A 115343-nucleotide genomic window follows, 5' to 3' on the forward strand; every position below is an offset into this window, starting at 1 on the left:
CTGCTCAATCCGCTGCGCAGCCTGTGGCACTACGAGCGGGAGGTCTACGACTTCCACGTCGGCCTGGACGACCCGCACATCTACGAGTCCAACCCGTGGAGCTGGCTGGTGCAGTCCCGGCCGGTCTCCTACTTCTACGAGTCGCCGGCGGCCGGCGTCGACGGCTGCCCGGACGGGGCGAAGGGCAAGTGCGCGCGGGAGGTGCTGGCGCTCGGCACCCCGCTGCTGTGGTGGGCGGCCTGCTTCGCGGTGCTGTATCTGCTCTACCGCTGGGCGCTGCGCCGCGACTGGCGGGCGGGGGCGATCCTGGCCGGGATCGTCGGCGGCTATCTGCCGTGGTTCCTGTACCAGGACCGGACCATCTTCTCCTTCTACGCCGTCGCGTTCGTGCCGTTCCTGTGCCTGGCGGTGGCCATGATGGTGGGCGCGCTGCTGGGGCCGCCCCGGGCGACCGAGACGCGGCGGGTGCTGGGGGCGATCGGCGCGGGCTCCCTGGTCCTGCTCATCTTCTGGAACTTCGTCTACTTCTTCCCGATCTACACCGGCCAGGCGATCCCCATGGACGAGTGGCAGGCCCGGATGTGGCTGGACACATGGGTGTGACGGGAGGGGCGATCTGACCCCTGCCGGGATTCTCGGTAAGGTGCCCCGCACCGCGCCGCTTCATCAGGTGATGAAGGGCTTTTGAAGGACTGTGGGGGTTCTCGCATGCGGAGTGGTGCCAGAGCCGCGATCATCGTGGGCGCAGTCAGCGCCATGCTGGTCGGGGTCACCGGCTGCGGAGGCGGCGAGGACTCGTCGACGTCCGGGGCGCGGAACACACGGGACGGCGGCGCGGACGAGGCTCCCGCCGCCAAGCAGGTGAAGACCGGTCCGCTCAGCGCGGACGAGGTGAGGACCGCCTCCGGTGACTTCCTCGCCGCCTGGGCCGCGGGCGACACCGCCAAGGCCGCCGGGCTGACGGACGACAAGAAGGCGGCGGCCGCGGCGCTGGCCGCGTACCGCAAGGACGCCCACATCGCGAAGGTCGCGCTGAAGCCGGTGCCGGGCGGCGGCTCCGGCGCCTCGGTGCCCTTCTCCGTGGCCGCGGAGATCGGCTACGGGAAGCTGCGCGCCCCGCTGGCGTACCGGTCCGCCCTCACCGTGGTGCGGGACAAGACCACCGGCGAGGCGGTCGTCGACTGGAAGCCCTCGGTGCTCCACCCCAGGCTCGGTGCCGGGGACCGGCTGAGGACGGGCCCGGCGGACGCCCCGCCCATCAAGGCGGTCGACCGCGACGGCAAGGAGCTGCGCGCCGCCGAACACCCGGCGCTCAAGGGTGTGCTGGCGGGGCTGCGCGAGCGGTACGGCAAGAAGGCGGGCGGCACGGCGGGCATCGAGACCTGGATCGCCCGCGGCAAGGGCGCCAAGGGCGCCAACGGCAAGGCGCTGCCGGACGAGACGCTGAAGGTCCTCTCCAAGGGCACCCCCGGCACCCTGAAGACCACCATCGACGCCGGCCTCCAGAAGGCCGCCGAGCGGGCGGTGAACCGGCGGTCCAAGGCCGCGGTGGTGGCGATCAAGCCCAGCACCGGCGAGATCCTGGCGGTCGCCAACTCCCCCGCCGAGGGCTTCAACCTGGCCCTCCAGGGCTCCCTGGCCCCGGGTTCCACGATGAAGGTCATCTCCTCGGCGCTCCTCATCGACAAGGGCCTGGCCTCCTACGGCAAGGCCCACCCGTGCCCCAAGTACTCCTCGTACGGCGGCTGGAAGTTCCAGAACGACAAGAAGTTCGAGATCCGCGGCGGGACCTTCACGCAGTCCTTCGCCCGCTCCTGCAACACGGCCTTCATCAGCCAGGCGGCCGAGCTCGCCGACGACGACCTGACGAAGGAGGCCCGTGACGTCTTCGGCATCGGCCTCAACTGGCAGACCGGCGTGGCCACCTTCGACGGCGCGGTCCCGGTCCAGAAGGACGCTCCCAAGGCGGCCTCGCTGATCGGCCAGGGCGGTGTGCGGATGAACCCGCTCAACATGGCGTCGGTGGCCGCCACCGTGCGCAGCGGCACCTTCCGGCAGCCGTACTTCGTCTCCCCGAAGCTGGACGGCCGCCCGATCGCCAAGGCCGCCCGCTCCCTGAAGCCGGCCACCGCCAAGCAGCTGCGCGACCTGATGAAGGTCACCGCCACCTCCGGCACCGCCGCGCAGGCGATGGCCGGCATCGGCGGTGACGCCGGCGCCAAGACCGGCTCGGCCGAGGTGGACGGCCAGGAGAAGCCCAACGGCTGGTTCACCGCCTACCGCGGGGATCTCGCCGCGGCCGCCGTCGTCCCGGCCAGCGGCCACGGCGGCGACACCGCCGGCCCGATCGTGGCCGCGGTGCTGCGGGCGGGCTGACGAGGCGTGACGCGACGGTGCCCCGGGCGGGATCTCCCGCCCGGGGCACCGTCGCGTCAGGGGCCCGTGGCGTGTGTCGGGGTCCGCATGCCGGAGTCCGCGTGCCCGGCTCCGCATGGCTCTCCCGCGGCGCTCACGCCGCCTTCAGGGCGGTGATCGCCCGGCCGCGCAGCGCCGTCCGCACCGGCAGCCCCGTCGCCAGCAGCGTCAGCAGCAGGGTCGCCCCGGCGACGGCCGATGTGAACGGCAGCGGCAGATACGGCCAGGGGGAGCCGAAGGCGGTGTGCAGCATGGGAGCCAGGGTGGCCAGGGCGACGGCGGCGCCGAGCACGAGCGCCGTGAGGGAGACCACGCACGCCTCCCAGGCGGCCATCGTCAGGGCCTGCCGGCGCAGGGTGCCCACCACCCGCAGCAGGGCGATCTCGCGGCGGCGGTCGAAGGAGATCATGGCCAGGGTGTTGGCGGCGGCGATGGCGGCGAAGCCCGCGTACAGCCCCGTGCCCGCGTAGTCGAGCCAGACCTCGCCGGGGGCGCCCGCGGAGCCGGTGTGGTGGGCGGCCGTGGTCCGCATGGCGATCTTGGTGAGGCCGAAGGCGACGACCAGGGTGAGCGGGGTGAGCGCGGCGGCGAAGCGGCGGGGCTGGGAGCGCACGTTGAGGGCCGCGAGACGGGCGCTGCCGCCGAGCCGGCGGGCGGGAGCCGAGACCAGCCGGGCCGCGGGCGCCACCAGGCGCGGGCCCAGCAGCCCGACCCCGGCGCAGAACAGGAGCAGCACCAGGAACGCGCCCTGGCTCGCCTTGTCCGCCGGTTGGCGCGCCAGCAGCACCGAGACCGCCACGCCGCCCAGGACCGTCAGCAGGCCCAGCGCGGACCGGAACCAGCCGAGCCCGGGGCGTCCGGCCGCCGCCTCGGCCGCGGCCCTGGCCGGGCGGAGCAGGGAGAAGCGCAGGGAGCCGAGCGCGGCGGCGAGGGTCGAGGTGACCACGGCGACGGCCAGGCACACCGGCAGGGCCGCCCAGTGGTACCGGAACGCCATCTCGGCCGGGATCAGGCCGTGGTCGCGCATCCCCTGGAACCAGAGCCGCCCCAGTACCGCCCCGAGGCCACAGCCCGCGAGCGCCGCCGGCAGCGTGACCGCGAGCGCCTGGAGCACCACCGCGCGGCGGATCTGCCGGGGGCGGGCGCCGATCGCGCGGACGAGGGCGAACTCCCGGTGCTGCTGCGCCACGGCCGTGCCCATCGTCGACGCGAGCACGAATATCGACATATAGACAGAACCCACCAGGAGGACGGCCGCCATGTCCCGCACGCCGCTCTCCGTCACCTCCGCGCGGACGCCGGCCGGCAGCCCGTCCCCACTCGTCGCCGTGAGCACCGTGGTGGAGGCGCCCACCACGGTCGCGGCGAACAGCGCCGCGACGGCGGTCCCGGCCAGCGCCGGTCGATGGCCGCGCAGGGCGGAGACGGTCAGTCCTGTGATCATTACTCAAGCCTGGTCGGGCGGCCGGGGGTTGGCCATGGAGCGAGCCCGTGCCTTCGAGGTGGGGTTGTCCCCACCCCGAGGGCCGGACGGGCAGCCCGGAGGCGAAGCGGGGACCCCGCTCCGGGGCGGCCCGCGCCACCGCCGTGGCGACGCGAGCGGCTGACCGGCCGTCAGGCGCACGCCGTCGGCGTGACGAAGATCGCGTCGCGGGGCGGCTCCGGCCGGCGCTAGCGTCGCCCCATGCCCACACCCGACACCGCCCCCCGCCTGCTCGTCCCGGTCGCCCTCCGTCGCATATCCCGGCGGTGACCCCGCTCGTCGCGGCGGTGGTCCTGGTCGCCGCCGTCACCCACGCCTCGTGGAACGCCATCGCCCACGGCATCAAGGACCAGTTGCTCGCCTTCACCCTGGTGAGCGGCGGCGGTGCGCTGTGCGGGCTGGCCCTGATCCCCTTCGTGCCGGTGCCGGACGGCGGCGCCTGGCCGTATCTGATCGCCTCCGCGGTGCTGCACGTCGTCTACTACGTGCTGTTGATGCGCTCCTTCCGACTGGGCGACTTCGGCCAGATGTATCCGATCGCGCGCGGCACCGCGCCGCTGGTCGTCACCGTCCTCGCCGCCGTCTTCGCGGGCGAGCGGCCCGACGGCTGGCAGACGGCCGGGGTCGCCGTCGCCTCCGCGGGGCTGGTGGGCGTCGCCCTGTGGGGCATCCGCGGCTCGGGTGCGCGCCCGCACTGGCCCGCGCTGACCGCCGCCGTCGCCACGGGGCTGTCGATCGCCGGCTACACCGTCGTCGACGGGCTCGGCGTCCGCGCCTCCGGCAGCTCGATCGGCTACATCGCCTGGCTGATGGCCCTGGAGGGCCTCGCGGTGCCCGCCTACGCCCTGGCCGTACGGCGCGGGGCGCTGCCGCGCCAACTGCGCCCGTTCGCCCGGCGCGGGCTGCTGGGCGGTGCGCTCTCGGTCTTCGCGTACTCCCTGGTGCTGTGGGCTCAGACGCGCGCCCCGCTCGCCCCGATCGCCGCGCTGCGCGAGTCCTCGATCATCGTGGGGGCGGCGATCGGCACGGTCCTCTTCAAGGAGCGCTTCGGCGGACCGAGGATGGTCGCCGCCGGCCTGCTGGTGGTCGGCATCGGCCTCATGCTGCACGCCGGCTGACGCGGGTCGGCCGGCGTGCGGTGGTGGGGGATGAAGGTGGCGTGGACAGGGGAGCCCGGGCGGCTCAGACCTTCAGCCGCTGCACGTGCTCGTGCGTGTGCTCCTCGATGTCCTTGACCGCCGCGTGGAGCAGTTGGTGCGACAGGTCCGAGAGCGCCCGCGCGGCCGCGAGCTCGTCCCCGATCGCGGGCACGTTCTCGTCGGCCGGGTTGGTGCGCGCCTGTCCCTCGCCGACCAGCGCCCCGGCGCCTTCCTTCCCGGTCAGCCGAGCCTCGCACATGGTCACACGGTCCATGGAGGTGATGCTCAGCTGCACATTCCAGTTCTTGCCCATCATGGTCCGCCTCCTCTCGCCTCCTTTCATGGTCGCGCCGCCGGCCCCGGGCGGCGACTCGTGCCGGGGCGGGACACGGGCCGCGGGCGCCGCCCCGGGCGGGCGCGCGGCGGGCGCGGATCTCAGACCGCCATCCGCTCCTGCCGGGACTCGCTCTCCTCCAGCAGCCGGGCGGCGATGTGGTCCAGCGCGCGGTCCAGGAGGACACGATCGGCGGGATCGCCGGCGTCCCAGTCCTCCAGGTGCTCGTCGAGCCAGCCGCGCCAGGAGGCGCTGAGCCGCCGGATCTCGGCACGGCCGGCGAGGGTGAGGGCGAGCCGGCCGTCTCCGGAGAGCCGCGCGTAGCGGCCGGCGACGAGCCGGTCGAAGGCGGGCCGCAGCACCTCCGGCGGCATCCGGTGCGCGGCGGCCACCTCGCCGAGCCGGGCCTCCCCGCGCAGATGCTCCCGCCAGTGGATCTGGCCCAACGCCCATGCCTCGGCCGGGCCCAGCGGGGAGCCGGAGCGGGCCAGCAGCTGACGGCTGACGGGCTCCTCGGCGTGGCGCAGCACGTTGGCCACCGCGCGCTCCAGCTGCCGTTCGGCGTCGGATGTGTCCGGGGCGGAGAAGCCCTCGCCCAGGTCGACGGCGCCCGCGCGGGCGCTGTCGCGCAGCGGGACCTCCTTGAGGAACCAGGCGATGACGAAGCCGGCGGCCGCGACGGGCACCACCCACTGGAAGACGTAGCCGATGGTTTCCGCGTACGCCTCCACGACGGGTCGCCCCTGGTCCGGCGGCAGGGCGGTGAGCGCCTGCGGGTCCCGGACCGCGGCCGGCGGCACGTCGGGGGACTCGGCGAGCGCCGCGCGGAGCTCGGGTTCGAGCCGACCGCTGTAGAGGGTGCCGAAGACCGCGGTGCCGAAGGAGCTGCCGAGGGTGCGGAAGAAGGTCACGCCGGAGGTGGCGGTGCCCAGCTCGTGGTACGGGACGGTGTTCTGCACCGCGATCGTGAGCACCTGCATGGCCAGCCCGATGCCGGCACCCAGCACGAACATGTACAGCGACTCCAGCCGGACCCCGGTGTCCGGGCCCATGGTCGCCATGAGGTACAGCCCCAGCGCCATCACGGCGGTGCCCGAGATCGGGAACAGCCGGTAGCGGCCGGTGCGGCTGATGACGACGCCGGAGAGCACGGAGGTGCCCAGCAGGCCGACGATCAGCGGCAGGGTGCGGACGCCCGACTCGGTGGCGGAGACCCCGTCGACGAACTGGAGGTACGTCGGCAGGTAGGTGAGCGCGCCCAGCAACGAGAAGCCGACGATGAAGCTGAGCAGCGAGCAGACCGTGAAGACGGGGTTGCGGAACAGGCGCATCGGCAGCATCGGCTCCCGCGCCCGCAGCTCGACCAGGACGAAGGCGGTCAGCAGCACCGCGGAGCCGGCGAAGAGACCGACGACCTCCGCCGAGCCCCAGGGGTACCGGGTGCCGCCCCATTCCAGCCCGAGCACCAGCCCGGACGAGCCCAGCGCCACCAGCACGATCCCCAGGTAGTCGATGACCGGGCGGACCGCGGCCCGGACGACGGGGATCTGCCGTGCCGCCATGGCGATCATGACGATGGCGACCGGGACGTTGACGTAGAAGCACCACCGCCAGGAGGCGTGGTCGGTGAAGACGCCGCCCAGGGTGGGGCCGACGACGGTGGTCACGCCGAAGACCGCGCCGAGCGCGCCCTGGTACTTGCCGCGCTGCCGCAGCGGGATCACGTCCGCGATCAGCGCCATGGCGGTGACCATCAGCCCGCCGCCGCCGGCGCCCTGTACGGCGCGGGCGACGATCAGCAGCAGCATGCTGTTGGCGGCGCCGGCCAGGATCGAGCCCGCGATGAAGACGACGGCGCTGATCTGGAAGACGACCTTGCGGCCGAAGAGGTCGCCGAACTTCCCCACCAGCACGCTGGAGACGGTCTCGGCGAGCAGATAGGCGGTCACCACCCAGGCCATGTGCCCGCCGCCGCCCAGGTCCGCCACGATCGTCGGCAGCGCCGTGGAGACGATCGTCTGGTCGAGCGCGGCCAGCAGCATGCCGAGCACGACGGTGACGAAGACCAGGTTGGTGTGGCGGCGGTCGAGGGCGGGCGGGGCCGGGGCGGCGGAGGGCTCCTCGGTGGCCGTGGTCATGGAACGTCGCACCTCCCGACGCCCCCGAGGCGGACTGCTCCCCTCAGCATTCGGCGAAATGTCCCCCACTGCCACTTGTGGACCCGCGCGCGGCGAGGTCGGGGTCGCACCGGTGTGCGCCGAGCACCGTTACGCGAGGTGGGCGCTCTTGCAAACGCTTTGCAGCTGAGCCCATTATCGAACGGATTCAGCCAGCCCGGCTGCTTACCGCCCCCTCCACCCCCGAGCGGAGCCCCCATGCACGTCCCCGACGGATTCATCGGCGCCCCGGTGTCGGTGGCGACCGGCGCGGTCGCCACCGCGGCCGTCGCGGTCTGCCTGCGCGGCGCCCGCCGCGAGCTGGACGAGCGCACCGCCCCGCTGGCCGGACTGGTCGCCGCCTTCGTCTTCGCCGTGCAGATGCTGAACTTCCCGGTCGCCGCGGGCACCAGCGGCCATCTGCTGGGCGGGGCCCTCGCCGCGATACTCGTCGGCCCCTACACAGGGGTGCTGTGCCTGTCCATGGTGCTGCTCATGCAGGGCGTGCTGTTCGCAGACGGCGGCCTGACGGCGCTGGGCGTCAACATCACCGACATGGGCGTGGTCACCGTCCTCGTGGCCTTCGCGCTCTTCCACGGTCTGCTGCGGATCCTGCCGCGCACCCGGCGCGGGGTGACCGTCGCGTCGTTCGTCGCCGCCCTGGTCTCCGTCCCGGCCGCCGCCATCGCCTTCACCGGCCTGTACGCCCTCGGCGGCACCACCGACGTCGCCATCGGCAAGGTCTTCACCGCCATGGTCGGCGTCCACCTGCTCATCGGCATCGGCGAGGCCGCCATCACCGCCCTCACGGTGGGCGCCGTCGTCGCCGTCCGCCCCGATCTCGTCCACGGCGCGCGCGGCCTGGAGCGGCGGCTCGAACTGCGGGTCTCGCCCCTGACCCCGGCGACGCCCCGGAGCGCGGAGCCGACCGCGCGGAGCGCCGGGCCGACCGTCCCGACCGCGACCGCGCGCCCGGAGGGTGTCCCCGCCCAGGCGGGCGCCCCCGCCGCGGCGGAGGGCGTCCCGGCCCAGGCCGGGCGTCCGGACGGCGCCTCGGACGGCGCCCACCCCGCCGCGGCGCCCGCCGCGAGCGGGTCCGCGGACGCCTCCCGTACGGATCCGGCGGCGTCGCCCGCGCGAGCCGCGGCGCCTGCCACCGGCGCCGCCCCCGCCCCGCGCGGGACGCGGCGGGTGTGGCTGGCCGGCGTGGCCGCGGCGCTCCTCTGCGCCGGCGTGGTCAGCTTCTACGCGTCCAGCAGCCCGGACGGGCTGGAGAAGGTGGCGCAGGACCACGGCATCGACGCGAAGACCGAGGAGCACGCGGCGAAGGACTCGCCGCTGGCCGACTACGGGGTCGAGGACGTCTCCGACGCCCGGCTCTCCGGCGGTCTGGCCGGGGTGATCGGCGTGGGGACGACGCTCGCCGTGGGCTCGGGGGTCTTCATCGTGGTGCGCCGCCGCAAGGGCGAGGCCGCCGCCCCGCGTCCCGAGCGCGAGACCGAGGCGGTCTGACATGGGTGCGGGCCATGCCCACCGCCTGTACCGGGCGGGTGACTCGCCGGTGCACGCGCTGCCCCCGCAGTGCAAGATCGCGGCGGTCCTCTGCTTCGTCCTCGTCGTGGTCTCCACCCCGCGCACGGCGCTGTGGGCGTTCGCGCTGTACGCGGCCGCGCTGGCCGCCGTCGCCGCCCTGGCCCGGGTCCCGGCGGGGCTGGTGCTGCGCCGGATGCTGATCGAGGTGCCGTTCGTGGCGTTCGCCGTGCTCCTGCCGTTCGTCGCCGAGGGGCCCCGGGTGGAGGTGCTGGGGCTGTCGCTCAGCGAGTCGGGGCTGTGGGGCGCCTGGAACGTCCTGGCCAAGGGCACCCTGGGCGTCGCAGCCTCCGTGCTGCTCGCCGCCACCACCGAACTGCGGGCGCTGCTGCTCGGCCTCCAGCGGCTGCGGATGCCCCCGCTGCTGGTTCAGATCGCGTCGTTCATGATCCGCTACGGGGACGTCGTCACCGACGAGATGCGCCGGATGCGCATCGCGCGGGAGTCGCGTGGCTTCCAGGCATCCGGAGTCCGCCACTGGGGGGTGCTCGCGAAGTCCGCCGGCGCGCTGTTCATCCGCTCCTACGAGCGCGGGGAGCGGGTCCATCTGGCGATGGTCAGCCGGGGCTACACCGGCACCATGCCGGTGATCGACGAGGTGACGGCGACCCGCGCCCAGTGGGTGTGCGCCGCCGCCCTCCCGCTGGCCGCGCTGGCCGTGGGCGTCCCCGCGTGGGCGCTCGAAGGGGGTGGCTGACGATGGGCGAGCACCGCGCCCCCGACCCTGACCCGGCGGCCGACGCCGCGCCCCACGCCGATCGGATGGACCCGTAGATGACCGCCCCGTCCCCCGCCTCCCTCGCCTCTCTCGAGGTGTCCGGCCTCGCCTACGCCTACCCCGACGGCCACCAGGCCCTGTTCGGCGTGGACCTCACCCTCGCGCGCGGAGAGCGCGTCGCCCTGCTCGGCCCCAACGGCGCCGGGAAGACCACCCTCGTCCTGCATCTGAACGGCATCCTGAGCGGCGGCACGGGCACCGTGACGGTGGCCGGGCTCCCGGTCGACAAGCGGCATCTGGCGGAGATCCGGCGCCGGGTCGGCATCGTCTTCCAGGACCCGGACGACCAGCTGTTCATGCCCACGGTGCGCGAGGACGTCGCCTTCGGCCCGGCGGCGGCCGGGATCCGGGGCGCGGAGCTGGCGGATCGGGTCACCGGCGCGCTGGAGCGGGTCGGCATGTCGGAGTTCGCCGACCGACCGCCGCACCACCTCTCCTTCGGCCAGCGGCGCCGGGTGGCGGTGGCCACGGTGCTGGCCATGGAGCCGGAGATCCTGGTCCTGGACGAGCCGTCCTCCAACCTCGACCCGGCCTCACGCCGCGAACTCGCCGATATCCTGCGCTCGCTGGAGGTCACGGTGCTGATGGTCACCCACGACCTGCCGTACGCGCTGGAGCTGTGCCCCCGCTCGGTGGTGCTCAGCGAGGGGGTCATCGTGGCCGACGGCGCCACCCGCGACCTGCTCTGCGACGAGGAGCTGATGCGCCGGCACCGGCTGGAGCTGCCGTTCGGCTTCGATCCGCGCTCGGTACCCGCCCCGGCATAAGCACTCCCGCGCGGGCGTTGCACCATGGCAGCACACACGTCAGGCACAGCAGGTAGGAGTACGCATCAGTGGTGGACGTCCAGGGCACGGTGGCGGACGGCTTCGAACCGGTTCGGGACGCCTTTGCCGAGAACTTCGCGCGGCGAGGTGAGCGGGGCGCGGCCTTCGCGCTCTACGTGGAGGGGCGCAAGGTCGTCGATCTGTGGGGCGGTGTCAGGGACGCGGACTCCGTGGCCCCGAAGCCGGACGGCGGGGTCGACACCGACGGCGGTGACAGCGAGGCCGGGGACGCCGTGGAGCCCGCGCCGTGGACGCGGGAGACCGCGCAGGTGGTCCGTTCCGTCACCAAGGGCGTGGCCGCCGCCGTGCCGCTGCTGCTGCACCAGCGCGGCCAGCTGGACCTGGACGCCCGCGTCGGCTCGTACTGGCCCGAGTTCAAGGCCAACGGCAAGGAGCGGGTGCTGGTCCGGCACCTGCTCTCGCACCGGGCCGGGGTGCCGGCCCTGGACACCCCGCTGACCCCCGACGAGGCCGTCGACGGCGTCTCCGGGCCCCGCGCGGTCGCCGCGCAGGCGCCCGCCTGGGAGCCGGGCACCGACCACGGCTACCACGCCCAGACCTACAGCTGGCTGCTGGGCGAGCTGGTGCGCCGGGTCACCGGGCGCACCCTGGGCCGCTGGGTGGCCGAGGAGATCGCCCGGCCGCTCGGCCTGGGGCTGTGGATAGGGCTGCCGGAGTCCGAGCGCGGGCGGGTGGGCCGGATAGCCGGCGTGGAGCCGCCGGCCGCCCCGGCCACCGCCGGTGCGCCGCGGCTGCGCCCCAAGCGGTCGGTCGCGGAGGCGTACCAGGACCCGGAGTCGCTGACCCGGCGCGCCTTCGGCGCCATCGCCCCGGCCCCCGACGAGAACGACGCCGCCTACCGCGCGGCCGAGCTGGCCGCCTCCGGCGGCGTGGCCACCGCCGACGCGCTGGCCCGTTTCTACGCGGCGCTGATCGGGCCGGTCCCCTTCGGTCGCCGGCTCTTCGCCCCCGCCACCGTCACCCTGGCCCGCACCGAGGAGTCGACCGGCCCCGACCGGGTCCTCGTCGTCGGCACCCGCTTCGGCCTCGGCTACATGCTGCACGGCCCGGCCTCCCCGCTGCTGGGCCCCGGCTCCTTCGGCCACCCCGGGCGCGGCGGCTCCCTCGCCTTCGCCGACCCCGCCACCGGGGTCGGCTTCGGCTATGTCACCAACGGCATGCGGCGCGGTGTCACCGCCGACCCCCGGGCCCAGGCCCTCGTCCGGGCGGTCCGCGCGGTCGTCACCGCGTAGCGCCCGGCCGGCCGGGGCTGTCGTCCCGGCCCGGCGCCGGCCGCGCGGGACGCGCCCCGGCAGCCCGCCGGCTGGGGAGCGCCCCGGTGGCCCACCCCGCGCGGTTCGCGGGGTCCGGGGCGACCTGATCGCGCCGGGCACCGTCCGCGCCCCCGGCGGGCGCCGGGCGGCGACTGAGCGAGACGACCGCGCCGGCCGCCCTCGGTCGCGTCGGCCGCCGTACGGCCCCGGGTTCGGCGTGCGTGCGGTTCCCGGGTCCGTCCGTACGCTCCCCGGGAGCGTCGTGCACCCCGCGCGAAACGGCCGCGGCGGCCCCCGCTCGATGAGCGAGGACCGCCGCGGCGATCTGTCGTGTCGGCCGGTGGCCGAACGGGTTCAGACGCGGGTCAGCTCCGCGTCGTCCGCGTCACCCTGCCGCTGAGCGGCGGCGGAGGACTCGGTGGAGAGCTGCTTCTGGAGCTGCTCACCCTCGACGTCGACGTTGGGCAGGACCTTGTCCAGCCACTTCGGCAGCCACCAGGCGGACTTGCCGAGCAGCGCCATGACGGCCGGGACGATGGTCATACGGACGATGAAGGCGTCGAAGAGGACCGCGATGGCGAGGCCGAAGCCGATCATCTTGACCATCGACTCGGGGGAGCCGATGAAGCCGGCGAAGACGGCGATCATGATGACCGCGGCGGCGGCGACCACGCGGGCGCCGTGCCGGAAGCCGGTGACGATCGCGTCGGACGGGCTCTCGCCGTGGACGAACGCCTCGCGCATCCGGGTGACCAGGAAGACCTCGTAGTCCATCGCCAGACCGAACACCACACCGATCATGAAGATCGGCATCATGCTCATGATCGGGCCGGTCTCCTCGACGGCGAAGAGGCTCGCGCCCCAACCCCACTGGAAGACCGCGACCACCGCGCCGAGCGCCGCGACCACCGAGAGCAGGAAGCCCAGGGCCGCCTTCAGCGGGACCAGCACCGAGCGGAAGACCGCCATCAGCAGCAGGAAGGCCAGGCCGACGACGAGCGCCAGATACGGCAGCAGCGCGTCCTGCAGCTTCTTGGAGATGTCGATGTTCATCGCCGTGGTGCCGGTGACCAGGACCTCGGCGCCGGTGTCGGCCTGGATCTTGTCGGCCTCGTCACGGATGTCCGCGACGAGCTCCTCGGTGTCGTGGCTGCTCGGCTTGTACTTGGAGATGACCGTGAGCATCGCCGCGTCGCCGGCCTTGTTGTACGACTGCGGGGTGACCGGGGAGACCATGGCCGCGCCCTTGAGGCCGGAGATGGCCTTGGCGGCCTTCTCGACCGACCCCTTGCGGTCCTTGGCGTCCTTGACGTCGATGGCGACCATCAGCGGGCCGTTGAGACCGGGGCCGAAGCCCTCGGAGACCAGGTCGTATGCCTTGCGCTTGGTGGAGCTGGTGGGCTGGTAGCCGTCGTCCGGCAGGCCGAGCTCCAGGCTGCCCGCCGGGATGGCGGCGGCACCGAGGCCGATGACGCCCAGCGCCAGGATGGCGATCGGGCGACGCAGGATGAGGCGCGCCCAGCGGGTGCCCGCGTTCGGCTTGTCGGAGCTGGCGTAGGAGCCCGTCTCCTCCTTGCGCCGACGGGCCTTGCGACCCCAGATGCGCTTGCCGGCGAAGCCCAGCAGCGCGGGGATGAGGCTGATGGCGATCAGGACCGCGATGGCGACCGTGCCCGCGGCGGCGAAGCCCATCTTGGACAGCACCGGGATGTTGACCACGGCCAGGCCCGCCAGGGCGATGACGACGGTCAGACCGGCGAAGACCACCGCGGAGCCCGCGGTGCCCACGGCCCGGCCGGCCGCCTCCTCGCCTTCCCGACCCTCGGCCAGCTCGGCGCGGTAGCGGGAGACGATGAACAGGGCGTAGTCGATGCCGACCGCGAGGCCGATCATCATCGCCAGCGTCGAGGTGGTGCTGGACAGCCCCAGCGTCGAGGCCAGCGCGGTGATCGAGGAGATGCCGATACCGACGCCCATGATGGCGGTCAGCAGCGGCATACCGGCCGCGAGCAGCGAGCCGAAGGTGATGGCGAGCACGACCGCGGAGATGGCGATGCCGATGATCTCCGTGGAGCCCTGCTCGGGCATCTCCTCCAGCGCGTCACCGCCGATCTCCACCTGGAGGCCGCCGTCGCGGGCCTTCTTGCCCGCGTCCTTCAGCGCCTCCTTGGAGTCCTTGTCCATCTCCATGGCGTTGACCTTGTAGGTGGTCAGGATGTACGCCGTGGAGCCGTCCTTGCTGACGGCGTTGGACGTGAAGGGGTCGGCGACCGAGGCGATCTCGTCGGAGCCCTTGGTCAGGTCCTTGATGACCTCGTCGACCTTGGCCTTGTTGGCCTTGTCGGTCATCTTCTGACCGTCCGGCGCCCGGAAGACCACGCGCGCGGTGGCGCCCTCGGCGCTGATGTCGGGGAAGCGCTCTTCCAGGAGGTCGAAGGCCTTCTGGGCTTCGGTGCCGGGCACGGAGAAGTCGTCGTTGCCGGGCGGGGTGGCGGTACCGGCGCCGACTCCCGCGACCACCAGGAGTGCCACCCAGATCAAGGCGACGAATCGTCGCCTTCTGAATGCGAAACGGCCGAGTTTATAAAGGAAGGTGGCCACGAGGAGAGACGCTCCCGTCGTATAGACAAATAGCAGGCTGCGGAGAACCAGCCCGGCGACGAGAGCGGCGCGCCAGGTGGCGTGGGTGTGCGGTTGTCGGTGTGCGGTTGTCGGTGTGCCACTGGGGAGAGGCTCAGGCGCCGAGAGCGGGGAGGATCACGGCGTCGATATAGGTGAGCAGATAGTCGGCGTCCGCCGTCCGGTCGTCGATCAAGGGACGTGCGACGAATGCGCCGCACAGCATGTGCGGCACATAACCGAGGGCGGGCGCGTCCGCGGCGATCTCGCCGCGGTCGACGGCGCGCTTCAACAGCGCGTCAAGGGCGGCGACCTCGGGGGCGATCAACAGCTCCCGCAGCGCCTGACTCAGGTCCGGATACTCATGGGTGGCATGGGCGAGACCCCGCATGAGGGCCGCGTCCTGCTCAGTCCTGTCACTCCCACAGATCACCACCTCACGCAGGTCGCCACGGAGCGACCCGGTGTCGATGTTCTCCAGCGGAACCGGCTTGGTGTGCCGCAGTGCGGTGGCCACCAACTGCGGCTTGCTTTCCCACTGTCGATAGAGTGTTGCCTTGCTGGAGCGCGTACGCGCGGCGATGGCATCCATCGTCAAGGCGGCGTAGCCGACCTCCCGGAGGAGCTCGACCACCGCCTCGTACAGCTCGCTCTCCCGCTCAGGGGTGAGCCGGCTGCGGCGTGTACGGGGCTTGACCCCCTGCACGGTCGGCATGGCGCGCACCCCCTGGCTCCAGCCTCGGATCAAGACATCCGAACGAAACGGTTTCGTACGCTTAAAGTGTACGTCATACCGTCTACCGCCGCGCGCGATTATGTGCTCGTACGCCGGTGTCGTCGGTCACAGAACCGAGTTGCCGTCGTTGCCACAGCCCGAAAGCATGGGAGTGTGAGCGACGCACGCGGGGCCTCCGGCCCGCTCGAAGCGACACCGTCCGCATCCGTGCCCGGTGGGCCGGGTGGCGGCGCGCCGAGGGCCCGGGGGACGGACGCGAGCGGCGGGGCGTATCTGCGCTATCCGCACCTCCACGGCGATCTCATGTGCTTCGCGACCGAGGACGACCTGTGGCTGGCGCCGCTGGCGGGCCCCGGAGAGCCGGCCGGCCGGGCCTGGCGGCTGACGGTGGACCGGACCCGGGTCGGCCACCCCCGCTTCTCCCCGGACGGGAGCCGGATCGCCTTCACCACCTGGCGCAGCCTCGACCCGGAGATCCATCTGGTCCCGACGGAGGGCGGATCGGCGCGGCGACTCTCGTACTGGGGCAGCGCCGACACGCGGGTGTGCGGGTGGACGCCGCCGGAGAACGGGGTCGCGCACATCCTCGCCGTCAGCTCGCACGGCCAGCCCTTCCCGTACTTCTCCTGGGCCTACAAGGTGCCCACCGACGGCAGCCCCGGCGGCCGGCTGCCCTGGGGGCCGGTCTCCGACATCGCGGTCGCGGACGTCGCGGGCGAGCACCGGACGCTGCTGCTCACCGGCAAGCCGCCGCACGAGCCGGCCTCCTGGAAGCGCTACCGCGGCGGCGCGATGGGGCGCATGTGGCTGCACGGCGCCCGGCTCCTGCCGGACCTGTACGGACACCTGGACGCGCCGATGTTCGTCGGCGACCGGATCGCCTTCCTCTCCGACCACGAGGGCGTGGGCAACCTCTACTCCTGCCTTCCCGACGGCACCGACCTGCGCCGCCACACCGACCACGAGGACTTCTACGCCCGGCACGCCGCCACCGACGGCTCGCGGGTGATCTACCAGTGCGCCGGCGACCTGTGGCTGGTGGAGGACCTGGCGCCGCGGGCCCGGCCGCGCCGGCTGGAGGTGCGGCTGGGCGGGCCGCGCGCCGGGCGGCGGCGCTATCAGGTGCCGGCCGCCGCGCACGTCGACTCGCTGGCGGTGGACACCACCGGCCGGGCGAGCGCGGTGTGCGTGCGCGGCAGCCTGTACTGGCTGACCCACCGGGACGGGCCCGCGCGGTCGCTGGTGGACACCCCGGGGGTGCGGGTGCGGATGCCGGAGATGCTGGCGGCCAGCGGAGAGGTCGCCTACGTCACCGACGCCGAGGGCGAGGACGCCATCGAGATCGGCCAGCTGCCGCGCGCCGCCGGGCCGGGGCGACCGCGCCGACTGGCCGTGGGGCGGCTTGGCCGGGTGCACGAGCTGGTCGCCTCCCCGGACGGCAGGCGGCTGGCGGTGGCCGCGCACGACGGCCGGCTGCTGCTGATCACCCTGGCCGACGCGGTCGGCGGCGAGGGCGTGACCGCGGGCGTGGCCGCGGAAGGCGACACCGAAGGCGAGACCGAGGCGACAGCGGCGGCGACAGCGGGGGACGAGGTCAGCGAGCTGATCCGCTCCCCCAACGGCCCGGTACGGGACCTGGCCTTCTCTCCCGACTCCGACTGGCTCGCCTGGTCCCACCCCGGCATCGGCCGCACCCTGCGTCAGATCAAGATCGCCAGGCTGCAGGACCGCACCGTCGTGGACGTCACCGACGGGCGCTTCGAGGACGAGAACCCGGTGTTCACCCGCGACGGCCGCTATCTGGCGTTCCTGTCCTGGCGCGGCTTCGACCCCGTCTACGACGTGCACACCGGCGACCTGTCGTTCCCGCTGGGCTGCCGCCCCTATCTGGTGCCCCTGTCCTCGGCTACCCCCTCCCCCTTCGCGCTCTCCCCCGAGGGTCGGCCGGCGGCCGGCGGACTGGACCCGGACGAGGCCGTGCCCGAGGGCGACGGGCATGTGATGGTCGAGGTGGAGGGGCTGGCGAGCCGGGTGACGGTGTTCCCGGTGGCCGCCTCGAAGTACTCGGCGCTGTGCCCGGTGGCCGGCGGCGGGCTGGTCTGGCTGCGCTGGCCGATCTCCGGCGCGCTCGGCGAGACCTTCGCCAACCCCACCGACACCTCCGGCCGCCCCACCCTGGAACACTTCGACCTCGCCAAGGCCAAGCGCGCCGAACTCAGCAGCAGCCTGGACTGGTTCGTCGTCAGCGGCGACGGCTCCCGGATGGTGCTCAACGACGAGGGCGAGCTCCGCGCGGTGCCGGCCACCGAGTCCGGCGACAGCGACTCCACCGTCTACATCGACATGCGGCGCATCCAGCACGAGGTCGACCCCGCGGCCGAGTGGCGCCAGGCGTATGCGGAGGCGGGCCGCATCGTCCGCGCGTACTTCTGGGACCCGGGGATGTCCGGCGTCGACTGGGACGGGGTGTTGGAGCAATACCGCCCGCTGGTCGAACGGGTCGCCTCCCCCGACGAGTTCGCCGACCTGCTGCGTGAGGTCCTGGGCGAGCTGGGCACCTCGCACGCCTATGTCGTCCCGGCCCGGCGCAACGAGGGTCCACGCCACTACCAGCGCCCCATCGGGCTGCTCGGCGTCAACTTCGTCCGCACCAAGGAGGGCGCCTGGACGCTGGGTCGGATCCTGCCCGGCGAGTCCTCCGACTCACGCGCCCGCTCCCCGCTGGCCGGCTCCGGCATTCGCGAGGGGGCCCTGCTCACCCATGTCGACGGGCGGCCGGTGGACCCGGTCACCGGCCCGTCCCCGCTGCTGGCCGCCGCCGGCGGCACCACCGTGGAGCTCACCTTCGCCTCGCCCGACGGCGCCGGTCCGCCGCGCCGGGTGGCCATCATGCCGCTGATCGACGACCGGCCGCTGCGCTACCAGCACTGGGTCGCCAAGCGCCGCGCGGTGGTGCGGGAGTTGAGCGGCGGCAAGTGCGGCTACCTCCACATCCCCGACATGGGCGGCTCCGGCTGGGCGCAGTTCAACCGCGATCTGCGCCGCGAGATGTCGCTGCCCACACTGATCGTGGACGTCCGCGGCAACGCCGGCGGCAACATCAGCGAGCTGGTGGTGGAGAAGCTCACCCGCACCATCATGGGCTGGGACCTCACCCGCGACGCCCGGCCGGTCTCGTACACCAGCAACGCCCCGCGCGGCCCGATCGTCGCCGTCGCCGACGAGATGACCTCGTCCGACGGCGACATGATCACCGCCGCCTTCCGGCTGCTCGGCATCGGCCCCGTCGTCGGCCTGCGCACCTGGGGCGGCGTCGTCGGCATGACCGGCCGCCACCGACTCATCGACGGGACGGCGATCACCGTGCCGATGAACGCGGCCTGGTTCGAGGCTTACGGCTGGGGTGTGGAGAACCACGGCGTGGAGCCCGACATCGAGGTGGAGCGCACCCCGCTGGACTGGGCCGAGGGCCGCCACAAGCAACTCGACGACGCCGTCCGCGTCGCCCTGGACCTGCTGGACCGCCACGGCTCCGCCGAGCCCCCGGACTACTCGAACGTCCCGGACCGGCGCCGCCCGAAACTGCCGCCGCGGGCGGGTGACTAGCACCCTCCGAGGCACCGTCCGGGGCACCATCTCGGCCGGCGGGCATAGCAGATGCTAAGGCGCCAATCCGGCTGCCGGCGGGCAGCGACCAGGGGCGCACCCCGTCACCGGGATGCGCCCCTGAGCAGCACAGGTTGTAGGTGCACCTGGGGGTGCGCCTCAGAGGCCGCCGTTACAGCGGCTCGTCCAGGTCGTCCAGGCTCTGCTGCTGTTGCTGCTGGCCGCGCTGCTGCTGGCCGCGCATGTCCTTCTCCTCGGACATGTCCTTGCCCTTGCGCTGGCCCTTCTGCTTGGCCTGCTGTGCCTTCTCGCGCAGCTTGTCGCCGGCCTCCTGGCCGCGCTGCTGCGCCTCCTGGGAGGTCTGCTGCAGCTTTTCCTTGCCCTGCTGCGCCTTGCGGCTTATGTCGTCCTGCATGCCCATCGAAGTCACTCCTCAGTGGCTGGGGGTTGGGCCTCGATCAGCCTGACATGCCAGAACATAGGGCGCATTTCGATCAGTCACGCACGGTCACGCTCCGCCGCCGCGGTCTCGTCGCGAGGCCGTCCCGCGCGCGGGACGGCCGTCCGCTCCCGGCGTGCCCGCTCGTCCGCCGCGCCGCCCGCGCCCACCAGCCCGCCGCGCGCCTCGCCCACGCGCGGCCCGAAGCGGCGCATCTCGCGCTGCCCGCCGAGGCCGATCAGGGTCGGCAGCGCGCCGCGCAGCGGCTGCATCCCGCGCAGCCACCACTGCGCGTACACCTGCGCGGACCGGCGCTCGATGCCGGCGACGAGCCGGTCGACGGCCGGGCCCAGCGGGTAGGTGCGGTTGGCCGGCCACGGCAGCCGGGCGCGCAGCTCGCGCATCACCGCGTCCTGGTCGGCGCCGCGCACCATGTCGGTGTCCGTCCAGCTCAGATAGCCGACGCCGACCCGTACGCCACGGTGGCCGACCTCCGCGCGCAGGCTGTGCGCGAACGCCTCGACACCCGCCTTGGAGGCGCAGTACGCCGTCATCATCGGGGTGGGCGCGAGCGCGGCCAGCGAGGCTATCTGAAGGAGGTAGCCGCGGCTCTCCAGCAGCGCGGGCAGGAAGGCGCGCGCGGTGGTGGCGCTGCCCAGCAGGTTGACCTCGACCACCCGCCGCCAGGCGGCCTCGTCGGAGCCCAGGAAGGGTCCGCCGATGGCGACTCCGGCGTTGGCGACGACGACGTCCACCCGTCCGAAGCGCTCCCGCACCTCGGCCGCCACGCGGGTCATCGCCTCGTGGTCGGTGACGTCGGCGTGCCAGTGGCCGCACGTGGTGTGGAGCCGGTCGGCCACCTTCTCCAACTCGTCCGGCTCCAGGCCGACGAGGGCCACCGTGGCGCCCCGCGCGGACAGCTTGCGGGCCAGCAGCTCGCCGACGCCGCGCGCCGCGCCGGTCACCACCGCGACCCGCCCCTCCAGGGGTCCGTTCCCGCCGCCGCTCATGCCGTGGGCTCCTTCGTCTCGTCCGTCTCGTCCGTCTCGTCGTGCCGATGGGGGCCGAGGTCGTCCGACGCGCCGCCGGCCGTGACGCCGGCGCGGGGCGTGAGGTGGTGCAGGACGAGGTCGCGAATCCGGTCGGCGACCGTCGCCCCGTCCTCCACCGGCGTCATGTGGCCGACCCCCGGCAGTTCGGTGACGCCCACGCAGTGCGGGAGCAGCGCGGCCAGGGCGTACGCGTGGCGCACGGGGGTGAGCCGGTCGGCGGCGCCGTGCACGATCGCCGTCGGCACGGCCACCCGTGTCACCCCGCGGTCCAGGTCCAGCTCGGCCAGCACCCGCCCCCAGTCGGCGCGCACCCCGCGCGGGCAGCCGGCCACGATGCGGGCGCACGCCTCCACCATCTCCGCGGAGGCGTCGGGCCCCAGGGTGATGTAGCGCAGCACCCGGCGGCCCAGCGGCGCCAGCGGGCTGGCCGGGGCGCGGGAGGTGAGGATCGCGTGGTGCAGCGCCGTGCGGAGCCGGCCGGCCCGCAGCGGCACCACGTGCGACCGCGCGGGCAGCCGGGAGCTGCCGGTGCTGCACAGCAGCGCGGCCGCGGCGTGCGCGCGGAAGTGCGGACGGGCGGAGGAGGCCATCAGGGTCATGCCGCCCATGGAGTGGCCGGCGAGCACCGCGCGTTGGCCGGCGGCGGAGTCCAGGGTGGCCTCCAGCACCGCCTCCAGGTCGTCGGCGAGGGCGTCGGTGGAGCAGCCGCCGGGCCGGGCGACGGGGCTGCCGCCGTGCCCGCGCAGGTCGTAGGTGATCACCTGGTGGTCGGCGGCCAGCTCGCGGATGACCCGCGCCCAGAAGGCGGTCGAGCAGGTCCAGCCGTGGACCAGCACCACCGCGGGGGCGCCGTCGGGCCCGTGCACCTCGACGTGCAGCCGGGCGCCGTCGGCCGAGGTGACGGTGAGCTCGTGGGCGGGGGCCGGGGGTGCGAACGGCCCGGAGCGCATATGCGGCGTACGGCGCGGACGGAGGGTGCTCACGCGGCCACCTCCGCGGCGCCGGCACGACCGGCGTCCGTACCACCGGCATCAGCATGGGCACCGACATCACCGGCATCGGCATCGGCATCGGCATCACCGGCGTCCGCGCGGCCGGCATCGACACGACCCGCGTCCGTACGACCGGCACCCACACGACCGGGATCCGCACGACCCGCATCCGCGCGGCCGGCATCGGCATCACCGGCACCAGCCCGACCCGCGTCCGTACGACCCGCGTCCGTACGACCCGCGTCCGTACGACCCGCGTCCGCGCGGCCGGCAACGGCACGATCCGCCTCCGTACGACGGGCGTCCGTACCGCCCCCGCCCTCGTCCCCGCCCCCGCCCCCACCCCCGGCGGCAGCGCGCCGGGTGGCCGGGACCGTCTCCGTACGGGACGGGACCCCCTCCCGGCCGCGCAGCACCTCGTACTCCGCCAGGTCCACCCGTCGGGTCACCCTCTTGAACTCGCCCGTGGTGCCGGGCCAGACCGTCGTGTTGCGGCCCTCGGCGTCGAGGTACCAGCTGGTGCAGCCGCCGGTGTTCCACACCGTGCGGCCCATGCGCCGCTGGAGGCCGGCCGCCCAGGCGTCCACCGCCGACTGGCGCGCGTCCAGCGCCGCCCTGCCGCGCGGGCCGCCGAGTCGGTCCAACTGCCGCAGGTAGTCGGCGAGGTAGTTCAGCTGCGCCTCGATCATGAGGATCATCGAGCTGTTCCCGAGCCCGGTGTTGGGGCCGATGATCATCATGAAGTTGGGGAAGCCGGCGATCGAGCCGCCGCGCAGCGCCCGCATGCCCGTGTCCCGCCACTCCTCGGCCAGGGTGGTACCGCGGGCGCCGGTGACGCGCTCGGCGAGCGGCATGTCGGTGATCCGGAATCCGGTGCCGAAGACGAGCGCGTCGGCCTCGGTGGTGGTGCCGTCGGAGGCCACCAGCGTCGAGCCCCGCACCTCGGCGAGGCCGGAGGCGATCAGCCGCACATTGGGCCGGGCCAGCGCCGGGTAGTAGTCGTTGGAGAGCAGGATGCGCTTGCAGCCGATCCGGTAGGACGGGGTGAGCTTGGCGCGCAGCGCGGGGTCCTTGATGGACCGGGCCATGTTGCGCTGGGCGAGGCGCTCGACGAAGCCCAGCTGGCGCGGCCGCTTGGTGAAGGCGCTGACCTGGAGCTCGCGCACGCCCCACAGCAGCCCGCGGCGGAGCGTGCCGGTGACCGGCACCTTGGCGTGCAGCCACTGCTCGACCTCGCTGATGCGGCGGTCGGCGCGCGGCAGCACCCAGGCCGGGGTGCGCTGGAAGAGTTCCAGCCGTGCCACCTCCGGCTGGATGGCCGGCACGATCTGGATGGCCGAGGCTCCGGTGCCGACCATCGCGACCCGCTTGCCGCGCAGGTCGACCTCGTGGTCCCAGCGGGCGGAGTGGAAGACCGCGCCGGGGAAGGTGTCCAGGCCCGGGATGTCCGGAATCCTGGGGTCGGAGAGCGGCCCGGCGGCGGAGACGACCATGTCGGCGGTGAGTGTGCCGCGGCTGGTCCCCACCTCCCAGCGCAGCGCCTCGGTGTCCCAGCGCAGCGCGCGCACCTCGGTGTGGAAGCGCAGGTGCGGCCGCAGCCCGAAGGTGTCGGCGACCCGCTCGAGATAGGCCCGGATGTGCGGCTGGCCGGAGAAGTTGCGCGGCCAGCCGGGGTTCGGCGCGAAGGAGAAGGAGTACAGGTGGGAGGGCACGTCACAGGCGCAGCCCGGGTAGGTGTTGTCCCGCCAGGTGCCGCCGACCGACCCGGCCCGCTCCAGCACGACGAAGTCGGTGATGCCCTCGCGGCGCAGTCGCACCGCCGCGCCCAGGCCGCCGAAGCCGGACCCGATCACCGCCACCCGTACGTGTCCCGGCGTCAGCTCGTCCGTGTGTGCCGGCGTCAGCTCGCCCATGCCGCCGCTCCTCCCGAGTCATTCGAGCGAAACCCTAATCGCGCCAGTAATCACTGGCACGATCGGAGCGTAGGGCAGTGAGCTACTCAGCGGTAGAGGTTTGACCGGTCGAGTTACCGCCGGTCTCGGCCGCCCCGACGCCACCTGACCGCCCTCCGCGGCCTCCGGCTGCATAGGCTGGCGCCGTGGCGAACAGCGATCCCCAGTGCGAGGGCGGGCGTGAGTACCGGATGGACGAGCTGGCCGAGGCGGCCGGCATCACCGTCCGTACGCTGCGTTTCTACCGGGAGCGCAAGCTGATCCCACCGCCCCGCCGGGAGGGTCGGATCGCCTGGTACAACGAGCACCATCTGGCCCGGCTGCGGACCATCGGCGCGCTGCTGGAGCGCGGCCACACCCTGGGCGGCATCGCGGAGCTGCTGACCGCCTTCGAGAGCGGCCGGGACGTCGCCGAGCTGCTGGGGCTGGCGGGCGCGGCCATCACCGTCCCGTGGTCCGAGGAGCAGGCCGTCCGGCTGACCCCCGAGGATCTCGCCGACCGCTTCGCGGGCGAGGTCACCCCCGAGAACCTGGCCGCCGCCCTGGACGTGGGCTATCTCGCGGTGGACGGCGACGAGATCGTCCACGTCAGCCGCCGGCTTCTGGACGCCTCCACCGCCCTGGTCGGCAGCGGCATCCCGCTGGCCGCCGTGCTGGCCGCCGGCCGTGAGCTGCGCGTCCACGTCGACGCCATAGCCGAGACCTTCACCCGTCTGATCACCACCCATGTCCTGGCTGATGTGATCGCCCACACCGCGGACGGCGCCACGCCCACCGCCGCGGAGGTGACACGGATCACCGAGACGGTCGAGCGGCTGCGCCCCACCGCCAAGGCCGTGGTCGACGCCGAGATGTCGATGGCCATGGACCGCCGGATCCGAGCGGAGCTGGACGCGTGGCTCGCGGAGCACCGACCTGAGGCAGGCGACCCGGGCGAACCGGGCGAGGCGTCGGCAGCGCACTGAAGGGGCGCGAGGCCGTGACGTGTGCGGCTCCGCCGGGTGGGCGCGGCGTGCCGTGAGCGGCTCCACCGCGCGGGCGAGACCGGCCACGGCAGCGCCCGAAGGGGCGCGGGGAACCGCGCGACCGGCCACGACGCGCCCGCGGACGGCATACCGGACTTCCGGCGAAGCGCTCAGCGCGCCGAGCCGTACGAGACCGTCACCGGGGCGTGGTCCGACCAGCGCAGCTCGTGGCTGGCGGCGCGCTCCACGACGGCCTTCAGGGCGCGCCCGGCCAGCCCCTCGGTCGCCACGTGGTAGTCGATGCGCCAGCCGGTGTCGTTGTCGAAGGCGCGGCCGCGGTAGGACCACCAGGAGTACGGGCCCTCGGTGTCCGGGTGCAGGGCGCGCACCACGTCCACGTAGGCGGCCTCGTCGAAGACCCGGCCGAGCCACTCCCGCTCCTCGGGCAGGAAGCCGGCGCTCTTCCGGTTGGCCCGCCAGTTCTTCAGGTCGGCCTCGCGGTGGGCGATGTTCCAGTCGCCGCAGACCAGCACCTCGCGACCGCCGGCGGCGGCCCGCTCGCGCAGCCCCTTGAGGTAGGGCAGGAACTCGGCCATGAACCGCTCCTTCTCGTCCTGCCGCGGGGTGCCCACCTCGCCCGAGGGCAGATAGAGGCTGGCCACGGTCACGCCGGGCAGGTCGACCTCGACGTAGCGCCCGCCGCCGTCGAACTCGGCGGACCCGAAGCCGACCCGTACGGCGTCCGGCTCCCGCCGGGAGTAGACGGCGACCCCGGCCCGCCCCTTGGCGGCGGCCGGCGCGTGCACGGTGTGCCAGCCCTCCGGCTGCCGCACCTCGTCCGTCAGCTGGCCCGGCTCGGCCCGCACCTCCTGGAGGCAGACCACATCGGCGGAGGTCGCGGCCAGCCACGGCAGGAAGCCCTTCTTGGCGGCGGCGCGCAGGCCATTCACATTCACGGACGTCACGGTGAGCATTCCGGCACGATACCGACATCCGATACGTACTCGCGTTCGCACCGGGCCCCGCCGTACGATCCGCGGAATGGACATCCGGCCTATACGCTTCGACCACCCCGACGCCGTCAAGCTGAGCGATCAGGTGCAGCAGGAGTACGCCGAGCGCTACGGCGAGGGCGACCTGACCGCGCTGGACCCGGCGGACTTCGCGCCGCCGCGGGGCCTCTTCCTGATCGCGTACGACGAGCGGGACCGCCCCGTCGCCTCCGGTGGCTGGCGCTCCCAGGACCGGAACGACGAGGGGTTCTCGGACGGCGACGCCGAGCTGAAGCGGATGTTCGTGGTGCGCGAGGCCCGCGGACAGGGGCTGGCGCGGCGCATCCTGGCCGCCCTGGAGGAGAACGCCCGGGAGGCCGGGCGGGCCCGGATGGTCCTGGAGACCGGCATCAAGCAGCCGGAGGCGATCACCCTGTACGCGTCGAGCGGCTATGCGCCGGTGCCGAAGTTCGGCTTCTACCGGGAGTACGAGGACAGCCGCTGCATGGGCAAGCCGCTGCCACAGGACGGCTGAGGCGCGGTTGAGCGGGGGTCGAGCCGGGCAGTGAGCAGGGGCGGGCGCTTGTCATGCTCACGCCCGCACACCCCCCACTCAGGAGGCCCCCCCATGTCCTCAGGCAAGACCCTCCGCGCGTTATCCGCCGCCCTGCTGAGCGCGGCCACGCTGGTCGCCGCCCAGACCACGGCCGCGGCGGCCCCGACCCCGACCCCGACCCCGAGCGTCCGGGTCGCCACGTACGACGCCAGCGGCTCCGCCGAGTTCCGCTCCGCGGTGGACCGGGGCGCGGCGATATGGAACGAGAGCGTCGCCGCCGTCCAGCTGCGCCCGGCCGCGGCGGGCCAGCGCGCCGACATCCGCGTCCTCGCCGACAACGGCTGGCCCCGCGCCATTCCCGCCGGCCTCGGCCGGGGCACCGTCTACATCGGCCGCCAGGCCGTCGACCAGGGGTACGACACCGTCCGCATCTCCTCCCATGAGCTCGGCCACATCCTCGGCCTCCCCGACCGCAAGCCGGGCCCCTGCTCCAGCCTGATGTCCGGCTCGACGGCGGGGGTCTCCTGCACCAACCCGTATCCGAACGCGGCGGAGAAGGCGGAGGTCGAGGGGGACTTCGGCGGACGTTTCGCGCCGCGCTCGGCGGACGTCGCCTGGAACGTTCCGATCAGGGACTGACGTGGGGCGCTCCCCCCACCGCCGGGGCGGGCAGCCGCCCGCCCCGGCTCTCGGCGACCCGCAGGACGTCGGTGAGGGCCTCGGTCAGCCGACGGGCGAGGAAGCGCAGCTCCCCGGCGTCGACCTTGCGGTCGTCCAGCATGACGCGCGCGTGCCCGAGCAGCTCGCCCGCCATCCGCAACTGCGCCGCCTCCATCTCGTCCGCCACCTTGGTGAGCAGACCACTGCCGTCGGAGTCGAGATAGCAGGGTGTGCCGTTGGGACCGGGCCAGGGCAACAGGCGCAGGGGTGTCGTGAGTTCCTTGGCGGCAGGGTCTGGCATATCGGCGCTCCTTGTGGCGTTGACCATGTCTCGCGCATCTGGTGACTTCATCGAATTACCTCCGTTGTTCTCGGGGAGGGGCCATCTGGGAGGCCAGAGAGGGGCCAGGCTGAGGCGAGAGAGGGGGCCAGGATGAGTGGTGATCGACGCCAGCAGTTCGGCGCCTACCTCACGCGACTCCGACGAGCCACGGGCAGAAGCCAACGTCAGTTGGCGGACCGGTTGTGCGCATTGTCGGGTCTGCAGTCGGTGACGAGGAACGAGGTGTCACGTTGGGAGCGCGGCGGGCGCGTGCCCGACGCCTGGCTGACCTTCCTGGCACAGGCGCTGGACACCTCGCCGAGCGAACTGGCCCGAGCCGCCGCCTATGCGCGCGGCGAAACGGATACCGCTCCCCCAGGACCGGACACCACACTGGCCGCCCTGCTGCCGCAGGGCGACCCCTTGGCTCCCCTGACAGCGCGGACGGGGCAACGACTCGGCCACGAGGCGGTGGCCCAGTTGGCGGACCGGGTGCATGCGTTACGGCTCGCCGATGACGTGCTCGCCGGTGGCGACCTGATCGCGCCGGCCTTCCGGCGTCTGGGCGCTGCGGTACGGCTCTACCGCGAGAGCACGTACGCGGAGGGGGTCGGGCGCGCACTGCTCGCACAGATCGGCGAACTGGCCCAGATCACCGGATGGATCGCGAGCGACGCCGGTCGACACGAGCAGGCCGAGCGCGCGTACCGCATCGGCATCGCGGCGGCGCGGCAGGCGGGCGATCGCCCGCTGACCGGCCATCTCACCGGAAGTCTGGCCTACCAGTTCAGCAACACGGGCCGGCTGCGGGAGGGTGTCGAGCTGGCTCGCGCAGCCCTCGCGGACGCGGGACCGGAGGCCCCCGGGAAAGCACGGGCCCTGTTCCTGGACCGGATCGCATGGGCGCACACTCGCGCGGGCGACGCGCAATCGGCGATGCGCGCCCTGGACGAAGCCCATGAAGCCCTGTCCGAGGACCAGGAACCGGCACCGCTGTGGGCGTACTGGGTGAGCCGCGCAGAACTGCGGGTGATGGATGCGCGGGTCTACACCGAACTGCGCCGCCCTCTGCGCGCCGTACCGCTGTTGGAGGATGTGCTCACACAGTACGACGCCACGCACACGCGCGAAATCGCCCTGTATCGCTCGTGGCTTGCCATCGCCCTCGCCGACGCCAACGAGCCCGAGCAGGCGGCGGCGGAGGCCCAGCGCGTGATCTCCCTGTCCGGCGACGTCAGCAGCGAACGGGCCGCAGAGCGCTGCCGCGTCGTATTGCGCCGACTGAGCACCTTCAGGGACGTACCCGAAGTGCGCGGCCTGCTTGACGAGCACGGGCACCTGCTGAGCGTCTGAGGCGTGACCACGCCGTAGCGGGGATCAGCTCCGGACCGGGGACGGGCAGGGGTTACCCCCTCAGCGATCAGCAGCCCGCACGGGGGCGGCCGGCAGCACGCCCGCCGCGCGGGCGGCCCGCAGCCAGTGGGGGAACTCGCTCGTCAGGGCCTCGTAGAGGGCCGTGTCCGGCAGGGCGCGGGGGTCGGTCCCGGCGGGGAAGAAGCCCGCGTTGTCCACGGGGCGGCGGGCGGGCACGGGAAGCTCGTCGAGTGCGCGCAGAAAGGCGAACTCCTTGCCGTCCGGGTCGCCGAAGCCGATGAACTGCCAGAAGATCGGCAACCGCGCGGCGACGCACAGCACGTGCTCGGCGGCCGCGCGCGAGGTGGGTCCGCCGTCGGTCTGGAAGATCACCAGGGCGGGGGCGGTCCCGCCGCGGGAGGTGTGGTGGTCGATGACGGCCTGCATCGCCAGGTGGTAGTTGGTCCGGCCCATGTGCCCGTAGCCCGCGTGCAGCGCGTCGATCCGGCCCGCGTAGTCGTCCAGGCCGATGTCCGCGACACCGTCCACGTCGGTGGAGAAGAAGACCACGGGGACCGTCCCGTCGTCGTCCAGGTGCGCCGAGAGCCCGAGCACCCGCTCGGCCAGGTGCTGCACCGCGCCCTGCCGGTAGTGGCGGCGCATGCTGCCGGAGCGGTCGAGGACGAGGTAGACGGCGGCGCGCTGCCCGTCGAGCCCGGACTTCTCCAGCGAGATCCGCGCCGTCTCGTAGAGGTCGACGAGGCCCGGCGCCGCCGTCCGTATCTTCTCCAGGCTGATCGCGGAGCCGGCCGCGTTCAGGCCGGTCGCGGAGCCGGCTGCGGTGGGGCGCGGGCGCTTGGTGTAGTCGATGGTCGCCGGGCGCCGGGGCGGCTTGGTGTAGTCGATGGCCATACCGGTCTCCAGTTGCCGAGGTCGGCCCCCAGACTACGATCGAAATAGGCCCTCATGAGGGCGAATCGGCCCACGCGAGCGGCGCGTACCAGCCCCGAGAGGCCCCCGGAAGGGGGCGGGAGGGGGCGAACCCCCATGACACCGGGAGGGCTTCCCGGCCCCGCCCTGGAGGCACTGCGCACCCGCATGACCGGCGAGGTGCTCGTGCCGGACGACGGCGCCCCGTACGACGAGGCCCGTACCGTCTTCAACGCCATGATCGACCGACATCCGACGGCGATCGCCCAGTGTGAGACGGCCGAGGACGTGGCCGCGGCGATCCGTTGCGGACGTGAGCACGGACTGCCGATCGCGGTCCGCGGCGGCGGACACAGCGTGGCGGGGATGGCGCTCGTCGACGACGGCCTCGTGGTCGATCTGCGCCGCATGCACGCGGTGACGGTCGACCCTGACCGACGCACCGCGCGGGTCGGCGGCGGCGCCACGATGAGCCACTTGGACCGCGCGACGCAGCCGTACGGGCTGGCGACGACCGGTGGCAGGGTCTCCACCACCGGCGTGGGCGGCTTCGTGTTGGGCGGCGGAACCGGCTGGGCGGACCGCATGTTCGGCCTCGCCTGCGACAACCTGCTCGCCGTCGACCTGGTGACGGCGGAGGGCGAGACGGTCCGGGCGAGCGCGGACGAGCGCCCGGAGCTGTTCTGGGCGCTGCACGGCGGCGGCGGCAACTTCGGGGTCGCCACCTCCTTCACGCTGCGACTGCACCCGCTGCCCCTGGTCACCGTGATGCTGTTGATGTGGCCGCCCGAGGCCGGCCCGGACGTCCTGCGCGACTACCGCGACTTCCTGGAGTCCGCGCCCGACGAGGTCGGCGGCGGGTTCATCTATCTCACCGCCCCGCCCGAGGAGTTCGTCCCGCCGGAGCTGGTCGACACCCTGGTCTGCGTCGTCCTCGTGACGTACGCGGGCGACGAACCGCGGGCGCGCGAGGCGGCCGCGCCGCTGCTGGGCCTCGGCCACCGGGCCGAGATGGTCGCCGAGCTGCCGTACGCCGACCTCCAGTGTCTGCTCGACGACCCGCCCGGCTACCGCAACTACTGGTCGGCGGAGCACCTCGACTCGCTCCCGGACCAGGCCGCCGGGGCGTTCTGCGCCCGCGCGGCCGACATGATCTGCCCGTCCCCCTCCCAGCACGTGCTGTTCCCGCAGGGCGGCGCGGTGGCCCGCGGCCCCGCCGACTATCCCGTCCCCTGGCGTACCGCACCCTGGGTGGTGCACCCCTTCGGGCTGTGGTCCGACCCCGCCGACGACGAGCGCGGCAGGCAGTGGGCCCGGCAGACCCGGGCGGACGTCCAGCCCTGGTCCAGCGGGGCCGTCTATCTCAACTTCATCGGCCGGGAGGGCGAGCAGCGCGTGGTGGCCGGGCTGGGCCCGGAGAACTACCGGCGGCTGGCCGCGGTGAAGGCCACGTACGACCCGGACAACGTCTTCCAGCTCAACCACAACATCAAACCCGCCTGACCTCACCCATTCGAGGGATTCCGGGTATGTACGGCTGACGCCGCGGCAATGACGGGAGGTATGGCCCTTCGCCGCGCGCCGCGCACCCCCGCGCACCCCACCGCGCTCACCGTCCTGCTCGGCCTCGCGTCCCTGGTGGCGTCGGCGCTCGCCGTGGCGCCCGCCACGGCGTCCGCCGCCCCCGGCGACGCGCCCGCGGACCCGGCGCGCGTGACCACCCGGAGCGGCGTGCTGCGCGGCACGGCCACCGAGTCCGGGCGGAGGTTCCTGGGCGTGCCCTACGCGGCGCCGCCGGTGGGGGCGGCGCGCTGGCGGCCACCGCGGCCGGTGCCGTCCTGGGACGGGGAGCGGGAGGCCACGCGGTACGGGTCCGCCTGCGCGCAGCGGGCCGACGAGGCGCTCGGCGAACCGGGCACCACCCATGAGGACTGCCTGTACCTGAACGTGTTCACGCCACCCGCCGGCGGGGCGGGCCGACCGGTCCTGGTGTGGTTCCATGGCGGCGGCTTCGACGCGCACTCGGCCACCCCGTACGACGCCTCGCGGCTGGCCCGCGCCGGCGACCTGGTCGTCGTCACGGTGAACTACCGGCTGGGGCCCTTCGGTTCGCTGGCCCTGCCCGAGCTGACCGCCGAGGAGCCGGACACCGGCTCCGGCAACTACGGACTGCTGGACCAGCAGGCCGCGCTCCGCTGGGTGCGGGACAACGCGACGGCCTTCGGCGGGTCGCCGGAGCGGGTCACCCTCGCGGGCCAGTCCGCCGGCGGGCTGAGCGTCTGCGCCCAGCTCGTCTCGCCGGGCGCCCGCGACCTCGTCCACCGCGCCGCCCTGCACAGCGCCCCCTGCGCGCTCTCCCCCGCCTTCCGTGACGCCCCCGCCGCCGAGGCGGCGGGCCGTGACTTCGCCGCCCGCGCGGGCTGCGGCGGCATGGGAACGGCCTCGGCGAAGAGGAAGCCGTTGTCCGCGCGGCGAACGACGGTCGGCGGGAAGGCCACCGGAGCGAGGGGGGCCGACACCGTCGCGTGCCTGCGCGCCACCCCGGCCGCCAAGCTGCTGGCCACCCGGTCACCCTCAGGGGTCGCGCCCTGGAACCCGGTCGCCGGCACCCCGGTCCTCCCCGAGCACCCCGCACAGGCCATCGCCGCCGGCCGCTACACGAAGGTGCCGGTGCTCACCGGATCCACCCGCGAGGAGGGAACCGTCTACGCGGCCAACCTGGAGGCCGGCGGCACCAGGCTGAACGCCCTCACCTACCCCCTCGCGCTCGCCGCCGCCTTCGGCACCCACGCCCCGGGCATCGCCCGCCGCTACCCGGCCTCGGCCTACGGAGGCGACCACCGCCTTGCCTACGGCGCGGTCCTCACCGACGCCCTCTTCGCCTGCCCCACCCGCAAGGTGGCGCTGTCGTTCGCCGCCTCGGCGCCCCGCACCCACGCCTACGAGTTCGCCGACCCCGCCTCGCCCAACCTCTACGCCCTCACCCCCGACTTCCCCCTCGGCGCCTACCACGGCGCCGAACTCTCCTACCTCTTCGACTACACCCGCCCCGACGGCACCACCCCCACCCCGCACACCCCGGCCCAGCGCCGCCTCTCCGACACCGTCCTCGCCTACTGGGCCCGCTTCGCCACCACCGGCACCCCCTCCAGCGCCGCCTCCAGCGCCGCCTCTGACGCCTCTGGCGCCGCCTCTGACGCCTCTGGCGCCCCCTCCGGCTCCCCCGAGACCCCGCCCTGGCACCCTCTCTCCCCCGGGGCCTACCGCCCGCTCTCCCTGACCCCGGACGCCATCGCGCCGCGGCCCGACTTCACCCCGGCCCACCACTGCGACTTCTGGGCGACCGTCCCCACGGCGCCACGCGCCTGGCCGCGGTTCGGCAGCTGACGCCGCCCGCACCCGCTCAGTCCGGCACCACCAGGCTGTACCGCAGCTTCTCCCTGGCCCGGGCGCCGAGCCGGTCGTAGAAGCGGACCGCGCCCTTGTTCCAGGTGGGCGTCTGCCACTGGACCTCGGTGAGACCCAGCTCACGCGCCTCGGCCGCCACCGCCTCCACGAGCCGCGCGCCCAGGCCCAGGCCCCGGTTGCCGGAGCGGAGGAAGAGGCAGTCCATGTGCAGGTACTCACGCCCCTCCCAGGTGGAGAGTTCGGGCGCGCATGTGGCGTAGCCCACGATCTCCCCGTCGGACAGCTCCGCGACCAGGCAGCGCAGCCGCGGCTGGGGGGTGTCGAAGAGCAACGCGGCGAGCCGCTCCGCGAGTCCGGGCGCGGGCGGCGCCGCCCGTTCGTACGCGGCGTGCTCGGCGGCCAGTTCGGCGACCCGCGCCAGATCGGCCGGGAGCGCCCGGCGCACCCGCGCGGCCCGCGATTCCTCACGATCATTCATCCGGCCATCATGCAGGCATCGGACGCGGCGGGAAGAGACCGCCGGAAAAGCGAAGATCCCGCCCGATCTATCAGATCGGGCGGGATCTCACCGTGTTGTGGACCTGAGGGGATTTGAACCCCTGACCCCCTCGATGCGAACGAGGTGCGCTACCAGTCTGCGCCACAGGCCCTTGCAACGAGTGAAACTCTAGCATCCCCATCCGGGTGCTTGGAAATCCGTTCCCCGCTGGTCAGTGGAGCGGGGCCGTCACTCGTTCGCCGCGCGGGGGCGGTCCTCGTCGGCGTACTGGTCGAAGAGCGGGGTGCGGCCGCGCTCGCGGGAGCGGCGGGGCATGGCGGAGGCGGTGCCCGCGCGGGGCGCGGGGGCGGGTGCCGGGTCCGGGTCGGCGGTGGGCTCGGCGGCGCTGGAGCGGGCCGAGCTCCAGGCGTCGGGCGCGTCCAGGTCGACGCTGCCGGTGGCGCGCGGGGCGACCGGCGCGGTGACGTACGTGGGCAGCGGGACCGGGACCGGCTCCCAGCTCTCCCCCACCGCCGGGCCGCGCTCGCGCTCCCGCTGCTGGTCCACCCACTCCGCGTGGTCGGTCTGCTCCACCAGGGCGCGCGCCGCGGCGGAGGGCTCCGGCGGAGCGGCCAGCGGCTCGTGCTCCGGGCGGGACGGGGCGGGGTGGGCGGCGTGCGGCGGGTGCTGCTCATCGCCGACCGCGCGGGCCGCCGGAAGCGTGACGGCGGTCGGGTCGGCCGCCGCGGGGCGCGGGCGCAGCTGGCGCTCCCGCAGCCGCTGGGCGGCCAGCTCGGCGCGGCGCTGGTCCATGGTGAAGGTGAACCGGCGGCGCTCCTGGACGCGCAGATGGGCGATGTAGGCACTGAGCAGCACGGCCGGCGCCGCGGGGGCCCACAGGAAGGCGAGGCCGCCGACGGCGGCGACCACCGCGCCCAGGGTGAAGGCGAGGAAGAGCATCACCGTCGTCCGTCGACGCCGGGCCAGGACCTTGGCGCGGCGCATGCGCTGGACCCCCGAGGCCTCACCCCGCCGGGCCGCTCTCGCCTCTCGGGCCTCGAGCGCCACCGACTCCGGACCCGTCGCGGGCTCGGCCCCCGGCCGGGGCTCGATCCCGGGCCGCGGCGCGGCGCCGGGGCGAAGGTCCGCACCAGGGCGGAGGTCCGCACCGGTTGCGGGGTAGACGAAGGCCCGGACGTCGACCAGGTCGGTCACGGCGTCCGGGTCGGCCACGCTCCGCTCGGGTTCCACGGGATCCGCCCCCGGCTGAGGGGGGTCCGCTTCCTCGGCGGCGCGAGCCTCCAGGTCCTTGGCGTAACGGCGCTCCATCCCCGCCCGGCCGGACAACAGCCGGATGGCGGTGCTGAAGCGTTCCGTCGGACGGGCTTCGTTGAGCTCGTCCTGCCTACGGAGCCACATGGGCACCAGGTAGGCGGCCCAGGCCCCGACGATGACGGCGTAGATGAGGCCACTGCTGCTCACGGTGACACGGTAGAGGGGTCCGCGCGAGCCCATCCGCCAATTGGCGCGGTGTGTCGCACGATCTGGCTGATATCTCGAACATTTTTTGTGATTGTTGAGATGAGCAGACAGGAATCGTGTTCAATTGATGACTCATTTCGAACACATTTTTTATTTCTGCGAGGCCGTGCCGGAAGCCCCAGGCCGGGTCCGGTGCCAGCGCGCCAGCAGCCCCTCCGGCACCTCCTCCGCCGTCAGCGCGAACACCAGGTGGTCGCGCCAGGCCCCGTCGATGTGCAGATAGCGCGGGCGCAGCCCCTCTTCGCGGAATCCGAGTTTCTCCACCACCCGGCGGCTCGGCACGTTCTCCGGCCGGATGCAGACCTCGATGCGGTGCAGCCCGACCGTGCGGAAGCAGTGGTCCACCGCGAGGGCCACCGCCGTCGGCATCACCCCGCGGCCGGCGACCGCCTCGTCCACCCAGTAGCCGACATGGCCGGAGCACATCGAGCCCCAGGTGATCCCCGCCACGGTCAGCTGTCCGGCCAGCTGGCCCCGGTACTCGATGACGAACGGCAGCATCCGTCCGGCGTGCGCCTCGGCGCGCAGATGGCGGACCATCTGCCGGTACGTGGGGCGCTGGGTGACCGGGCCTCCAGGCGGAGGCGGCGGGATCGTCGCCTCCCAGGGGCGCAGCCACTCGCGGTTGCGCTGATTGACCTCACGCCAGGCGCGCTGGTCGCGCAGCCTTATGGGGCGGAGGACGGTGTCGCCGTCCGCCAGTTCGACCGGCCAGAGGGCGTTCAGCTGGGGCTCCCTGGAAGGCCACCCGAACCTTCGGGCCCGGCGGGTCCACTCGACGAGCCGGCGCCGGAGGACGCGCCCGGCGGCCCGGCGTCTCGGGACCCGTGCGGCCCGGCGTCTCGGGACCCGTGCGGCCCGGCGTCGGCTGATCCGCCCGGTGAGCCGGCGTCGGCGGGTTCGCCCGGCGATACGGCGGCGGCGGGGCTGGCGTGGTCGCCCCCGTGCAGCTGCTCGACGGCGTGCGTCAGCAGACGGCCCAGCACCGCGAGCCCGTCCCGCACCCCGCCCGTGGAGCCCGGCAGGTTCACGATCAGCGTGCTCCCCGCGACTCCGGCCAGCCCCCGGGAGAGCGCGGCCGTGGGGACCTTCGCGAGGCCCTCGGCGCGGATCGCCTCCGCGATGCCGGGCACCTCGTAGTCCAGGACGCGGCGGGTGGCCTCGGGAGTGCGGTCGGTGGGCGAGATGCCGGTGCCGCCGGTGGTGACCACCACCGCGTACCCCAACGTCACCGCCTCGCGCAGCGCCCGCTCCACGGGGTCGCCGTCCGGCACCACCCGCGGGCCGTCCACCGTGAAGCCCAGGTCCGTCAGGCCCGCCACCAGCAGCGGGCCGCCCCTGTCCGGGTAGACGCCCGCGGACGCCCGGTTGGAGGCGGTGACGACCAGAGCCCGCCGGGCCTGTGGGGCGGTGCCGCCCCGCGCGGCCTCGTCATGGACGTCCGTGGCCGCCGCCGGCGCCCCGGGGGCCGGGACCCGCCCCGACTCCGGCGGCGTCGCCACACGCTCCGCCACCGGCCTCCGTACGTCCGGCGCGTCCGGCCCGCCCGAGCCGCCCGAACCGGACGAGCCGCCCGAACCGGATGAGGCGGCCGAACCGGACGAGGCGGCGGCGACGTCCGCGGCGTCCAGGGTGTGCGGGGCGTCCGTCTCCGTGGCCTTCGTGGCCGTGGCCGCTGTGCCCGGTGGCTTCATGCGCGGTGCCAATCTCCCGACTTTCCGCCGGTCTTCTCCTCGACCCGTACGTCCGTGATCACCGCGGCCTTGTCGACCGCCTTCACCATGTCGACCACGGTGAGCGCCGCCGTGCTGACCGCGGTCAGGGCCTCCATCTCGACTCCCGTGCGGTCGGTGGTCTTCACGGTGGCGGTGATCTCCACGGCATCGTCGGCCACCGACAGGTCCACCGTCACGCCGGACACCGCGAGCGGGTGACACAGCGGGATCAGCTCGGGAGTGCGCTTGGCTCCCATGATGCCCGCGATCCGGGCGGTGGCGAGGGCGTCGCCCTTGGGCACGCCCTCGCCCCGCAGCAGCTCCACGACGCGTGGTGAGACGAGGACCCGACCGCTGGCGCGGGCGGTGCGCGCGGTGACCTCCTTGGCCGAGACGTCGACCATGCGCGCCGCGCCGGCCTGGTCGAGGTGGGTGAGATGGTCCTGGGGGCTGCTCATCGTTCTCCCGGTCCGGGCCCGCCGGCCGGGCCGGGTGGCGGGGGCCATCGGCGGGGCCGTGCGGCTGTCATGGGAGGACACCGTACCCGCAGCGAGGCGGGCCTAGCCGAGCAGGACGACGTCGAGTTCGGTGCCGGGCGCGACCTCGGTCGCGTCCTCCTCGATCACGATCAGAGCGTTGGCGTGCGCCAGCGCCTTCACCAGGTGGGAGCCGGCCCCACCCACCGGGGTGACCGTGCCCCGCGCGGGGCCGCCCTCGGCGCCCGTCTCCGGCGCGTACCAGCCGCGCAGGAACTGGCGGCGGCCGGCCGGGGAGGAGGCGATGCCCTCGGTGCACACGGCCCGCACCGTGGTGCGGTGCACCGACGGCAGCCCCAGCAGGGTGCGGATCACGGGCCGTACGAACAGCTCGAAGGACACATAGGCGCTGACCGGGTTGCCGGGGAGGGCGAGCAGCGGGATCCCGTCCGGGCCGACCTTGCCGAAGCCCTGCGGCTTGCCGGGCTGCATGGCCAGCTTGCGGAAGTCGACCTCGTCCATCGCCTCCTTGACCACGTCGTACGCGCCGACGCTCACCCCGCCGCTGGTGACGATGGCGTCCGCGCGGACCAGCTGGTCGTCGATGGTGGACCGCAGCGTGTCCGCGTCGTCGGCGACCGCGCCGACCCGATAGGCGATCGCGCCCGCGTCCCGCGCGGCGGCGGTGAGCTGGAAGCTGTTGGAGTCATGGATCCGGCCGGGGGTCAGCTCCTCACCGGGCGGCACCAGCTCGCTGCCGGTGGACAGCACCACGACGCGCGGCCGGGGGCGGACGGTGACCGTGGCCCGGCCGATCGCGGCCAGCAGGCCGATCTGGGTGGGGCCCAGGACCGTGCCGGCCGGGAGCGCCAGCTCGCCCGCGCCGACGTCGCTGCCGCGCCTGCGGACATGCCGCCCCGCCTCGGCGCCGCGGTGGACGCGCACCTGCCCGCCGGCGCCCTCGGGGGCCGCGCTGTGCGCCCGCATGCCGGTGGCCGGGCCCGCTCCGCTGCCGCCGTCGGTCCACTCCACCGGGATCACCGTCTCGGCGCCCGGCGGCAGCGGCGCGCCGGTCATGATGCGCGCGGCCTGGCCGGGGCCCACCTTGGGCAGCCGACCGCTGCCGGCGGCGACATCGCCGATGACCTTGAGCACCACGGGGTGCCCCTCGGAGGCGCCCGCGACGTCGGCCGCGCGGACCGCGTAACCGTCCATGGAGCTGTTGTCGAAGGGCGGCAGGGCGACGGGCACGGTGACGTCCTCGACCAGGACGCAGCCCTGGGCGTCGAGCAGCTTCAGCTCGATCGGCTCCAGCGGGCGCACCCGCTCCAGGATGTCGGCGAGATGCTCGTCCACCGACCACACCCGGTCCGCGTCCTCCGCATCGGCGGAGGCGTCGGCCCGGGCTTCGGCCCCGGCTTCGGCTTCCGCTTCGGCCCCGGCTTCGGCCGTTGCCGTGGCCTCGGCGCGGTCCCGCGGCGCGCTCTCCCGCTCCGCGGCGCCGGTCCGGTCGTCCGCCCCGCCCGGCGCCCCCGTGTCCGGGGAGCCGGCGTCGGGGTCGGGGCGGGGGTCGTGCTCGGCGGCCTGCGCTGCGGTGCTGCTCAAAGTGCTACATCTCCTCGGTGACGTAACGGCGAAGCCAGTCCCGGAACTCCGGTCCCAGGTCTTCACGTTCGCACGCAAGTCTGACAATGGCACGCAGATAGTCGCCACGGTCGCCGGTGTCGTAACGGCGCCCCTTGAAGACGACGCCGTGCACCGGGCCGCCGAGGCCCGGATCCGCGGCCAGCGCCTGGAGCGCGTCGGTGAGCTGGATCTCGCCGCCGCGGCCCGGTTCGGTGGTGCGCAGCACGTCGAAGACCGCGGGATCGAGGACGTAACGGCCGATGACGGCGTAGTTGCTGGGCGCCTCGGCGGCGGTGGGCTTCTCGACCAGCCCGGAGACCTGGACCACGCCCTCCTCGAGGGTCGGCTTCACGGCGGCGCAGCCGTAGAGGTGGATCTGGGCCGGTTCGACCTCCATGAGGGCGATGACACTGCCGCCGTGCTGCTCCTGGATGTCCACCATCCGGGACAGCAGCGGGTCGCGGGAGTCGATCAGGTCGTCGCCGAGGAGGACCGCGAAGGGCTGGTCGCCGACGTGCGGGGCGGCACAGAGCACCGCGTGGCCGAGCCCGCGCGGGTCGCCCTGGCGCACGTAGTGCATGGTCGCCAGCTCGCTCGACTCGCGGACGCGGGCGAGCCGGGTCTCGTCGCCCTTGCGGGTCAGCGCCTCTTCGAGCTCGTAGTTGCGGTCGAAGTGGTCCTCGAGCGGACGCTTGTTACGGCCGGTGATCATGAGGACGTCGGAGAGGCCGGCGGTGACGGCCTCCTCCACGACGTACTGGATCGCCGGCTTGTCGACGACCGGCAGCATCTCCTTGGGGGTGGCCTTTGTGGCCGGGAGAAAGCGGGTTCCGAGACCGGCGGCAGGGATGACAGCCTTGCTGATCCGAGTACGCGATTGAGTCATGTCCCGAACCCTATCCGGTGCCTTTGGGCAGATGATGACGGTCCGGAGAATATGACATGAGACAAGGAATTTGTGCACTCACGTGATCACGACTGACGGTAATAAAGCGGAGTTGCGGCGACACCTCCTTTCGGTGAGGTCCGGATTGCCAACGGGTGACGTCGAGGCGGCGGAGGCGGCCCTCGCGCGGCGCGCGGCGGAGCTGCCGGAGCTGGCCGACGCGCGGACGGTCGCCGCGTATGTGTCGGTCGGACGCGAGCCGGGCACTCGGGCGCTGCTGGACGCGCTGCTCGCGCGGGGCGTGCGCGTGCTGCTGCCCGTGCTCCTGCCCGACAACGATCTCGACTGGGGCGTCTACCGGGGCGCGGAGGGGCTGCGCCGCGCCTCCAGGGGGCTGCTGGAGCCGGACGGGGGGCGACTGGGGCCGGACGCGGTCCTCGACGCCGACGCGGTGCTGCTGCCCGGACTCGCCGTCGACCGGCGCGGGATCCGCCTGGGGCGCGGCGGCGGCTCCTACGACCGGGTCCTGGCCAGGATCGCCGCGGCGGGCGCCGACCCGGCCCTGGTGGTGCTGCTCTACGACACCGAACTGCTGGAGACGGTGCCTCGCGACCCGCACGACCGACCGGTGCAGGCGGCGGTGACGCCCTCGGCGATCCACAGGTTTACGGAGCCGCCGCGCTGAAATAGGCGCGGGTAACGCGGGTAATGGGTGCCGCGCCTATCCGGCCGCCGCGGCGCCTTCACCGCCGCCGGAATTACCGGTTCACCCCGACGACGGAAAGGAAACAGCCCCGCCGATCTCGTAAAGATGATCAGCGGGGCTGTTCGGGTGCCGGCTCCCGAGCGCGTCAGACGGTCACGTCCACCGCGCTCGCGGGGTCCCGGTCACACCGGGTGTCCGGTCATGCCGGGCGTCCTGGTCACGCTGAGTGTCCAGCTCACGCTGGCGACGGTCACCTCAGGCGTCCCGGTCACGCCCGGATCGCGGTCGCGTCCAGAGGAGCCCGAGCGCTCACGGCGTCAGCTCCAGCTCGTCCTCGGTGCCCTCGTCGACCGCCTTCTTGCTGAACGCCCAGGGCAGCAGCTCGCCCTTGGCCCACTTGTCCGTCTGGTCGGTGTAGTGGTCGTGGTAGGCGTGGCCGGAGGCGCCGGTCAGGTTGATCCAGAGCGACTTGTCCATCTCCTGGAGGTTGACCACCATCCGCATCGACGGGACCCAGGAGACCTCGTAGCCGCCCGCCGCGTTCCAGCCGGTCGCGTTGACCGCCGCCTCACCGCCGCTGAGGTTCCAGGGGCCGCGGTTGAGCAGCCACTGCACCGCGCCGGGGCCCTCCTTGCCCATGGTCTGGTTCTTGAGGGTGAGCCGGTGCAGCCGGCCCCAGCTCCAGCCGTCGATGTCCTTGCCGAGCTTGGCGGTGAGCTCGTAGCGCGCGTCCTTCATGGCCTTGGCCAGGAGCTCGTCGCGGTTGGTGGCACCGGGGTCGGCCTTGGTGCCGGAGGTCTTCCACCACTCGTTCTTCTCGTCGTCGAGGATCGAGCGGACCACCTCGTACCAGCGGTCGCCGCCGTCGGGCTGCGCCGAGTCCGCGTCGCGCTGGCCGCACTCGCGCACCGTGCGGGTGTTGCCGTCCAGGTCCTCCGCCGGGCCGGAGTCGTCGGCCGGGCGGACCCGCAGACACTGGCCCTCGACGCGCATCTCCTTGGGCAGCTTGTTCCCGAAGGCGAGCATCAGGGTGTTGCGCCACACGGCGTTGAAGTAGGCGGCGGCCGCCGAGTCGGAGTCCTGGGTGTAGTCCCAGCCCTCCAGCAGCTGCTGGGCCTCGCGGACGTAGTCGTCCTTGATGTCGATCTTCAGCAGGAGCGGCGTCAGCAGCTCGGCGATCTCGCTGCTGCTGTCCATCTGCATGGACTGCATGTCGCCCATGGAGATCTTGCCGTTGTCCTTGATCTTGGACTTGATGAGGTCGGTGATGCGCTGGCTGCGCGCGCCGTAGCCCCAGTCGTTGGTGAGCAGGTAGGGGTACTTCTCCTGGTCGATCACGGCCTGGTTGGCGGTGACGATGTAGCCGCGCTTGGGGTCGTAGTCCCAGGGCATGGCGTCCTGGGGCACGTAGCCGGTCCACTGGTAGTCGGGGTCCCAGCCGGGCGCCGGGTAGCGGCCGTCGGGCTTGGGGCCGGTGGCCTTGCCGTTGCCGCGGATCGGGATCCGGCCCGGGGCCTGGTAGCCGATGTGGCCCTCGGTGTCGGCGTAGATCAGGTTCTGCGAGGGGACGGCGAAGTCGCGGGCCGCCTTGCGGAAGTCGGAGAAGTTCTTGGCGGTGTTGAGCTGGAAGACCGCGTCCATGGTCTTGGACGGCTCCAGCGCGGTCCAGCGCAGCGCCACCGCGTAGCCGTCGCCGCGGTCCGGGGCGACGTTGCCGACCGGGGCGTTCTCGCCGACCTTGTCCAGCTCGTGGTCGAGCGCGTCGTCACGGTCGGAGACCAGCGGACCGTTCCGGGTGGAGCGGACCGTGATCGTACGGTCCTTGCCGCCGGCGACCTTGATCGTCTCCTTGCGGACCTTGAACGGCTTCTGCTTGTCGCCGAACAGGTAGGTGTTGGCGGTGACCTTCTCCAGGTAGAGGTCGGTCACGTCGGCCCCGAGGTTGGTCATGCCCCAGGAGATGTCCTTGTTGTGGCCGATGACCACGCCCGGCATCCCGGAGAAGGTGAAGCCGGCGACGTCGTACGGGCACGCCTGGCTCACCTTGTTGCAGTGCAGGCCCATCTGGTACCAGACGGACGGCAGCTGCGGGGCCAGGTGCGGGTCGTTGGCGAGCAGCGGCTTACCGGTGGTGGTGTGCGCGCCGGAGACGACCCAGGAGTTGGAGCCGATGCCGCTGCCGTTGGGGCCGAGCAGCGCCGGGACCTCCTCAAGGCTCTTGGAGAGTCCCGAGAGCTGGGTCTGGACACCCTGGGTGGCCTGGTCGGTCTGGGTGGCCTGGTCGGCGCCCTGGGTGTTCGTGCCCTGGGTGCCGCCCCGCGTGGTCCCCTGGGCGGTGCCCGGGGTGCCGGCGGGCGTGCCGGGGTTGGTGGTGCCCGGGACGTCGGTGCCCGGGGTGCGCTGCGCGTCGCCCGCGGCGCCGGTCGGCGGGGTCCCCTTCGGGTCGAATTCCCCGGTGATGGTGTCCACCGAGCCGCCGTCGACGATCGGCTTGTTGCGGCCGACCGGGTAGGACGGGTACAGCTGCTCGATCTGCTTGCGGCTGAGGCGGTTGGAGGCGAGCGCGCGGTCGATCTCGTCCTGCATGTTGCCGCGCAGGTCCCAGGCCATCGCCTTGAGCCAGGCGACGGAGTCGATCGGGGTCCACTTCTCCGGCTTGTAGCCCTCGTGCACGAAGTCCAGGGCCGCGTACTCGACCGAGAGCTCCTTGCCCTGATGGTCCTTGAGGTACGCGTTGACTCCGTCGGAGTAGGCCTGGAGGTACTTCTTCGTGGAGGCCGACAGCTTCTTGTCGTACTCCTGCTGTGCGACCCGGTGCCAGCCGAGGGTGCGCAGGAAGGCGTCGGTCTCGACCTGGTCCTCGCCGAACATCTCCGAGAGTCGCCCGGCCGTCATGTGACGGCGCACGTCCATCTCCCAGAAGCGGTCCTGCGCCTGCACGTAGCCCTGGGCGCGGAAGAGGTCCTCGGGGGTGTCGGCGTAGATCTGCGGGATCCCATAGCCGTCACGCTTGACCTGAACCTTCCCGGAGAGTCCCTTGAGCTGGAGGGTTCCGGTGGTCTCCGGGAAAGAGGCGCGTACCGTGCTGACGCTCCAGTACGTGCCGTAGCCGACACCCGCCACGAGAAGCAGCACTACTGCGATCACGAGCAGGCGGACACGGCGGCCCTTCTTCTTTCGAGAGGGGCCGTTTTCGTTGGCGGGCATCGCTGTCCTTCGAGGGGCAGGGTGGTCCTGGAGTGCTGGAGCAACCATAGGCGCAGCGACCGCGCCGCCCTTCAGCGGATCTGGCCAGAGGTCGCCGAAGGCGGCTCCGCGCGGGATCGACGAGGGGCTCGACGAGAGGACCGACGAGGAGACTCGCGTCAAGAACCCGTAAAATGTTAGGTAAGGAAACGAAGTTTCGGTGGCCGCAGCGAAACGTTTCGGCCGAAATGCGCAGAAGGGATCGGCCCCTGACTGTCCAGCACCTCAACGAACTCCTGCTGCTCTGCTCGCTCGTCCTGCTCATCGCCGTCATCGCGGTCCGGGTCTCCTCGCGCAGCGGGCTGCCCACGCTGCTCATCTACCTCGCCATCGGCGTCGTCGTGGGCGAGGACGGCATCGGCATCACCTTCGACGACGCCCAGCTGACCCAGGTCCTCGGCTATGCCGCCCTGGTCGTCATCCTTGCCGAGGGTGGTCTCGGGACCAAGTGGCGGGAGATCAAACCGGCCCTGCCCTCCGCGGTTGCCCTGGCCACGGTCGGCGTGGCGGTGAGCGTGGGAGTCACCGCGACGGCGGCGCACTATGTCGTGGGGCTCGACTGGAAACAGGCGTTGATCATCGGCGCCGTGGTCTCATCCACGGACGCGGCGGCGGTCTTCTCGGTGCTGCGCAGGGTGCCCCTGCCCACCCGCCTGACGGGTGTTCTGGAAGCCGAGTCGGGGTTCAACGACGCCCCGGTCGTCATCCTGGTGGTGGCCTTCTCCGCCCATGGCCCCGTCGACCACTGGTACCAGCTGATCGGCGAGATCACGCTGGAGCTGGCGATCGGCGCGGCCCTCGGCCTCGCGGTCGGCTGGTTGGGGGCGTACGGGCTGCGCCACATCGCCCTGCCCGCCTCGGGTCTGTACCCGATCGCGGTGATGGCCATCGCGGTCGTCGCCTACGCGGCCGGTGCGCTCGCCCACGGCTCCGGCTTCCTCGCCGTCTATCTCGCCTCGCTCGTCCTGGGCAACGCCAAGCTGCCGCACTGGCCGGCCACGCGCGGCTTCGCCGAGGGACTCGGCTGGATCGCCCAGATCGGCATGTTCGTGCTGCTGGGCCTGCTGGTCACGCCGCACGAGCTGGGCGACGACGTCTGGCCCGCGGTGATCGTCGGACTGGCCCTGACGGTGGTGGCCCGGCCGGTGTCGGTTCTGGTCAGCCTGGCCCCTTTCCGCACCCCGTGGCGGGAGCAGGCGTTGCTCTCCTGGGCCGGACTGCGCGGCGCGGTGCCGATCATCCTCGCCACCATCCCCATGGTCGCCGAGGTGGCCGACAGCAAGCGGATCTTCAACATGGTCTTCGTGCTGGTGATCGTCTACACCCTCGTCCAGGGCCCGACCCTGCCCTGGGTGGCCACCTGGCTGCGGCTGGGCGAGAAGGACACGACATCCGACCTCGGCATCGAGTCCGCGCCCCTGGAGCGGCTGCGCGGGCACCTGCTGTCGGTCGCCATCCCCGAGTCCTCGAAGATGCACGGCGTGGAGGTCTCCGAGCTGCGCCTGCCCACCGGGGCCGCGGTCACCCTGGTGGTACGGGACGGGACGAGCTTCGTGCCCTCGCCGTCCACGGTGCTGCGGCGCGGCGACGAACTACTGGTGGTGGCCACGGACCCGGTACGGGACGCGGTCGAGTCCCGCCTGCGGGCCGTCGGCGCGGGCGGCAAGCTCGCCGGCTGGCTGGGCACCGGCGGACAGGAGGCGCGCGACCAGCGCCCCGTATCGGGGGAGCGGACGGAGCGCCGGAGGCGGGGCGAGGGCCAGGAGCGGGGCGGCCGGGGCGACGGCCGCGGATAGGACTGCGAGCGCCACCTGGACCGCGGACGCGGACAGGGCTGGGAACAGAGACGGACGGCGGGCGCGGAAAGGACTGCGCGCGGACGACGCGGGTCGTCGCGCGGAAGGCGCAGGTCGTCGCGCGGAAGGCGCGGAGACGCGCATCACAGGCGGGTGTCCTTCGCCGAAGCGGAAGCACGGTTGCCAAAACGGAGGCGCCGGTTAGCATATTCGGGCACTAATCACACCAACTCTGTCTGATGCAGAGCTGGCGCGACCGCACGGCGGCCACCGTCCCCGACTGATGGGTGACTGGTCCGGTATCTACCACGGTCCCGCGCGAGAGGACAGCTCTCGGCGCGCTCCCTGGGAGATCCGGTCGGGCGTGCTACCAGACGGCAGAAAGGCCGGCCGTGGCGTCCACGGTCACCCCTCGTAAGGCGTCGTCGCGTCCCGACGCCCCCGAACCTTCGGCAGCCGAAGGCAAGCGCCCCGGATACGGGCAGCTGCTGCGCACCCCGGGCGCCTGGACCTTCCTGCTCCCCGGCTTCCTCGCCCGCCAGCCGTTCGCGATGCTCACGATCGGCATCGTGCTGCTCGTCGAGCACACCACGGGCTCCTACGGCACGGCCGGCGCGGTGTCGGCGACCGCCGGTGTCTCCATGGCCCTCTTCGCCCCGCAGAGCGGAAAGCTCGCGGACCGGTTCGGTCAGGCCGCGGTACTGCTGCCCGGCATCCTGGTGCACGCCTCCGCGATCGGCCTGCTGATCACTCTGGCGCTGATGCACGCCCCGCTGTGGGCGCTCTTCGTGGCGGCCGTGCCGGCCGGTGCCTCGGTGCCGCAGATCGGTCCGATGGTCCGCGCCCGCTGGGCGACCAAGCTGGACGGCTCGCCTCTGATGACGACCGCGGCCGCCTTCGAGTCGGTCACGGACGAGTTCACCTTTGTGATCGGCCCGGTGCTGGCGACCGCGCTGTGCGCCGGTGTGCACCCGGCGGCCGGTCTGATCGCCGAGGGTTCCCTGACGGTGGTCGGCGGCCTGCTGTTCGCCGCGCAGCGCGCCACCCAGCCGCAGCCGAGCCTCGCGGCGGCGGGCGCGGCCATCGACGGCGAGGAGCGTCGCTCCGCGCTTTCGGTGCCGGGCGTACGGGTGCTGGCGGCGGTCTTCCTGGGCATCGGCGCGGTCTTCGGCGGCATGCAGGTCTCCATGACGGCCTTCACCCAGGAGATCGGCGAGCCGGGCATCAACGGCCTCCTGTACGGCGTCTTCGCGGCCGGAAACATGATGGCCGGCATCGCCTGTGGCGCGATTCACTGGCGCCGCGGCCCGCAGCAGCGACTGCTGATCGCCTACCCGCTGCTCACCCTCGCCACCGCGCCCCTGTGGGCGGCGCACGCGGTGCCGCTGCTGGGCGGCCTCGGCCTGCTGGTCGGCCTGTGCATCGCGCCGGCGCTGATCACCGGCTACACGCTGGTGGAGTCGCTGGTCCCGGCGAGCTCCCGCACGGAGGCGTTCACCTGGCTGACCGGCGCGGTCGCGCTGGGCCAGGCGGCGGCCGCCACGACCGCCGGCCAGCTGGCGGACGGTTTCGGGTCCCACGCCGGCTTCACCGTCCCGCTGATCGGCACCGGGCTGGCCCTGATCGTCCTGCTGTCGCTGCGCGGACAGCTGACCCCCGCGTCGACCGGCCGGGTGGCCGGCTCCTCTGCCGCGGGCACCGCGAAGGCGCAGTCGGACGGGGATGCGCAGGGTGGGGTCGGTCACCGTGTGACCGTCTCAGTGGACTGAGGCGCAGGAATACTGCACTATGGAACGTCGTTAGCACTCATTGAGTGAGAGTGCCAGGAGGAGTAAGTGCCGACCTATCAGTACCAGTGCACCGAGTGTGGCGAGGGCCTTGAGGCGGTGCAGAAGTTCACCGACGACGCGCTGACCGAGTGCCCGAACTGCAAGGGACGCCTGAAGAAGGTGTTCTCCGCGGTCGGCATCGTCTTCAAGGGCTCCGGCTTCTACCGGAACGACAGCCGTGGTGCCTCGTCGAGCAGCACCCCCGCCAAGTCGTCCACGCCCGCGTCGAAGAGCGACAGCTCCAGCGCGTCGTCTGCCTCGTCGACTTCGTCGACCTCGTCTTCGTCGTCGACCGGGTCGTCGTCCGCCTCGACGTCGACCGGCAGCGGCTCGGCCGCCTGACGCGACTGACACCGCCCGGCACCGCCCGAGTGGCCACACCGGCCACGCCTGGCGCATGGCCTTCCGTCGGCCCCCGTCGTCTCCCCGCGAGACGGAGGGGGCCGTCGTGCGTTCGTGTGCCTACGCGCGGGCGCCGGCGACCGCACCCGCGCGGCGGGGTCGTCACGTCGAGCCCCCGGTTCCTCGGCTGAACCGGCGTCCGCACCCGCGCGGCTAGGGTGTGCCCATGGTCGAGACGAGCAACGCGCGGGCTGAGATAGGGGTCATCGGCGGGTCGGGGTTCTACTCCTTCCTCGATGACGTGACCGAGATCACGGTGGACACTCCGTACGGGCCGCCGAGCGATTCGCTGTTCCTCGGCGAGATCGCGGGCCGGCGGGTCGCCTTCCTCCCCCGCCACGGGCGCAAGCACCACCTGCCGCCGCACCGGATCAACTACCGCGCCAACCTGTGGGCGCTGCGCTCGCTCGGCGTACGGCAGGTGCTCGGCCCCTGCGCCGTCGGCGGCCTGCGTCCCGAGTACGGGCCTGGCACGCTGCTCGTTCCGGATCAGCTGGTGGACCGCACGAAGAGCCGCGCACAGAGCTTCTTCGACGGGGAGCCGCTGCCGGACGGCCGGGTCCCGAACGTGGTGCACGTGACCTTCGCCGACCCGTACTGCCCGGCCGGGCGGAAGGCCGCGCTCGCGGCGGCGCGGGGGCGCGACTGGGAGCCGGTGGACGGCGGCACGATGGTCGTGGTCGAGGGCCCGCGCTTCTCCACCCGCGCGGAGTCGCGCTGGCACGCGGCACAGGGCTGGTCGGTGGTCGGGATGACCGGGCACCCCGAGGCGGTGCTCGCCCGTGAGCTCGAGCTCTGCTACACCTCGCTGTCGCTGGTCACGGACCTGGACGCGGGCACCGAGACCGGCGAGGGCGTCTCGCACGGCGAGGTGATGCACGTCTTCGCCCAGAACCTGGCGCGGCTGCGCGAGGTCCTCTTCGACACCGTGCGCGAGCTCCCGGACTCCCGAGGCCGGGACTGCCTGTGCAGCCACGCGCATGACGGCTGGGACCTGGGGATCGACATCCCGTAGCCCGCGCGCGGGAAGGCACGGGCGAGGTACGGGGATGGGGGAAGGTGCCATGAGGCGAGCGGCCCCATAGGGAGCACGCTGTCTCGCCGAGCGAGCCGAACGCGGGATGCGTCACCCGTGCGGATGGCCGAGTTGTCCACAGACGCTCGGTCGTCCACAGGCCGGAGCGGGACCGGTCGGGGACGGGCATCGTGAGGGGACCGAACTCCCTCGCGACAGGCGGTGTCTGCCATGTCCGTCCGGCCCTCCTCCCCTTCCTCCCTCTCGGCCTCCTCCGCTGTCTCAGCGCCCTTCACGTCTTTGAGGTCCTCGGCGTACGCGGCGTCCGCGGCGTCCCCGGCCTCCTCGGCGTCCTCGACGCTCTTCCCCCGCTCCGCCCCGCCCGTCCGCGAGGTGCCGGAGTTCGGCCCGGTGCGCGTCCGACGCCGCGACTGGGCACCTCACCGGCACCGAACGCGTGGGGGCGTGCGGCGACGACAGCGGCCGGTGGCGGTGGGGCTGGCGATGACGGCCGCGGCACTCGCGGTCGCCGCCCCGCACGGCGCGGCGCGAAGCGACCCGGCGGACCGCCGTGCGACTTCACACGCCGCCGCGGCACGGCAGCCGGGAGAGGGACCGGCTCGGCACCGCGCCGATCTGGTGTCGGCGCCGGTGCGGATCGCGGACGCGGGGGCGGCGCGGCTGCTGCGCCCCGGCGACCGGGTGGACGTGCTGGCGGCGACCGGTTCGGCGGAACCCCGTGTGGTCGCGCGTGGCGCGCGGGTGGCCCAGGTGCCCGGGGCGCGGGCCGACGCGGCGGATCGCACTGCCGCGGCGGATCGCACGGCGGACGACGCGGCGGCCTCCGCCGGCCTCGCCGATGGCGATCTCGCGGGTGAGGTGGGGAGCGGCGTCGGCGAGGGTGCGCTGGTGGTGCTCGCGGTGCCGCGGGCGACCGCCGCGACGCTGGCCGGCGCGTCCGTCACCGCGCGGCTGGCGGTGACTCTGTGCTGACCCTTCTCCGTCGGGTGCTCGCTGTTCTCCGGGGCGGGTTGGGCCTGGGGGGCGCCAGGTCCTACGCTGCCGTGCAGTGCGGAAGGTCCCGTTCCAGACTTCCTCGCAAGGACCTGGGGCGGCGCGAGAACAGAACGAGGGGGCGGGGTGCCCGAGGAGAAGAAGAGCGTGTTGGAAGGCTTCAAAGCCTTCCTGATGCGCGGGAACGTGATCGACCTGGCCGTGGCGGTCGTGATCGGCGCCGCGTTCACCGCGGTCGTCAACAGCCTGGTGAAGGGTGTGATCAACCCGATCGTCGGCGCCTTCGGCACCAAGGACCTGGACAGGTACCGCTCGTGCCTCAAGGGCCCCTGCGAGACGAACGCGGCGGGCGACGTGGTCCGCGGCATCCCCATCCTGTGGGGTTCGGTGCTGAGCGCGGTGCTCACGTTCCTGATCACCGCGGCGGTCGTCTACTTCCTGATGGTGCTGCCCATGTCGCGCTATCTGGCGCACAAGGCGGCCAAGGAGCGGCGGGAGGAGGAGGCGCACGCGGAGGTGGAGGCCACCGAGATCGAGCTGCTGCGGGAGATCCGCGACGCGCTGGTGGCCCAGCGGAACGACGCGGTCGAACTGGTGGCCAAGCGGAACGGCGCCGGCGAGACTCCGCGCGTGTCCGAGTCGGAGCGCCGGTAGGGGCGCCCGCGCCTTACAGGTGGTGGGGCGGCTTCTCGTCGAGGAAGCGCGCGAGATCGGCGGCGCTGTCGGCGCCGCCCGGAGCCCGCTCACCCCACCCGTGGTCCGTATCGTCCGAGGACTGCTGGGCGAGAGGATCGTCGAAGATCAACGCTGCGGCCGGATCGCGCGGTCCAGGGGCGGGGGCGGTACTCATACGTCCAGAGTACGACCGCCCGCCCGGCCCGCCCGCATCGGATCCCGCGCCCACCGGCCCACCCACCGGTCCACCGACCGGCCAGCCTGCCGGCCCGCCCTCCGGTCAGCCCAAGGCCTCGTGCCACCACAGGTCGCGACCCGGTGTCCACGACACGGGGCGCGGGGCGCGGTGGACGACCAGGACGTTGCGCACATCGGGGCAACCGCGGCCGGCCAGCGCGCGGTCGACGACGGGCTTCAGCGGCTGCACCTCGCCGCCGCGCTGCTCGGCGTCGGCCGTGATCAGCACCGCGGCACCCAACTGGCGCACGCGCTCGCGGAGTTCATGGGCGGGGACGCCAACCGGGATGCTGGAGCGCACGGCGTCGAGCCGGCCACAGGCAAGGGTGACGATCACGGACTCGGGGACCAGGGGCAGGTGCACCGCCACCCGGTCCCCCGCCCGGACCCCGAGCCGTTCGAGGGCCGCCGCCGCCCGAGCCGCCTGGTCCAACAGCTCGGCGTGCGTCAGCTCCTCGGCCCCGCCCGGGTCGCTGATCCAGCGGAGCGCGACCCTGGCGGCCTGCCGGGCGGCGGCGGCCAGGGGCGGCTGCTCTTCCGTCCGAGCGAAACGGGACACGGTGTTCTTCCTTCGGGCGGGGGCTATCGGCATGCTGCAGAGCCTTCCGGTCGACGATCAACGTCTGCTCAACGTCCGATATACGTCGCGCCGGATCGCAAGGTATTGGATCATCTTTCGTGTAACACGACATATCACCGCACTCCGCACGTCGGCAGGGGCATCCGATATGAGCGACGACGACAACGGCAGCAAGCCCGCCGGGCCCGGTGGCCCGGCGGGTGAGCCACCGCCGATCAGCGCCTCCGGCCCTGGTGGGGAGCGGCAGGGGTTCGGCCGCGGCGGCCCCGCCACACCGTTGCGCCGGATGACCGCGCGCCGTCGAGACGAGAGCCATCGTGCGGCCACTCCGCTGGAGCTCTTCTTCGACCTGTGTTTCGTGGTGGGCGTCGGGCAGGCGGGCGCCCAACTGGTGCACGCGGTGGCCGAGGGACATGTCAGCGCCGGCGTCCAGGGCTACCTGATGGTCTTCTTCGCCGTGTGGTGGGCCTGGATGAACTTCACCTGGTTCGCCTCGGCGTACGACATCGACGACGTGCCGTACCGGGTCGTCACACTCATCCAGATCGCGGGTGTGCTCATCCTCTCCGCCGGGGTGCCGCGTGCCTTCAACGACAACGACTTCACGGTCGTCTGGTTCGGCTATCTGGTGATGCGGCTGGCGATGGTCTCGCAGTGGCTGCGGGCGGCGCGGTCGACCACGGGGGGCGAGCGGACCACGGCGCTGCGGTACGCGGGAGGGGTGGCGCTGTGCCAGGTCGGCTGGCTGGGGCTGCTGTTCCTGCCCGACGCGTCCAAGAAGTGGCTCTTCCTCGCGATGGCGCTCGTCGAGCTGAGCGTGCCGCTGTTCGCGGAGCGCGCGCGGCAGACGACCTGGCATCCGCACCACATCGCCGAGCGGTACGGCCTGTTCACCATCATCGTGCTGGGCGAGACCATCTTCGCTGCGACCGTCGCGGTGCAGTCGGCGCTGGACGAGACCGACGAACTGGGCCTGCTGTGGCCGATCACCCTGGGCGGGCTGCTGATCGTCTTCTCCGCCTGGTGGATCTACTTCGCGGTGCCCATCCACGAGCATCTGGCCTCCAACCGGGAGGCGTTCCTGTGGGGTTACGGCCACTATCTGGTCTTCGGCTCGGCGGCGGCCATCGGCGCGGGCATCGAGGTGGCGGTGGAGCAGGCCGTCGACAAGGCGCACATCTCGACGCTCGCCGCCTCCGCGGCCGTCACGGTGCCCACCGCCCTGTATCTGACGACGGTCTGGCTGCTGCACTCCCGGCACTACAAACGGGGCATCGGGCAGGCGATCCTGCCCCTCACGGCGGTGCTGGTGCTCGCGTGCACCTGGGCGGGGACGCTGGCCGTGCTGACGGCCGGGCTGGTCTGCGTGGCGTGTGTGGCCGCCGGCGTCACCATCTCCGCCCGGCAGCAGCCCGTGCACTGACCGATCCACCGGGGGACCCCATCGCTGGGCCCCCAACACACGGGCAGCGGCCACGGGTGCGACCCCGGCCGTGCGGGCGGCCCCGGCCATGCGGGCGACCCCGGCCGTGAGGGGCAGGCCGAGCGTGGGGGGGGGCTGGCCATGGGGGGTGATCCCCCCTTGGGGTCCCCGGCCATGGCGAGACGCGGGGGCAGCCCGCGGCAGGCACGGGTGACCAGCCAGCCACGGGCTGACCCGCAAGGCACGGGGTGCCAGCCAGCCACGGAGTGACCCGCCAGGCACGGAGTGCCCCGCACGGGGGCTCGGGGCGGTCCTCGAAGCATGGGGGCGGCCTGCGGGCGGGCCCGGGATGGCGCGCGGGTCCCAGGGATGGCGCGGGCGCGGGGATGGCGTGCGGGGCCCGGGGATGGCGCGCGGGGCGCGGGGTACGGATGGGTCATGGCTGACATGGCTGAAGCTGAGAGCGCCGGCCAGAGCGCGGGTTCCGCCCGCCCGGGACCGGTCGACGCGCTGACCGATGTGGCCGGTCTGCGCGTGGGGCACGCGCAGCGCACCGGCGACGGCTGGCTGACCGGCACCACGGTGGTGCTCGCGCCCGAGGGCGGCGCGGTGGCCGCGGTGGACGTGCGCGGCGGCGGACCGGGCACCCGCGAGACCGACGCCCTGGACCCACGGAACCTCGTGCAGCACATCGACGCCGTCGTGCTGACCGGCGGCAGCGCCTTCGGGCTCGACGCCGCCTCGGGTGTCGCCCGGTGGCTGGAGGAGCGGGGCCGCGGCTTCCGGGTGGGTCCGGACCCGGCGCAGGTGGTGCCCGTCGTCCCCGCGGCGGCGCTGTTCGACCTGGGCCGGGGAGGCGACTGGCGGGCCCGGCCGGACGCGGCCCTCGGGCACGCGGCGGCCGAGGCGGCGGCGCGCACCGAGCCGGGCGCCCCGGTGGCGCAGGGCAACACGGGGGCGGGCACCGGCGCGGTCGCCGGGGACCTGAAGGGCGGCACCGGCTCGGCCAGCGTGGTGCTGCCGTCCGGGGTGACGGTCGCCGCGCTGGCGGTGGTCAACGCGGTGGGCTCGGTGTTCGACCCGCGGACGGGGGTGCTGTACGGCCTGGTGCCGGAGGTGGTGGCCGCACGGGCGGACGCGGCGCGGGGTGAGCGGGCCACGGCGGTGGACGGCTACTCGTCGTATGTACCCTCCCCCGAGGCGCACGCCGACGCGGCGCGGCGGCTGACGGCGACGCGGGCCGAGTCGCTGCGGCGCTTCATCGCGTCGGCGCACCCGCCGTTGAACACGACGCTCGCCGTGGTCGCCACCGACGCCGAGCTGACCCGCGCTCAGGCGCACAAGCTGGCCGGCACGGCCCACGACGGGCTGGCGCGCGCCGTACGGCCGGTCCACATGCTGTCCGACGGGGACACGGTGTTCGCGCTGGCGACGGGGGGCCGGCCGCTGCTGCCGGCGTCGGGGCAGGCGGGCGACCCGGCGTTCGCGGTGCACCGGGAGGCGGGGGCGCTGAACGAGGTGCTGGCGGCGGGGGCGGATGTGCTGGCCCGGGCCGTGGTCAAGGCGTTGTTGGCCGCGGAGGGCGTGGACGGTCCGGGCGGGGTCTTCCCCGCCTACCGCGATCTCTACGGCCCGCCCCACTGAGCGCGCCGGCCGTCGCCCGGTTGCCGGCACCCGGGGTCGGCCACCCGTCGCATGCTTCTTCGGCCGCTCGTGCGCCTCCTGGCGCGCCCCCTGAGCCGCTGGGACCATGCCGGCATGACCGATCCCAGCACCTCTGCGGATGCCACGCTGGCCGAGCAGTTCCGGCGCATGGACGCCGACCGCGACGGGTTGATCGGTTACGCCGACTATCTGCGGCTGCCCCAGCAGGTCCTGGACGCCGCCGGCGTCGGCGGCGACTCCCTCAAGGGCGAGGCGCTGCTGGACGCCATCGAAGAGCAGTGGAACCGGCTGCTGCGCCTGGCCGATCGGGACGGGGACGGCGCCATCTCCCTCGACGAGTACGTGGCGGCCCGTAACAACCCCCGTTTCCGCTCCGCCGACCGCCCCGGCAAGGGCGCCACCCTGCGCGCCCTGTTCGACATCGCCGACGCCGACGGCGATGGGGCGCTCAGCGTGGCGGAGTTCGCCACGGTGGCCTGCTTCATGGCCCTGCCGAAGCAGGAGGCGGAGAAGGTGTTCATGACGCTGGACACCGACGGCGACGGCCGCGTCGGCTTCGAGGAGCTCTCCCGGGCCGTCAAGGTGCTCCACGGATCCTGAGACGCCCCCTCCCGCCCCGGACCACCCCGCCGCTCACCCCAAGGGCCCCCGCCCATGCGCCCGCCCGTCAGGGACGCACGGCCACCGCGTCGACCTCGAAGAGCATCCCGGGGAGGGCGAGCGAGGCGACGCCGATCAGCGTCTGCGCCGGCGGGCGGTCGCCCCAGATCTTGCGGATGGGACCCACGAGGGCCTCGAGCTTGTCGGTGTCGTGGTCGACGATGTAGGTGCCAAGACGCACCACATGACTGAAGTCCAGCCCGACCGCCTCCAGCGCGGTGCCCAGGTGTGTGAAGGCGGTCTCCACCTGGGTGGCGAAGTCCTCGGCGACGACGCCGCCCTGCGCGTCGGAGCCGTACTGGCCGGCGATGTGCACGATCTCGCTCGGGCGGGCGGCGACCACATGGCTGTAGCCGAAGCCGACCGGGTCGTGCAGGTCGGCGGGGTTGGTGATGGTGAGCGACATCGTTCTGCTCCTCCAGATCATGCGACTGCCCGCCCCACTCGACGTGCCGCCGCGGTCGATATCTAGATACTAGACGTCCAGAATGAATCTGGATAGTAGATATCCAGATCCTCTGGAGAGCGAGGACGAGATCGGAAGATGAGGGAGACGGGACAGAAGACGAGAGAGCCCCGGCGCTGGGGGGGGAGTTGCGCCGGGGCTCTCGCTCTGGGGGTGGGTCGCGCGGATCCGCACCGACCCGGATCACTACGGTTACGCCGCTCTCGGACCGCGCGTTCGGGTCGGGCGGCGCGCCTGACGGGACCTGCGGCACAGGGCGGCCGCGGCTCAGGCGGCCGCGTCGAACCCCGTGGCGTGGGCCATCTTCTTCAGCTCCAGCAGCGCGTGCTTCTCGATCTGACGGATCCGCTCCCGGGTGAGGCCGTGCTCCTTGCCGACCTCGGTGAGGGTGCGCTCGCGGCCGTCGTTGATGCCGTACCGCGCCTTGATGATCGAGGCGGTGCGGTCGTCGAGCCGGCCGATGAGGCCCTCCAACTCCTCGCTGCGCAGCAGCGTCATCACCGACTGCTCGGGCGAGACCGCCGAGGTGTCCTCCAGCAGGTCGCCGAACTGCGTCTCACCCTCGTCGTCCACCGACATGTTCAGACTGACCGGGTCACGGGCCCAGTCGAGCACGTCCGAGACCCGCTCGGTGCTGGAGCCGAGCTCGGCGGCGATCTCCGCGTGCTCCGGCTCACGGCCGTGCTCGCGGTTGAACTCCCGCTGCACACGGCGGATCCGGCCGAGCTCCTCGACCAGGTGGACGGGGAGCCGGATGGTGCGCGACTGGTCTGCGATGGAGCGGGTGATCGCCTGACGGATCCACCAGGTGGCGTACGTCGAGAACTTGAAGCCCTTCGCGTAGTCGAACTTCTCAACCGCGCGGACCAGACCGGCGTTTCCCTCCTGGATCAGATCCAGCAGGGGGAGACCGCTGCGCGGATAGCGGCGGGCGACCGCCACCACCAGTCGCAGGTTGGAACGGATGAAGACGTCCTTGGCGCGGTCGCCTTCGGCGGCTATCGCCTCCAGCTCCTCGCGGCTCGCGCCGGCAGCGTTGCCATCGGTTATCTCGCCGTCCAGGATCTGCTGGGCGTAGACACCCGCCTCGATGGTCTGGGACAGCTCGACCTCCTTCGCCGCGTCGAGCAGCGGGGTGCGGGCGATCTCATCGAGATACATACCGACCAGGTCGCGGTCGGCGATCTCCCCGCCTGCGGCGCGAACACTGCTGGCCGCCCCGTCAGCGCCGCTGTTGGTGGCCTGACGACGGGCGACGGCACGGGTTGCCATGCGGGTTGCTCCCTTGCGGTGAGTCGGTCGCGGGACACTGGACGAAGCACCTTCGCGGCCCTTGACGAACCTCCTCCTGTGCCCCGTCCACTGGAATCAACGAGTGGAATCCGGACAGAATTCCCCTCGGTGCCCACGTTTTTGCGATCATGCAGTACCCTGTCCGGCCACACCGGGCGGCAGCGCGCCAGCGGGGTACGCGGAAGCGCAGGTCAGGACGGGTGTCAAGGTGCCGCCGCGGCCCCTTCCGGAGATCGATTTCGCGCCGCCCCCACCGTGCTCTCCCGACCGTGAAGACGGCGCGCACCGGCTTCTGGTTGCTCGGCGCCGCACGGCGCGACGCCGCCGCGCCCAGCCGACTTGCCGCGGGTGAGTGCCGGGTGTGCCCTGGATGTCTGGGAGGGGAATTCCGCGAGGGGAGCCGGAGAACCCGGGTGAGCCGGGAGAGCGAGGAGCCAGCCATGACCGCACCCACCGCGACCCCGTCGCGACCGCAGCACCACCGTCCCCACGCCCATATGCCCCACGTCCGGGCCAGGATCTCCTGGATGGCGCCCCTGACGATCGCCCTCTTCTTCGGCGCGTGGGTGGGGTACCTGGAGCACGAGGGAGCGAACACCACCGGCCCCGGGACCGCGATCCTCGCCCCCGTGATCCACGGCCTGATCGCCACCGCCGTGATGGGCGCCATCTGCTACGCGATCGGCCGGTACCAGGGCGGGGTCCAGGACGAGACGGCCGCCATCTGGTACGGCTCGGTCCTCGGCTGCGCCGTCGGCTACCTGTTCGCGATCAGCGGGGCCACCGTCTACAAGTCCACGATGATGGGGCTCGGGCTCGGAGCGATCATGGGCATCAGCGCCTTCTACCTCTTCCACACGCGACGGGACACGCCCCTGCCCGGCCAGGCGCGGAGCGCCACCCCCCGGCACGGCTGACGCCCGCGGCGCGACCGCCGACCACACCCCGGAGCCACACGAGCACGGCCGCCACACCGGGGCGTGAGGGCCTCCGCCGCCGCGGCCAAGCCGCCCCCTGACGGCCATACGACGGCGGCGAGACCCGGCCGCCGTCACCGGTGCCCGGCCGCCGTCACCCGGCGACCGGGCGTCGCCTCGTGGACCGACCGCCCCGGCTCAGCCGAACTGGACCGACCGTTTGGCCAGCCCCATCCAGAAGCCGTCGATCACCGACCGCTGACTGGACAGGTCGCCGGCCGCGTCCGCGGCGCCCATGGCGACGAACAGCGGCGCGAAGTGCTCGGTCCGCGGGTGCGCCAGCCGGCCCGCCGGAGCGCGGCGTTCGAAGTCGAGGAGGGCGTCGACGTCCTGCTCGCCCAGGGCACGGCGGCCCCAGTCGTCGAACTCGGCCGACCAGCCCGGCACCGCTCCCCCGGCCGACTGCCGCAGCGCGGCCAGGTTGTGTGTGAAGAAGCCGCTCCCGACGATCAGCACACCCTCGTCCCGGAGCGGGGCCAGCTTGCGGCCGATGGCCAGCAGCCGCTGGGGGTCGAGGGTGGGCAGGGAGAGCTGGAGCACGGGAATGTCCGCGGCCGGGAACATCTCGACCAGCGGCACGTACGCGCCGTGGTCCAGGCCCCGGTCGGGAATGTCCTGCACCGGGGCCCCGGCGGCGCGCAGCGTCTTGCGCACGCGCTCGGCGAGCCCCGGCGCGCCGGGCGCGGCATAGCGCACCCGGTAGTAGTGCTCGGGGAAGCCCCAGAAGTCGTAGACGAGCGGCACCGTCGTGGTGGCGCCGAGCGCCAGCGGCGCCTCCTCCCAGTGCGCGGAGATCATCAGGATCGCGGTGGGGCGGGGCAGTCCGGCGGCCCAGGCGGCGAGTTCGCCGGGCCATACGGGGTCGTCCGCGAGTGGCGGCGCCCCGTGGCTGAGGTAGAGGGCGGGCATCCGGCCGGTCGGCGGCTCCACCGTCGGCTCGGACACGGCGACGGACGACATGGCTTCACCTCCATTTACTTGAACTCTCAAGCTATAAGGTCCACCGTAATCCCCAGTTGTTTAAATTTCAAGAACGATATGCGGAATGAGATCGTGGATGCCATGACGACCGAACCACCCGCAGCGGAGCCACGCTGGCTCAGCGCCGACGAGCAGCGCACCTGGCAGGCGTACCTGCACGCGACCACGCTTCTGGAAGACCACCTCGACCGTCAGCTGCAACGTGACGCGAGCATGCCGCACATCTACTACGGCCTGCTCGTGCAGCTCTCGGAGGCCCCCCGGCGGCGGCTGCGGATGACGGTGTTGGCCCAGCAATCGAAAATCACCCGGTCGCGGCTCTCCCACGCCATCGCGCGGCTGGAGAAGCACGGCTGGGTGCGGCGCGAGGACTGCCCCTCCGACAAGCGCGGTCAGAACGCGGTGCTGACGGAGGAGGGGTACGAGGTGCTGCGGCGGTCGGCTCCCGGGCATGTCGCCGCCGTCCGCTCGGCGATGTTCGACCGGCTCACCCCGGAGCAGGTGGCGCAGCTCGGCGAGATCTGCGGGATCATCGCCGAGGGCCTCCAGCCCGAGTGCGGGGACCTGCCCTGGCGACGGTGACGCCGACCTCGGGGCCCCGACCCGCCCCACGCCCGACGTCCCCGCCGCAACGCCACGGCCCCGCCTCCGCGGACTGCGGAAGCGGGGCCGTGAAGCCACACTCAAGCGCTGTGATCAGCGAGTCATGACGCCTCGCCCGGTAGGCCGTGCCACCCGATCAGTGGGCCATGACCGGAACCGGAACGTCCTCGACGGCGCCCTCGCCGTCCGCCGAGCCGCCCGCGTGACCGCCCATGGTGGGCCGCCCGGCGTTGATGAAGGTGATCGCGACCGCCGCGGCCACCAGCAGGATGACGAAGGCCCACCAGATGGCCACGGAGAAGCCGTGCACCATCGCCTTGAGCTCCAGCAGCTGCGGCGACGTGGCGGTGGCCTTGTGCGAGCCGACGTAGGCCGTGGTGGCGCTGGCGGCGATCGTGTTGAGCAGCGCGGTGCCGATGGCGCCGCCGACCTGCTGCGAGGTGTTGACCATCGCGGAGGCGACACCCGCGTCCTGCGGCTGGACCCCGTGCGTGGACAGGCTCATCGCCGGCATGAAGGCGGTGCCCATGCCCAGACCCAGCAGCAGGAAGGCGGGCAGGATCAGCGCCGGGTAGGAGGTGTCCAGGTCGATCTGAGTCAGCATCAGCATGCCGATGGCGGCGACCAGGAAGCCCGGGCCCATCAGCAGCCGCGGCGCGACCCGGGTCATCAGCCGGGTGCCGATCTGCGTCGAGCCGGTGATCATGCCCGCGATCATCGGAAGGAAGGCCAGACCGGTGGTGACCGGGCTGTAGTCCTTGACGATCTGCAGGTAGTAGGTGAGGAAGAGGAACAGGCCGAACATGCCGATGATGGCGAGGCCCAGCGAGATGTAGACACCCGCACGGTTGCGCTCGGTGACCACGCGCAGCGGCAGCAGCGGCGCCTTCACCTTGCTCTCCACGACCACGAAGGCGAGCAGCAGCACAGCGGCGGCGATGAACAGACCGATGGTCCAGCCGGCCTTCCAGCCGTCGGACTCGGCGCGGGTGAAGCCGTAGACCAGCGTGACCAGACCGGTGGTGGCCAGGATGACGCCGGGGATGTCGAGCTTGGAGGAGTTGCGGGCCTCGGCCGGCTCATGGATGACGGCGACCGCACCGGCCGCGGCCACCGCCGCGAACGGGATGTTGACGAAGAAGGTCCAGCGCCAGTCCATGTACTCGGTCAGCACGCCGCCGAGGATCAGACCGACGGCGCCACCACCACCGGCGATGGCACCGAAGATGCCGAACGCCTTGGCGCGCTCCTTGGCTTCGGTGAACATCACGGCGAGCAGCGAGAGCGCGGCCGGGGCCAGCAGCGCGCCGAACACACCCTGCAGCGCGCGGGCGCCGAGCAGCATCCCGGTGTTGACCGCGGCGCCACCGAGCGCGGAGGCGGCCGCGAAGCCGATGAGGCCGGTGATGAAGGTGGCCTTACGGCCCCACAGGTCCGCGATCCGGCCGCCGAACAGCAGCAGGCCGCCGAAGGCGAGGGCATAGGCGGTGATGACCCACTGCTTGTTGCCCTCGGAGATGCCGAGGTCCTCCTGGGCCGAGGGCAGGGCGATGTTCACGATGGTCGCGTCGAGCACGACCATCAGCTGGGCCAGGGCGATGAATATGAGCGCCTTCCAGCGCCGGGGGTCGGGGGTGGGCGTCGCGAGCGACGCGTCTACGGACGGCATGCGTGGGCCTACCTAGCGGTGCGAGGGCTAACAAACGGGGCGTATGTGACACGCGGTGGGCGCAAGAAGCCGGCGGGGCACACCACGTGAAGTGCGGTCAGGTATTCGATGCTACGAGGGGGGTCTGACAAGGGCGGGCGTCACTGCCTGCGTCGCAGGTCCTCCAAAGTGGCGGCGGAACCGGATAGTTCGGAGCGCGCCGGCGACATCAGGCCGTCGAGGAACAGCTGGAGATGCCGGTGCACGAATTGATCGAAGTTCACGCAGTCGCCACTGCCGGGCAGCGGGCGCGTGAGCTGGGTCAGCGCGACCATCAGGTCACCGACGCCGATGTCGGTGCGCAGTTGGCCGGCGGCGCGGGCGGCGCCCATGAGCGCCTCGACCCCGGCCTCAAGCCGATCGCGGGAAGCCGTCTGCTCGGGGTGGTCCTTGTCGACCCCGTCGGAGAGCAACGAGCAGAGAGCGCCGATGCGTTCGTCCGCCGCCGCGTGCACAAAGCGTCGCAGCGCCTGGAAGGCATCGTGCTCCTCGGTTCGGGCCGCCTCGGCCTGGTCCGCTATGCGGTCCATGACCGAGAGGGTCACATGGTGGATCAGCTCGCGACGGTCCGCGAAGTGCCGATAGATCGTGGCATTGCCGACGCCCGCCCGTCGAGCGATTTCATCGAGCGAGACCTCCACCCCGTGCTCGACCAGCACTTCGCGGGCCGCCGCGACGATCCGCTCCCGGTTGCGCAGCGCGTCGGCACGCAGTCGCGGGCGCGGCAGCTTCGCCGCGGCGGCGGCGACGGCGGCAGCGGCGACGCACCTGTCGGTCTTGGCAGCCATGCGACACCCCCCTTTTCTGATCCCCGTCGCTCGGTCTGTTGCTCCGGTGCTTCCGGTCTTTCTCCCGGACCCCCGGTCCGGCGTAGCGGGGAGCGAGTCCCCGTTTCGCTCGGACAGTGGGTTAAACGGGGAGTGGGTCCCCGGATATTTCATGAACACGATGTGACCTGCGGCACACCTGTTCGCCGCCGTCGGTGGCGCGCTCGAGGGCGGGCGCCGGGTCGCCCCCGACCCCGCCACCGACTCGCCTCCACGGCGCGACCACCGGCCCGGCCGCGCCCCGGACCCACCACACCGCGCGTACCGTCGCAACCCGCCACGCCACCGCCACCCGTTCGGCGGCCCCGCGCGGGCGCGGGATCGCCCGGCGGCGCAGCGTGGTGGGGAGATGACGCCCAAACGCCCCCGGATACCACCGGGCTTCCGAATACGGCGCAGACGCGCGGGTCCCCGCATACGCGCGAGCGGCGACCACCCGACTGGCCGCCACCGCCCGCACCGGGCCCCGCGTACGCCGCACCAGGCCGGCGCGCCGCCCCTCGGCCACACGCCGCCCCGCGGCCGTACGTCGCGCCGGGGCCGCGCGCTCGCGACCGCCGCCGCCCTGCTGCTGGCCGTCGCCGCGCCGGCGACCGCCCCGCACATCCCCGCCGCCCCGCGGCCGATCCACGCCCCGGCACTGCGCGGCTCCGCCGCGGCGGGCCGGGCGGCCTGCACCCCACCCCGCCCCCATGACGTGGCGATGTCGGAGGGGATGCCCACCGCCCCCGGCTACAGCCGGAGCACCGGCACCGTCCGGGCCCTCACCCTCATGATCGACTTTCCCGACGTGCCGGGCGAGGGCAGCGCGCGGGAGCGCTTCGCCGAGTTCTTCCCGCAGACCGCACGGTGGTTCGCCCGCGGCTCCTACGGGCGACTCGACTACCGCGCGACGGCCCCGCTGGATCACTGGCTGCGGATGCCCCGGACGTTCCGCTCGTACGGCCTCCGGCGCGGCTCCGGCTTCGAGCCGGGCTATCGCGCCCTGGTCCGCGACATCGCCGCGGCCGCCGACCACAAGGTCGACTTCCGCCGGTACGACCTGATCAACGTGCTGCTCACCCCCAACGCCGGGCCGCCCGCCGCGCGGACCGTGCTGTCCGTCACCTTCTCCGGGAACACCGACGCGCCCCGCGCGGACGGCGTTCCGCTGGCGAACGTCTCGTTCGTCTACAGCCGCCAGGACGACGGCAGCGGCTCACTGACCAGGACCGGATTCCGCGTCCTGCCCCACGAGAACGGCCACAGCTTCGGGCTGCCCGACCTCTACACCGGCCGGGGCGGCGACAGGGTCGGACACTGGGACGTGATGTCCGAGGACTGGGGCGTCGGCAACGACCTGATGGCCTGGCACAAGTGGAAGCTCGGTTGGCTGACCCCGGCCCAGGTGGTCTGCGCCGCGCGCGCCGGCACCTCGACGCACACCCTCAGCCCGCTCGGCCGCCGCGGCGGTGGCGCCAAGCTGCTCTTCGTGCCCGTCTCGACCTCGGGCGGCTACACCGTCGAGGCCCGCACCAACGAGGGCAACGACGACGGCGTGTGCAAGCCCGGCGTCCTGGTCTCCTGGGTGGACGTCGGCTTGGGCTCCGGAGACGGCCCGATCACGGTGATCGACGCCTCCCCCAAGAGCCGCGGGTGCACCAGGGAACCCAATGTGCACCCCGGTCTGAGCGACGCGACGTTCACGCCCGGCGAGAGCCTGCGCGACGCCGCGCACGGCATACGCATCGGCGTCACCACGCGCGACGGGCATGGCGCCTACCGCGTGGAGGTCACCCGCCGGCCCCCGCTCAACCGCTGACCCGTCGCCCGCCGGCTCCGTCAAGCGCCGGCCCCGTCACGCCCATGTGCCGACCCCCGCCACGGTCATGTGCCGGTCTTCCGCCACGCTCATGTGCCGGCCTCTGTCACGCTCATGCGCCGGCTCCCGCCACGCGCCGACCCGTCCCGCGCCGGCTCCGTCCCGCGCCAGCCCCGTCCCGCGCCAGCCGGCGTCGTCCGGCGATCCGGCGCCGCCCGGCGACCGTCGCGGCACCCCGGACAGCGCTCCCGGGGCGTCCGGGGTCACCCGGTGGGCCAGTGGTGCCGGCCCAGGCTGATCAGGAGGAGCTGCCGCTGAGCGGTACGCGCGATGCGTCGCACGGCCTCGGACTCCATGCCCGCCCCGGCGCCGGGCACGGCACCCGCCGAAGGTGCCGCGCCCGCCGCCCCGGCCTGGCGCCCTCCGGAATCCGACGTCTCGTCAGTTGCCTTCTCTCCTATAGATACAGACGCTCCGTCAGCTGTCCTCTTCTCTATAGGCGCAGTCGCCTCGTCGGCCACTCCCTCGACCGCGGGCAGCGGTTCCGACCCCGCTTCCCCGACACCCTCACCCGCACCCTCACCCGCACCCTCGTCCGCACCCTCCGGCTGCGCCTCCAGGAAGGCCGTCGCCGTCATCACCATGTGGTCGACGTAGAGCTCGGCGAGCATCCGCACGTCCTCCGCGCTCCACCCCTCCGCGGCGAGCTGCGAAGCCAGCGCCTCCGCGACCTCCTTCGCGAACCGGTCGAGTTGGGTGGCGATCGCCTCACGCACCGGCCGCACCCCGCCGTGGCGTTCGCGGGCGATGAAGCGGACATGGGCGGGGTAGCGGCGGACATGCTCGGCGACGGCCCGCACCGAGCCCTCGATCCGCTCCTCGTCCCCGTCCTGCTCGGCGAGGATCGCCCGGATCATGCCGTGCAGGCTGCCCAGCGACTCCTCCACCAAGGCCACGCCGAGGTCCGCCATGTCCCGGAAGTGCCGGTAGAAGGCGGCCGGGGCGATGCCCACCACGCGCGTGACCTCGCGCAGCCCCAGGCTGCTCAGGCTCTGGTCGGCCAGCAGCCGCAGGGCGGCGTCCAACAGCGCCTGTCGGGTCTTCAGTTTCTGGGCCTGCCGGATGCCGAGCGTGTGACTCATGTCATTCAGTAAACAGCCGTTCGCCGACTTTGGCCAGCGTAGGATGGAGATGTCAGTGAACAGTTGTCATCTCAACTGTTCACTGAACCGAAACACGCGCGACACACGGCGCGGAACGCGGCGCGCACGCACCCGGCGTGCCGAACGCGGCGCGCCGGAGACACAGCACACAGAAGCAGACGGTGCGCGGCAGCCGCCGCGCACGACACCGCAGGCCATCCTTACGAGAAAGGCCGCACATGCTCTTCCTGGTCGCAGTGCTCGCCCTCATGGGCATCGTGCTGGGCGCGGCGGCACACACCCCGCTCCCGGTCTTCCTGGCCGCCTCGGCCGCCATCGCCGCCTGGCTGCTGGCCTTCTTCCTGCGCGAACGCCTGACGGCCCAGCACACGCCCGACGCACAGAAGGGACGCTGACCGATGGACCACGCCACGCTGACCACGCACACCGGACGTTCCTCGCACACGGCACCTTCCTCGCACACGGCACACCCCCCGCACCCGACGGGCTCCGCGCCCAGCCGCTCGGCGCCGACCCGCGGTTCCGACCCCCGCGCGGACGCCGACGGGATGGCGGTGGCCTCGTTCGTCCTGGGCCTGATCGGGCTGCTGTTGTTCAATCTGGTCTTCGGCCCATGCGCGATCGTCCTGGCCGGCCTGGCGCTCGCCCGGGGCACCGGGCGCCGCGGCCGGGCACTGCTCGGGCTGACCCTGGGCGTCGCCGACCTGGTCGTTCTGGCGGTGCTCGTGACCGTGAACGACGCGGTGTTCTGGCACTTCGGAGGCTGATTCGGAGCCAGGAACGAGGCGTGGCACGGAACCCCAGGCTGGACATCCACTGAAGTTAGGCTAACCTAACCTCGACTTCGGTCCGGCGGGCCGTCCCCGTGCCACGCTCCGTCCGCTCCCAGAGAAAGACTCCTCCCCATGCCCAACGCCAGAGCCCTCCCCCTCTCCCGCCGCGGACTGCTCGCCGCGGGCGGCGCCGTCGGCCTCGGTGCCCTGGTCACCGCCTGTGGGAGCAAGGACTCCAAGGGATCCGACAAGTCGGGTGGTGCGGCGAAGAAGAGCGGTCCGTGGACCTTCACCGACGACCGTAAGACCAAGATCTCCAAGAAGAGCACCCCGCAGCGCATCGTCGCGTACATCGGCTCGGCCGCCGCGCTCTACGACTTCGGCGTGGACAAGCAGATCGTCGGCACCTTCGGCCCGACCACGCTCAAGAACGGCGAGCCCGACAAGCAGGCCGGCGACCTCCCGGTCGACCAGGTGACCGTGCTCGGCAACGAGTGGGGCCAGTTCAACGTCGAGAAGTACGCGGCGCTCCGCCCCGAGCTGCTCATCACCAACATGTACGACCCGGGCGCGCTCTTCTACGTCCCGGACGACAGCAAGGACAAGATCCTCGGCCTGGCCGACAGCGTCGCCATCACCAGCGGCCGGGTGTCCATGCTGGACCCCATCAAGCGCTACGCCGAGCTCGCCGAGTCGCTGGGCGCCGACCTGAAGGCCAAGAAGGTCGTCGAGGCGAAGGCCCGCTTCGAGAAGGCCGCCGAGACCCTCCGCAAGACCGCCAAGGGCTCCAAGATCAAGGTCATGGCCTGCTCCGCCAGCGCCGACCTGTTCTACGTCTCCAACCCGAAGGTCAACGCCGACCTCATCTACTTCAGCGAGCTGGGCGTCGAGTTCGTCGAGCCGAAGAAGCTGGACCAGGGCGGCTACTTCGAGAGCCTGAGCTGGGAGAACGCCGACAAGTACGACGCGGACCTGCTCTTCCTCGACGACCGCACCGCGACCCTCCAGCCCAAGGACCTGAAGTCCAAGCCGACCTGGTCCAAGCTGCCCGCCGTCAAGGCCGGCCAGATCACCGGCTGGAGCAGCGAGCCGCGCTTCTCCTACGCCGGTGCCGCCCCGCTCATCGAGGCGCTCACCAAGGCCATCCAGGACGCCAAGAAGGTCAGCTGACGCCGACCCCGACCCACCACCGGACACCCCGGGCCCATGGCACCCATGGCACCCACGGCACTCACGGCGCGTGAAAGGAACACCCCTCTCACATGACCACCGCAGCCACCACCACCGCCGTTCCGTTCCGCTTCTTCGACGCGCGCGTCACCGGAACCCGATCCCTCGGCCCCTCCATGGTCCGGATCACCTTCGGCGGCCCGGAGCTCACCGAGTTCGCCACGGGCGGTCGCGACCAGAGATTCAAGCTCTTCCTTCCGCAACCCGGCCAGGACGCCCCCGTCGTCCCGGTCGAGGCGGGCGTGGAGTGGTTCTCCGTGTGGCGTGCCATGGACCCGGAGACGCGTGGGGTCATGCGCTCGTACACCGTGCGCGACCAGCGCCGGGCCGACGACGGATCCGTCGAGCTCGACGTGGACTTCGCGCTGCACGGCGCCGACTCCGCCGCAGCGAGCGGCCCGGCCGCCCGCTGGGCCGCTCGCGCCGAACCGGGCGACCGGGCCGTGCTCCTGGGCCCGATCGCCCCGGACAACGCCGGGGTGGACTTCCGCCCGCCGGCCGGCACCGACTGGGTGCTGGTCGCGGGCGACGAGACCGCGCTGCCCGCCGTCTCGGGCATCCTCCGCTGGCTGCCCGCCGGCACCCCGGCCCGGGTCTGGATCGAGGTGCCGCACGCCGAGGACATCCAGCGCCTCGACACCGAGGCGGACGCCGAGATCATCTGGCTGGTGCGGGACGGCGGCGACGGCCGCCCGCGGACCGACCTGATCCCGGACGCGGTGCGCGCCGCGAGCCTTCCCGAGGGCACCGCGTACGCCTGGATCGCCGGCGAGGCCGGCACCGTGCGGACGCTCCGTCGCCACCTGGTCCGCGAGCGCGGTTTCGACCGCAAGGCCGTCATGTTCACCGGCTACTGGCGCCGTGGCGCCACCGAGGAACAGCTCATCGAGGAAGCCGTGACCAACCCGGCCCCCAGCGAGGACTAAACGTTTCTTCGAGCTCCGGTCGGCCGCCGACCGGGAGCCTCCGTCTCCCCGCACGCCTCCCCTCCCCGTAAGCCGCCCCCGTACGCCCCCGCCCGTACGAGGACCTCCCTACGCCCTCCTGACGCCTCCCCCCTCGAAACTCACCGCGCACGCCTCCTCCTCACCCCGCACGGAGCGACCGCGCCGCCCTGCCTCCTGCCTCCTCTCACACCCCTCACCGCGTCGCCGGCCCGTCCGCACGACCCTCGACACCCTCCGGACGGGGCCCCGGCCAGGGCACCCCCATGCCCGCTTCAGAAAGGACATTCCGTTGAGCCTCCTCGCGAGCACCTCCGAGGACCCGTCGACAGGAACCGCCACCGCACCCGTAGCCGGGGCGGCGGATGCCAGGTCGTACCTGTTCAATGACCGTACGGCGGACAGCTACCGGCGCTCCGTGGCCGACGGCATCGCGCTGGTGGCCGACACCGTCACCCGCACCGACCGCCCGTTCTCCGGCGTGACCCCCGACGAACTGGCCCCGCGGATATCCGGGATCGACCTGGACCAGCCGCTCGGCGACGCCGGCGCCGCGCTGGAGGAGCTGGAGGAGGTCTACCTCCGCGACGCGATCTACTTCCACCACCCCCGCTACCTCGCCCACCTCAACTGCCCGGTGGTGATCCCGGCGCTGGTCGGCGAGGCGGTGCTGTCCGCCATCAACTCCTCGCTGGACACCTGGGACCAGAGCGCCGGCGGCACCCTGATCGAGCGCCGCCTGATCGACTGGACCACCGAGCGCCTCGGCCTGGGTCAGGACGCCGACGGCATCTTCACCAGCGGCGGCACCCAGTCCAACTTCCAGGCCCTGCTGCTCGCCCGCGAGGAGGCCGTCACCCAGGCCCTGAAGAACGCCGCGGAGCCGCTGACCCAGCACGACATCCTCCCCCGGCTGCGCATCCTCTCCTCCGAGGTCAGCCACTTCAGCGTGAAGAAGTCCGCGAAGCTGCTCGGGCTCGGCCAGGACGCGGTCATCTCCGTGGAGACCGACCGCGACCGCCGGATGCGGCCCGCCGCGCTCGCCCGCGAGCTGGAGCGCTGCCACCGCGAGGGCCTGGTCGTGATGGCCGTGGTGGCCACCGCGGGCACCACCGACTTCGGCACCCTCGACCCCCTGCCGCAGATCGCCGACCTGGCCGCCTGGGCCGGCACCTGGTTCCACGTGGACGCCGCCTACGGCTGCGGGCTACTCACCTCCCGCACCCGACGCCACCTGCTCGACGGCGTCGAGCGCGCCGACTCGGTCACCGTGGACTACCACAAGTCCTTCTTCCAGCCGGTCAGCTCCAGCGCGGTGCTGGTCCGCGACCGGGCCACGCTGCGCCACGCCACCTACCACGCCGACTACCTCAACCCGGCGCGCATGGTCGAGCAGCGCATCCCCAACCAGGTCGACAAGTCGATCCAGACCACCCGCCGCTTCGACGCGCTGAAGCTGTGGATGACCCTGCGCATCATGGGCGTGGACGGCCTCGGCGCCCTCTTCGACGAGGTCTGCGACCGCGCGGCCGACGCCTGGACGCTGCTGGACGAGGACCCCCGCTACGAGGTCGTCACCAAGTCCCAGCTCTCCACCCTGGTCTTCCGCTACCTGCCCCCGGAGGGGGCGCTGCGGGAGCTGACCGACGAGGCCAACCTGTACGCGCGGGACGCGCTGGCCGCCTCCGGCGAGGCCGTCGTGGCGGGCACCACGGTCGACGGGGCGCACTACCTGAAATTCACCCTGCTCAACCCGGAGACCTCGCTCGACGACATCGCGCACGTCCTGGACCTGCTGGCGGAGCACGCCGGCCGCTACCTGAACGAACACGCCGCCGCCCCCGCCCGCCGCGCCAGCTGAACGGAAGATCCCATGTCCACCACCTACGACTTCGTCGGCATCGGCCTCGGCCCGTACAACCTGGGTCTGGCCTGCCTCACCGAGCCGCTCGACGAGCTGAACGGCGTGTTCCTGGAGAGCAAGCCGGACTTCGAGTGGCACTCGGGGATGTTCCTCGACGGCGCCCACCTCCAGACCCCGTTCATGTCGGACCTGGTCACGCTGGCCGACCCGACCTCCCCGTACTCCTTCCTGAACTACCTGAAGGAGTCCGGCCGGCTGTACTCCTTCTACATCCGCGAGAACTTCTATCCGCTGCGGACGGAGTACAACGACTACTGCCGCTGGGCGGCGGCGAAGCTCACCAGCGTCCGCTTCAACGAGACGGTGGAGACCGTCGAGTACGACGAGGCCGAGGAGGTGTACGTCGTGCGCACCGTCGACGGCGTCTTCCGCGGCCGCCGCCTGGTGCTGGGCACCGGCACCCCGCCGTACCTCCCCGAGTCCTGCCGTGACCTGGGCGGGGACTTCCTGCACAACTCGCGCTACATGGAGCACAAGGCGGCGCTGCAGGCCAAGGAGTCCATCACCCTGGTCGGCAGCGGGCAGAGCGCCGCGGAGATCTACTACGACCTGCTGTCGGAGATCGACGTCCACGGCTACCGGCTCAACTGGGTCACCCGCTCCCCGCGGTTCTTCCCGCTGGAGTACACCAAGCTGACCCTGGAGATGACCTCCCCGGAGTACATCGACTACTTCCACGCGCTGCCCGAGGACACCCGCTACCGGCTGGAGACCGAGCAGAAGGGCCTGTTCAAGGGCATCGACTCGGAGCTGATCAACGCCATCTTCGATCTGCTCTACCAGAAGAACCTCACCGGCCCGGTCCCCACCCGGCTGCTGACCAACTCCGCGCTCCAGTCGGCCTCGTACGACTCCGAGAGCGGGACGTACCGCCTGGACCTGCGCCATGAGGAGCAGGGACGGGACTTCACCCTCACCACCGAGGGTCTGGTGCTGGCGACCGGCTACCGCTACCAGCCGCCGGCCTTCCTGGAGCCGATCCACGACCGGCTGCGCTGGGACGCCCACGGCCGCTTCGACGTCGCCCGCAACTACAGCGTCGACACCACCGGGAACGGCGTCTTCCTGCAGAACGCCGGCACCCACACGCACAGCGTCACCTCCCCCGACCTGGGCATGGGCCCCTACCGCAACTCCTGGATCGTGCGGGAGCTGCTGGGCCGCGAGGTCTACCCGATCGAGAAGGCCATCGCCTTCCAGGAGTTCGGCGCCCCGGAGGTGTCCCTCTGATGTCGGAGATCCTCTTCCGCCGGCACGACGACCGGCTCGGCGAGTTCGCCATCCGCCCCCTGGACCCGGACGCGGACGCGGAGCTGCTGCACAGCTGGGTGACCCACCCCAAGTCCGCGTTCTGGATGATGCAGGACCTGTCGGTGGCCGAGGTCGGCGCCGAGTACCGCAAGATCCACGAGCACGCGCACCACGACGCCTTCATCGGACTGTACGAGGGCCGCCCGGCGTTCCTCGTCGAGCGGTACGACCCGTCGCGGCTGGAGCTGGTCGGGCTGTACGACGCGCGGCCGGGCGACGTCGGCATGCACTTCCTGTGCGCGCCCACCGACATCCCGTTGCACGGCTTCACCCGCGCGGTCATCACCACCGTCATGGAGCTGCTCTTCTCCGACCCGCGCAACCGGCGCGTGGTCGTGGAGCCGGACAGCCGGAACAAGGCCGTCCATGCCCTCAACGCGGTCGTCGGCTTCGAGGTCGTCGGACCGATCCAGAAGCCGGAGAAGGAGGCGCTGCTGAGCGTCTGCACCCGCGAGCGGTTCCTGGCCAGCCAGGACCGCGGCGGCTCCAGCCTCACCGGCGCCGTCGCCCACCTCACCCCCGAGCGCTGGGAGCGGGCCGGCCGACTGCTCATCCGCAAGGCGCTGGCCGAGTTCGCGCACGAGCGGCTGCTGACGCCGGAGCGGCTCCCCGACGGCGGCTGGTCGGTGCGCGGCGACGACCGGAGCGTGGAGTACCGCTTCGCGGCCTCGGTGCTGACCCTGGACCACTGGCAGGTCGACGCCGACTCCATCACCCGCCATCGGGACGGCGTGGAGCTCCCGCTGGACGCGCTCGACTTCTTCATCGAGCTGCGGGAGACGCTGGGCCTGAGCGACGAGATCCTGCCGGTCTATCTGGAGGAGATCAGCTCCACCCTCTCCGGCACCGCCTACAAGCTGGGCGAGGCGCGGCTGAGCGCCGCCGAGCTGGCCGAGGCGGACTTCCAGGCGATCGAGACCGGGATGACCGAGGGGCACCCCTGCTTCGTCGCCAACAACGGGCGGCTGGGCTTCGGCGTGCACGAGTACCACGCGTACGCGCCGGAGGCGGCCAGCCCCATCCACCTGGTGTGGCTCGCCGCGCACCGCGACCACTCCACGTTCACCTCCTGCGCGGACATCGACTACGACACGCTGATGCGCGAGGAGCTGGGCGAGGCGACCCTGGAGCGGTTCGCGGAGACCATGCGCGAGCTGGGCCTGGACCTGGCCGACTACCAGCTGATCCCGGTCCACCCCTGGCAGTGGTGGAACAAGATGTCGGTCACCTTCGCCGCCGAGATCGCCCAGCGCCGCCTGGTCTGTCTGGGCGAGGGCGACGACGCCTACCTGGCCCAGCAGTCCATCCGGACCTTCTTCAACGTCAGCGCCCCCGAGAAGCACTATGTGAAGACGGCGCTGTCGGTGCTGAACATGGGCTTCATGCGGGGCCTGTCCGCCGCCTACATGGAGGCGACCCCGGCCATCAACGACTGGCTGGCCCAGCTGATCGCCAACGACGTGGTGCTGCGCGCCACCGGCCTGACGATCATCCGGGAGCGGGCCGCCATCGGCTACCGCCACCGGGCGTACGAGGCGGCGACCGACCGCTACTCGCCGTACCGCAAGATGCTGGCCGCGCTGTGGCGGGAGAGCCCGGTGTCCGGCCTGAAGCCGGGCCAGAAGGTGGCCACCATGGCCTCGCTGCTGCACGCCGACACCGAGGGCCGGTCCCTGGCGGCCGCCCTGATCCGGCGCTCGGGGCTGGCGCCGGAGGAGTGGCTGCGCCGCTACCTGCGCGCCTATTTCACCCCTCTGCTGCACAGCTTCTACGCCTACGACCTGGCGTACATGCCGCACGGCGAGAACGTCATCCTGGTCCTGGAGGACGGCGTCGTCCAGCGGGCGATCTTCAAGGACATCGCCGAGGAGATCGTGGTGATGGACCCGGACGCGGCGCTGCCGCCGGCGGTCCAGCGCATCCGCGCGGAGGTCCCCGAGGACGTCAAGCTGCTGTCGATCTTCACGGACGTCTTCGACTGCTTCTTCCGCTTCCTGGGCGCCACGCTGGCCGAGGACGGGGTGGTGGACGAGGAGACGTTCTGGCGGGCGGTCGCCGAGTGCGTCATCGCCTACCAGGAGTCGGCGCCGCACCTGACGGACAAGTTCCGGCAGTACGACATGTTCGCCGAGGAGTTCACGCTGTCCTGCCTCAACCGGCTCCAGCTGCGCAACAACAAGCAGATGGTGGACCTCGCCGACCCGGCGGGCGCCCTGCAGTTCGTGGGCACCCTGCGCAACCCGATCGCGCGTTTCGCCCCCGGGGCCTGACCCCGAGGCCGCGCGCCCAGCCGCCGCCGGGCGGCTCCCACTCGCTCCCGCCTGTCATGCCGCCGTGCGGGAACGAGGGGAGCCGCCCGGCGGTCTTTCCCGCGCGCCCTCAGCGCGCCTCCTCGCGCTGGTCACGCTTCTCGCGCTTGCCCGGCCCGCGGACGTGGTTCTCGGGGTAGGCGCACACCGAGCAGTACCAGCAGGGCGGATAGGGGTAGGTGGTGTCCCACCACATGGGGTTGCGGCACGTCCCGCAGGAGGGCGGCGCGGGCTGGGAGCCGCTGGGCGGCGGCGCGGCGCGGCGGAGGCTCATCGCGGGATCGTCCCGCACCACCGAGGCTCAGACCGCATCCCATGGCCATGGCTCACCCCATCGGGCGAAGGGGGACGACGGAATGCGTTCTTCGGTCTAGACCTATTGGCGCTTGGTCTAGTCCTTTCTACGCTCCGTCCCCATGCGGGGTGAGCGCGACAAGTCCATCTCCGGAGGGCTCGGGGTGGTTCGGAGCAGGTCTCCGAGGCGACCTCCGAGGCGTGATCTCCGGGGCGCGCCTCCCCGGGCGGTGCAGGTTCCTCACTCACCGGCCCGTGCGCGCACGCGCGGGCCGTCACACCCCCCCGACGCGAGGAGCACCCTTGAGACGCGTACGACGCTCACCACGCTTAGGGACGGCGGCGCTGACCGCCTTCCTGCTGCCCGTCGCCGCACTGGCCGGCCTCGCCACCCCCGCCGCCTCGGCGGCCCCGACGGAGTCGACGGCGGCCGCGGCGGCCACCGCCACCTTCGCCAAGACCTCCAGCTGGGACGGCGGCTTCCAGGGCCAGTTCACCATCAAGAACACCGGCACCACGACGATCAACTCCTGGACCGTGGAGTGGGACTTCCCCTCCGGAACCTCCGTCGGCGCGTACTGGGACGCGCTGGTCACCACCTCCGGCGGCCACCACACGGCCCGCAACCGCGAGTACAACGGCACCATCGCGCCCGGCGCCAGCGCCAGCTTCGGCTTCGTCGCCGGCGGCGACGGCGAGCCGTCCAGCTGCACGCTGGACGGCGGCTCCTGCGACGGCGCGCCACCCACCGACACCCCGCCGAGCGCCCCCGGAGCCCCCACGTCCACCGGCGTCACGGCCACCTCGATCTCGCTGAACTGGCCGGCCGCCACCGACGACAAGGGCGTCAAGAACTACGACCTGCTCCGCGACGGGTCGGTCGTCGGCACCACCGGTGCGACCTCGTACACCGACACGGGCCTGACCCCGGGCACCGCCTACACCTACACGGTGGTGGCCCGGGACTCGGCGGGCCAGACGGGCCCGGCGAGCCCGCCCACCACCCTCCGGACCTCGGGCTCCGGGACCGACGAGCCGCCGGGCGCCCCCGGCGCACCTCAGGCGAGCGAGATCACCCAGACGGGCCTCGCACTGACCTGGACCGCGGCCACGGACGACAAGGGGATCAAGAACTACGACGTGCTGCGCGGCGGCACGGTCGTCGGCACCTCCGACTCCACCTCGTACACCGACACCGGCCTGACCCCGGGCACCGACTACACGTACACCGTCGTGGCCCGCGACACCGCCGGCCAGACGGGCCCGGCGAGCCCGCCCACCACGGTGCGCACCCAGGGCGGGGACAACCCCACCGAACGAGTCAAGGTGGGCTACTTCACCCAGTGGGGCATCTACGGCCGCGCCTTCCCGATCAGGAAGCTCGACACCAACGGCGCCGCCGCCAGGCTCACCCACGTCAACTACGCCTTCTCCAACCTCCACCCGACCGAGCTGACCTGCCTCAACGGCGTCACCAAGGCCACCACCCCCAACCCCCAGGACCCCAACCAGGGTGACGGGGCCGGGGACTCCTGGGCCGACTACGAGAAGGGCTTCGCCGCCGGCGAGTCCGTGGACGGCGTCGGGGACACCTGGAACCAGCCGCTGGCCGGCAACTTCAACCAACTGAAGAAGCTCAAGGCCAAGTACCCGCACCTGAAGACGACCATCTCCCTCGGCGGCTGGACGTACAGCAAGTACTTCTCCGACGCGGCCAAGACCGAGGGCTCCCGCCAGAAGTTCGTCAAGTCCTGCGTCGACATGTACATCAAGGGCAACCTGCCGGTGGTCAACGGCCGCGGCGGCACCGGCGTGGCCGCCGGCGTCTTCGACGGCATCGACCTCGACTGGGAGTGGCCCGGCGCCGAGGGCCACCCGGGCAACCACTGGTCACCCGAGGACAAGGCGAACAACACCCTGCTGTTCGCCGAGTTCCGCAGGCAACTCGACGCGCTCTCCACGACCACGGGCAAGAAGTACCTGCTCACCGCCTTCACCCCGGCCGACCCGGCCAAGATCGCGGCCGGCTGGGACATCACCACCAGGGACGGCACGCCCAGCGTCTTCGACTACATGGACTTCGCCAACGTCCAGGGCTACGACTTCCACGGCTCGGGCAACGACAACTCCTGGGAACCCGACCGCACCGGCCACGCCGGCAACCTCTACCGGGACGCCCAGGACCCGTACACCACGAAGTTCAACGTCGACGACACGGTGAAGGTCTACCTGGACGCCGGCGTCCCGGCCAGGAAGCTCACCGTCGGCCTGGCCTTCTACGGCCGCGGCTGGCAGCAGGTCGAGGACGGCGGCGCGAAGGGCGAGTGGCAGAAGGCGGGCGGCGCCGCCCCCGGCCAGTTCCCCGAGGAGGCCGGCACCCGCGGCTACGACAACCTCATCGCCTCCCTCCCCAACCTGACCGTGCACCACGACGAGCAGTCGGTGGCCACCTACGGCTACACCGGCCCGAACGGCCAGTGGTGGACCTTCGACGACGCCTGGTCCATCGGCAAGAAGACCGCGTACATCAAGAGCAGGGGCCTCCTCGGCGGGATGGTCTGGGAGATGTCCGGCGACAGCGGCACCCTGATGACCGCCCTCGACACCGGCCTCCGCTGACCCTCCCCTCCCTCCTCCACCCCTCCCCGTCCCCCACACACCCGCACTGACCTGCGGAAAGGAGATTCTTGCCAGCGCGGAGGCGGGATCCGCTAGGCTAGTCGCCGGATCCGCGTGATCCCCCCGCCTCCGTAGCTCAGGGGATAGAGCACCGCTCTCCTAAAGCGGGTGTCGCAGGTTCGAATCCTGCCGGGGGCACCAGCGCGAAGGCCCCGGACCGATCATGGTCCGGGGCCTTTGACATCCACTTCTGACATCAACCGCGGCGGTCAGCCAGGGACGGTACCCGGGCCAGGGCGCCGCTTGAGCAGCCGGTCCATGTGGCTGATGGCCTCGCGCTGGGTGTCCTGGACGACGTGGGTGTAGACGTCCATGGTGATGCTGATCTGACTGTGCCCGAGGATCTCCATCACGACGCGGGGAGCCACGCCGGCGGCGGTGAGAAGCGTCGCACACCCGTGGCGGGCATCGTGGAGCCGAATGACGCGAAGCCCGGCCTTCTCGGCCACTCGCGTGAACGAGCGGTAGAGGTTGCGCGGCTCCACGGGGTGCCCGGTCCGAGTGGTGAAGACGTGACCGCCGTCCCCCTTCCACTTCTCCCCCGCGCGCTCCCGGATGTCCACCTGCCGCATCCGGTGCCACCGAAGCGGTGCGATGCACATCGCGGGCAGCGGTACCGCACGACGGCGCCGGCCCTTCGGGTCGTCGTCGTAGAGCACTCCGCGCCGACGCTGCGTCTGCTGGCGGACGTAGAGAACGCGCTTCTCCAGGTCGACGTCAGCCCAGCGAAGGCCGACGATCTCACCCCGGCGTAGCCCCATGGTGATGGCGAGGACGAAGGCCGCGTACAGCGGATCCCGGCGGGCAGCGGCGAGGAAGCCCAGGGTCTCGTCAAGGGTCCACGGGGTCAGCTCACGGGCCTTGGCACGGGGTGGCTCGACGAGGCTCGCCACGTTGCGCGTGATCAGTTCTTCCCGGCAGGCGGCCGAGAGCGCGGTGCGGAGCACCCGGTGCGATTCCTTCGCCGTGGCCGCGGTGGTCTTCCGCTCCAACTGGACCAGAAAGCGGCGTACGTCGGTGACGCCGAGAGACTCCAGTCGCTTGGCTCCGATCAACGGCACCAGGTACAGCCGCACGTGCGCCTCGTACTTGTCGTACGTGCTCAGCTTGCGGCGCGGTTTGACGACGTTCTCCAGCCAGTACGGCAGCCACTCGGCGAGCTTGGCCGACTTGGTGGGCACCGGTATGCCGGAGTCCACCTTGGCCAGGAGATCGCGACGCTTGGTGTCGCACTCGGTCCAGGTCTTGCCGTAGGCGAACTTGCGGGCGCGGGTGCCGTCCGGCTGAAGGACGTAGACGGCGCACTGGTACCGGCCGTCCTTGCGCTTGGTGATGGTGCCCGCGCCGTTGGGGTTGCGCTTGCGCTGCGGTGGCATCAGGCGGCCTCGGCAATCTGGTGGGTGATGAAGTCGCGGAGTGCGGCGGCGGGTATGCGTCGGGCGCGGCCGATGGTGATGGAGACCAGGCGGTGCGAGCGGATCAGGTCGTAGACGGTGGAGCGACCGAGCTTGAGCCGGGCCATGACCTCCGGCACGGTGAGCAGCTCGTCAGCCATGGGTGGGTTCTCCTTCCGTTCCGGAGGCGGGGGTGATGGTGGCGGCGAGCCATTCCTCAGCCGGGGTGAGGCCGGCCCCGGCGTAGGCCCAGTGGGCGAGGACGAGCGTGGTGTCGTCGTCCTGGTCGGGGCCGGTGGTGGAGGCGTTGGCCTGGGCGCGGCGCCAGGCGGCGCGGGTGTCGCGGAGTGCGCCGAGGGTGGTGGAGTAGCGGCGGGACTTGGTGGAGAAGTGGCCGCGGAAGCCGAGCATGTGGGCCCAGGCGCGGAGCCGGAGGTGTTCCAGGTCCTTGCGGGCGCCCAGGGACCAGGCGGTGCGGATCAGCCGGCAGGCGTGCTCGGTGATGTCGAGCTGCGCGAGTTCAGCGATGAACCGGAGGGGCCGGTCAAGGGCGCCCGTCGCGGTCTCGGCTCCCTTGGTGGCGTACTTGGCGATGTAGGCGGCGACAGCGCGTTCGGTCAGCTCGGTGCCGTGGTCGAGTTCGGGCCCGCGGATCGGCCGTACGTCGAGCTGCTCACCGAAGGCGAAGGTGCGGGCACGGCCGTCGATCACGGGACCGGCGACCTTGGCCTTGGAGGCGGCGGCGCGGATGGCGTCGTCCAGGAGGGCGACGGTAGCCCAGGCCGGGGGCGGGGTGTCGCCGCCGTCGGGTCCGTCGAGGCGTATGACGGCGTGGAAGTGGACGGCGCCGCGTTTCTGGTACTCGGCGACCTTGGCGAAGGACAGCCGGGCGTGGTGGCGAAGGGCTCGTTGGGTGAGGCCGGCCCGCTTGGCGATCTCCCGGCGGAGGTAGACGGAGAAGCGTCGCCACAGGGGTCCGGCGTGCGCGTTCCAGAGGACGGCGGCTTCGTAGTCGTAGCGGTCGGGGTCGAGCGGGGTGCCGAGGAGGGCGTCGTCCTGGTCGTGGCGGGCGCCGCAGCGGCAGGGCCGCACCGTGCCGCCGGGCCCTTTGGGTCGGTTGTGGACCGGGCCGAAGCCTGGTGCGGTGAAGGTGGCGAAGACGCGGGGGTGTGTGGCGACCCGTTCGGGGACGCCTTTGCCGCCGCGGAGTCCGGCGGTGATCAGGTGGAAGGTGTCGCGGCGGTAGGTCTCGGCGCAGGCGGGGCAGCGGGTGACGCGGCGGTTGTTGCAGCGCACGAGGAGGTGGCCGGCGGGCAGGTCGGCCGAGTCCAGGTGGTGCAGTACGCGGCCGATCTCGCCGGTTCGTCGGTCGACGTGGTGCTCGGTGCGGTGGCCGTCGAGGCGGATGGGACGGGTGCAGCCGCCGAGGCCGGAGAGCTGGCGGAGCAGGGCGGGCAGGGTGCCGAGGGCCGCCAGGGTGCCGAGTTCGGGCAGCGGCGGCGGGGTGGCGCGGGTGATGATGGTGACTCCTCTTGCGGCGTCGGTCGTGAGGGGCTGGGCCGCCGGGGCGGCGGATGCTTGGCGGTATCGAGGCCGCCCCGGCGGTCATGGGCGGGTCAGCGGCGGTGGTGGTCCCGCTGGCCGGTGAGCAGAGAGCGCAGGACGACGGCGGCCACGGCGACGGACACGGCCGCGACGGCGACCGCGGCGAGCAGGGCCGTCAGGACGATGCCGACCGTGACGACGGCGGCGATCGCACCGGCGCCGGCCCCGATCGACGGCGCCATGCGGCGGGCCGGGGCGGGGGCGGCGAGGTGCTGGCAGGAGCACGCCGGGGCGTGACCGGGCCGGGTCACGTGGACGGCGGGACCGATCACGTGGGAAGACGGCAGGACCGGGGCTTCCGGGTACTTCGGTCGGAACACGGAGATCACCTCTCGACTACTCGTCTAGTCATGTGAGCCGTTGACGACGTCCACGCCGGAGCGCGTGCCGGACTCGATCGGCGGGGCGAGGGCGGTTTCGGAGAGCCAGAAGCCGAACAGCGCGATCACGGCGGCGACCCAGAGGCGGACACCGAGGAACTTGATCGCGAGCCAGACGACGATTCCGAGGACAAAGACCAGGGGCAGGCTGACGGTCACGGGCAGGTCCCTTCAGCGGACGGGGCAGCGGTGGGTGCGCGCGGCCAACTCGGCGGCGGCGCGGCTGTCGTAGTCGGCGGAGAAGCCGCAGTTCGGGGCCGTGCACGCGGCGGTGTGCTTCTCTCGGCCGCGCTGGTCGTGGGCGGTGCCGACGCGTACGGGGCCGATGCGGGCGACGTCGCGGAAGCGGCGGAGCATGCTCAGCCCTCCCGGCGGAGGCTGCGGCCGGAGAACTCGCGCAGGATGCGGGCCGCCTCGGCGGGGTCGTCGGTGCGGTCGGCAGCCTCCTCGGCGAGGAGCCGTGCGAGGGTCGGGTGACCGGTGGCTGCCATCTCCTGGGCGGCGTCGAGGTATTCGGATCGGGTGGGCAGGCGTCCAGCCATGGGAGATCGATTCCTTTCAGGCGAGTTGGGCGGCGATGGCGTCCGCGAGCGGCGCCGGGACGCCGAGGCGGGCGCGGAGGGTGTCGGTGTCGATGGGGGCGCCGGTGCGGGCGTGGTGTTCGTCGGCGAGCTTCCGGGCGTGGTTGACCAGGGCGGGCGGGACGTGAACCGTCGTGGGCGGACCGACGTCTGACGGCGTCAAGTCCGAGGTCGGCACCTGTCGTTGCTCTACGGAGGAGCGCGTGAGCGGCTCGTGAGCACTACCGCTAGGCAGTTTCGTTTGGATCAGCCGGTCGTTGGTCTGGGTGTGCCGTTGACTGACGCGCAGTGGGCGCGGATCGAGCCGTTGCTCCCGGACCGGACGCCGAGGCGCGGTGGTCGGTGGCGGGACCATCGGGAGGTGATCGACGCGATCGCCTTCAAGTTCCAGACCGGAACCCAGTGGGTGCACCTTCCGGAGAAGTACGGCAACTGGCGAGGCGTCTACAACCGGCTGCGTATGTGGGCCGTCGACGGCACCTGGGAGCGAGTGTTCACCGCTCTCATAGCCCAGGCCGACGCGGACGAGGACCTGAACTGGGCCGTCTCTGTGGACTCCACGATCGTGCGAGCACACCAGCACGCTGCCGGGGCCCGCAAAAGGGGGCCCCGGCTGGAGAACCGGCCGACCACGCCATCGGCCGGTCCCGCGGCGGGCTGACCACGAAGATCCACCTCGCGGCCGACGGCGACTGCCGGCCCCTGGCCTTCGTCCTCACGGCCGGCCAGGCCGGCGATGCACCCGCCTTCGGCGAGGTCATGGCCCGTCTGCGCGTTCCCCGCCGACGTGGACGACCTCGCACCAGGCCGGACGTCGTCCTGGCCGACAAGGCGTACTCCTCACGTGCGATCCGCGAGCATCTACGCCAGCGCGGCATCCGGGCAGTGATCCCCACCCGGGCGGATCAGCGCGGCCACCGGCTGCGTCGCGGCAGACACGGTGGGAGGCCACCCGCTTTCGACCGTGACGCGTACAAGCAGCGCAATACCGTCGAGCGGTGCATCAACCGCCTGAAGCAGTGGCGAGGGATCGCCACCCGCTACGAGAAGACAGCGGTCATCTACCTGGCCGGACTCCACATCGCGGGCATCTTCCTCTGGTCCGCTCGGTGATCCAAACGAAACCGCCTAGGCTTGCCCTGCCTCTGATCACGCGGCTGGGCGCCCGGTTGCGTTGATCGGCGGGTTTCGAGTGGACCGGCGACCACGCCAGCCTGCCGCCCTGTGCGGTGGGTCCGCCTTACGGTGGGTGGTCGCCGGTCTCGTTTCTCTCCGGTGTCCCGGTCGCCGCTTCCGGCCGAGGAGGGCACGGTGGTGTGGGCGAGCAGGGTCCCGCCAAGGAAAGCCACGGCCGGCCATCCGGCGACCAGGATCCGGAGCCAGGCCGGTACGTCGGTCAGATCGAGGAGTCCCGCGGTGGCGACGTTGGCACCCAGGGAGGCGGCCAGCGCGATGACGAACCAGCACCAACCCGCCGCCTTGGACGAGCCCGACCGCAGCCGGCGCCAGGCCGCGACAAGCAGCAGGTCGACGGAGACGGGATAAGCCCAGGCTTTCCAGCCGTCCTGTCCGGCCGCCGAGGCAAGGTCGTGGAGGTGGGCGAAGGAGAGGGCGGCGGCGATGACCGCCTGTACGAGTACGGCGTCGACGCGTGCCAGGTGAGCACGCATGGGCGAGCCTCCTTCCGGTATCAGGCATGGCGGGGGTAGGGACGTGGCGCGGAGTCGGCCGCACCGGCCGTGGGGTGGCGGGATCAGTCGAGGACCGGCACCGACTTCGGCGATGCCTCGGGAGCACTCGCCGCCCGGGCGGGCATGGCGGGCCGGAAGGGGTCAAGGGCGGGCAGGTCCGGCACGAGGTGGACGTACTCCCGGCAGACCGCGGCCGCGTCGCCCAGCGACAGATAGGGCGTACGGATGCGGGACCAGCCGCCGGACGTGTCCCCAGCGACCGCCAGGCCAGGCAGTTCGGGGGCGATGGCGCAGGCCGCGCCGACCGCTTCGGGGGCGATGTCGCCGAGCGCCATCTTTGCCGAGGCTTCGTCGTTCACCCGGTGGCAGACGCGGCCGGAGAGCTGGGCGCGGAGCATGGTGGCGCCCTTGCCCAGTTCGGCCCCGAAGCGCTGCCCGCACACCTCCAGGTAGATGCCGGCTGCCCGGCCGAGCTGGGCGAGCCGGATGAGCTGGGTGACCATCTCGTCCCGCCGTTCCTCGTCCTTGCGGGTAGCGACGAGGAAGAGTTCTGCGACCTCGTCGACGAACAGCACCACCGGCACGGGCCGTTCATCGTCCGGCAGTCCCCAGATGTCGGAGGTGATCTCCTCGTTGGGGGTGTCCAGGGCGATGCCTTGCCGGGCCTTGATCAGGTCGTACCGCTCTTCCATGAGCCCGATGAGGGCGGGGAGCAGTGCGGCGGCCTGCGTGGGGTCGGTGGCCAGGGCCGACAGGCGTGGGGCGAAGGGTGCCAGTTCCACGCCCCGCTTGCAGTCGATGCCGACCAGGGCGACCGGTTGCCGGGCGAGGCCGGCTATCAGGTGCCGCAGGAACATGGACTTCCCCGAGAGCGTGGCGCCCAGGGTGAGCTGGTGTGGCACGGTGCGGTAGTCCCGTACGAACGGCGTCGCGTCCTCCCGGAGCGCCACCGGCACCCTCAGGAATCCACCCCCGTCCCCGCGGGGCATCCGCACCTTCCGCAGGACGTCATATCCGACGAGCCGCAGTTCGACCACGCCGGGTTTGACCACCGAGACGTGGACGGCGTGAACTCCCCAGGCGTGCCGTAGCCGTTCGGCGGAGGCAGCGACGTCCGCGGGTTCCTGCCCCGGTGCCAGCCGCAGCCGAAGGCGGAGCCCGGTCGAGGTCGGGCGGATCATCCCCCGACGCGGCGGAACGGGCCGGACCTCCCGGTGCGTAAGCGCCCGGGTCGCCCAGACGCGCAGCCGCGACGGCGGGACGGTCAGCCCGCAGGAGTCCATGACAGACCCGTATGAGCCGAGGAGCCGCACCGTGGAGACCGGTAACCCGATGGTCGACCAGTAGGCCGCGGGGTGGCTGGCCCGGAGGTAGGCGGCTCCGCCCACCGTCGCAGCGACGGGACCGCCCACCTCCATCAGCGTCATGGCGTCGACCATCGGACTCAGGCCGCCGACCCGTGAACCGGCAGGGCGGCCGGGGCGATGGCCTCGGCCCGGTAGGCGATGCCGTGCCGCTGCTGCCCGTTGAAGACGCTTTCCCAGGGCCGGGCGACGAGCCCGATGAGCGTGACCGGCGAACCGAGGATCAGCCCGTCCGTCACCCCGCTTTCCGGCACGGTGACCTGCACGAGGGAGGACTCCCCTCCCTCGATGTAGACGACGCCCAGCCGCATCAGCGCCTCACCGCTTTGCGCGTCCTTGGCTATCTCGCCGGTCTTCCTGTCCTTCACCTTCGGCTCCGGCGCCTCGGTCAGCAGGATGGTGGCACCGGAGGTCTCAACTCGAATGGAACGCACTGCACTTCTCCTTGCTCTCGCACAGATGACACAGGGCATCTAGTTGTCTAGATGAGTTGCATCGAACGAACCCGACCGAGCGGGAACGCGGTCCACTGTGCCACACAACTTGCCAACTCGTCTATACGAGTATGTGTGTTGAGGTGTACGAGTCGCGGAGGTGCGCCGGACAGCGCCCCATCCGACGTGCTGTCAGGTGGCGGGCAACTGGTAGGCGAGGACGTACGCGTCGGCCGCCATCACGGTGTCGCAGACCTCGACCGCGCGCCCCTCGGCATCGAATGCCGTGCGGATCAGGTGGATGACCGGCACACCGGAGGCGAGTTGCAGGGTGCGCACCTCCTGCGGGGAGGGCATGCGGGCCCGGATCTCCTCGTCGAAGTGGTCGAGGCGATGCCCCATCTCCTCCAGCCGGGCGTAGATGCCGCCAGGGCCGGGGTTGGGCTGGGCGATCGGGGTGTTCCGCGCCAGGTCGAGCGGGAGGTACGAGGTGGCGAACTCCACCGGTCGGCCGTCGAGCAGGTACCGGCGCCGCCGGGCGAGGACCTTCCGCGGCGAGCCGAGGCGGGCGGCGATGTCCTGGGAGGGCCGCTCCTCCTTCACCTCCAGGCTGTCCACCTCGGGATGGCCCCCGGCGGCTTCCGCCTCCACGGTGAACGCCGACTTCCCCTGATCGCGATGGCGGCGGGCGAAGCGGTCGGAGGCCAGGCGCCGGACCGGCGGCCGCGGCCGGACGAAGACGCCCTTGCCGTGTTCGGAGACGGCGAGCCCCTCCTGTTGGAGGAGGGAGAGGGCGTTGCGGACGGTCATGCGCGAGACGCCGAAGTGTTCGACCAGCTCCGTCTCCGAGGGGAGCTTGTCGCCCTCCCGGAAGCGTCCCTTGTCGATCGCTTCGCGCAGCTGGTCGGCGATCTGCCGGAACACGGCGCGATCACTGGTCGGGTCCAGCGCGCCCAGAACGCCGGAGGCAAGGGGAGACATGCGGCTAACTCCTTTAGGTATCTAGACGAGCGGCTGACCCGTGTTGCTACGGTGGAGAGCCTAGTCAGCCGAGAGGGCCGAGGAACGTGAGCACTGACCGCCCGCACTCCGTGAGCGTCGCCGGGGTCATCGTCGACGACGCGGGCCGCGCCCTGCTGATCAAGCGGCGGGACAACGGTAAGTGGGAACCGCCGGGCGGCGTGCTCGAACGCGGAGAAACCATCCCCGACGCCCTGCAACGCGAAGTCCTCGAAGAGACCGGCATCAAGATCGCGCTTCCCGCGACCCTCACCGGCGTCTACAAGAACATGTCCGCCCTGATCGTCTCCATGGTCTTCCGCTGCGAGGCCATGGACGGCACCCCGACCACCGGAGCGGAGACCCGCGCCCTGCGCTGGGCCACCCGCGAGGAGGTCACCGAGCTCGCCGACGAGGCGTACGCGATCCGCGTCCTCGACGCGCTCGACAACGCGTCCCCGCCTGCCGTCCGCGCCCACGACGGCGTGCGACTCATCTAGCACAGACACCCCGCCCATGGCCGCTCACCAGCACGGAGGAACTTGTATGGACGAGTATACGAGTAGAGTGCGCGTCTGGGGACTGATCTGTCCAGGTCTCCACGAAGAGGTAGCCCGCGCCCGCCGCTGGACCCGCGACATCCTCAGCGGACATCCCTGCGTCGACGACGCCGAGCTGATCGTGAGCGAGCTGGGCACCAATGCCCTCATCCACTCCGTGAGCGGCGCCGACACGGGCACCTTCCACATCACGCTGTCCCGCTCCGAGCACCTGGTCGTGGTCTCGGTCAGCGACTCCGGCAGCCGGCCCGGCAAGCCGCACGCCCCGAGGTCCGAGCCGGAGGGAACCCACGGCCGCGGACTCAGCATCGTCATGACCCTGGCCTACCGCCTCGACGTCACCGGCAACGAACGAGGCCGCACCGTCACCGCCGAACTCCACGCACCCACGGCAGGAGCCGAAGCATGCTGACCTTCCCCGTTGTCCACGGCTACTGGTGCGAGTGCCTCATCCACTCCCCCGGCGAGTCCCACGCGGACCAGGTCGCCGCCATCGAGCAGCACAGCCCCGAGCAGGCCACCCGATGGATCCGCATCACCATCCGCACCATCTCGTTCGCCCTCGACCTGGATGCCGGCGCCGAGGCGTGGGACTGGGTCGACCGCGGCTACAAGGACATGGAGAACGCCCTCAGCAACGGCGAACCGGCATCCTTCACCCTCCGGCACCAGGACAGCGAGATGCGGTGGACCGCCCGACCGGTCATCTTCCTGCCCCTCGCCCACCGCACGGCCACCCGGCTCCCGGCATGCGCGGAACAGTTCCAGTGCCCCACCCCGTACAAGCTGACCTGAAGTCCACACCAGAACCGCTGAGTTACAACCTTCTCTACAGGTTCAAGGCGGCTCGCAAGCTCGCCGCGCGCGGCCCGGCTCCCCGGGCCGCCGCTCCTGTCTCCGCCCCGCTCCAGCCCGGTCCGCCCGGCCGCGCGGCAGCAGCGGCCACCTTGGCTGAGGAGAAGAGCGCCGTCGTGGCTGGGGGTCGGCTCCACGGCTTTACCCACCTCCCCGATCCGGGTCCCGCGTCGGGCAAGGCCAGGGGGCCACTCGTGCTCATTGCGGGCAGGGGCAAGCCTGCCCGAGTTGCCTGGCCAGCGTACGGCCCCCTGACCATGCCCGACCCCAGACCGGGCAGGCCACCGGCCAAAGCCGCTCCACCGACCTGCGCAGCCTTACCACCCCCTAGCAGAGGATCGAATTGCGGCCTCAACAAGGAGGAGTTGTAATTGTTTTAGGTACAGCATCTGCTGCGAAGTGGGACCATCATGAGCTATCAGGAGCGAATCGTCGCCTATCGATCCGCACCTCCAGGGATACAGATCGCCCAATGCGTCGGGAACACAATTACATTGACAGATAGCACACTAATCATCCCGGGCGCCACGCACTCGAGAGTACCCCTTTCCGAAATTGGGGCCGTTTATCACCAGGGCCACTCAGGCGTGGTGGTAGACGCCTGCACTTACACCTTTTCCCTTGAATGTGAGTCCACAGGCGATCGGGACCAACTAGCTTTCGCCATTGCATTGCTGGCAAAATGCAACTTGCGCAATGCCGACTATGAACTCATAGACATGGACTCCCTCAAGAAGAAGTACTTTACGAACACCGGGAGTGCATCCTGCGCCGCCGCGCTAGCTGCACTGATCGCGACCATCGCCGTCGCCACATCCGGGGTGAGACGCCCGGAGTCGCAGCAGATATAGCGGGTTCAGCCCTCACCCGGAGTTGTCCAGCGAGACGACTCACACAGCCCCCCACGCATCAACCAGAACGGCCAGGAACCATGAATCCGACTTGCATAGGGTGCAATTCCCCCACCGACACGGTTCTACACTTTCGAGGCAACGGGCAGTGGCTGGTAGCGGGCCTAATGTCCCTTGGCACTGAACCCGATCAGGCCACAATCATGATAGGCAAACTTCTCGAATGTACCCCCGAGTCAGTATTCGACTACGCAGACGAGGAAGATCTTCCTTTGTTCTGCTGCAGCAAATGCGCGAAGGAATCTGGGTACCCGCCCCCGTTCCTTCCAGGGATGCCTGGTTTCGTCATCGCCCAGCCGGGCGGGACGTAGCTTCATCGCGACCATCCCTGCGCTAAGACTCTAAGAGCGAAGTCTTCAGCGCCGACCATCGCTCTCGGTCCCGACGGTGGACTGTGTGTGGACTAGCAGTCGCCTCAAGACGGGCGCATACGCCCGCAGCCTGCCGAAACCTTCGACAGCGCAGGGGCCTCCGGAGCCGTTGCAGTTCAGCTATAGGGTGCGCAGCATGACGTCTGAGTCCTCGACTGCCTGTCCCCGGTGCGGCAGGTTGCTGGAGGCCGGCGGCTTCGTGCTCTGTGGCCGGAAGGACGACGGCAAACGAGGTTGCCGCACACTATGGCGTTGCCTCGACGGTCATGCGTGGCGGAAGTGGGCCGACCGTCCGCAGGGCGACTTGGAGCCGTGCCCACACCCGGAGTTGTTCAGCGGCTGACATCCACACCTGACATCAACGACGCCGGACGCCAGCGGCCCTGAGCGGCCGGACATGGAAGCCGATGCTGCCCAAGGGTGCGGCCGGGACGACCAGAAATCGAACTCCTAAAGCGGGTGTCGCAGGTTCGAATCCTGCCGGGGGCACCAGCTAGGCCGCTGGTCGGGACGGTAGAGCGCCCTGGTGTTCGTTCGAATGCCAGGGCGCTTCTCAGTTCAGAGTCGACATTGAACAGCAGCACCCGTGATCACGAAGCGCGTCGAAGGTCTCGTTGCTCACGCCACCCCGGCTCGCCAGCGATCAGCGGCTTCAATCGTGTGGCGGGTCCTGCTGGCTCTGGCTCCTTCCCTCTGCCCGCAGGCTCTGTCGAATTTCACGCCACGCGTGGATGACCTCTGCCGTCTTCGTCATGACATCGCGCGCCTGCGACAGCAGCAGACTCAGGGCACCTGACAGAGCCAGGATCAACAGGGCGAGGCTGTCCCAGCTCATCGGGATCCGCCCTCCCGCACAGCCGGGCCACTGGGCCGACCGGTTCGGCCTGGCAGCACTCTGTCGAGCCAGTCTCGATCGGCGTTGAGGTCTTCCAGCCTCTGTCGCGCGTCGTCGCCGTAAACAGGGTCCCCCCACCTGAAGCGGATCTGCATGACCCCTGGCACGTCGGGATGCTGGTGCTCCAGGTAGAAGGTGCACTGATAGCCCCGCCGTGCTGTCCCCTGCAGGCTGCAGTCGCAGTGGCGGCGCATGATCCTCAGCGGCAAGCCCCAGACATCGTCCATGAGGCGGTCGAGAAATGCGTCGTGTGCGAGAGATACGTCGCGATGCGTATCCAGCTCGAAGATCCACTGATCCCCGGTGATCCAGGAGCGAGTTGAGTAAGCAGTGCTGAAGTTCTGGAAGATCGCGATACGGCGGAGGAGCCCTGAGCCGAGCCATGCCAGATCCCGATCCGTTTGCACGAGTGAGGCGAGCTCACGCTCGTCCTCCAGTTCGTAGGGCGATGGTTCGGCTTCATCCCACAGGGGCACGAAGCCGCCCTCTTCCAGGTCACGCCTTCGTTGTGCGAGCAAGGGGCGCCAACGGGTGCCCGGGGCTCCCCTCAGCACCAATCGGCTGTCGGTGTTGACCAGTTTGAGGTGAAGATCCGCGTTCCGGACACCGGCGACACGCAGCCGCATCACACCGCCGACCTGGACTCCGGGTTCTGCAGACGGAAGCAGATGCGCCAGCGCGTAGTCGGCCATCGGGAACTTCCGGCCAGGACGGGACCCACTGTGACTATCCAGAACCACGACGGATTGCCCAGGCGTTAGACGCATGCCGGCGATTCCCACCGGGTGTGCCCACCACTCCCCTCCGCGGCCGAGCTCCTTCATCACCTGAGCTTCGAGGAGTGCTTGTTCGCCGAGCGCATTCGGGAGGAATGGAACCTGCCGATGAGCCCGAAGTGCCTCTGAGGCGTATTGGAACGGCTCCCCCGAGTAGCAGCTTCGGGCGCGAGCAAGGCGGGTGAGACGACCACCAGCAGCCATGATTCGATCCGTCCTCGAGTGCTGCCGCCCCTGAGAACTCGAAAACTGACCGGTACGCCCGAGCGTGGGCGCGCAAGAACAGATTCTGATTACGACAGGTGCAGCGCTGGCTTCTTCGCCCCTCTGGTGGCACCGCAGACGGGGCAGCGCGGTGCCGGGACAGGCCGCCTATCCGGCCCAGCCAGCGATAGTGCCGTAAGACCCTCGGGCCTTGCAACTCCCCACCTCAGGGCGGGAGATAATGCCGGAACCGGCTCGGGCGCTCACTTCAAGGTCGTGGGCTCGGCAGCAGAGCCCACGACCGACATCCCGCCAACGTGTTCATCAGGCTGCTCGTCCTCCAGAACAGCCACGACCTCCCCACGTGAAGGCCCCGGACCGGTCATGGTCCGGGGCCTTTTCACGTGAGCGGCCGCACCGGCCGCGGTGAGGGCTAGGACAGCCCCCACGCCGCGTTCGTGAAGGTCTTGCTCCGCATGAGGAACTCGCCGAGGTATCCGTCATGCGGCAGGCCGGGGACCAGTACATGGGTGGGGTGGTCGCCGACGTGGAGGTTGCCGATGGTCGGTTCGTCGAGGAGGCGCCGCACCAGGGCCTGGTCCGACGTGAGAGCGGTGAGCACGATCGTGTCGCGCAGCGGGGCCAGGCCGTCGGCGCGGCTCCACGGCGCGATCCACACGCAGGGGAACGGCATCTCCAGGCGTGCCTGTGGGGCGTCGGCGCGGTCGAGCTGGAACACCGCGGGGCGCAGCGCCGCGGCGCCGTCGCCGAGGTCGGCGACGATGGTGTCGCCGCCGAGCCACGGCGTGGCCCCGGCGGCCTCGGCGTGGAGGTGCTTCTCCAGGGCGAGGGCGGCGTCCAACCGCTTGACCGGCAGCACGGCCCGGTCGTCCTCCGGTGGCAGTGAGGGGAGGTCGGCCAGGCGGTCGGCGACGGCCTTGGCCACCGGGGCCGGGTCGCCTTCGACGAAGACGGCCGTGGTGTTGACGCAGCCGGCGCCGGCCTCCTGGCTGATCGAGTCGACGATCGTGTCGAGATGCCGCATGACGTCGGTGTCCGCGGTGATCAGGATCTTGGCCCGGCCCGGTCCGTGCGGCAGCACGGTGGTGCTGGCCCGGTACTTGTCCATCACGGCGTCGCCGCCGTAGACCATGGCCAGGTCGGCGCCCTCGACCAGGTCGTCGGCGACGCCGTGGTCGGAGGGCAGGAGGATGACCTGGTCCCTGCCGAAGCCGGCCTCGTGCAGGGCGGTGACCAGCCGGTGCGCGCTCAGCGGTTCGCGTCGCGAGGGGCGTACCGCGACGCGGTAGCCGAGTGCCAGCGCCTCCACCCACTGCACGTGGACCCCCGGGTGGTTGCCGGCGGTGAGCACGGCGAACACGTCGCCCCGCCGGATCCACACCGCGGTGCCGGCGCCGTTCGACGCGTCGCGGCTGCCGCGCGGTCGGGCCTGGGCGGCGAAGCCGTACGCGCCGGCCAGACCGGTCGCGGTGTTCCGGGTGGCCTCCCGCACGATCGAGATCGGCAGGCCGCTCACCCGGGCCACGGCGTGCTGGTACTCGTCGACGGACATGCCGTTGACGGTGGCGGTGGCGAACAGCCGGCCCGCCTCGGCCAGTGCCCGTACCCGCTCGTCCAACGGCGCCGTCTCCGCCCGCCGCAGCGCCGCCATGCCGCGCCGCGCGTACAGCCGCGGCACCATGCTCAGCTCCGCGACCGGCCGACCGGTGACGTCGTGGACGACCTCTCTCGCCTGCGCCCGATAGGGGCCCTTGGGGCCGAGGGCGTCGAGGTGGACCGGTGTCGGAGAACCGGCCATCGTCAGTACACCCCCTCGACGACGGTGGTGCCGTCGAACGTCGGGACCGGCTTGATGTCGGCGACCGCGTCGCCGCCGAGGCCCTCGGCGGCGGGACGGCGGATCGCGGTGTCCCGTTCGAGGTTGTTCGGGATCAGCATGCTGCGGCTGATGTGGCTCATGACCACCTGGCCGCGTTCGCCGTAGGGCACCGTCCTGCCGGTGTCCGGGTCGACGACCCTCATGCTGACGAACGGGTACGGCGGGTCGAAGGTGGACGGCTCGTCCGCGGCCAGCCCCGCTCGCTCGTACATACCGGCGCCGACCATGGTGCTCCCGTAGAAGCCGAGCAGTTGCGCCTCGGGGAACACCTCGTCGCGGAACAGGCTGCGGGTGTCGACGCTCATCGAGGCACCGCCCCAGATGAGGGTGCGCACCTTGCGGTTGATGAGCTCGGCCAGCTCCTCGTCGTCGGCCAACGCCTCCAGCAGCGGCGGCGTGGTGAAGATGACGCCGACGTCCTGACTCCGCAGGATCCACCCGACCTGGTCGAGGACGTGTGCCAGGTACCTCCTCGTGTCCTCGGAGCGCCCCTCCCCGACGCACTTCTTGACCCATCGCGGGTCGAGGTCCACGGTGAGCGGGACGCCGCCCCGGCGGTGCGCCAGCGTCCGCCCCATGGGGGCGAACATGTGCGGTCCGCTCGGGCCGATCGTCAGCCAGTTCACCCCGTGGGGAACACCACGGGCGTCCAGGACCCCGCTGTGCCACGAGTTCAGCTGCTCGTGGAGGTCGGGAAGCCAGGCGACGCGCTTGGGCGCACCGGTCGTCCCGCCGCTCTCGAAGACGTCCAGCGGGATCGGCGCGTCCCCGTATCCCCGGGGGACGAGGTCCTCCACGCGGACGTCACGCAGCTCGTCGACGATGTTCGGGAACAGCGTCAGGTCGGCTTCGGTACGGATGTCCTTACGCGGGTCGAAGTCCAGGCTCTTCGCCCGCTCCAGCCAGAAGCGGGATCCCGTCTTCGGGTCGAAGTGCCACTCCATGGCGGCGGCGAGCAGGTCCGACATCGAAGGCGGCCGTTCCCACGGGGTGTCGAGCACCGGCAGGGGCCGTGCCGGCGCGGCCGCCCTCCTCCTGGCCTTGGTCGCGTGCTCGGTGAGCACGTCGGCCACCGCCGTCGCCACCCGATCCGCCTCCTCGTGGCTCATCACCAGGGGCGGGCTCATCAGCACGGTGTTCGGGTTGTTGCGGATGATGATCCCGCTGCGCTCCCGGACCAGTGGCGGCACCCACTCGGCCGACAGCGGCTCCCCGGTGTCCGGGTCCTGGGCCAGTTCGATGCCGATCATGAGGCCGATCTGGCGCACCTGGCCGACGGTGGGCAACTCCTCCAGCCGGCGCAGCTGGGCGCCGAGGTGGTCGCCGACCTCGACGGCGGCCGCGAGCAGGTTCTCCCGCTCCAGGATGTCGAGGTTGGTCAGCGCCACCGCGCAGCCGGTCGCGTGACCGCTGTAGGTGTACCCGCCGATGAACCCCTCGTCGCGGGTGACGACGTCGACCACGCGGTCGGCCACCAGCAGGGCGCCCATGGGGAAGTAGCCCGAGGTCAGCCCCTTGGCGGTGACGATGAAGTCGGGCGTGACACCCATCCGCTCGGCGGCGAACCAGTGCCCGGTCCTGCCGAACCCCGTGATGACCTCGTCGAGAATGAGCAGAATCCCGTGGGCGTCGAGCAGTTCGCGCACCCGCGGCCAGTAGTCGCTCGGCGGTTCGACCACGCCGGCCACGCCGAGGATCGGCTCGCCGATCATGACCGCGATCTTGTCCGCGCCGATCTCCTCGATCGTCTCCCGCAGCTCCCGCAGGCAGAACTCGGTGGGGTCCTCGCCGCCGTACATCTCCGGGTGGAAGGGCATCGGCGGCGTCAGGTGCCGGACGTGGGGCAGCATCGGGCCGAAGCCCTGGTGGAACATGGGCATACCGGTCGCCGCGCCGCCGCCGTACGTGACGCCGTGGTACCCGAAGTTGCGGGCGAGGATCCACGTCCGCTCCGGCTCGCCACGTCGGTGGTGGTACAGCCGGGCCATGCGCAGCGCGGCGTCGACCGCTTCCGCGCCGCCGCTGGTGAAGTACACCCGCTCCATCGGGGAGGGCGCCAGGTCGATGAGCCGGCTCGCCAGCCTGATCGAGGGTTCGTTGGTGAACTCGTGGAAGCTGCTGAAGTACTCCAGTTTCGACATCTGCCCGGCCGCGGCCTCGACCAACTCGCGCCGTCCGTGGCCGACATGCGCGAGCATGAGCCCGCCGGTGGCGTCCAGGTACTCGCGGCCGTGCGCGTCGCGTAACCGGCAGCCGGAGCCCTCCACCATGATGATGCGATCGGTGACGTCGCCGGGCAGGTGTGGGTGGATCAACCGGGATCGGTCTTGTTTCACCAGGACGTCCGCGTCTATGAGCGGTGCCCTCGTCGGGTCCAGTCGCGTCATCGCATCCCCCATCGACAGTCGACCGGGAGTTCCATTCCTGGTTCTCCGCGAAGGATCAGTCTGCAAGCCGAGGCAGAGGGGAAGCGACAGGGTCGAACGAACCAGGTCATATCGTGGACAAAATCTTCTCCACCTCGACGGTGATCGGCATCTGGTTCCGCGACGCTCCGCCACCGCCACACCGCTGCGCGCTTGGCACCGCCACGACACCCTTCGCACCGCCGCGACGCTCGGCACCGCCACGACGCCCCTCGCACCGCCACGACGCTTACACCGCCACGAGGACCACGAACGCGCCGCGCGCCGAAGGCATGACGCGTCAGTCGTCAGTCCCTCCCGTTCTCCGGCCGGGGCCCGCGCGTCACGAAGAGGGCGGTGCCGACGAGGAACACGGTCACGGCGGGGATCCAGGACCAGGGTTGGGCGCCCGGTTGGGCGGCCCAGGCCCACAGGGCGTGGGCGCGGCCGAGGGCGTCGCCGCGGGAGAGGTAGAGCATCGTGAGGTAGACGAGGGTGGGCGCCCAGCTGAGTCGGGCGCCGATGACCGTGGCGGCGGCCAGGGCGACGCCCACCCCGCCGAGGAGGTTGCGGAGGAGCCCCCAGGTGCCGATGAACTCCGAGGTGGAGGGGACCGCGAGCGCCAGGGCGAGGCCGGCGATCACGATCAGGAGCGAGACATGGGCCAGCCGGCGGGCCGGCCAGGGGCGGACGGCGGTCGCGTCCAGGTCCGGGGAGTGCTGGTACGTGCTGATGCCGATGGCGCAGGCGGCGAACACGGGGGCGAGCGCCTCGGCGCGGATCCGCTGCGCCGGGTCGAGGTAGACCTCCGGGACCTGGGCACCGACGACGGTCAGGGCCGCGACGGCGAGCAGGGCGAGCACGGTGCCGGGCAGGGCCCGCGACCGGGCGTAGAGGACGAGTCCGTGGGCCGGAGCGTGGGCGGCGGAGTGGGGATTCACAGGGCGGGCACCTTTCCGGAGCAGGCGCGGGTGGCCGCGAAGTAGCGGCCGAGCCAGGCGCGTCGGCGATCCTCGTCCATGGAGGTGAGACGGGACAGCGCTCGGGCCCGGGCGCGGGCGTTCTCGACGGACTGCCGATCGCCCTCCTTGTCCACCCGTTGCTCGTAGTCGTTCCGCCTGCGGTCGCTGAGGTCGTTGGAGACCAACCAGTCCCGCACGGCGTTGTGGAGGTGCTCGTCGGGTCGGTTCTCGCAGTCGGGGAGGAGCATCGAGGCGGCCTCCCAGGCGAACTGCTCGGGTTCGGCCAGCCCGCCTCGTACGACGCTCTGCCCGTAGTAGAGCTGCGGCAGTTGGAAGCGGTCGGGAAGGTGGTCCACGCCCTCCAGCCGGCCGGTGATGCCCGACAGCGCGGCCGACACCTTCGGCAGCAGGTCCTTCTTCTCCGCCTCGACACACACGCGCGGCCTCGAGTCGTCGCAGACCTGCTTCCGCATGTGGTCGGGCAGTTGCCACATGTCCTCGCCCGTCCGCGCCATCGGGACGGCCGCGGCGACCGCGGCGGCGAGCGGGACGACGGCGACCCAGGACCATCGGGGGCGCAGGGTGTGGGCCAGGGCCGCGGCGACGGCGAGGCCGCCGATCCACGCCATCATCGCTGGTGGCTGCCACCACACCGGCTCCGCGTGGAAGCCGTCGTCGGCGGCCGGGCTGAGGAACCGGGCCGAGGAGTCGACGTCGGCGAGGAAGGCGAGCAGCAGATACGTGACGGCGGCGAGGGCCGGCGCCGCCAGCCGCCATGGCGCGAGCCGGCCGACGACGGTGCCGATGACCGCCACGCCGGCGAGGAACACCAGGTCCGCGGCGACCGGCGCGAAGATCGGCCGGCCGCCGGGAACATACGGCCAGGTGGCCAGCTGCGACCCGGTCACCGCCACGGCGTGGCCCACCACGGCCGCGAGCGCCACCGGCACCGCCACCACCAGGAACTGTGCGAACTCGCCTCTGGCCCCGGAGGCGCGCAGCTCCGCCATGCGGCTGCGGCGCTCCCGCGCGCCCTGCCAGCACCCCGCGGCGGCCGCGAACGGCCCGAACAGCATGACGGCGGTAGTGTGCAGGTATTGCCGGGTCTCGGCCCAGCTTCCCTGCCAGTAATCCGCCGCGTTCGCCATGTACAGCGCCTCGGCCACGCACATCACCAGGGCGACCCAGAGGGCGAGGCCGCCGCGCAGCTCGGCGAAGAACGGGTGGCGGAGGCGGCGGGCCGGCGGCGTCACGGGGCGCGGCGCCTGGCGGCGGACGAGGGAGGGGCGCTCATCGAGCCTCATCGGGCCACCCCTCGGGTGGCCGCCGCCCCGGAGCGTGCCAGACGCAGCGCGGCGGTGTAGCCGCGCTCGATGGGGCTCCCGGCGGAGTCCCCGTCGTCCGAGCGCTCGCCGAGCGCGGCCAGGGAGTCCGGCGTGCCGCGGTAGGCCACCGTCCCGGACTCGATGAGGGTCACCTCGGTGCACGCCGCGGCCACGTCCTCCACCAGGTGGGTGGAGACGAGGACGGTGGTGCCCTCCTGGCCCAGCTCCCGCAACAGTGCGCGGAACTCGACCCGCTGTTCCGGGTCGAGGCCCGCGGTCGGCTCGTCGAGCAGCAGCAGGGCCGGGTCGTTGACGATGGCCTGGGCGATGCCGACCCGCCGCACCATGCCGCCCGACAGGGTCTTCATCCTGGTGTCGAGGCGGTCCGTCAGCCCGACGCGGGCCACGGCACGCTCGACCGCCGCCCCCGCCTCGGCCGCCGGCACCTCCTTCAGCCAGGCGACGTAGGCGACGAAGTCCCGCACGGTGAAGCCCGGGTAGTAGCCGAAGTCCTGCGGCAGATAGCCGAGCCGGCGGCGGGCGGCGGACAGCTCCCGGTGCCCGGACAGCACGCGGCCGAGGAGCTCGACCCGGCCGGCGGTGGGGCGGGCGACCGTGGCCAGCACGCGTATCAGGGAGGTCTTGCCCGCCCCGTTCGGGCCCAGCAGGCCGTGCACCCCGGGGTCGAAGTCCAGGTCGACGGAGTCGAGGGCGAGGGTTCTGCGGTGCCGGACGGTCAGTCCGCTGATGGTCAGTACGCTCACGAGAGTCTCCAGACGGTTCATACGCGGGGCCGGCCGGGGCCGGGCGCGAGGTCGAACGAGTGGCGGCGGAGGGCGACGAGCGCCGCGCACAGGGCGGCCGCCGCGGCCCAGCCCGCCTGCGCTCCGGCGCCGGACAGGCACCGGGCCAGGTGATCGGTCAGCGCCATCTCCCAGGGCACGCCGCCTCCCCGCCGGGAGGCGAGGAGCGCCGGCGCGAGGACCGTGATGGCCCAGGCGCCGGAGAGGAGTCCGGCGGCCGCGGTACAGCCCAGGTACGAGCCGAGCGCGAGGCAGCCCAGCGTCAGCGCCAAGCCCGGCAGCAGCCAGGCGGCGGCTCCCGGCACCCCGGGCCCGTCCGGCACCACGGCGCCCGCCGCCGTCAGCAGCGGCAGGCTCACCGCGAGCACCGCCGCGCTCCGGGTCAGCAGCAGCCGCAGGGCACCGGAGGGGGAGGCGAGGGCGATCTCGTGCGCTGGGTCGGCGGACGGCCCGTAGGACATCGCCACTCCGGCCGGCGGCAGCAGCGGTGCCAGGGCGAGCAGCAGCGGCCGGACGCCGTCGACGTCCGCCCCGTACGCCAGCCCCACCGCGCCCGCGCACACCAGGAGCACGGCGATCACCCAGGCCCCGCGGAGCGCGGGACCGGCGGCCCAGAGCACGCGGCCGAGCCGACCCGTGCGGCCGGGCAGACCGGCGCGGCCCAGCCGACGCATGCGGCCGGGCAGACCGGGCAGGCCAGGGCGGCCGAGCCGCCGGGAGCGCGCCGGGCGGTCGGCGGCACCGGCGCGGGCGTGCCCTGAGTGGTCGGCGGCACCGGACGACCGCCGCGGGGCGGCCGCCGGCGCCGGCAGCGCGCCAAGGAGCGCGCCCCGCACGTCCTCCAGCACCCGCGCCGCGTCCCCTCGCGAGCGCACCGCGGCCGACACCGCGGCCGCGCAGCCGCCACAGACCTCCACGTGCTTCTCCAGCGACCACGCCGCCGCCTCGTCGAGCGTCCCCGCCGCGTAGCGCGCGCTCATCGCCCCGTCGACGTGCCACGTCCCGGCCGTCGGCCGCCCCCCGGCGGCTTCCGGGGTCTCGTGTCGACTCGTCACGTCAGACCTCCCAGCGGTGCGCGATCCTCGGACAACTCGGCCAGGGCGGCACGCAGTTCGCGGCGGGCCCGCATGGCCCGGGTCTTGACGGTGCCCTCGGGTATGCCGAGCAGCCGGGCGGCCTCCCGGGTGGTGAGCCCGTCCACGACCGTGGCCCTCAGCACCTCCCGCAGCTCCGGCGAGATCCGGTACAGGGCGACCCCCACGTCCCCGTACTCCAGACCGTCCAGCACCCGGTCCTCGGCGGAGGGCGCGACCGGCGCCGGCGCGTACTCCACCCGATCGGCGCGCGCCTGGACCCGCTGCGCGTCCACCAGCCGCCGGGCGGCGATCACCCACAGCCAGCCGCCGCACTCCGTGCCGCGGTAGGAGGCGGCGGATCGCCAGACGGTGAGGAAGGTGTCCTGGAGCACCTCCCGTACGGTCTCGGGGTCCGCGCAGCGCCGCGACAACCGGGCGAACAGCCAGCCGGCGTGACGGTCGTAGAAGGTGGCCAACGCCGTCTCGTCCCCTCCGGCGACGGCCCGCAGCAGGGCGGCGTCGTCGTCTCGGTCAGCCCTTCGCGGGCGGAACAGTCTCACGACTCCTCTATCGCCGGCCGGCCCGCGTTCGGTTCTCCGGCGCCGTCATCGGCGCAGACCGACCGCGGCGTCGGTACGCCGAAGCCCCGGCGCCCGATCGTCTCGGGGGCCGGGGCGACGCGGGTCGGGGTGTCGTCATGGCGTGGACGCCCAGCCGGGGGTCGGAGACGGGGGGCGGGGGCGGGTGCGGCGGGGGGGGGGGGGTGCGGCGTGGGCGGGGTGGTGATGACGATCGAGCCGTCGTCCGCCAGCAGCGGGAGCAGCGCCCGCACGGCGCCGTACGCGCCCATGGTCGGCACCGCGAGCCGTCGGCCGCTCTCCGCGTGCTCCCCGCCGTCGACGTGTCCCCGGGCTCGGACGTCCCCGCCGCGCCCGTCGGTGCGGTCGGCCGGCCGCCGGCGTGCTGGCCGCCGGCGTTGACGAAGGCCATGTCGACACGGCCGAGGGCGCCCCGTGATGAAACACCGGGGCGCCGTGCTGCGGCGCCCCAGCGCGGCCATGGACTACGGGGCGCGATCACCGACATCGGCGACCGCCATACGCGTCACGGCGCCACGTCACGGCACCGCATCACGGCGCCCCGTCACGGCCCACGTCGCCGGGATGCGGTCACACGGGGGCGCGGTCAGATGGGCGCCCGGTCACGGGCGCGGCGTCACACGGGGCGCAGCGACGCATGGCCGGGCGGGTTGGCCACGGCGACCCGCATACCGCAGCAGTCGCACCAGAACTCCCAGCCGTTGGCGTCCACCTCTTCGCTTCCGCACCCCATGCACGGGTCGGAGACGAAGCACGCCGACTGCCCCTGCCCCGTCTGCCGCGGTCGGGCCATCCGCTCCGCGGCGTAGCAGGCGATGCACAGTCCGCCGGTGAGACCCGGCAGTTTCATCGGCCTCGCGCGGCAGTGATCGCAAGACAGCTTTCCGACGAACTCGGTCGGCAGGGCGCGCAGTCGGTTCTCCTCGCTCACGGCCCCTATTGTCACGCTGGCACCGCCCCCGCGCCCCCATATCCGGAGCATTGGCCGGGCTCGACGGATCGATGCCCCCGGGGGGCGGTCGGTAGGGGTCGTCATGAGCGAGCATCGTGACGACCTGTCACCTTTCTCCGGACCGGCCGGCAACGTCCCGGTGCGCCTCAACCACTAGCGCCCACGTCGTTGTTGGGAGCTCCGTCGCCCGTCGTGGGCAGGTCGCCGCGCTCGACGCCGCCGGCCCCGCCGTCTCCGTCCGCACCTCGGGGCTCCTGGGGGAGCACGGAGTCGATCTCGGCGTCGTCGGCCTGGTGGGCGGCCTCGGCTGCGGCGCGGAGGGTGTCGCGGTCGACCGAGGCGCGGTCGGCGTGGAGCCGGATGGCGCGGTTCTCCTCGTTCCGTACGTACTCGTGCGCGGTCCCCGAGACGCGGTACTCGCCCTGACCGTCCCGCTCGCAACGGACCTTCTCGCCGTTGGTCGTGGACCCCGCTATGGCGCAGTCGTCGCTCCCGGTCCGCTTCTCGTCGACGGACAGCTGGATCATCCCACCGCCCTTCGCGGCGACGTAGGCGCTCTGGAAGCCGTGGTCCCCGTAGACGTTCACCGACTGCTCGGCCACGTCGAAGCCCTTCACCTCGGTCACGTAGACCATGTCGAGCTGGATCTCCAACGCCTTCGCCCGCCGTTGGAGTTCGGCCCGGTCCGCGCCGCCCTCGTCGCCCGACTCCGTCCCGCAGGCGGTCAGGGCGAGGGGCAGCAGCAGAAGGGGCACCAGTGCCTGGCGTATGTGTCTCATGGGGGCATGGTGTCGCATCCATGGGCGGCGCGTGCCTTCATCAGGCTCTCGGGGTCCGCGCCTGTCGTTCTTCCAGGACCATGGGCAGCGGGCCGAGGCTCAGCGTGATCATCGGGGTGGGCCGGACCCGGGAGCCGCCGGCCGGCCGCAGCCGCCAGCGGGCGGCGACGGTGGCCAGGACGAGCAGGGCCTCCGTCATGCCGAAGCGGTCGCCGATGCACCTGCGGGCGCCGCCGCCGAACGGGAAGCCGGCGCCGCGCGGCAGCGAGGCCGCCCGTGCGGGCAGCCAGCGGTCCGGGTCGAAGCGGTCCGGGTCGGGGAAGGCCACCGGGTCGCGGCCCAGGGCGTAGGGGCTGATCACGAGGGTGGACCCGGCCGGCAGCCGGCGGCCGGCCAGCTCGACCTCGCGTGTCGTGATCCGGTTCAGCAGCCAGAAGGGCGGGTACTGCCGCAGCACTTCGGTCAGGACCTGCCGGGCGTACTCCAGCTCGGGCAGGTCGGCGAGGTTCGGCGGGCGGCCGCAGAGCACCTCGTCCACCTCCGCGTGCAGCCGCGCCTCCGCCCCTGGCTCCGCGCCGAGGACGTGGAACGTCCAGGCCACCAGGTTGGCCGTGGTCTCCACGCCGCCCAGCAGCAGGGTCATCACCTGGTCGTGGACCTCCCGCCGGGACATCCGCCCACCGGTCTCCTCGTCCTCGGCGCCGATGAGCAGGGACATCAGGTCCTCGCCGTTCCCCTCCCCCGCGTCGGTCGTCCCGTAGCCGGCGATCGTCCGGTCGATGACCTGGCGCAGCCGGGCGAGCGCCCGGTCGAAGCGGCGGTTGGCGGGCGTGGGCAGCCGGTGCAGCGCGTCGACCGGCAGGATGGTGCGGGTGAAGATGCCGCGGGTGATGACGGGCAGACAGCGACGCAGCTCGGCGACGGCGTCGTCCTCGATGCGGCCGCGGAACATGGCGCGGACCGTGATCCTGGTGGTGAGTTCGTACAGCGCGGCGCCGACGTCGAGGATCCGTCCCGGCCGCCAGTGGCGGAGCACGGCGTCGATCTCCTCGCCCATCACGGCGGCGTAGCCGGGCATCCGGTCGGGTTGGAACGCCTGCTGGAGCAGTCGACGCTGCCGCTGGTGGTCCTCCCAGGTGGAGGACGCCAGTCCGTTCCCGATGATGGGCCGCACCTTGTCGAAGAGCGGGCCGCCCTTGTCGTAGGTGCGGGCGTCCCGGAAGACCTCGTGGGCCACTCCGTGCCCGCAGACCACATGGGCCGGGCGGGCGCCGAGGCGGATCTCCACCAGCTCACCGTGGCGCGCCATCGAGGTCAGGAAGTCCAGCGGTGCCCGGGCCAGCGGGATCGCGTGGCCGAGCAGCGGAAGCGCCCCCGGCGCCGTGCCCGCCCGAGGTCGCTCCGCCCGCCCCGTCCATTCCGCCCGCCGCGTCCATCCCGTCCCTCCCGTCCACCCCGTCCGACGTGTCCGTCCCGCCCACCCCGTCGGTCCCGTCATCGCTGCCGCCCTTCGCTCAGCCTGGCGACCGGCGCGGCCAGGCTGATCCAGCCGGAGGTCGCCCCGTCCCAGACGTATCCGTCACCGAAATACCGCGGCGTGAGGTACTCGAACTCCTGGCTGCCGCCGATCAGTCGGTCCAGTCCGTCGAGGTAGGTGCGGACGTCGGCGCGTGTCCCCAGCGGTCCGCGGCACACCGCCTCACGGGCGGCGAGGTACGACCTCTCGTGGTACTCGACCAGCCGGCAGACCCGGTTCACGGTCTGCTGGAGCGTGAGCCCCTCGTGCTGGCACAGCACCCGCAGGGCGTTGACGGTGTCCTGCCGGCTGTGCTCCGTGCGCCATGAGAGCAGATCGTTGACAAGGATCAACTGCCGAACGCCATGAGCGTGCAGCTCCCTCAGCGACGGCTCGTCGACGAAGGGCGACATGTCGACACCGATCGCGTACTCGGTGAGCAGCGTCATGAAGTCGAAGCCGAAGCTGTGCGGTCGCCAGGTCATATAGCTCGCGTAGTCGGGCACCGCGCCCGCCCGGCGGAGGGGGAATTCGCTGGCCGTGCCGTCCAGGAAGGTCCTCAGGGCGGCGCTGAACCGATCGGCCTGACGTGGGCTGAGCCCCGGACCGATGCGCCGCCACAGATCGCAGGCGGCGCATCCGTACGGGAAGCCCGGGTCCGGCTCCGCGCCGGCGGTGAAGTCCTCCAGGATGCGGGCGAACTCCTCGCCGAGCCGGCGCTGGCTGGCGCCGAGCGCGGTGGGGTCCATGGCGAGGTCGTCGATGACGGTCACGAACTGGTAGAAGTCGACGACGTTGAGCGCGTGCGCCTCGTCGGCGGTCGGGACGGTGAGCGATCCGTAGAGTCCGTTCCGCTGCCGCAGGTACTTCAGCAGCTCCTGCTCGTCGGCGAAGCAGTCCGCCAGGAAGCGGCGCACCCATCCGTTGGACCGGAACTCGATCTGCGCGGCCTTGGGGTGGTACGCGTAGGGCAGCAGCCGTGGAAGCTCGGGGAGGTAGAACTGCCCCTCCGCGCGTCGCCGGCCGTCGACCGCCGGGGGCCTGGTGCCGGTCATGAGCTCCTCACCCGGACCGGATGCGCCGGATCCAGTGCCGACGCGGGCGGCTGCTGATGGACGAGTGATGCCTGTAACGCTGCGGTACTCATGGTGTTTCCCGCGGGGGAAGAGGAACGAAGAGGTGTCGAAGCGCGTGGCGTGCTCCGACCTCACGGAGCTTTCACCCGCGGATACGACCGGAAACCCCGTCCGACCTTGACCTCTACCTCACGGCTCACAAAGCGAGGCGAAGAGCGGCGCGCCTTGAGAGCCGCACGCCCCTGGCCTGCGCACGTGCCGCACGACCGGCACCGCGACCCGGCACGGACGGCCACGACATACGGCGCGAGGACGGCGCGGCCGCGGCGCCGCACGAACGCGGCGCCGCACAAACGTGACGCCGCACAAAAGTGACGCCGCACAAAAGTGACGCCGCACAAAAGTGACGCCGCACAAAAGTGACGCCGCACGTGCAGGCTGCCCGTGGGCGAGGGCGCGCTACCCTCCCGCGCCCTCGCTCGCGAACCGGCTGCGCCCGGGCACCGCTCTCGTGCGGTGCGGGAACGCGCCACCGCGCGGCGTACGGTCGGGCCGCGCTCCGCTGGTCGTACGGGTCAGGGCCCGGGCGGGCGGGCGCCCGACCGCCGCGGCGTCCGCACCGCTACGCGCCCCACGTCCCCGCGCGGCGCGGCGGCAGACCGGCGGCCACCAGCTCGTCGCTGGCCCGTCGCACCAACTCCTCGGCGCCGCAGCGCACGGCACCCTCCACGCCCTGGTACAGCTGCGCGGCGGCCTGTGCCGCCCGCCCGTCACGGCGCAGCGCGGCTCCGAGCTCCACCTGCGCGACCGCGAGCAGATGCGCCGCGGACGACCGCTCGAGGTGATCGACGGCGCGCCGTAACAGGGCGATGGCCTCCGGGGGCTCCTGCACCCGGGCGGCCACGCACAGCGTGTAGCCGACGGCGGAGTCGGTGCCGAAGCGCTCCGCCCGCCGCACCGCCTCCCGCGCCAACTCGCGTGCCCGGTCCGGGTCCTCGGCGTGCACGGCGAGGGCCAGCTTGAGCATCCAGGGGCACCAGCTCGGATTGTGCACCCCGCGGGCGTCCAGCCGCCGGCCCACCTCGGTGAGCTCCTCCGCCGCCTCCTTGGTCCGGCCCCACGCGAGCAGCAGCTCGGCGCCGACGGACTGGGCGTCCGGGATGGTGACGGCGGAGGGGAAGGGCCTGCCGAAGTCGTGCCGCGCGGCGAGCTCCTCGGCCGCCTCCCTCTTGCCCCGGGCGAGCAGGATCTCGATCAGGCTGCCGACGGCGTACCAGTGCACGGGAGCGCCGGGCGCGGCGCGGCCGGCCAGCCGCAGCCCGAGCCGGGCGAAGTCCTCCGCGTCGGTGAGCCGGCCGGCGCGGAAGTGGATGTAGCCCAGGAAGGAGTAGCCGAAGGCCAGCGGTACGCCGCGCTGGCCCTGTCGCTCGAACTCCGCGACGCCGATGGTGAAGAGCTCCTCCGCGCGGTCGGGCCGGTCGCAGTAGAGGAAGGTCAGCCCGACCAGCGCCGGCACCTCGAAGCCCCACTGCTCGTCGGTCCAGTTCATGCCGTCGGCCAGGGCTCGCTCGGCGTAGTCCAGCACCACGGCGGCCGGCTCGCCGCGCAGCATCGCGTCCCAGGCGCGCAGCCCGAAGACGTAGCGCTCGGTCTGGTCGTGCCCGCTCAGCCGCTCGGCGAGCTTGGCCAGCCGGCGCGAGTGCGTGGGGGTGTCATGGTCCTGGGAGCTGAACGCGGCCATCATGAAGTGCTCGGTGTGCAGCCGGAGTCGGGTCGGGGCGTCGGTGGTCGCCCGGGCCTCCTCCTCCAGCAGGCCCACCGCCTCGGGCATCCGGTCGCAGTAGGCGAGCGCCCGCGCGAGCCGGATGACGATGCCCTGACGGAGCGCGCCGTCCGGGCCGGCCTCCTCCAGCGCCGACCGCAGGTTGTTCACGGCGGTCGCCGGGTCGTGCCACAGCGCGGGACAGCCGAGTTCGTAGAGGAGCGTGGCCCGCAGCTCCGGGACCGGCCGCTCGCGCAGCGCCCGCTCCAGACAGCGGCGGGCGGCGTCGGGCGCTCCGGTGCGCAGATACTCCATGGCGGCCTCGCGGAGCTGGCCGACCACCCAGGGGTCGTCCTCCGGATGGATCTCCATCAGATGCCGCGCGGCGGCGGCCGCGCCCTGCCCGGACTCGATGAGGTCCCAGGCCGCCTTGCCGTGCAGCGCCACGCGCGTGGCCGCCGGGATCGAGCGATAGATCGCCGTCGCGATCAACGGATGGGCCAGCTCCAGCTTCGGGGTGTCCTTCACCAGACGGGCGGCGCAGAGCCGTTCGGCGGCGTCCGCGGCCTCCGCCGGGCCCATGCCGGCTATCGACATCACCAGGCTCGGCGACGCCTCCGCACCGAGCACGGCGGCGGCCCGGGCCAGCCGTACGGCGGAGGAGTCGAGTCGCTCCAGCCGCGCCACCACGCTCTCGTCGGTGGCGGCGGCCATGGACGGCAGCAGGCCGGTGTTCTCGCGGGTCGGGGACAGCTCCTGCCCCTTGACCTTGGCGATCAGCTCCAGGGTCCGGAAGGGGTTGCCCTCGGTGGCCTGCCACACCCCCTGGCAGAACGCCTCCTCCGCCTCGGCGCCCATTTCGGCCCGGACCAGCTCGGCCACCGCGCCGGGGCTCAGCGGGGCCAGTCGATAGGGGCGGGTGTCGCTGCCCGCGACCAGCTCGTCGAGCGCCGTGACCTCGGCGGTCTCGGCGGCCGCTGCCGGGTGGTCCTCGGTGCGGTAGGCGACCACCATGAGCACCGGCAGCTCATCCAGGCGGGACGTGAAGCCGCCGAGCCAGGCCAGCGACTCCGGGTCCGACCAGTGCGCGTCGTCCAGCACCAGCACCAACGGGCCGCGCTGCACCGCCACATTGATCAGCACCCAGTCCAGGCCGTCGCGCACACCCTGCGGGTCCGGGGCCGCGCCGTCCTCGACGGGGCACAGCCCCACACAGGGGCCGATGATGTCGTACCAGGCTCCCAGTAACTCCCGGCGCTCGGCCTCGGGGTAGGAGGCCAGCAGGGGTTGCAGCAGCTGCCGCACGACGTGGAACGCGACCGCGCGCTCCCGTTCGCCGCCCCGGGCGAACAGCCCGACGCACTCGCGCTCGGCGGCGAGCCGCCGCACTTCGGCCAGAACCGTGGTCTTGCCGACCCCGGCCGGGCCGGTGAACACCAGTAGTCCGCCGCGGTCGGCCTTCGGTCGCTGGACACCGGCGGGGGACCAACCGCCCAGGTCATCCAGCCGGGCCCGGACGGCGGCCCACTCGGCCTCCCGCTCCAGTGCCCTCGGAACTCGCCCGTCAGAAGCGGCCGCCGCACGTAGGAATGACGCCATCCACGAAGCGTATCGGCCACATCACACAACGCGAGGGAGAGTGACAAGACTTCCGTTTCCACTTGCGGGCGGGGTGGGCTACTTCTAAAATCCCCGGCGGTTTCGACCGTCAGCGGCGGGAGACGACGCCGGAACCATCGCCCGGGGAACAGCAGTCGCACGGACCGCCGTTCGGATTGATCCCCCGAAGATCCCCCCGAGATCCCCCCGAGATCCCCCCGAGCGTCCCCGGCTTGAGCGACGCTCGCACGCCGCCGCATCGCACCCAGGTCACGCGGCCGCCGACCTAGAGTGCCTCGAAGGACGCGGCCCGGCTCAACGTGGTGTGGAAGCGCTGCCAGTTGGTGGCCACAGCCTCGTCTCCCGCGGTGACGGTGAAGTCCTCCGGTGAGACGAACGGAAGCCGGTCCCGGGTCTCCGCGTCGATCGCCTCCCAGGCGATCCGGTCCTGCTCAGCCGGCAGTGACCGAGCCGCATATGTGGCACTGCCAGTTTCCGTTGTTGAGTCGGTGGCCATCCGTCGAGCCGCAGCTTCCGCACATATCGTGTCTCCTTCAGCGATTGCACACACCCCTCATGTCAACTCGCGACCGGTCACCCTCTGTTCCACATCTACGCCGCGGAGATGTGCCGCGGTCGAAATTCGGTCCGGTATCGGTCGCGTGGCGGCCGGACGACGGCATGAGGAGAGGTCGCGCGGCGGCGGAGGAAGGGGGCGCGCGGCGGTACGGCGAGGGCTCGCGCGGCGGTCGAGCGCCCCTCGGCGAACGGGCCTCCGAGCGCTCGGCCACGAGCCCCGGGCGATCGGCCACGTTCAGCGGGCGCTCCCTTCAGCGGCGGTCACATGGACAGAGCGGGCGATCGGATGGGCGCGGGCGCCGGCCGGGAGTAGGCCGGGATGAATCGAGATCACTCGGGATCAGTCGGGGTCAGTCGGGTGCGCGCAGTCGGATGACCGTGACCGCCGCGTGCCGCGGGGTGGTGTCGGCCCGGACCTCCACGGTCAGCTCGGGCGGGACGGGACGGTAGGCGACCTCCGCGCCGACCATGTCGTGCGCGATCGCCTCGGGCACTTCGGGCGCCTCGAACTCTGGCGCCGCGGCTCCGTCGGTCGCGGCCTCCGCGTCCCTGTCGGCCTCGGCTCCCTCGGCCGCCGCTCCGTCCCGCGCGTCCCGCTGCAACCGGCGCAGCGGCTCGGCCAGTCGGGCGCGCAGCGCCGCGTCCAGCGGCGTGGAGACGACCGGGGTGTCGTCGCCGGGGAGGGCGAGCGCGAGCGCGCGGGGGCGGTAACGCGGCCCCACCACGCCGACCACCACCGCGTCCCGGGTGTCGGAGTGGCGGAGCTTGAGCCAGTACCGACCCGCGCGGTACGGCTGCGCCAGGCCCTTGACGACCAGTCCCTCGACGCCCACCGCGCGGAGGCTCTCGTACCACTCCGCGGCCTCCCCGCGGTCGGTGGTCATCGGCACGGGCTGGATCGGCGGGCCGTGTGGCTCCAGGAGCGCCACCAGGGCGGCACGCCGCTCGTCGTACGGGCGCGGCCGCAGGTCCCGTCCCTCTGCCGCCAGCAGGTCGAACGCGGCATAGGAGGCGGGGCGGCGGCGGGCCAGCCGGGCGGCGCGGGCGGGCGGCGCGGCTGCGCGCTGCTGCACGGCGGCGAAGTCGGTGCGGCCTTCGGTCCAGACGACGACCTCGCCGTCGAGCACCACCCCGGCGGGGAGCCGAAGCGCCGCCGTGACGAGGTCGGGGAAGGCGCGGGTGATGATGCGCCCGGACCGCGCCTGCAACAGCACCTCCTCCTCGGTCCGGAAGATCAGCACGCGGTGGCCGTCGAACTTCGGTTCGTAGGCCAGCCGCCGGCCGGCTGCCGGCGCCGGGAAGGTCTGGATGGGGCGCGCCAGCGCCACCCGCACCGGCGGGGTCACGGCCGGGGCGGCGATCACGGGGCCGGCACCGCGCCCGCGCGGCGGGCGTCCAGCAGCGGGTCCAGCAGGTCCCCATGGAGCTCCAGGCGCCCGGCCATGTCGTCGATGGTGAACTCCAACCGCTCCGGGCGCCGACAGCCGGCCACCTCCTCCCAGGTGACCGGTGCGGAGACGGTGGGCCGCGCGCGGGCCCGCGCGGTGTACGGGGCGGCGGTGGTCTTCGCCGCGGCGTTCTGGCTGAAGTCGACGAAGACCTTCCCCGGCCGCAGCGAGCGCTTCATCTGGTACAGGGCCAGGCCGGGCAGCGCCTGCGACGCCTCGATCGCCAGCCGTTTGGCATAGGCGCTGACCTCCCGCGACGGCGTCGGTCGCAGCGGCGCCAGCAGGTGCAGCCCCTTGGAGCCGCTGGTCTTGGCGCAGGCGTCCAGACCGTCGGCGGCCAGCCGCTCGCGCAGCCACACGGCCACGGCGCAGCAGTCCACGATGGTCGCCGGCGGACCGGGGTCCAGATCGAAGACGAGCCGGTCCGCGAGGGCGTGTCCGTCGTCGATCCGCCACATGGGGACGTGGAGCTCGACCACCAGGTTGGCCGCCCACATCAGGGTGGGCAGGTCCTGGATGAGCACCTGTCGCGCGGTCTCGCCCTGGGAGCGGGGGACCTCGGCGGTGCGCACCCAGTCGGGGATGCCCGGGGGCGGGTTCTTGGTGAAGAACAGTTGGCCGTCCGGCCCGTCGGGGTAGCGCAGGAACGCCACCGGGCGACCGTGCACATGGGGGAGAAGCACCTCGGCGGTCGCCGCGATGTAGTGCAGCAGCTCGCCCTTGGTGGTGCCGCTGGCCGGATAGATGACCTTGTCGAGATTGCGCAGGACGACCCGTCGCCCCTCCACCTCTGTGATCGGCGACATACGATGAGAATCTCATAAAAGGGACCTGAAGGATCTGAAGGGACCATCTATGCGATCCATCTGGAATGGGGCCATTTCCTTCGGCCTGGTCAGCATCCCGATCAAGATGTACCCGGCCACGGAGGACCACGCGGTCTCCTTCCGGCAGATCCACACCACCGACAACGGCCGAATCCGCTACCGAAAGGTGTGCGAGCTGGAGGACGAGACCGTCGACTCGGCGGAGATCGGCAAGGCGTATGAGGACGCCGATGGCAGCCTGATCCCGATCACCGACGACGACCTCGCCGCACTGCCGCTGCCCACCACCCATTCCCTGGAGATCGAGGCGTTCGTCCCGGCGAGCCAGATCGACCCGCTCCAGATGGGTGACGCCTACTACCTCGGCGCACACGGGACCACGTCGGCCAAGCCCTATGTCCTGCTGCGCGAGGCGCTCAAGCGCAGCGAGAAGGTCGCCATCACCAAGTACGTCCACCGGGGGCGGGAGCGGCTGGGCATGCTGCGCGTGGTGGGCGACACCATCGCCATGCACCGGCTGCTGTGGCCGGACGAGATCCGGGACGCCACCGGCCTGGCCCCGCAGGCGAAGGTGACGGTGAAGGACGCCGAGCTCGATCTCGCCGACACGCTGATGGACACCCTCGGCGAGGTGGACATGGACTCGCTGCACGACCAGTACCACGAGGCGTTGGAGGAGCTCGTCGCGGCGAAGGTCGCGGGGGCAACCCCGGCGGCCGAGCTCGGCGAGGCGCCGGTCCCCACCGGCAAGGTGGTCGACCTCATGGCGGCCCTCCAGGACAGCGTCCGCTCGGCCCGGAAGGCCCGGGGCGAGGAGGGCGTGGAGGCGGCGGGCGAGACCGAGGCGACGGTCACCCCGCTGCGCGGCCGCGGCCGCAAGGAGGCCGCCGCGGAGAAGAAGCCCGCCGCGACCAAGAAGGCGGCGTCCATGGCGAAGAAGGCCACCGGCGGCCGCGCCGCCGGCTCCGCCGCGAAGAAGCGCGCGGCCTCGGGTGGCACGGCCACGGGGGGCGCGAAGAAGACGGCCGCCGCCAAGAAGACCACGGCTCGGCGCAAGCCGAAGGCGGCGTCCTAGACCACCGCGCCCGGGCGAATCGGGTGACGGCCCCCCGCGCGCACCCCCGGGGGACGGCCGGTCAGGAGAAGTCAGCCGCATGGTCGGCGGCCCACTGAGCGAAGGTGCGCCCCGGCCGGCCCGTGATGCGCTCGGTCTCCGGGGAGATCTCGGCCGGGCGGCCGACGGACGCGGCGAACATGGTGAGCAGCGAGTCCGCGATCTCCGCCGACACATGCCCGCCGGTCATCGCCTCGCGGGCGGCCTCCCGACTGAGCTCCTCATAGCGCAGCGGACGCCCGATGGCCTCGCCGATGATGCGGACCTGCTCGGCCTGGGTGATCGACTGGGGCCCGCTGAGGACCGGCGCTCGGCCGACGAGGTCGTCGGTGAGCAGGGCGCGGGCGGCGACCGCCGCGATGTCGGCCTCGTGGATGGGGGCGAGCTGGGCCTCGGCGTACGGACCGCGCACCACGTCCCCGGCGCGGATCTGGCCCGCCCACTGCCCGGCGTTGGAGGCGAAGGCCCCGGGTCGCAGATGTGTCCACTCCACGCCGGTGGCCTCGATCGCGACCTCCAGCGCGCGATGGTGGTCGCCGATCGGGTTTCCCGACCCCGCCTCGGCCACCGCCGCGGAGGAGAGGGTCACGATGCGCCGCACGCCGTGCCAGGCGGCCTGACGGAGGAACTCCTCCGGGCCGCTCCCCCACAGCACAGCGGGGTTGAGGAAGACGGCCGTGACGCCGTCGAGCGGCAGGTCGCCGAGGCGCGCCACCCGCACCCCGGCGGGCATCCGCGCCGCCTCGGGATCGCGGGTCAGCGCGCAGACCTTCGCCCCCGCCTCGACCAGCTCGTCCACCACATACCGGCCGACGTTTCCGGTAGCCCCGGTCACCACGATCACGACGTCACTCCTCGTCTTGCCGCTGCTTCGTCTTGTCACGCTCTCGAGCTCCAGGTTCAACCATCCGGTTGAACTTGTCAACCAGCCATATGGATAAAGCTGTGGGCGCCGGGCTAGTCTGAACCCGTGAGCGAGATGCCCGAGACGCCCAAGCGCCCCCGCCGCGCCCCAGCCCCCGACGCCCGGAAGCTCGACGCCGAGCGCTCCCGGCGGCTGCTGCTGGAGGCCGCCAAGGACGAGTTCGCCTCGAAGGGGTTCGCGGGCGCCCGGGTGCAGGACATCGCCGATCGGGCCGGCCTCAACAAGCAGCTGATCAACTACTACTTCGGCGGCAAGGAGGGGCTCTACGTCGAGCTGGGCCGCCAGTGGCTGGCACACGAGGCGACCTTCAACGAGTCCTCCGCCCCCCTGGACGACCTCGTCGTGCGCTACCTCGACGAAGCGTTCGCCGATCCACGCGGCACCCGGCTCCTCATCTGGCGGGCGCTCACCGACGAGGCGTGGAGCGACGGCCCCGAGGACCGCGAGGACCTGTCCGACCTGCGGCGCCGGCAGGCGGCGGGCGAGCTCGCCGAGGAGTTCGAGCCCGAGGCCGTGATGCTGATGTGCTACGCCCTGGTCGCGGCCCCCGTCGCGATGCGGCACGCGGTGGGCCGCATCTACGGCCTCGACCCCGACTCCCAGGAGTTCCGGGAGCGCTACGCCGACCAGCTACGCCGCGTCATCCGCCGCATGGCCGGACCGGGCCCCGGCCCGGCCGCGCCTCCCGGCCCGGCGGAGTCCGACCCGGCCACGGAGCCCGCACGCCACGCCCCCGGCCGCGCCCGTGGGTGACGCGCGGCGCCCCGGGGGCGACCCCGCCCCGTCCGGCCCCCGCCACCTCGGGCGAACGCCGGACGCGCTGTCGTACCCCCCTCATAGAATTGCCCGCGTGACTTCCCGCGATCTCGACCCCGTTTCCGAGGCCGTTCCCGAGACCAGCGACGCCGCCCTGCGCGTGCTGCGCCGCGTCTTCGGCTACGACTCGTTCCGAGGCGATCAGCAGGAGATCATCGAGCAGGTGATAGCCGGCGGGGACGCCCTGGTCTTGATGCCGACCGGTGGCGGCAAGTCGCTCTGCTACCAGATCCCCGCCTTGGTGCGCGGCGGCGTCGGCGTCGTCATCTCCCCGCTCATCGCGCTCATGCAGGACCAGGTGGACGCGCTGCGGGCGCTCGGCGTGCGGGCGGGCTTCCTCAACTCCACCCAGGACCTGGACGAGCGACGGCTGGTCGAGGCCGAGTTCCTCGCCGGCGAGCTGGACCTGCTCTATCTGGCGCCGGAGCGGCTGCGCGTCGAGTCCACCCTGGCGCTCCTGGACCGGGGCACCATCGCGCTGTTCGCGATCGACGAGGCGCACTGCGTGGCCCAGTGGGGCCACGACTTCCGGCCGGACTACCTGGCGCTGTCCGCGCTGCACGAGCGCTGGCCGACCGTGCCCCGGATCGCGCTGACCGCGACCGCCACCGAGGCCACCCACACCGAGATCGCCTCCCGGCTCCAGCTTCAGGACGCGCGCCACTTCGTGGCCAGCTTCGACCGGCCGAACATCCAGTACCGCATCACGCCCAAGCAGGAGCCCAAGCGGCAGCTGCTGGAGCTGCTGCGCACCGAGCACCCCGGCGACGCCGGGATCGTCTACTGCCTCTCCCGCGCGTCGGTGGAGAAGACCGCCGCCTGGCTGGTGGAGCACGGCGTGGAGGCGCTCCCGTACCACGCCGGGCTGGACGCGGCCACGCGCGCCGAGCACCAGGCCCGCTTCCTGCGCGAGGACGGCCTGGTGATGGTCGCCACGATCGCCTTCGGCATGGGCATCGACAAGCCCGATGTGCGTTTCGTCGCCCATCTCGACCTCCCCAAGTCGGTGGAGGGCTACTACCAGGAGACCGGCCGCGCGGGGCGCGACGGACTGCCGTCCACCGCCTGGCTGGCGTACGGGCTCCAGGACGTGGTGCAGCAGCGCAAGATGATCGACACCTCCGAGGGGGACGAGGCCCACCGGCGCCGTCTCGCCTCGCACCTGGACGCCATGCTCGCGCTGTGCGAGACGGTGGAGTGTCGCCGCGTCCAACTGCTGGGCTACTTCGGCGAGAAGAGCGAGGCCTGCGGCAACTGCGACACCTGCCTCACCCCGCCCGAGTCCTGGGACGGCACGGTCCCCGCGCAGAAGCTGTTGTCGACCGTGGTCCGGCTCAAGCGGGAGCGGAACCAGAAGTTCGGCGCGGGCCAGATCATCGACATCCTGCTCGGCAAGAAGACCGCCAAGGTCATCCAGTTCGACCATGACGCGCTGAGCGTGTTCGGCATCGGCACCGAGCTGCGCGAGGGCGAGTGGCGCGGCGTCGTGCGCCAGCTGCTGGCGGCCGGCCTGCTCGCCGTGGAGGGTGACTACGGCACGCTGGTGCTCACCGACGCCAGTGCCGAGGTGCTGCGCGGCCGGCGCCAGGTGCCGATGCGGCGCGAGCCGGAGAAGGCCGCCCGCGCGGGGCGCGACCGGGCCGACAAGGCGACCAAGGGCCGCAAGGCCGCCCCCGTGGACCTGCCCGAGGAGGCGCTGCCGGTCTTCGAGCAGCTGCGCGCGTGGCGCGCGGCCACGGCCAAGGAGCAGGGCGTTCCCGCGTACGTCATCTTCCACGACGCGACGCTGCGCGAGATCGCCATCGCAGGGCCCTCCTCGCTGGCCGAACTGGGCACGGTGAGCGGCGTCGGCGAGAGCAAGCTGACCAAGTACGGGCAGGCGATATTGGACCTGCTGGGGGAGCTCGGCTAGCTGTATTGCCCTGTGAGGTTGGGGACGCGGCTGGCGGGTGGTTGGCCTTTCAGCGCGGTGTGTCCGCGGTGGTGATTGTAGGTGTGTAGCCATTCGCCGAAGGCCGCGCGTCGTTCCCGCTCTGAGCGGTAAGTGCGGGCGTAGGCCCACTCCTCCAACAGGGTGCGGTTGAAGCGTTCGACCTTGCCGTTGGTCTGCGGCCGGTAGGGCCGGGTGCGCTTGTGGACGATCCCAGCCGTGGCCAGGGCAGCGCGCCAGTGGTGAGAGCGGTAGCAGGAGCCGTTGTCGGTCAGCACCCGCTCGACGGTGATCCCGGCCTGGGCGAAGAAGGCGTGGGCCCGCTGCCAGAAACTGGTGGCGGTCTCTTTCTTCTCGTCCGAGTGGATCTCGCTGTAGGCCAGGCGGGAGTGGTCGTCGACGGCTGTGTGCAGGTAGCTGTAGCCGAGGTTGGGGCGGCCGTGACGGGTGCGGGGCCGTGCGGGGTCGCGGTGTGCGGAGCTGTTGCGACCGCCCTGGGCTCTGCCGTGGACCTTGTGTCCGCCGCCGTCGGGGATGTTGCCCAGCTTCTTGATGTCGACGTGGACCAGTTCTCCAGGCCGGTCGCGCTCGTAGCGCCGCACCACGCGGCCCGTGGCCCGGTCCAGGTGGGCCAGGCGGGCCAGGTGATAGCGGGTGAGGACGCGGTGGACGGTGGAGGGCACCAGGTGCAGGAAGTGCGCGATGCGGGCCGGTCCCCACCGGCGCAGCAAACGGACCTTGATGATCCGTCGCTCGGTGCGGGTGGGAGTGCGGCGGGGGCTGTGGTGGGGCCGGCTGGAGCGGTCCGCCAGGCCGGCTTCGCCCAGTCGGCGGTAGCGGTCGGCCCACCGCTGGGCTGTGGTCGGCGAGACCTGGAAGCGCTCGGCGGCCCGTCGAAGCGGCCAGCCGTCCTCGACCACACAGCGGGCAAGACGCAGGCGTCCGGTCTCGGTCAGGGGTGCATTACGGTGGGGCACGAGGGCCTTTCGGTCGGTGTAGACGTCGCAATCCACACCGAACCCGGAAGGCCCTCACCCATTCAAGATCCCTCAGCCGAGACCTGGGTCACCTGTCCACAACCTCCCCGGACAGAACAGCTAGCCCACCCCGGGCGCGCCGGGGCCCTCGGCCGGCGGCTCGCCTCGGCCGCCGGCCTTCCCCTGGCGGGCCGACCGCCTCCCCGGACCGCCGAGTCCCCCAAGCCACCGGCTCCGTTCGGCCACCGACGTGGGCCACCGACTCCTTTCGACGGCCGACGTGGGCCACCGGCTCTTCCAGCCCACCGACTCCCTTAGGCCGTCGGCTGCTCCGCGACCTCAATCCCCGGACAGCCTCCCGGCCCCCGAGCCGACCCTCGGGCTCCTTCCGCACCACGAGCCCGATCCCCGAGCCCCGACCCCTCGGACGACTTCCGTCCCGACCTTCCCCGTAACGGCTTCGGCTTCACTCCTTCCTCCTTGGCGGCGGCGGCCCTACACTTCGCCGCGCTTCATGGACATGACCATCGCGACCGTTCCATCGGGCATCAGGGGGCTTCATGGCCATCACCGTAAGCAATCACGAATCGACCGAGGGCGACGACTCCAGGAGTCGGCGGAGCTTTCTCGCGACGGCAGGAGCGGCAGGGGTGGTCGCGACCGCCGCCCAGGTCCCGCTCTCCGCGCCCCGGGCTACGGCCGCCACACCCCGCGCGGGCCGCTCCCCGCGTACGGTGGCAATCTTCGGGGCCGGCACCGCCGGGCTGACCGCGGCCCATGAACTGGCCGAGCGCGGCTACCGGGTCACCGTCTACGAGCGCAAGAACGCTCTCGGCGGCAAGGCGCGCAGCATGGATGTGCCCGGCACCGGGCGCGGCGGGCGCCGCCCGCTCCCCGGCGAGCACGGCTTCCGGTTCTTCCCCGGCTTCTACCTGAACCTCCCCGAGACGCTGAGCCGCATCCCCTTCCCCGGGAACCGCGACGGCTGCAAGGACAACCTCGTCGACGCGACCGAGGAGCTCTTCGCGCGCTCGGGCGGCCGCCCGGACCTGCGGTTCTCCTTCCGTTCCGTGGAGGCTCCGCCCTCCCGGCTCACCCCCGACGCCCTGCTCCAGATGCTC

At 72.3% G+C, this 115343-nt stretch carries 100 protein-coding genes, 2 tRNA genes and 4 pseudogenes (2 of these 106 only partly in view); 45 read left to right on the forward strand and 61 right to left on the reverse strand.

Translation table 11 applies throughout. From position 1 onward, the window contains the following. Positions 1–603, forward strand: the end of a protein-coding gene (locus LRS74_RS12230; protein ID WP_277744720.1) for a phospholipid carrier-dependent glycosyltransferase. It extends 1155 nt beyond the left edge of the window; the window shows 603 of its 1758 coding nt (coding positions 1156–1758); the start codon falls outside the window, past its left edge; its stop codon occupies positions 601–603. Between the two features lie 105 nt (positions 604–708). Continuing rightward, positions 709–2376 carry a penicillin-binding transpeptidase domain-containing protein gene (locus LRS74_RS12235; RefSeq protein ID WP_277741039.1) on the forward strand — a complete coding sequence of 556 codons (1668 nt, stop codon included), beginning with the start codon at positions 709–711 and terminating at the stop codon, positions 2374–2376. A 133-nt stretch (positions 2377–2509) separates the two neighbouring features. Here the strand turns inward: LRS74_RS12235 and LRS74_RS12240 are convergent, their stop codons facing one another. Next, entirely contained in the window at positions 2510–3859 is a 1350-nt protein-coding gene (locus tag LRS74_RS12240) for an ABC transporter permease (protein ID WP_277741040.1), read from the reverse strand. 305 nt (positions 3860–4164) lie between these two features. On the opposite strand from LRS74_RS12240, the gene LRS74_RS12245 reads away from it, so the two are divergent. Further along, positions 4165–5016, forward strand: a complete 852-nt coding sequence (locus tag LRS74_RS12245) for a DMT family transporter (RefSeq protein ID WP_277741041.1) — start codon at positions 4165–4167, stop codon at positions 5014–5016. Positions 5017–5080: 64 nt separating this feature from the next. Here LRS74_RS12245 and LRS74_RS12250 read toward each other — a convergent pair whose 3' ends face one another. Together LRS74_RS12250 and LRS74_RS12255 are read right to left on the reverse strand one after the other, a co-directional pair. Continuing rightward, positions 5081–5353 (reverse strand): DUF1876 domain-containing protein, encoded by a 273-nt coding sequence (locus tag LRS74_RS12250; RefSeq protein WP_144381203.1) that lies wholly within the window; start codon positions 5351–5353, stop codon positions 5081–5083. A gap of 119 nt (positions 5354–5472) precedes the next feature. After that, positions 5473–7509: an MDR family MFS transporter gene (locus LRS74_RS12255; RefSeq protein ID WP_277741042.1), complete on the reverse strand. Its 2037-nt coding sequence runs from the start codon at positions 7507–7509 to the stop codon at positions 5473–5475. Positions 7510–7746: 237 nt separating this feature from the next. Between LRS74_RS12255 and LRS74_RS12260 the strand changes: the two genes are divergently transcribed. The 4 genes from LRS74_RS12260 to LRS74_RS12275 all read left to right on the forward strand — a co-directional run bounded on the left by LRS74_RS12260 (position 7747) and on the right by LRS74_RS12275 (position 11975). After that, entirely contained in the window at positions 7747–9039 is a 1293-nt protein-coding gene (locus tag LRS74_RS12260; RefSeq protein WP_277741043.1) for an energy-coupling factor ABC transporter permease, read from the forward strand. 1 nt (position 9040) lies between these two features. Beyond that, on the forward strand, positions 9041–9814 hold the full coding sequence (gene cbiQ, locus LRS74_RS12265; protein WP_277741044.1) for a cobalt ECF transporter T component CbiQ: 774 nt from the start codon (positions 9041–9043) through the stop codon (positions 9812–9814). Positions 9815–9891: 77 nt separating this feature from the next. Further along, positions 9892–10662, forward strand: coding sequence for an ABC transporter ATP-binding protein (locus LRS74_RS12270; protein ID WP_277741045.1), 771 nt, complete (start codon positions 9892–9894; stop codon positions 10660–10662). Between the two features lie 68 nt (positions 10663–10730). Then, positions 10731–11975, forward strand: coding sequence for a serine hydrolase domain-containing protein (locus LRS74_RS12275; RefSeq protein WP_277741046.1), 1245 nt, complete (start codon positions 10731–10733; stop codon positions 11973–11975). A 375-nt stretch (positions 11976–12350) separates the two neighbouring features. Here LRS74_RS12275 and LRS74_RS12280 read toward each other — a convergent pair whose 3' ends face one another. Together LRS74_RS12280 and LRS74_RS12285 are read right to left on the reverse strand one after the other, a co-directional pair. Then, complete coding sequence (locus LRS74_RS12280; protein ID WP_277741047.1) at positions 12351–14597, reverse strand: MMPL family transporter; 2247 nt, start codon at positions 14595–14597, stop codon at positions 12351–12353. Between the two features lie 133 nt (positions 14598–14730). After that, a complete protein-coding gene (locus LRS74_RS12285; protein WP_277741048.1) occupies positions 14731–15330 on the reverse strand; it encodes a TetR/AcrR family transcriptional regulator in 600 nt (199 codons plus the stop codon). A 324-nt stretch (positions 15331–15654) separates the two neighbouring features. Between LRS74_RS12285 and LRS74_RS12290 the strand changes: the two genes are divergently transcribed. Continuing rightward, a complete protein-coding gene (locus LRS74_RS12290; RefSeq protein WP_277744721.1) occupies positions 15655–18957 on the forward strand; it encodes a S41 family peptidase in 3303 nt (1100 codons plus the stop codon). Between the two features lie 172 nt (positions 18958–19129). Here LRS74_RS12290 and LRS74_RS12295 read toward each other — a convergent pair whose 3' ends face one another. The 4 genes and pseudogenes from LRS74_RS12295 to LRS74_RS12310 form a co-directional block, all read right to left on the reverse strand. Next, complete coding sequence (locus tag LRS74_RS12295) at positions 19130–19372, reverse strand: hypothetical protein (protein ID WP_277741049.1); 243 nt, start codon at positions 19370–19372, stop codon at positions 19130–19132. Between the two features lie 83 nt (positions 19373–19455). Continuing rightward, a complete protein-coding gene (locus tag LRS74_RS12300; protein ID WP_277741050.1) occupies positions 19456–20406 on the reverse strand; it encodes an SDR family oxidoreductase in 951 nt (316 codons plus the stop codon). After that, positions 20403–21398, reverse strand: a complete 996-nt coding sequence (locus LRS74_RS12305) for an alpha/beta hydrolase (RefSeq protein ID WP_277744722.1) — start codon at positions 21396–21398, stop codon at positions 20403–20405. The genes LRS74_RS12300 and LRS74_RS12305 overlap by 4 nt, the downstream gene beginning before the upstream one ends. Positions 21399–21847: 449 nt before the next feature. Further along, positions 21848–23353, reverse strand: a pseudogene (locus LRS74_RS12310) (NAD(P)/FAD-dependent oxidoreductase); the annotation flags it as partial. Between the two features lie 230 nt (positions 23354–23583). On the opposite strand from LRS74_RS12310, the gene LRS74_RS12315 reads away from it, so the two are divergent. Further along, complete coding sequence (locus tag LRS74_RS12315) at positions 23584–24357, forward strand: MerR family transcriptional regulator (RefSeq protein ID WP_277744723.1); 774 nt, start codon at positions 23584–23586, stop codon at positions 24355–24357. Positions 24358–24527: 170 nt separating this feature from the next. On the opposite strand, the gene LRS74_RS12320 is transcribed toward LRS74_RS12315, so the two are convergent. Next, the gene (locus tag LRS74_RS12320; protein ID WP_277741051.1) at positions 24528–25331 is read right to left on the reverse strand and encodes an exodeoxyribonuclease III; all 804 of its coding nucleotides are present in this window, start codon (positions 25329–25331) and stop codon (positions 24528–24530) included. 67 nt (positions 25332–25398) lie between these two features. Between LRS74_RS12320 and LRS74_RS12325 the strand changes: the two genes are divergently transcribed. Next, positions 25399–25884: a GNAT family N-acetyltransferase gene (locus LRS74_RS12325; RefSeq protein ID WP_277741052.1), complete on the forward strand. Its 486-nt coding sequence runs from the start codon at positions 25399–25401 to the stop codon at positions 25882–25884. A gap of 93 nt (positions 25885–25977) precedes the next feature. Beyond that, positions 25978–26544: a snapalysin family zinc-dependent metalloprotease gene (locus LRS74_RS12330; protein WP_277741053.1), complete on the forward strand. Its 567-nt coding sequence runs from the start codon at positions 25978–25980 to the stop codon at positions 26542–26544. Here LRS74_RS12330 and LRS74_RS12335 read toward each other — a convergent pair. Beyond that, positions 26534–26866: a hypothetical protein gene (locus tag LRS74_RS12335; RefSeq protein ID WP_277741054.1), complete on the reverse strand. Its 333-nt coding sequence runs from the start codon at positions 26864–26866 to the stop codon at positions 26534–26536. The two genes, LRS74_RS12330 and LRS74_RS12335, sit on opposite strands and share 11 nt — an antisense overlap. 132 nt (positions 26867–26998) lie before the next feature. On the opposite strand from LRS74_RS12335, the gene LRS74_RS12340 reads away from it, so the two are divergent. Next, complete coding sequence (locus LRS74_RS12340) at positions 26999–28240, forward strand: helix-turn-helix transcriptional regulator (protein ID WP_277741055.1); 1242 nt, start codon at positions 26999–27001, stop codon at positions 28238–28240. A gap of 60 nt (positions 28241–28300) precedes the next feature. Here the strand turns inward: LRS74_RS12340 and LRS74_RS12345 are convergent, their stop codons facing one another. After that, the gene (locus tag LRS74_RS12345) at positions 28301–29152 is read right to left on the reverse strand and encodes a VWA domain-containing protein (protein ID WP_277741056.1); all 852 of its coding nucleotides are present in this window, start codon (positions 29150–29152) and stop codon (positions 28301–28303) included. Positions 29153–29287: 135 nt separating this feature from the next. Between LRS74_RS12345 and LRS74_RS12350 the strand changes: the two genes are divergently transcribed. Together LRS74_RS12350 and LRS74_RS12355 are read left to right on the forward strand one after the other, a co-directional pair. Then, positions 29288–30673, forward strand: a complete 1386-nt coding sequence (locus LRS74_RS12350) for an FAD-binding oxidoreductase (protein WP_277741057.1) — start codon at positions 29288–29290, stop codon at positions 30671–30673. Between the two features lie 60 nt (positions 30674–30733). After that, a complete protein-coding gene (locus LRS74_RS12355; RefSeq protein ID WP_277741058.1) occupies positions 30734–32557 on the forward strand; it encodes a carboxylesterase family protein in 1824 nt (607 codons plus the stop codon). A 16-nt stretch (positions 32558–32573) separates the two neighbouring features. Here the strand turns inward: LRS74_RS12355 and LRS74_RS12360 are convergent, their stop codons facing one another. From LRS74_RS12360 to galU, 8 genes are all read right to left on the reverse strand, one after another. Continuing rightward, positions 32574–33056 (reverse strand): GNAT family N-acetyltransferase, encoded by a 483-nt coding sequence (locus tag LRS74_RS12360; RefSeq protein ID WP_277741059.1) that lies wholly within the window; start codon positions 33054–33056, stop codon positions 32574–32576. Positions 33057–33154: 98 nt separating this feature from the next. Continuing rightward, positions 33155–33228 (reverse strand) — tRNA-Ala (locus tag LRS74_RS12365). A 77-nt stretch (positions 33229–33305) separates the two neighbouring features. After that, positions 33306–34538 (reverse strand): hypothetical protein, encoded by a 1233-nt coding sequence (locus tag LRS74_RS12370; protein WP_277741060.1) that lies wholly within the window; start codon positions 34536–34538, stop codon positions 33306–33308. 150 nt (positions 34539–34688) lie between these two features. Then, positions 34689–35324, reverse strand: a complete 636-nt coding sequence (locus LRS74_RS12375) for a GNAT family protein (protein WP_277744724.1) — start codon at positions 35322–35324, stop codon at positions 34689–34691. Beyond that, the gene (locus LRS74_RS12380; RefSeq protein ID WP_277744725.1) at positions 35321–35986 is read right to left on the reverse strand and encodes a MogA/MoaB family molybdenum cofactor biosynthesis protein; all 666 of its coding nucleotides are present in this window, start codon (positions 35984–35986) and stop codon (positions 35321–35323) included. Before LRS74_RS12380 ends, LRS74_RS12375 begins: the two co-directional genes overlap by 4 nt. A gap of 302 nt (positions 35987–36288) precedes the next feature. Next, positions 36289–36771, reverse strand: coding sequence for a cyclic pyranopterin monophosphate synthase MoaC (gene moaC, locus LRS74_RS12385; RefSeq protein ID WP_277741061.1), 483 nt, complete (start codon positions 36769–36771; stop codon positions 36289–36291). A gap of 102 nt (positions 36772–36873) precedes the next feature. After that, entirely contained in the window at positions 36874–38154 is a 1281-nt protein-coding gene (gene glp / locus LRS74_RS12390; RefSeq protein WP_277744726.1) for a gephyrin-like molybdotransferase Glp, read from the reverse strand. A 244-nt stretch (positions 38155–38398) separates the two neighbouring features. Beyond that, a complete protein-coding gene (gene galU / locus LRS74_RS12395) occupies positions 38399–39301 on the reverse strand; it encodes a UTP--glucose-1-phosphate uridylyltransferase GalU (RefSeq protein WP_277741062.1) in 903 nt (300 codons plus the stop codon). A gap of 82 nt (positions 39302–39383) precedes the next feature. Here galU and LRS74_RS12400 point away from each other — a divergent pair, with 82 nt between their 5' ends. Continuing rightward, positions 39384–39986 (forward strand): 5-formyltetrahydrofolate cyclo-ligase, encoded by a 603-nt coding sequence (locus LRS74_RS12400; protein ID WP_277741063.1) that lies wholly within the window; start codon positions 39384–39386, stop codon positions 39984–39986. 330 nt (positions 39987–40316) lie between these two features. Here LRS74_RS12400 and LRS74_RS12405 read toward each other — a convergent pair whose 3' ends face one another. Then, a complete protein-coding gene (locus tag LRS74_RS12405; RefSeq protein WP_277741064.1) occupies positions 40317–43214 on the reverse strand; it encodes a penicillin acylase family protein in 2898 nt (965 codons plus the stop codon). A 227-nt stretch (positions 43215–43441) separates the two neighbouring features. Between LRS74_RS12405 and LRS74_RS12410 the strand changes: the two genes are divergently transcribed. The 6 genes from LRS74_RS12410 to mscL all read left to right on the forward strand — a co-directional run bounded on the left by LRS74_RS12410 (position 43442) and on the right by mscL (position 49963). Beyond that, positions 43442–45049 (forward strand): potassium/proton antiporter, encoded by a 1608-nt coding sequence (locus LRS74_RS12410; protein WP_277741065.1) that lies wholly within the window; start codon positions 43442–43444, stop codon positions 45047–45049. A gap of 485 nt (positions 45050–45534) precedes the next feature. Next, complete coding sequence (locus tag LRS74_RS12415; RefSeq protein ID WP_347178195.1) at positions 45535–46818, forward strand: MFS transporter; 1284 nt, start codon at positions 45535–45537, stop codon at positions 46816–46818. A gap of 66 nt (positions 46819–46884) precedes the next feature. Further along, complete coding sequence (locus LRS74_RS12420) at positions 46885–47220, forward strand: FmdB family zinc ribbon protein (protein WP_277741067.1); 336 nt, start codon at positions 46885–46887, stop codon at positions 47218–47220. A 226-nt stretch (positions 47221–47446) separates the two neighbouring features. After that, entirely contained in the window at positions 47447–48295 is an 849-nt protein-coding gene (locus tag LRS74_RS12425; protein ID WP_277741068.1) for an S-methyl-5'-thioadenosine phosphorylase, read from the forward strand. A 465-nt stretch (positions 48296–48760) separates the two neighbouring features. Next, on the forward strand, positions 48761–49288 hold the full coding sequence (locus LRS74_RS12430; protein ID WP_347178127.1) for a hypothetical protein: 528 nt from the start codon (positions 48761–48763) through the stop codon (positions 49286–49288). A 147-nt stretch (positions 49289–49435) separates the two neighbouring features. Beyond that, on the forward strand, positions 49436–49963 hold the full coding sequence (mscL, locus tag LRS74_RS12435; RefSeq protein ID WP_277741070.1) for a large conductance mechanosensitive channel protein MscL: 528 nt from the start codon (positions 49436–49438) through the stop codon (positions 49961–49963). Positions 49964–49976: 13 nt separating this feature from the next. Here mscL and LRS74_RS12440 read toward each other — a convergent pair whose 3' ends face one another. Together LRS74_RS12440 and LRS74_RS12445 are read right to left on the reverse strand one after the other, a co-directional pair. Further along, the gene (locus LRS74_RS12440; protein WP_144381174.1) at positions 49977–50159 is read right to left on the reverse strand and encodes a hypothetical protein; all 183 of its coding nucleotides are present in this window, start codon (positions 50157–50159) and stop codon (positions 49977–49979) included. Positions 50160–50264: 105 nt separating this feature from the next. Further along, positions 50265–50780: an AMP-binding protein gene (locus LRS74_RS12445; RefSeq protein WP_277741071.1), complete on the reverse strand. Its 516-nt coding sequence runs from the start codon at positions 50778–50780 to the stop codon at positions 50265–50267. Positions 50781–51087: 307 nt separating this feature from the next. Here LRS74_RS12445 and LRS74_RS12450 point away from each other — a divergent pair, with 307 nt between their 5' ends. The 3 genes from LRS74_RS12450 to LRS74_RS12460 all read left to right on the forward strand — a co-directional run bounded on the left by LRS74_RS12450 (position 51088) and on the right by LRS74_RS12460 (position 54489). Next, complete coding sequence (locus LRS74_RS12450) at positions 51088–52224, forward strand: low temperature requirement protein A (RefSeq protein ID WP_277744727.1); 1137 nt, start codon at positions 51088–51090, stop codon at positions 52222–52224. 447 nt (positions 52225–52671) lie between these two features. Further along, a complete protein-coding gene (locus tag LRS74_RS12455) occupies positions 52672–53868 on the forward strand; it encodes a P1 family peptidase (protein WP_277741072.1) in 1197 nt (398 codons plus the stop codon). 114 nt (positions 53869–53982) lie between these two features. Further along, a complete protein-coding gene (locus tag LRS74_RS12460; RefSeq protein WP_277741073.1) occupies positions 53983–54489 on the forward strand; it encodes an EF-hand domain-containing protein in 507 nt (168 codons plus the stop codon). Positions 54490–54556: 67 nt separating this feature from the next. On the opposite strand, the gene LRS74_RS12465 is transcribed toward LRS74_RS12460, so the two are convergent. After that, positions 54557–54955 carry a RidA family protein gene (locus LRS74_RS12465; RefSeq protein ID WP_277741074.1) on the reverse strand — a complete coding sequence of 133 codons (399 nt, stop codon included), beginning with the start codon at positions 54953–54955 and terminating at the stop codon, positions 54557–54559. Positions 54956–55282: 327 nt separating this feature from the next. After that, entirely contained in the window at positions 55283–56287 is a 1005-nt protein-coding gene (locus tag LRS74_RS12470; protein WP_277741075.1) for a sigma-70 family RNA polymerase sigma factor, read from the reverse strand. A gap of 461 nt (positions 56288–56748) precedes the next feature. On the opposite strand from LRS74_RS12470, the gene LRS74_RS12475 reads away from it, so the two are divergent. Continuing rightward, positions 56749–57225, forward strand: coding sequence for a hypothetical protein (locus LRS74_RS12475; RefSeq protein ID WP_277741076.1), 477 nt, complete (start codon positions 56749–56751; stop codon positions 57223–57225). 198 nt (positions 57226–57423) lie between these two features. Here LRS74_RS12475 and LRS74_RS12480 read toward each other — a convergent pair whose 3' ends face one another. Beyond that, complete coding sequence (locus LRS74_RS12480; protein ID WP_277741077.1) at positions 57424–58245, reverse strand: class III extradiol ring-cleavage dioxygenase; 822 nt, start codon at positions 58243–58245, stop codon at positions 57424–57426. Positions 58246–58347: 102 nt separating this feature from the next. Between LRS74_RS12480 and LRS74_RS12485 the strand changes: the two genes are divergently transcribed. Next, a complete protein-coding gene (locus tag LRS74_RS12485) occupies positions 58348–58848 on the forward strand; it encodes a MarR family transcriptional regulator (RefSeq protein ID WP_277741078.1) in 501 nt (166 codons plus the stop codon). Between the two features lie 157 nt (positions 58849–59005). On the opposite strand, the gene LRS74_RS12490 is transcribed toward LRS74_RS12485, so the two are convergent. Beyond that, positions 59006–60538, reverse strand: coding sequence for an MFS transporter (locus LRS74_RS12490; RefSeq protein ID WP_277741079.1), 1533 nt, complete (start codon positions 60536–60538; stop codon positions 59006–59008). A gap of 140 nt (positions 60539–60678) precedes the next feature. Next, positions 60679–61365 carry a TetR/AcrR family transcriptional regulator gene (locus tag LRS74_RS12495; protein ID WP_277741080.1) on the reverse strand — a complete coding sequence of 229 codons (687 nt, stop codon included), beginning with the start codon at positions 61363–61365 and terminating at the stop codon, positions 60679–60681. Positions 61366–61753: 388 nt separating this feature from the next. On the opposite strand from LRS74_RS12495, the gene LRS74_RS12500 reads away from it, so the two are divergent. After that, complete coding sequence (locus tag LRS74_RS12500) at positions 61754–63205, forward strand: M6 family metalloprotease domain-containing protein (RefSeq protein ID WP_277741081.1); 1452 nt, start codon at positions 61754–61756, stop codon at positions 63203–63205. 602 nt (positions 63206–63807) lie between these two features. On the opposite strand, the pseudogene LRS74_RS12505 reads toward LRS74_RS12500, so the two are convergent. Further along, positions 63808–64347, reverse strand: a pseudogene (locus LRS74_RS12505) (TetR family transcriptional regulator); the annotation flags it as partial. 239 nt (positions 64348–64586) lie between these two features. Between LRS74_RS12505 and LRS74_RS12510 the strand changes: the two are divergent. From LRS74_RS12510 to LRS74_RS12545, 8 genes and pseudogenes are all read left to right on the forward strand, one after another. Next, positions 64587–64763 carry a hypothetical protein gene (locus tag LRS74_RS12510; protein ID WP_277741082.1) on the forward strand — a complete coding sequence of 59 codons (177 nt, stop codon included), beginning with the start codon at positions 64587–64589 and terminating at the stop codon, positions 64761–64763. A gap of 3 nt (positions 64764–64766) precedes the next feature. Beyond that, positions 64767–65135, forward strand: coding sequence for a DUF4190 domain-containing protein (locus LRS74_RS12515; RefSeq protein WP_277741083.1), 369 nt, complete (start codon positions 64767–64769; stop codon positions 65133–65135). Positions 65136–65273: 138 nt separating this feature from the next. Further along, positions 65274–66311 carry an ABC transporter substrate-binding protein gene (locus tag LRS74_RS12520; RefSeq protein ID WP_277741084.1) on the forward strand — a complete coding sequence of 346 codons (1038 nt, stop codon included), beginning with the start codon at positions 65274–65276 and terminating at the stop codon, positions 66309–66311. Between the two features lie 92 nt (positions 66312–66403). Then, entirely contained in the window at positions 66404–67297 is an 894-nt protein-coding gene (locus LRS74_RS12525) for a siderophore-interacting protein (protein ID WP_277741085.1), read from the forward strand. Between the two features lie 310 nt (positions 67298–67607). Continuing rightward, positions 67608–69176, forward strand: a complete 1569-nt coding sequence (locus tag LRS74_RS12530) for an aspartate aminotransferase family protein (RefSeq protein ID WP_277741086.1) — start codon at positions 67608–67610, stop codon at positions 69174–69176. Positions 69177–69188: 12 nt separating this feature from the next. Beyond that, positions 69189–70469 carry a lysine N(6)-hydroxylase/L-ornithine N(5)-oxygenase family protein gene (locus LRS74_RS12535; protein ID WP_277741087.1) on the forward strand — a complete coding sequence of 427 codons (1281 nt, stop codon included), beginning with the start codon at positions 69189–69191 and terminating at the stop codon, positions 70467–70469. After that, a pseudogene (locus LRS74_RS12540) lies at positions 70469–70951 on the forward strand (GNAT family N-acetyltransferase); the annotation flags it as partial. The gene LRS74_RS12535 and the pseudogene LRS74_RS12540, both read left to right, overlap by 1 nt. A 60-nt stretch (positions 70952–71011) precedes the next feature. After that, the gene (locus LRS74_RS12545) at positions 71012–72820 is read left to right on the forward strand and encodes an IucA/IucC family siderophore biosynthesis protein (protein ID WP_277744728.1); all 1809 of its coding nucleotides are present in this window, start codon (positions 71012–71014) and stop codon (positions 72818–72820) included. A 109-nt stretch (positions 72821–72929) separates the two neighbouring features. Here LRS74_RS12545 and LRS74_RS12550 read toward each other — a convergent pair whose 3' ends face one another. Next, positions 72930–73133 (reverse strand): hypothetical protein, encoded by a 204-nt coding sequence (locus LRS74_RS12550; RefSeq protein ID WP_277741088.1) that lies wholly within the window; start codon positions 73131–73133, stop codon positions 72930–72932. 323 nt (positions 73134–73456) lie between these two features. Here LRS74_RS12550 and LRS74_RS12555 point away from each other — a divergent pair, with 323 nt between their 5' ends. Next, positions 73457–75772: a glycoside hydrolase family 18 chitinase gene (locus LRS74_RS12555; protein WP_277741089.1), complete on the forward strand. Its 2316-nt coding sequence runs from the start codon at positions 73457–73459 to the stop codon at positions 75770–75772. A 125-nt stretch (positions 75773–75897) separates the two neighbouring features. Further along, positions 75898–75973 (forward strand) — tRNA-Arg (locus LRS74_RS12560). 68 nt (positions 75974–76041) lie between these two features. On the opposite strand, the gene LRS74_RS12565 is transcribed toward LRS74_RS12560, so the two are convergent. From LRS74_RS12565 to LRS74_RS12600, 8 genes and pseudogenes are all read right to left on the reverse strand, one after another. Continuing rightward, positions 76042–77208, reverse strand: a complete 1167-nt coding sequence (locus LRS74_RS12565; protein ID WP_277741090.1) for a site-specific integrase — start codon at positions 77206–77208, stop codon at positions 76042–76044. Next, positions 77208–77387, reverse strand: a complete 180-nt coding sequence (locus LRS74_RS12570) for a helix-turn-helix domain-containing protein (RefSeq protein ID WP_277741091.1) — start codon at positions 77385–77387, stop codon at positions 77208–77210. The genes LRS74_RS12565 and LRS74_RS12570 overlap by 1 nt, the downstream gene beginning before the upstream one ends. Further along, the gene (locus tag LRS74_RS12575) at positions 77380–78684 is read right to left on the reverse strand and encodes a replication initiator (protein WP_277744729.1); all 1305 of its coding nucleotides are present in this window, start codon (positions 78682–78684) and stop codon (positions 77380–77382) included. The genes LRS74_RS12570 and LRS74_RS12575 overlap by 8 nt, the downstream gene beginning before the upstream one ends. Before the next feature lie 158 nt (positions 78685–78842). Next, positions 78843–79151 carry a hypothetical protein gene (locus tag LRS74_RS12580; protein ID WP_277741092.1) on the reverse strand — a complete coding sequence of 103 codons (309 nt, stop codon included), beginning with the start codon at positions 79149–79151 and terminating at the stop codon, positions 78843–78845. A gap of 24 nt (positions 79152–79175) precedes the next feature. Continuing rightward, complete coding sequence (locus LRS74_RS12585) at positions 79176–79370, reverse strand: hypothetical protein (RefSeq protein WP_277741093.1); 195 nt, start codon at positions 79368–79370, stop codon at positions 79176–79178. Between the two features lie 12 nt (positions 79371–79382). Continuing rightward, positions 79383–79574 carry a mobile element transfer protein gene (locus tag LRS74_RS12590; RefSeq protein WP_277744730.1) on the reverse strand — a complete coding sequence of 64 codons (192 nt, stop codon included), beginning with the start codon at positions 79572–79574 and terminating at the stop codon, positions 79383–79385. Then, positions 79571–79753 (reverse strand): hypothetical protein, encoded by a 183-nt coding sequence (locus LRS74_RS12595; RefSeq protein WP_277741094.1) that lies wholly within the window; start codon positions 79751–79753, stop codon positions 79571–79573. Before LRS74_RS12595 ends, LRS74_RS12590 begins: the two co-directional genes overlap by 4 nt. 16 nt (positions 79754–79769) lie before the next feature. Beyond that, a pseudogene (locus LRS74_RS12600) lies at positions 79770–79919 on the reverse strand (SpdA protein); the annotation flags it as partial. Positions 79920–80033: 114 nt separating this feature from the next. Between LRS74_RS12600 and LRS74_RS12605 the strand changes: the two are divergent. Then, positions 80034–80905 (forward strand): IS5 family transposase gene (locus tag LRS74_RS12605; RefSeq protein WP_277738995.1). Its coding sequence is split into 2 segments (ribosomal slippage): positions 80034–80394 and positions 80394–80905, totalling 873 coding nucleotides; the frame shifts between segments, so codons are not numbered across the junction. Here LRS74_RS12605 and LRS74_RS12610 read toward each other — a convergent pair. The 4 genes from LRS74_RS12610 to LRS74_RS12625 all read right to left on the reverse strand — a co-directional run bounded on the left by LRS74_RS12610 (position 80854) and on the right by LRS74_RS12625 (position 84262). Continuing rightward, positions 80854–81462 carry a DUF2637 domain-containing protein gene (locus tag LRS74_RS12610; protein WP_277741095.1) on the reverse strand — a complete coding sequence of 203 codons (609 nt, stop codon included), beginning with the start codon at positions 81460–81462 and terminating at the stop codon, positions 80854–80856. The two genes, LRS74_RS12605 and LRS74_RS12610, sit on opposite strands and share 52 nt — an antisense overlap. An 83-nt stretch (positions 81463–81545) precedes the next feature. Beyond that, complete coding sequence (locus tag LRS74_RS12615) at positions 81546–82922, reverse strand: FtsK/SpoIIIE domain-containing protein (RefSeq protein WP_277741096.1); 1377 nt, start codon at positions 82920–82922, stop codon at positions 81546–81548. A 5-nt stretch (positions 82923–82927) separates the two neighbouring features. Next, complete coding sequence (locus LRS74_RS12620) at positions 82928–83281, reverse strand: hypothetical protein (protein ID WP_277741097.1); 354 nt, start codon at positions 83279–83281, stop codon at positions 82928–82930. A gap of 192 nt (positions 83282–83473) precedes the next feature. Next, positions 83474–84262 carry a GntR family transcriptional regulator gene (locus tag LRS74_RS12625; RefSeq protein ID WP_277741098.1) on the reverse strand — a complete coding sequence of 263 codons (789 nt, stop codon included), beginning with the start codon at positions 84260–84262 and terminating at the stop codon, positions 83474–83476. A 110-nt stretch (positions 84263–84372) separates the two neighbouring features. Between LRS74_RS12625 and LRS74_RS12630 the strand changes: the two genes are divergently transcribed. The 3 genes from LRS74_RS12630 to LRS74_RS12640 are packed head-to-tail and all read left to right on the forward strand — an operon-like array spanning position 84373 to position 85635. Continuing rightward, a complete protein-coding gene (locus LRS74_RS12630) occupies positions 84373–84780 on the forward strand; it encodes an NUDIX hydrolase (RefSeq protein ID WP_277744731.1) in 408 nt (135 codons plus the stop codon). A gap of 46 nt (positions 84781–84826) precedes the next feature. Continuing rightward, on the forward strand, positions 84827–85252 hold the full coding sequence (locus LRS74_RS12635; protein ID WP_277741099.1) for an ATP-binding protein: 426 nt from the start codon (positions 84827–84829) through the stop codon (positions 85250–85252). Next, positions 85246–85635, forward strand: a complete 390-nt coding sequence (locus LRS74_RS12640; RefSeq protein WP_277741100.1) for a hypothetical protein — start codon at positions 85246–85248, stop codon at positions 85633–85635. The genes LRS74_RS12635 and LRS74_RS12640 overlap by 7 nt, the downstream gene beginning before the upstream one ends. 1994 nt (positions 85636–87629) lie before the next feature. On the opposite strand, the gene LRS74_RS12645 is transcribed toward LRS74_RS12640, so the two are convergent. The 17 genes from LRS74_RS12645 to ligD form a co-directional block, all read right to left on the reverse strand. Beyond that, on the reverse strand, positions 87630–87812 hold the full coding sequence (locus LRS74_RS12645; protein WP_277741101.1) for a hypothetical protein: 183 nt from the start codon (positions 87810–87812) through the stop codon (positions 87630–87632). Further along, complete coding sequence (locus tag LRS74_RS12650; protein ID WP_277741102.1) at positions 87809–88564, reverse strand: hypothetical protein; 756 nt, start codon at positions 88562–88564, stop codon at positions 87809–87811. Before LRS74_RS12650 ends, LRS74_RS12645 begins: the two co-directional genes overlap by 4 nt. Before the next feature lie 721 nt (positions 88565–89285). Further along, the gene (locus LRS74_RS12655) at positions 89286–90671 is read right to left on the reverse strand and encodes an aldehyde dehydrogenase family protein (RefSeq protein ID WP_277741103.1); all 1386 of its coding nucleotides are present in this window, start codon (positions 90669–90671) and stop codon (positions 89286–89288) included. 2 nt (positions 90672–90673) lie between these two features. Next, positions 90674–93139 (reverse strand): aminotransferase class III-fold pyridoxal phosphate-dependent enzyme, encoded by a 2466-nt coding sequence (locus LRS74_RS12660; protein WP_277741104.1) that lies wholly within the window; start codon positions 93137–93139, stop codon positions 90674–90676. Between the two features lie 326 nt (positions 93140–93465). Continuing rightward, positions 93466–94098, reverse strand: coding sequence for a hypothetical protein (locus tag LRS74_RS12665; RefSeq protein WP_277741105.1), 633 nt, complete (start codon positions 94096–94098; stop codon positions 93466–93468). Continuing rightward, positions 94095–95423 (reverse strand): hypothetical protein, encoded by a 1329-nt coding sequence (locus tag LRS74_RS12670; RefSeq protein ID WP_277741106.1) that lies wholly within the window; start codon positions 95421–95423, stop codon positions 94095–94097. The genes LRS74_RS12665 and LRS74_RS12670 overlap by 4 nt, the downstream gene beginning before the upstream one ends. Continuing rightward, positions 95420–96229, reverse strand: a complete 810-nt coding sequence (locus LRS74_RS12675; RefSeq protein WP_277741107.1) for an ABC transporter ATP-binding protein — start codon at positions 96227–96229, stop codon at positions 95420–95422. The genes LRS74_RS12670 and LRS74_RS12675 overlap by 4 nt, the downstream gene beginning before the upstream one ends. After that, positions 96226–97302 (reverse strand): zf-HC2 domain-containing protein, encoded by a 1077-nt coding sequence (locus LRS74_RS12680; protein ID WP_347178128.1) that lies wholly within the window; start codon positions 97300–97302, stop codon positions 96226–96228. The genes LRS74_RS12675 and LRS74_RS12680 overlap by 4 nt, the downstream gene beginning before the upstream one ends. Continuing rightward, positions 97299–97883, reverse strand: coding sequence for an RNA polymerase sigma factor (locus LRS74_RS12685; RefSeq protein WP_277741108.1), 585 nt, complete (start codon positions 97881–97883; stop codon positions 97299–97301). The genes LRS74_RS12680 and LRS74_RS12685 overlap by 4 nt, the downstream gene beginning before the upstream one ends. A gap of 655 nt (positions 97884–98538) precedes the next feature. After that, the gene (locus tag LRS74_RS12690; protein WP_277741109.1) at positions 98539–98853 is read right to left on the reverse strand and encodes a hypothetical protein; all 315 of its coding nucleotides are present in this window, start codon (positions 98851–98853) and stop codon (positions 98539–98541) included. Positions 98854–99020: 167 nt separating this feature from the next. Next, on the reverse strand, positions 99021–99653 hold the full coding sequence (locus tag LRS74_RS12695) for a hypothetical protein (RefSeq protein WP_277741110.1): 633 nt from the start codon (positions 99651–99653) through the stop codon (positions 99021–99023). Between the two features lie 40 nt (positions 99654–99693). Continuing rightward, positions 99694–101151: a cytochrome P450 gene (locus LRS74_RS12700; protein WP_277741111.1), complete on the reverse strand. Its 1458-nt coding sequence runs from the start codon at positions 101149–101151 to the stop codon at positions 99694–99696. Then, the gene (locus tag LRS74_RS12705) at positions 101148–102224 is read right to left on the reverse strand and encodes a hypothetical protein (RefSeq protein ID WP_277741112.1); all 1077 of its coding nucleotides are present in this window, start codon (positions 102222–102224) and stop codon (positions 101148–101150) included. Before LRS74_RS12705 ends, LRS74_RS12700 begins: the two co-directional genes overlap by 4 nt. Before the next feature lie 643 nt (positions 102225–102867). Then, complete coding sequence (locus LRS74_RS12710; protein ID WP_277741113.1) at positions 102868–105606, reverse strand: AAA family ATPase; 2739 nt, start codon at positions 105604–105606, stop codon at positions 102868–102870. 286 nt (positions 105607–105892) lie between these two features. Further along, entirely contained in the window at positions 105893–106123 is a 231-nt protein-coding gene (locus LRS74_RS12715; RefSeq protein WP_277741114.1) for a hypothetical protein, read from the reverse strand. A 412-nt stretch (positions 106124–106535) separates the two neighbouring features. After that, a complete protein-coding gene (locus LRS74_RS12720) occupies positions 106536–107507 on the reverse strand; it encodes an ATP-dependent DNA ligase (RefSeq protein ID WP_277744733.1) in 972 nt (323 codons plus the stop codon). Positions 107508–107545: 38 nt separating this feature from the next. After that, positions 107546–108439: a non-homologous end-joining DNA ligase gene (ligD, locus tag LRS74_RS12725; RefSeq protein WP_277741115.1), complete on the reverse strand. Its 894-nt coding sequence runs from the start codon at positions 108437–108439 to the stop codon at positions 107546–107548. Positions 108440–108488: 49 nt separating this feature from the next. Between ligD and LRS74_RS12730 the strand changes: the two genes are divergently transcribed. Further along, the gene (locus tag LRS74_RS12730) at positions 108489–109535 is read left to right on the forward strand and encodes a Ku protein (protein ID WP_277741116.1); all 1047 of its coding nucleotides are present in this window, start codon (positions 108489–108491) and stop codon (positions 109533–109535) included. 61 nt (positions 109536–109596) lie between these two features. On the opposite strand, the gene LRS74_RS12735 is transcribed toward LRS74_RS12730, so the two are convergent. Next, positions 109597–110418 (reverse strand): NAD(P)H-binding protein, encoded by an 822-nt coding sequence (locus LRS74_RS12735; protein ID WP_277741117.1) that lies wholly within the window; start codon positions 110416–110418, stop codon positions 109597–109599. Between the two features lie 135 nt (positions 110419–110553). On the opposite strand from LRS74_RS12735, the gene LRS74_RS12740 reads away from it, so the two are divergent. Both LRS74_RS12740 and recQ read left to right on the forward strand, forming a co-directional pair. Continuing rightward, a complete protein-coding gene (locus LRS74_RS12740) occupies positions 110554–111252 on the forward strand; it encodes a TetR family transcriptional regulator (protein WP_277744734.1) in 699 nt (232 codons plus the stop codon). Between the two features lie 97 nt (positions 111253–111349). Beyond that, on the forward strand, positions 111350–113227 hold the full coding sequence (recQ, locus tag LRS74_RS12745; protein WP_277741118.1) for a DNA helicase RecQ: 1878 nt from the start codon (positions 111350–111352) through the stop codon (positions 113225–113227). Here the strand turns inward: recQ and LRS74_RS12750 are convergent. Next, a complete protein-coding gene (locus tag LRS74_RS12750; protein WP_277741119.1) occupies positions 113224–114222 on the reverse strand; it encodes an IS481 family transposase in 999 nt (332 codons plus the stop codon). The genes recQ and LRS74_RS12750 overlap by 4 nt on opposite strands. A 560-nt stretch (positions 114223–114782) precedes the next feature. Between LRS74_RS12750 and LRS74_RS12755 the strand changes: the two genes are divergently transcribed. After that, positions 114783–115343, forward strand: the 5' end (the start) of a protein-coding gene (locus LRS74_RS12755; RefSeq protein WP_277741120.1) for an FAD-dependent oxidoreductase. The gene runs 1269 nt beyond the window's last position; only the first 561 of its 1830 coding nucleotides appear in the window; it begins with the start codon at positions 114783–114785; its stop codon lies off the right edge, out of view.

Source organism: Streptomyces sp. LX-29 (assembly GCF_029541745.1).
In the GTDB taxonomy this organism is placed as follows: domain Bacteria; phylum Actinomycetota; class Actinomycetes; order Streptomycetales; family Streptomycetaceae; genus Streptomyces.

Bases quoted from the DNA above. Each gene is read 5' to 3' on its own strand.
- LRS74_RS12235 (WP_277741039.1), top strand. From the start codon at position 709: ATGCGGAGTGGTGCCAGAGCCGCGATCATCGTGGGCGCAGTCAGCGCC.
- LRS74_RS12240 (WP_277741040.1), bottom strand. From the start codon at position 3,859: ATGATCACAGGACTGACCGTCTCCGCCCTGCGCGGCCATCGACCGGCG.
- LRS74_RS12250 (WP_144381203.1), bottom strand. From the start codon at position 5,353: ATGATGGGCAAGAACTGGAATGTGCAGCTGAGCATCACCTCCATGGAC.
- LRS74_RS12255 (WP_277741042.1), bottom strand. From the start codon at position 7,509: ATGACCACGGCCACCGAGGAGCCCTCCGCCGCCCCGGCCCCGCCCGCC.
- LRS74_RS12260 (WP_277741043.1), top strand. From the start codon at position 7,747: ATGCACGTCCCCGACGGATTCATCGGCGCCCCGGTGTCGGTGGCGACC.
- cbiQ (WP_277741044.1), top strand. From the start codon at position 9,041: ATGGGTGCGGGCCATGCCCACCGCCTGTACCGGGCGGGTGACTCGCCG.
- LRS74_RS12270 (WP_277741045.1), top strand. From the start codon at position 9,892: ATGACCGCCCCGTCCCCCGCCTCCCTCGCCTCTCTCGAGGTGTCCGGC.
- LRS74_RS12285 (WP_277741048.1), bottom strand. From the start codon at position 15,330: ATGCCGACCGTGCAGGGGGTCAAGCCCCGTACACGCCGCAGCCGGCTC.
- LRS74_RS12290 (WP_277744721.1), top strand. From the start codon at position 15,655: ATGTGCTTCGCGACCGAGGACGACCTGTGGCTGGCGCCGCTGGCGGGC.
- LRS74_RS12295 (WP_277741049.1), bottom strand. From the start codon at position 19,372: ATGCAGGACGACATAAGCCGCAAGGCGCAGCAGGGCAAGGAAAAGCTG.
- LRS74_RS12300 (WP_277741050.1), bottom strand. From the start codon at position 20,406: ATGAGCGGCGGCGGGAACGGACCCCTGGAGGGGCGGGTCGCGGTGGTG.
- LRS74_RS12305 (WP_277744722.1), bottom strand. From the start codon at position 21,398: ATGCGCTCCGGGCCGTTCGCACCCCCGGCCCCCGCCCACGAGCTCACC.
- LRS74_RS12315 (WP_277744723.1), top strand. From the start codon at position 23,584: ATGGACGAGCTGGCCGAGGCGGCCGGCATCACCGTCCGTACGCTGCGT.
- LRS74_RS12320 (WP_277741051.1), bottom strand. From the start codon at position 25,331: ATGCTCACCGTGACGTCCGTGAATGTGAATGGCCTGCGCGCCGCCGCC.
- LRS74_RS12325 (WP_277741052.1), top strand. From the start codon at position 25,399: ATGGACATCCGGCCTATACGCTTCGACCACCCCGACGCCGTCAAGCTG.
- LRS74_RS12330 (WP_277741053.1), top strand. From the start codon at position 25,978: ATGTCCTCAGGCAAGACCCTCCGCGCGTTATCCGCCGCCCTGCTGAGC.
- LRS74_RS12335 (WP_277741054.1), bottom strand. From the start codon at position 26,866: ATGCCAGACCCTGCCGCCAAGGAACTCACGACACCCCTGCGCCTGTTG.
- LRS74_RS12340 (WP_277741055.1), top strand. From the start codon at position 26,999: ATGAGTGGTGATCGACGCCAGCAGTTCGGCGCCTACCTCACGCGACTC.
- LRS74_RS12345 (WP_277741056.1), bottom strand. From the start codon at position 29,152: ATGGCCATCGACTACACCAAGCCGCCCCGGCGCCCGGCGACCATCGAC.
- LRS74_RS12350 (WP_277741057.1), top strand. From the start codon at position 29,288: ATGACACCGGGAGGGCTTCCCGGCCCCGCCCTGGAGGCACTGCGCACC.
- LRS74_RS12355 (WP_277741058.1), top strand. From the start codon at position 30,734: ATGGCCCTTCGCCGCGCGCCGCGCACCCCCGCGCACCCCACCGCGCTC.
- LRS74_RS12360 (WP_277741059.1), bottom strand. From the start codon at position 33,056: ATGAATGATCGTGAGGAATCGCGGGCCGCGCGGGTGCGCCGGGCGCTC.
- moaC (WP_277741061.1), bottom strand. From the start codon at position 36,771: ATGAGCAGCCCCCAGGACCATCTCACCCACCTCGACCAGGCCGGCGCG.
- galU (WP_277741062.1), bottom strand. From the start codon at position 39,301: ATGACTCAATCGCGTACTCGGATCAGCAAGGCTGTCATCCCTGCCGCC.
- LRS74_RS12405 (WP_277741064.1), bottom strand. From the start codon at position 43,214: ATGCCCGCCAACGAAAACGGCCCCTCTCGAAAGAAGAAGGGCCGCCGT.
- LRS74_RS12410 (WP_277741065.1), top strand. From the start codon at position 43,442: ATGCGCAGAAGGGATCGGCCCCTGACTGTCCAGCACCTCAACGAACTC.
- LRS74_RS12425 (WP_277741068.1), top strand. From the start codon at position 47,447: ATGGTCGAGACGAGCAACGCGCGGGCTGAGATAGGGGTCATCGGCGGG.
- LRS74_RS12440 (WP_144381174.1), bottom strand. From the start codon at position 50,159: ATGAGTACCGCCCCCGCCCCTGGACCGCGCGATCCGGCCGCAGCGTTG.
- LRS74_RS12450 (WP_277744727.1), top strand. From the start codon at position 51,088: ATGACCGCGCGCCGTCGAGACGAGAGCCATCGTGCGGCCACTCCGCTG.
- LRS74_RS12455 (WP_277741072.1), top strand. From the start codon at position 52,672: ATGGCTGAAGCTGAGAGCGCCGGCCAGAGCGCGGGTTCCGCCCGCCCG.
- LRS74_RS12460 (WP_277741073.1), top strand. From the start codon at position 53,983: ATGACCGATCCCAGCACCTCTGCGGATGCCACGCTGGCCGAGCAGTTC.
- LRS74_RS12465 (WP_277741074.1), bottom strand. From the start codon at position 54,955: ATGTCGCTCACCATCACCAACCCCGCCGACCTGCACGACCCGGTCGGC.
- LRS74_RS12470 (WP_277741075.1), bottom strand. From the start codon at position 56,287: ATGGCAACCCGTGCCGTCGCCCGTCGTCAGGCCACCAACAGCGGCGCT.
- LRS74_RS12475 (WP_277741076.1), top strand. From the start codon at position 56,749: ATGACCGCACCCACCGCGACCCCGTCGCGACCGCAGCACCACCGTCCC.
- LRS74_RS12480 (WP_277741077.1), bottom strand. From the start codon at position 58,245: ATGTCGTCCGTCGCCGTGTCCGAGCCGACGGTGGAGCCGCCGACCGGC.
- LRS74_RS12485 (WP_277741078.1), top strand. From the start codon at position 58,348: ATGACGACCGAACCACCCGCAGCGGAGCCACGCTGGCTCAGCGCCGAC.
- LRS74_RS12490 (WP_277741079.1), bottom strand. From the start codon at position 60,538: ATGCCGTCCGTAGACGCGTCGCTCGCGACGCCCACCCCCGACCCCCGG.
- LRS74_RS12495 (WP_277741080.1), bottom strand. From the start codon at position 61,365: ATGGCTGCCAAGACCGACAGGTGCGTCGCCGCTGCCGCCGTCGCCGCC.
- LRS74_RS12500 (WP_277741081.1), top strand. From the start codon at position 61,754: ATGACGCCCAAACGCCCCCGGATACCACCGGGCTTCCGAATACGGCGC.
- LRS74_RS12510 (WP_277741082.1), top strand. From the start codon at position 64,587: ATGCTCTTCCTGGTCGCAGTGCTCGCCCTCATGGGCATCGTGCTGGGC.
- LRS74_RS12515 (WP_277741083.1), top strand. From the start codon at position 64,767: ATGGACCACGCCACGCTGACCACGCACACCGGACGTTCCTCGCACACG.
- LRS74_RS12520 (WP_277741084.1), top strand. From the start codon at position 65,274: ATGCCCAACGCCAGAGCCCTCCCCCTCTCCCGCCGCGGACTGCTCGCC.
- LRS74_RS12525 (WP_277741085.1), top strand. From the start codon at position 66,404: ATGACCACCGCAGCCACCACCACCGCCGTTCCGTTCCGCTTCTTCGAC.
- LRS74_RS12535 (WP_277741087.1), top strand. From the start codon at position 69,189: ATGTCCACCACCTACGACTTCGTCGGCATCGGCCTCGGCCCGTACAAC.
- LRS74_RS12550 (WP_277741088.1), bottom strand. From the start codon at position 73,133: ATGAGCCTCCGCCGCGCCGCGCCGCCGCCCAGCGGCTCCCAGCCCGCG.
- LRS74_RS12565 (WP_277741090.1), bottom strand. From the start codon at position 77,208: ATGCCACCGCAGCGCAAGCGCAACCCCAACGGCGCGGGCACCATCACC.
- LRS74_RS12570 (WP_277741091.1), bottom strand. From the start codon at position 77,387: ATGGCTGACGAGCTGCTCACCGTGCCGGAGGTCATGGCCCGGCTCAAG.
- LRS74_RS12595 (WP_277741094.1), bottom strand. From the start codon at position 79,753: ATGGCTGGACGCCTGCCCACCCGATCCGAATACCTCGACGCCGCCCAG.
- LRS74_RS12610 (WP_277741095.1), bottom strand. From the start codon at position 81,462: ATGCGTGCTCACCTGGCACGCGTCGACGCCGTACTCGTACAGGCGGTC.
- LRS74_RS12615 (WP_277741096.1), bottom strand. From the start codon at position 82,922: ATGGTCGACGCCATGACGCTGATGGAGGTGGGCGGTCCCGTCGCTGCG.
- LRS74_RS12625 (WP_277741098.1), bottom strand. From the start codon at position 84,262: ATGTCTCCCCTTGCCTCCGGCGTTCTGGGCGCGCTGGACCCGACCAGT.
- LRS74_RS12635 (WP_277741099.1), top strand. From the start codon at position 84,827: ATGGACGAGTATACGAGTAGAGTGCGCGTCTGGGGACTGATCTGTCCA.
- LRS74_RS12640 (WP_277741100.1), top strand. From the start codon at position 85,246: ATGCTGACCTTCCCCGTTGTCCACGGCTACTGGTGCGAGTGCCTCATC.
- LRS74_RS12645 (WP_277741101.1), bottom strand. From the start codon at position 87,812: ATGAGCTGGGACAGCCTCGCCCTGTTGATCCTGGCTCTGTCAGGTGCC.
- LRS74_RS12650 (WP_277741102.1), bottom strand. From the start codon at position 88,564: ATGGCCGACTACGCGCTGGCGCATCTGCTTCCGTCTGCAGAACCCGGA.
- LRS74_RS12655 (WP_277741103.1), bottom strand. From the start codon at position 90,671: ATGGCCGGTTCTCCGACACCGGTCCACCTCGACGCCCTCGGCCCCAAG.
- LRS74_RS12660 (WP_277741104.1), bottom strand. From the start codon at position 93,139: ATGACGCGACTGGACCCGACGAGGGCACCGCTCATAGACGCGGACGTC.
- LRS74_RS12670 (WP_277741106.1), bottom strand. From the start codon at position 95,423: ATGAGGCTCGATGAGCGCCCCTCCCTCGTCCGCCGCCAGGCGCCGCGC.
- LRS74_RS12675 (WP_277741107.1), bottom strand. From the start codon at position 96,229: ATGAACCGTCTGGAGACTCTCGTGAGCGTACTGACCATCAGCGGACTG.
- LRS74_RS12695 (WP_277741110.1), bottom strand. From the start codon at position 99,653: ATGAGACACATACGCCAGGCACTGGTGCCCCTTCTGCTGCTGCCCCTC.
- LRS74_RS12700 (WP_277741111.1), bottom strand. From the start codon at position 101,151: ATGACGGGACCGACGGGGTGGGCGGGACGGACACGTCGGACGGGGTGG.
- LRS74_RS12705 (WP_277741112.1), bottom strand. From the start codon at position 102,224: ATGACCGGCACCAGGCCCCCGGCGGTCGACGGCCGGCGACGCGCGGAG.
- LRS74_RS12710 (WP_277741113.1), bottom strand. From the start codon at position 105,606: ATGGCGTCATTCCTACGTGCGGCGGCCGCTTCTGACGGGCGAGTTCCG.
- LRS74_RS12715 (WP_277741114.1), bottom strand. From the start codon at position 106,123: ATGGCCACCGACTCAACAACGGAAACTGGCAGTGCCACATATGCGGCT.
- ligD (WP_277741115.1), bottom strand. From the start codon at position 108,439: ATGTCGCCGATCACAGAGGTGGAGGGGCGACGGGTCGTCCTGCGCAAT.
- LRS74_RS12730 (WP_277741116.1), top strand. From the start codon at position 108,489: ATGCGATCCATCTGGAATGGGGCCATTTCCTTCGGCCTGGTCAGCATC.
- LRS74_RS12740 (WP_277744734.1), top strand. From the start codon at position 110,554: ATGCCCGAGACGCCCAAGCGCCCCCGCCGCGCCCCAGCCCCCGACGCC.